This window comes from Agrilactobacillus composti DSM 18527 = JCM 14202 (assembly GCF_001436375.1).
Taxonomy (GTDB): Bacteria; Bacillota; Bacilli; order Lactobacillales; family Lactobacillaceae; genus Agrilactobacillus; species Agrilactobacillus composti.
Window position 1 is genome coordinate 210,477 of record NZ_AZGA01000088.1, and the last position, 88,227, is coordinate 298,703.

The following is an 88,227-nucleotide window of genomic DNA, read 5'->3' on the forward strand; positions in this document are numbered from 1 at the left end:
AAGCCATGTTGACCTGTGTTTTGCCTTATGTCCACACCGCCAGAGAAGGTGTGCAACGCTTGGGGGCTTTGGTCACTAAATATGGGACTTGCGAAAGTAATGGGATTGCTTTTTCCGATAGTGATGAAGTTTGGTACTTTGAAACTGTAGGCGGCCATCACTGGGCAGCCCAACGTATTCCCGATGACACTTATGTCATCGCCCCTAACCAAACCGGCATCCAAGAAATCGATTTTAATGATCCCGATCATTATATGTACAGTGCTGATTTAAAGGAATTTGCTGAAAAATATCACTTGAATCCCGCTAAAGATGGCTTTAACTTCCGAGATATCTTTGGGGAGGACACCTTAGCTGACCATTACTACAACACCCCTCGGGTTTGGTATGGTCAAAAAATGTTGAACCCTGAACTCAACCAAGACCCAGAAAGCCGGGACATGCCCTTTACCCGGGTACCTAGCCATTTGATCAGTGTCAAAGATGTGGCTCTGATTTTAAGCAGCCACTACCAAGCCACTGAGTTTGACCCTTATGGCCAAACCGGGACCCCGGAGAGTCGCCTGCGTTACCGGCCAATTGGTATGAACCGCAACCAAGAAATGCATATCCTGCAAATTCGGCCTAATTTTCCTAAGGAACACACCGCCATTCATTGGTTGGCCGAAGGGGTCAATATCTTCAACACCCCAGTGCCTTTCTTTGCTAATTGTGACGATACCCCGCAAAACTTCCAATTTACGCCAAATGACAAAGCCAGCACGGACAGCTTTTACTGGTTGAATAAAATCATCGCCATGATCGGCGATGGCTTCTTTGCCCAACACGATGAAGATGCTATGGTGGCCGTTTCTGAAAGTCGCAAGTTCGGCTTTGCTGCCGGTATCGCTGCCGTGGCCGCTGCTGATGCAGCTTATGCGAAAGTTACGCCAGAAGACTTACCGGCTTGGCATACCGCTCAAAATGCCCAGGTTGCAGCCAAAATCACCGCTAATCTGGAAGATTTACTCCACACCTTAGTGGCCATGCGGGCTGAAAAGATGGTGCCAACCTTTGAAAAGGGCGGCGAACTTTAATCGCTTTGCACGATTGAACCATCATTCGTGAGCTAGTTGCACCTTAACTGACTCATTTTTTAATGCTATTAAACTCCAAAATAACCCCACCGCCCAAATACACAGCAAGTTTAGGCGTGGGGTTATTTGTCAATCGTAAAATTAATTCAAAATTAAGCCAATTTTTGATAGTAGCTTGCCAAAAACATCCTGTGACAGGCTTTTTAACAACAAATCTATTATACTAGGGATAAATGATGTCTTGTTTCTTCAAACCACAGGAGGGACCTATATGAAATCAATTACCATTAGCACTTATGATCATTACTTGACGCGGATGCTGCTGCACGCCTTAACGGAAACCAGTGATAAAGAAACCCCCACCCTGCTTCAAAAGGGCCGGCCCGTGGATATTCTGACCTACTGGGACATTGCCACCAATCAAATGCTGATTGAAATGGCCAATGAGCGCTTTACCCTTTACGAAGTGGCCTATCCGGAAAAGGGCGCTGAGTTATTTCCAGGCCCCAATACAAAAATCATGGATAATCTCTCCATTGAAAACTATCAAGACTTCTGGCATATTCAGTCAACCACGGCCTTCAATAAAGCTATCCCCCTGACCTATTTGGAAAAACCAAAGCCCACAACAATTTCTAAAGCCAATTTCTTCGCCGGCTTAATGGTGGAAGGTTCTCAGCAATACCACCAATACCGCACCCTGCGCTATGGCTCGGACCCCACCGTTTACCAATATACGGACCTGATCATGACCTATGCCCGCAAAGTATTCTCCGGGGAAGGCCCAGCTAGTTATACGGTGAATTCGTTGGTGACACGATGAAACTATTTATGTTATGCTGAACTAATAATTTAAGTGTACATTTTATTCAAATTAGGCATTACAAATAATGGCTTTTGAATTGAAGTATCATATTTCCATAATTTTACAGGGGCGGTTTTCTATGCATTTTAACAAACACTTTTACAAAAAATATAATTTTTGGATGGGGCTCATTTTTGTCATAACTTCCCAAGACTGTTTCACGACAAAGCCCTTTAGCTTAATATGGATGCTAGCCATGCTTTGTGCACTAATAGGCGTGATTGGAATCCTATCCGCTATACTTAAATTTTCCCATGCCACAGAAAATAGGCAAGACCCTTAAGACATTTCGGACTTAAAAAAAATAGCTTAACATCTTTATGTTTGATGTTAAGCTATTTTTTATCATGTTATGATATTAATTTTTTTGTTTCTTATAATTTAAAATTTCTAAGAACATCATCGGACAGCAAATATTGATTTGGGCCAATTTGATACCAAAGTTTCCCCATTGCTGTCTTCGTTGTGGTGACAAGCCAGGCTGACCCCACTGGCATCGTACGACCTGATGCAACACGGTTTTGACCATAACCGGTCCATAAGGTTGCTGGTTCATCGGACATAATTACCGCAATCTTTCGTGGATCATTTTGAAATTCGACCATATTAACCACCGGAATACTGTAATAATCATTTAGCCAGGCCCCAGAAGCTTGCACTAGTTGATCATCACCCAGATCAAACCATTCAGTCCCATCTGGTCCAATGATGGCCCTGAAGACCCGCCAGCGAGAACCATCTGGTAAATTTCTAAGGTGTTCTAGCCATGAATATCCTCGCATTAAGGGTTGATCCCCACCATGGATAATCGCTTCAGTCACCGTATCCGCCTTCACTGAGCTTGGATTACTGGCAATCATACCTAATCCGGTGGCAACGACCGCACTGGCGATGAACATGCTTATAACGTGTTTCTTCATGCTATCTCCTCCAATTAGCTTAATTTTAAATATATCATAGATTTATTATAACCTTTATGCCGCCAAGACCACGAATCTTTGTCAGAATATTTAACAATCCTAGAATTTAAGTTATAATTACTTTTAATCCCACAGAAAACGGAGCCTGATCATATGGATAATCCTGCTATTCTTGAACAACCTTATATTACGATCACCAATATTATCTGGAGTTTTGATCGTGAAACTGATCAGCTCCAGGTCCTTTTGGTTAAACGGGCCAGTAATCCCTATGCGGACTATTGGGCCTTGCCTGAGACCTTCATGCGGGCCCAGGAAAGTGCCGATGAAGCGGCTTTGCGCTTGGTGAAGGAAAAAATTGGCCTGACTTTATCGAATTATCACACGGAACAATTAGCGACCTTTACCCATAATGACCGGGCACCGGGAGAGCGGGCTTTGTCTTTGGCTTACATGACCTTCCTACCAGAAATGCCCCCTTTAAAAGCAGGTTACGGTGCTTTAGATGCCCACTGGTTTACTTTTTCGGCTACAGAAGCTGGGCAATTTTCCCTGACCTATCGCCAATTACACTTTATGACCGCCACCAGCCACTCCCAGCACAGCTACTATAAAAACTTTAAAATAGCGCGCGGCCGGGATTATTTAGCCTTTGATCACGATTGGATTTTAAAAGTAGCCTGCCAACGGATTAAAAATAAATTGAACTATCAGCCTAATATTTTATTGGTGTTGGGTCATGATTTCACTTTAAAAGAAGCCCGGACCGTTTATGCGGCTTTCTTTGGCATCCCCGTGAAAGCCATTGACAACTCTAACTTTAAAAAAACCCACCAACATTTATTTAAAGAAGTGGGCACCACTACCCGGCGACAAATTGGCCGACCGGCAAAATTGTACAAATTAGCACAAATCGAGGAATAAAACTTGCATTTCATTTTCATGACGTGTATTCTCTATACTAATTAAATAAAAGTATTTTGTACTCTTTTAGTTTATTTATTAAAGTATTAATTACTTATATTAGTGCTAGGAGGCTTTTGAATCATGTCCAATTTATCCATGTTAACGGATTTATATGAATTCTCCATGGCCAACGGCTACTATGAAGCAGCTAATGACGAAGTTGGCAGCTTTGATGTTTTCTTCAGAAAAGTCCCGGATCAAGGTAGCTTTGTGATCTTTGCCGGGCTGCAACAGGCCGTTGACGCCTTAGAAAATTTTCATTTTGACCAGCCCGATATTGACTACTTGCGGGGCTTACATCTTTATTCGGAAGGCTTTTTAGACTACTTGCAGCATTTCAAATTTGACTGTGAGGTGTGGGCCATCCCTGAAGGCACGCCAGTTTTCCCTAGAGAACCCCTCTTGACCATTAAAGGACCTTTGCTACAAACTCAATTATTTGAAACTTTACTGTTAAACATTTTGAATCACCAGTCCCTTATTGCCACCAAAGCCCGGCGGATCACTTATGCCGCCGAAGGTCGGCCCGTGATGGAATTCGGTGCCCGCCGCGCCCAAGGCCCCAGCAGTGCCACTTATGGGGCCCGGGCAGCCATTATCGGCGGTTGCACCAGCACTTCTAACGTCCAAGCGGCTGAACTATTTGGTATCCCCGCCGCTGGTACCATGGCCCACAGCTGGATCGAAGCCTTTCCCGATGAACTGACCGCCTTTGAAAAATGGGGTGAGATTTATCCGGACAACGCTGCCCTGTTAGTAGACACCTATGATGTCTTAAGTTCCGGTGTGCCCAATGCCATTAAGGTCTTCAAGGAATTACAAGCTGCGGGGCATAAACCCGTAGGCATCCGCATTGATTCTGGGGACATTGCCCAATTGGCTAAGGCTGCCCGGCAACAACTTGACGCCGCCGGTTTGCCAGAGGTTAAGATCACCGCTTCTAATTCCTTGGATGAAACGGTCATCCAGGCCCTGTTAAAAGAAGGGGCGCCCATTGATAACTTTGGTATTGGGGAAAAACTTATCACCAGCGCTTCTGCCCCAGTCCTCAGCGGGGTTTACAAGTTAACGGCCGTCCAGAGCCAAGGTCAATGGGTTCCGAAAATTAAAATCAGCGATAGTACGGAAAAGCTGACGTTACCTAGCATTAAACAAGTGTACCGCCTGTATCGACCCGGCAGTGACCAGGCCTTTGGCGACGTGATTGCGTTAAAAGATGAGGTCTTAACTTCAGACATCACCGCTGTGCCGGCAAGTCCTTTAGCCACCAAACGGCAAACGGTCCTTAAGGATTTCGTAGCGGTACCCTTGCAACAACCGGTCTTGACCCAGGACCATCCTGACTATGTGGCCCCCAACTTACCGGAGATCCAACAGCGGACGCAAGAAAAGCTCGCCGAATTACCAGCTGCCACCAAGCGGTTAGTGAACCCTGACGAATATCGGGTTTACCTCACCAAATCCCTGGCCGATTTACAAACTGAATTAGTCCAAAAATATCATGAAAAGGAACATGTCCAATGAAAAAAGTAATCATTATCGGTGCGGGCTTGGCCGGCAGTTACTTAGCCACCCAGTTACCCCAAAACTATGACATCACCATTATCACTAAAGCCAGTGCCCAAGATAGCAACTCCATGTTGGCCCAAGGGGGCATCGCCGCTTCTTTAGATCCTGGGGATAACCCCGCCTCCCATGAAGCTGATACCTTAGCTGCCGGACAGCATCGCAATAAAGTAGCCGCGGTGGATCAATTGGTCCACGAAGGGCCAAAGCTCATTCAAACCTTGATCAAACAGGGCATGCCCTTTGACCATCAAGCTAATGGTGCTTTAGATTTCGGCCTAGAAGGGGCCCACAGTCATCATCGTATCCTCCACGCCAAGGGGGATCGGACGGGTCTAGCCTTGACCACCTTTGTGCAAAGTCAAATTGAACACGTCCATTGGCAGGAAAACACCACGGCTGTTGAATTGTTAGTTAAAAATGGGACTTGTTACGGTGTGCGGGTCAGACATGACCCCACCGGGACTTTCAAAACTTTGACCGCTGATGCTGTCGTTTTAGCCACTGGGGGCTTGGGCAATCTGTTCCCATTGACCACCAATGATGCCACAATTACCGGAGATGGCATCGCCATTGCCGCTCGGGCCGGGGCCAAGATGGCCGACATGGCCTTCATGCAATTCCATCCCACGTTATTATCTTTGCATGGTAAATGTTTTGGTTTAATTTCTGAGGCCGTTCGGGGTGCTGGGGCAATTTTGGTGGATGAAAATAATACCCCAATTATGGCCGCTGTTCCTAAAAAAGACCTAGCTCCTAGAGATGTGGTGGCCCGGCATTTGACTTGGTGGCGGGCAGCTGGTCATCAAACTTTCTTAGATATCTCCGCCATTCCTGATTTTCCCAAACGCTTTCCTGGTATCACCGCGAACTTAGACCGGCATCACGTGCCCTTTCGGACCACCAACCGGATCCCGATCCAACCCGGCGCCCACTTCATGATGGGTGGGGTTCAAGCAGATTTGGCCGCTCAAACCTCTATCAAGCGCTTGTTTGCCATTGGCGAAGTCGCTTGTAATGGGGTCCACGGTGCCAATCGTCTGGCCAGCAATTCCCTTTTGGATTGCTTAGTCAGTGCCGAAGAGGCCACCAAGGTGATTGCCGCCTTAGAACCAGCCGTCACCCCGGCCTTACCTCAAGATCCAACGACCATCGTGCCACCTAAGCTACCAAGTTTGGCCGACTTGCGCCAAGCCGCTTGGCATAATCTGGGTGTGGAACGCACCAAGGCACAACTCCATGACTTCCACACTTGGTTAGCCCAATTTAATTACCGGGACCTGGTCCCCACCCAACTCAGTCCCAAAGACTTCACCATCGCTAACCTATGCTTATGTGCCGAATTGATCGATACTGCTGCCTTAAAGGAGCCTAAGAGCATTGGGGCCCATTATATCAAGGAGGTGGCCCATGAATCCACTGCAAGTTAAGCAGGCCCTCACTGGCTTTTTAAATGAAGATTTAGGGTTTGGGGACTTAAGTACTGCCCTACTCCCCCAGCAAACCATCCAAGGAGACTTCATTGCCAAAGAAGCCGGTATCATTTGTGGGCAAACTCTGCCGCAACAAGTGTATGACTTATTAGGAAGCGCCCATTACGAGGCCTTGATTCCTGAAGGCCAAGCCGTGGTCCCTGGGGATCATATTGGTCGGGTGCAAGGGGATACCGCCACCTTGTTATCCGGGGAGCGGGTCATTTTAAACCTGATGCAGCGACAAAGCGGTATTGCCACGGCCACCGCCCAAGCCGTCGCCACCTTAAAGGATCCCACCATTAAAATCGTGGATACCCGCAAAACCATGCCCGGTTTACGGCTGTTTGATAAATATGCCGTCACCGTGGGAGGTGGGGTCAACCACCGCCTGGGCTTAGATCATGGGGTCATGTTAAAAGACAACCACATCGCGGCCGCTGGTAGTATCACCGCCGCTGTTGCCGCCGTGAAGCAACAGGCCGGGCCCATGTTGCGCATCGAAGTGGAAGTGGAGACCAAAGCCCAAGTGCAAGAAGCAGTGGCTGCCAAAGCCGATGTCATTATGTTTGACAACCAAACGCCGGAAACCGTCGCCCAGTGGCAAAAATTGGTCCCCGAGACCATCTATACCGAAGCTTCCGGCGGCATCTATTTGGCCAATTTAGCTACCTACCGCGGCTGCGGGGTCAATTTTATTTCCCTAGGTTATTTGACCAACGCGGCCCTGCCTCTAGACATCAGTTTCATTCTGAAAGGTGCTGTGAAAGCATGATACTCACTGACTTACAAAGCAAAATCGCTTTTAATGACTACTATAATGAAGATCCCGCTGATCAAGTCCAGCGCATTGCCGCCATCAAAGCCGACTTTGGCGATGATTTATTCCTAGTGGCCCACCACTATCAAAAAGACGAAGTGGTCCAATTTGCCGATGCCCGGGGTGATTCTTTAAAATTAGCCCAAATTGCCGCCAGCAACCACGCGGCCAAACATATTGTTTTTTGTGGCGTCCATTTCATGGCCGAGACCGCCGATATCTTAACCACGGCCCAACAACATGTGGTCTTACCAGACCCCATGGCCGGCTGTTCCATGGCGGATATGGCCAATCCCTTCCAGCTGACACAAGCTTGGCAGGCATTGACCGCCCGCTATGGCGACACGATTCTACCCGTCACCTATGTGAACTCTTCCGCGGCCATCAAAGCCTTCGTCGGCCGCCATGGCGGCGTGGTGGTCACCTCCAGTAACGCCGGGGCCATCGTCAGCTGGGCTTTAAAACAAGCTAAACATCTGTTATTTTTACCGGATCAATACTTAGGTCGCAATACCGCTTTAGCCTTGGGTATCCCCAAAACTGAAATAGGTATGTGGCTAGCCCAACAAAACCATTTAGAGGCAACGGATCCTGACAACCTGCGGGTGATTTTGTGGAACGGTTATTGTTCCGTCCATCAACAGTTCAACACCACCCAAATCGACCACCTGCGCCAAACCTATCCGGATGTGAAAATCATTGTTCATCCCGAATGTCACCAAGACGTGGTGGCCGCCGCCGATGAAGTGGGGTCCACTGCCGCCATCATTAACTATATCAAAGCCGCGCCAAAAGGTGCCCGCATTGCTGTAGGTACTGATAACAACTTAGTGGGGCGCTTGATCCACACCTATGCAGATAAAAAAATCATGTTCTTGAACCCCCATTCCTGTGCCTGTATTTTAATGAACCGCATTGACCTGCCCCACTTAGCCTGGACCATGGATCAATTGGCGGCCGGCGATTCGGGTCATGAAATCAAAGTTGATGCAGACACCGCATTCTGGGCTAAAAAAGCGTTAGACCGGATGCTTGAATTGAGTTAATGAGGTGAACCAAATGATTTATTTTGATAATGCCGCCACCACCCCCATGAGTGCCAAGGCCTTAGACACTTATACCACCGTGGCCCAAAACTTTTATGCCAATAGTGAAAGCTTACATGAAGCGGGCAATGCTGCTGGCCAGTTGGTGCAAGAAGCCCAGACCACCATTGCCAATTTGTTCAAGATTCCCGTGGAAGGCATCATTTTCACCAGCGGTGGCACGGAAGCCAATCAACTAGGCATTCGCAGTTTAGCCACCGGCAGTGGCAAGACCCAGATTTTAGTCAGTCCTTTAGAACATAGCTCCGTTTATCAAACCCTGGATTTATTGCACCGGGAATTTGGCTTTGATATCCAAACCTTGCCGGTGACGGCCACTGGGCAAATCACCGCCGCTGAACTAACTAACCAGATCACCGCCAATACCGCCTTAATTGTCATCCAGGCGGTGAATTCCATTACTGGTATCCAGCAAAACTTAACGGAATTAAAGACAGCGGCCCAAAACGCGAAGGTGCCCTTATTTGTGGATGCCGTACAGGCTATGGGCAAAATTGATTTTGATCCCACTGGTTTAGCGGGTTTTAGCGCCAGTGCCCACAAATTCAACGGCCCCAAGAGTAGCGGGTTGCTTTATCTCTCTCCCCAAGTATTGACCGACCCGCCCTACCGCCATGTTTTCCAACAAAATGGTTTCTTACCAGGCACCTTAGATGTCCCAGGTATCGTCAGCATGACCACAGCTTTGACAGACAGCCTGCCCGTTATTGCCCAACGCTTGGCCTTAGTGACCCAATTGAAAGCTGAATTTCTCACCCAATTGGCCCCAAGTTTTGCGCCGGTCATCCCCACAGCCGGCTACCCCGGTATTTGCGGGGTGATCCTGCCCAAAAATCAAGGCCAAGAAGTCGTTACCCGGTTAGGGCAACAGGGTATCTGTTTTTCCACGGTCAGTGCCTGCAGTATTAAAGATCCCCGGCCGGATAAAACACTAACCGCGTTGGGGTATGACCAGGCTACGATTGAACGTTATATCCGTTTATCTTTTGGTCCAGAAAATACCCTGGCTGAAGTTGATAAACTGGCTGATATTTTAAATCATGAATATGCTTAATTTAACGAATTTTAATGTGAAATTTTCGCAACAAATAACGTTTAGGTCGCTAATGGTCTAAACGTTTTTTCGTTTCCCCAATATTTTTTGAAAAAACTTGAGCAATTCGAGGTGAAACTGTTTTCAAATTGTTGTTTTTGGACTAGAATATTAGTATTCAAAAAGGAGGTTTTTTTACATGTCAAAAGTTGCTTTAATCACAGGTGCTGCTCAAGGTATCGGTGCGGGTATTGCCGAACGCTTAGCTAAAGATGGCTACGATGTGGCCATTGCTGATTTACCGGGTCAACAACAAAAAGCCCAAGGGGTCCTAGATACCGTGAGCGCTGCTGGACAAAAGGGGTTATTTATTCCCTTAGACGTGACGGACCGCGACCAAGTCTTCGCAGCTGTGGATACCGCTGCTAAGGAACTAGGCAGTTTTGATTTGATGGTCAATAACGCTGGGATTGCCAAAGTTGACGGTATTTTAGATATTGATCCTAAGGATTTGGAATTAAGTTTTAAGATCAATGTCTTTGGGGTCGTTTATGGTATTCAAGCTGCTGGCAAGAAATTCAAAGAATTAGGGATTGCTGGTAAAATCATCAGTGCCTCTTCTATTGCCGGCATCAAAGCCTTCCCGGTTTGGGGGACTTATTCAGCTACCAAAGCAGCCGTTATCAGTTTCACCCAAGCCGCTGCTAAGGAATTAGCCCCAGATCACATTACCGTTAATGCTTATGCCCCAGGGGTTGTGGGCACCACCGGCATGTGGGATGAAATTGACGCTAAAATGTCCAAAATCAATGGCAAACCTTTAGGCCAAAATCGCCAAGACTTTGTGGATACTATTCCTTTAGGCCGCACCGTTGAACCTTCTGATGTTGTCAAATTAGTCGCTTTCTTAGCCAGTCCTGAAGCCGACTATATCACCGGGCAAGCTTACGCTGTTGATGGCGGCGGTTTGCTTTAGATCATAATCTAGATATTCAAACCAGCTATCCTACCCGTCACAGTAGAATAGCTGTTTTTTGATTTATTCAGAACTATGTTAAAGCTTTTCAGTACTTTGGTGATAACTTTGCAAAAAATGGCCTATATTTTAAAACTTCTGCAAATGAAGACCAGAACTTTCAAAATATTGCCGGTTTTTTTTAAAGTTATGCTACTTTCTTCCAAAACTATTGAAAAAATAGCCGTTTTTTAGATACTTTGTTCCGCTAGTCCACCTGGTTTTAAAAAACCGTCAAAAAAAGCCGTTTTACTCAATTAATTCTGAGTAAAACGACGCTTTTGGTTAATTTAGAAGATCCCATTTCCCGGTATCTTCATTGTATTTACTGATTAAATCATGAATTTCATCATAGCGGTACTTGTCTTCCAAGTCATTGGTATCTTTATCGTAAACATCAATTTCTTTCATATTGGCTGCTGGGGTGGACACTTCAAAACTATGACCATAAGACCCGACGTTGTCATATTCAGAAATCAAATCCTTATAGCGTTGCACTGTCCGGTTATAAGAACTGTCACTATTGGCGGATCGATTGACCCGGGACGTACTTGAGGCAGTGTCTGTATCCGTATCGGTCGTCGCAGTCGTCGTAGACTTAGTATCCTTATCCTTGTCAGTGGACTTGGTTTCAGATTTAGGGGCTTTTAAAGTCACGGCAATGTCATTGCTATTCTTCAGAGGAAACAGCTTTTTCGTGGTGGTCACCGGTTTATTGTCCACATTAGCCTTAGCATTGATCTCATAGGTCCCTAAAATCAGGGGGCCAATTTTATAATTATTACCATTGGTGGCCTTCACCACTTCAGAATTGACGGTAACTTCAGCATCTCGGTTGGTTTTGATGGTGGGATATAGTGCTTTAACGGATAATTTGTACTCTGGAAAAACTAAAAATGCTTTATGATCGCTGGTCAATTTAAAATTACCATCGGCTGATTGGTCCTTAGCATTCAAATCAGACTTTAACTGATTGATGTACTGCTTATCAGATTGCAGATAGTTTTGCAGGGGCTTCACCGTTTGTTCGTTAATTTGTAAATTGGTGGCATCACTGCTGAGCACACTGGCAACGGTCTTAGGATTGTTGCTGTTTAACTTCGCAATCAACGCATCCACTTGTTTAGCCTTAGCATAAGTTTGCCGGCCCATTAAATAGCCAGCCCCAAGAATGACCACCAAAATCACGACCCCTAAAGCTACCCAGCGGCCGACTTTACTACTGGGGCCGGGATTAACTGGGCCACTGCCATTGGTGCCTGGCTGTTGCGGTGGTACGTTTCCTTGGCTACTTGCACTTTGATTAGCTTGGGTAGGCGGTGTGTTGGGCCTGCCAGTTGGATTTGGCTGCTTTGATTGTGGCGTATTGGCTTGGGCGGCCTGTTGGGCCCGGGCTGCTTTTAGATTAAACCCACAATTGGGGCAAAACTCATCGGTGGCTGTCACCGTCGCCCCACAATGTGGACAAAATGTCATATTCCTTAAACTCCCTCATTTTTAAAACTTTGTAAGATCCAGTCGTAGGCTTTCGGCAGGGCCTGTTGCCAATAGGGGACATCGTGGCCTCCGGCTGGATCGATATGTAACTGGGTCTTGATTTGTTGATTTTGTAATTCTTGGGCAAAGCGTTGCACATCCCCCACTGGCACTGTGGTATCCCCTTGCGCGGATTCTAAATAGACTTGGGGTTGGGCCTTTTGAACTGTCTGATTGATTTTACCCGTTGGAAATTGGGCGACCCAATTGGCATCAGACCACGCCCCAGAAGCATCATTAAACGCACTGACCCGGGATTTAACACTAGCCGGTACCTGATACCAAACCGCTGGCGAAATCCCAAAGGCATAGTGAAATTGCTGAGGATTTTGGAACGTTAAATTCACCGCACCGTAGCCACCCATGGAAATCCCCCCAATGGCGTGGGCACTCACATTATCCGAGATGGCATATTGTTGATCAATTTCCTGGTATAAATCCTGGCTAATAGCCGTGGCCATGGCTTCTTGGGGGCCATCCACATAAAAGCTGTTATCACTATCCGCAAACACCACGATGGCCGGCTGCTGATATTGGGCCGTGGCCGTATCCAGCAGCGTTTTAGAATCCACTAACTTGTAAAAATTTGTATAATCCCCATCCATCCCATGGAGTAAAAAAATCACCGGATAGCGCTTGGTGGGATCGTATTGTTCCGGGGTATAAACAGCGTAATGCCAGTCCCGCTTTAACGATGGTGACCAAAAAGTATGGGCGGTGATGGCACTATCTTCTTGGGCCGTTGTTTGGCCTTTAGTACTGGCCACCACTTGTTGGGCGTCGGCCCCAGCTTTTTTCATACTGCTTTTTGAAGTTTTTGTGGTGCTGGCTTGTGAACTGCTTGTTGATGATGCCGTTGACTTAGGGGTGGCCGCCTGATGACTGCCACAAGCGGTTAAGCTTAGTAACGCAATGCCTAAAATTCCCAGTCTAAACTTTTGAATAAATATCCGCCTCCCTAGACGTTGATAAAAAATATTAAATATAAGTCTAATTTTAGCATAACTACAGCCCAGGCACATTAACGAATTGTGGGTCGACAGAAAACAAATAAAGCTCAAAGGCCTTTACCTTCAAGCTTTATTTACACAAGTTTATTCGGGATTTTTCTGGTTACTTTTAGTACAAGAAGAAAACTGGATGGGTACTGCCGTCTTGATAAACTACGTACTTACCGACATTTGAAGTGATAGCCACATAAGGGCCACCCCAGTAACCGCTGATAAAGGGATCCCATTGGCCACCATAGATATGTTGATAATTTTGATTTTGATAGTCACCATTTTTAGCTAATACTGAAAGGATAGCATCTGCCGCCGTGTTCACTGGAATATTAGCCTGTTTGCCATAAAGCCAGTAGCCATCCCCAAGGTCATAACTTACACCACCATTACCGGAATAGTACCCTTCAACTTTCCATTGCGAACCAACTGGCAAAGTATAGCCTTGATAAGGTCGTGTATCAAAAGTTCCGCCCATAAATAGCCCTGGTTTCGTATATGTTCGCGCACTCGATTCATTTCCATAAGGCCCTGTCACAGTCACCACGGTTGGATACCAGTGATAGCCATTACTGGGTTCCCATTCACTGGCTGCTTGGGCTTGACCGCTGGTAAAGGCTAAACTGCTTGCTGCCAAGGCCAATCCTAAAACACTCAACAAAAGCTTTTTCAATTTCACATTAATTCCTCCCAATATATCTTATCCAATCCCATGCGCTTTATCTGCTATGTAGTAAGCTACGTAATATTGTACATAAAACTGAACAATTGATATCATTAGTTTACCTTATCGCTTCATAAACTGTCAACGATTTCAGGACATGAAAAAAATCACTTCAAAGATACCAGGAACTAAATTAAAGTATCTTTAAAATGATTAAGGTATAACTTATACTTTTTCAATATTTTTTAAACAGCGCGTTTTCCCGGCCCAACAACGCCTGACGAAACAGCTTTTGACAGCTATCAATCGTCGCTTGTACAGCCTCAGTACCATTCCCCAGGATTCGAATGGCTAACCCTGGAAAATTGAGCTGAGAAATACCCGCGTATACCTCAGGATGATTGTCAGTGATGATTGTTTCGAATTTAGCCTCAACTTCGGGGTCGATTAAAGGATGCACGATGTAAATACTCCCATAGTGAGTGTAATCTGCAAATAAACCAACCGTGTGGATCGGTTTTACTTTAGGTTCTAAAACCAAGGCATCCCAGACCTGTAATTTATCCGCAAGATAAATCCGGGTTCTTAAATTTAAATAGTCATATTGAAAGCCTTGCATATCCTGGGACCAGCCTGGGGTTAAGACCTCGGATAAAAACAGCGCACTGGTTGCTTTTAAGTGAATGATTTGATCCTGGGTATATCGGGCATCTTGAAAAGGAATGATGGGATCGGCAGTAAATTCCAGGATTCCCTGGTCTCCCACTTCAATCTGACAGTCTTGGCGAACTTGGTCTTTTGGAGTTTTATAGATTTTGGTAGCGGACTGGGCGGTCAAATATAAATCAGCCGTATCGTGGACGCGAATATCCATTTGATAACGGTCCCCGTCCAAATACCCCCCGCCAGGATTGAGCAAACAATACATTAACTGGCCAGTGTCATCCAAGTGTTGAGGGCGCATTAATTTAAAAGCACCTTGAAAATAGGCATCTTGCGGAATCGACTGTTGCCGGCGGGCAACCACATCTAAACTTAGTGTCCCCGTTATTTTACGTTGTGTCAGGTCCATGGCTACACTTCCAAAAATGCGCTTGTCTTTAACCAATCAATAACTGTATCCAATCCCTCATCGGTCTTTAAGTTTGTAAAGGCTGTGGGTTTAACGGTGCCCCGAAATTTTTTGGTATCAGCTAACATCACATCTAGATTCGCCCCCACGTAGGGCGCTAAGTCCGTTTTATTGATGATGAAGAAGTCACTTTTAATCATCCCCTGACCACCTTTACGGGGAATTTTTTCACCCTGGGCCACATCAATAATATAAATAGATAAGTCCACCAATTCTGGACTGAAAGTGGCTGCTAGATTATCCCCACCACTTTCCACAAAAACCAACTGTAAGTCAGGAAATTTTTCTTTAAAATCGTCGATGGCCGCGGCGTTCATGGAAATATCTTCCCGAATAGCCGTATGGGGACAGCCCCCAGTCTCAATGCCAATAATGCGATCCTCTGGCAAAACCCCTGTGCTCTTTAAATAGCGTTCATCTTCTTTGGTATAAATATCATTGGTCACCACGGCCATACTTACTTTATCAGCCAACTTTTCAGCTAATCGTTGCAATAATAAGGTCTTACCAGAACCCACTGGGCCACCGATGCCGATTTTGATGGTATCTGTCATTTCAAAAGCTTCCTTTCAAGACATAAAACTTCGAGAATATAAGAATTGATGCTTCATCTGAGCAATTTCTAAACCAGGTGCGGTGCGGCCAAACTCATCCACAGACAATGCCAAGGTTTGAGCCACCGCTTGCGTAATCACCGGATGTAAAGCGACAATCAACTGCTGGCCTTTGGTCTGGCCAATAGGAATTCCCCGGACCGCATTTTGGGTCAAATTGTAGAGGGTCATGTAATAATAATTGGTCAACGTCTCTGTACACGTTAATTGCAGCGCCCGACAAGCTAAACAAAAAACTATCGCTGAATGCGGTAAAATCACTTTTTCCTGAACTAACGTTTGATACTGCTGCAATTGGGGATCAACCAGCAGCTGGTTGATCAACTTGCTGAATTGCTTGCCCATTTGAATATTGCCGTAACGCATCTCTTTAGGTAGCATCTGGGCATATAGAGCCGCCGACCAAGTCTGAATAACTTGCGCCAACGCCGGCGCTGGTGCTTGATGGACCTCACGGATCACCAAGCCTTCGCAATAGGTCAGCTGTTCAGTTAAATAATCCGCCAACCAGTTTTGAAAACTTGCCGGATCAGTCACAGCCCCACTAAAGGTTAGGTACTCAAAGCCAAAGGATTGGCTAAAAGCCCCCGTAGGAAACTGGGTATCCACCAATTGATGCAACATCAAATCCGCTCTAGGCGTCATGATGATGCCCCACATGCAAAAATGGCTGTGGCAGTTTAAGCGCCTTATGTTCAAAGTTAATTTGTTGGTCTTGCAACAATTTTTCCACTAAATAGTCATACTGCACGATCATGGTATCGCCACTAAATTGCGCGGGTAAATGGCGATTGCCTAAAGCATGGGCAATTTTACCCATGGCTTGAATTGAACCGGGTTTAATAATCAACACATCTTCTGGTAACACGTCCACCACAATGGCCTTATCGGCATCTTGATACAACACATCCCCCACGTGGAGATGTTGCCCATCGGGTAAATGCACGGCGACGGCTTGGGCGCCTTCACTAGTTAAATGATGCAAGCGTTTGGCAAGGTCTTCATTAGCCACAAAGACCTTGTCAACTTGTAGCCCCGCTGGAATCTGATCCAAATCCACATGTTCAATGATTTTTTCAACTAACATAAAAATTGCCTCCTAAAATAAGAAATAACGCTGGGCTAAGGGTAATTCGGCTGCCGGTGGGCAGGTCACAATTTGGCCGTCGACGGTCACTTCATAAGTCTGGGGATCCACAGTGATTTTTGGTGTTTTATTATTAAATTTCATATCCTTTTTAGTCAACGTGCGAATATCCTTCACTGGCAATAGGGTCTTTTGCAAACCATATTTGGTTTTGATATCCGCGTCTAAACTCGCTTGGGATACAAAGGAATAACTGGTTTGTGTTAAAGCTACCCCATAACTGCCAAACATTTTCCGATAACGGACGGGCTCTGGCAGCGGGATCGACGCATTGGCATCCCCCATCAAACTCAAATTGATCAAGCCACCTTTAATCACTTTATCCGGCTTGACTCCAAAAAATTGGGGTTCCCACAAGACTAAATCGGCAATTTTGCCCACTTCGATTGATCCCACATAGGCACTGATGCCATGAGTAATCGCCGGGTTGATTGTGTATTTAGAGATATAGCGTTTGACCCTAAAATTATCATTATGGTTTGGCGCATCCTCAGCTAAAGGCCCCAATTGGTGTCTTAATTTACTGGCAGTCTGCCAAGTTCTCAAAATGACTTCCCCAACCCGACCCATGGCTTGGGAATCTGAACTCATCATGCTGATGACACCCATGTCTTGCAGCACATCTTCAGCGGCAATGGTCTCTTCGCGAATTCGAGAGTCGGCAAAAGCCACATCTTCAGGCACATCCGGATTTAAGTGATGGGTAGCCATGAGCATGTCTAAATGTTCATCGATGGTATCACTGGTATAAGGCATCGTGGGACTGGTAGAAGACGGTAAAATATTCATTTCCCCCGCCACTTTAATGATATCTGGGGCATGGCCGCCACCGGCGCCTTCTGTATGGTAGGTGTGGATGACGCGGCCATTGATGGCGGCAATGGTATTTTCTACAAAGCCGCCTTCGTTTAAAGTATCGGTATGTAAGGCTACTTGCACATCATATTTGTCGGCCACTTTTAACGCATTATCGATGGCTGCAGCCGTGGCGCCCCAATCTTCGTGAACTTTCAGACCGATAGCTCCGGCTTTGATTTGCTCGGCCATGGTGTCCAAATCAGCCCCTTGGCCTTTGCCTAAGTAACCAATATTCATGGGCAGGCCTTCAGCGGCTTGCAACATCTTGGCAATATTCCAAGCCCCCGGTGTATCAGTGGTGGCATTGGTCCCTTCTGCAGGGCCCGTACCACCGCCCAGCATCGTAGTAATCCCACTTTCAGCCGCTGCGGTAACTTGCGTTGGACTGATGAAATGAATATGGCTGTCGATGCCCCCAGCAGTGACGATTTTACCCTCGGCTGAAATCACTTCCGTTGAAATACCAATGGGAAAAGTGACCCCAGCCATCACCAAATCATTGCCAGCTTTGCCAATGGCAAAAATTTTGCCATCGCGGATGCCAATGTCTGCCTTATAAATACCGGTGTAATCAATTATTAATGCGTTGGTTAATACCAGATCTGGCACACCTTGATCCCGAGTCAACAAAGGATTCATCCCCATGCCTTCCCGGATGACTTTACCACCACCAAAAACAGCCTCATCCCCGTAACTGGTATAATCTTTTTCCACTTCAATAATTAAATCTGTATCTGCCAGTCGGACCCGATCCCCTGTGGTGGGGCCATAGAGACTAGCATATTTGGCGTGGGAAATTTTTAAACTCATTTTTTTCACTTCCTAATCCAATTTGCCGTTGGTTTTGTTATTCATACCATAAACTGCCCGCTTACCCGCATAGGCGACTAGCGTCACGGTCTTTTCATCTTGAGGTTCAAACCGCACGGCCATCCCAGCAGGCACATCTAAATGAAAGCCCCGGGCCAATTCACGATCAAATTGCAAAGCCTCATTAACTTCATAAAAATGATAGTGGGAACCCACTTGTACCGGGCGATCGCCCGTATTCGTAACTTTGAGGGTCCGGGTTTGCCGCCCGGTGTTTAATTCGATTTCGCCATCTTGGGGTAAAATTGTACCAATTTTCAATTTATGTCATCTCCTTAACGAATGGGATCATGGACAGTAACTAGCTTGGTGCCGTCTTTAAATGTACCTTCCACTTGAATCACCGGAATCATGTCCGCAATACCTGGCATCACATCCGCTTGCGTCAACACAGTGGCGCCAAATTGCATCACTTCAGCAACACTAGCACCGTCGCGAATTTTCTCTAAGACTTCATACGTGATATAGGCTATGGCTTCGGGATGATTTAGCTTCAACCCCCGGTCCTTGCGCCGATGGGCCAAATCACTGGCCACGACGATACTGAGCTTTTCAATTTCTTTAGTTGTTAAATTTAATGGCATATGCAACCTCCGTTAGCGATTATTCTAATCAAAAATTAATGACGTGATTTGTTATATAATATAACACTAATTTAAAATTCAGCAAGTTATTTTTAGGATAATCATTTACCGCTTTCAAAATAAATTGCGGTTGCATAACCATAATCTAACATTTTCACGTTATATATCCTGATTTAATCGTGTAATATTGAATTATTTTCACTTATGTGCCAAAATAATTTCAGGTTTTCATTTTCAAAAAAGCTGGTTAATATCTTCAATTTGTGTTATAAAATATAACATAAAAGATTATAAAATAATTAGTTTAATTATTTGGAGATGAGAAATTGAAAAAGCACTGGCATCGATCCTGGTTTTTGCTTTGTTTATCCATCGCTTTTATCAGCCTCTTATCTGGCTGCAGTAGTGCCGTGGCTGGCTTAGCCCGGCCTTCAAAAACTACCACCACTTCCGATAAGGTTATCAAAGTCGGTATTTTGCATTCTTTAAGCGGCACCATGGCCAATAGTGAAATTCCTGTAGAACAAGCTGAATTGCTGGCCATCAAACAAATCAATGCCAACGGTGGCGTCTTAGGTAAGCAAGTGGTCCCGGTCATTGAAGATGGTGCGTCTGATAACGCGACTTTTGCTGAGAAAGCCGACCAACTGTTAAATCAATATCACGTGGCTACTGTTTTTGGCTGTTGGACTTCTGCCAGCCGCAAAGCCGTTTTACCCATTTTTGAACATAACAATGGCTTGCTGTGGTATCCCGTGCAATATGAAGGCATGGAATCTTCCCCTAACATCATGTATATGGGGGCAGCTCCCAATCAGCAAATTGTCCCAGCGGTTAATTTCATGACCCAGCACTTTGGCAAAAAGGTGTTCTTAGTAGGTTCAGACTACGTTTTCCCAAGAACAGCGAACGCCATTATTGACCAACAAGCCAAACAGTTACATATGACTGTCGTGGGTGAAAAATATGTCCCCATGGGCAGCACCGACTTCTCCACAATCATTACCCAAATTAAAAAAGCCAATCCTGATTATATTGTGAATACTTTAAATGGCGGCTCTAATGATGCCTTTTTCAAACAACTCCATGAAGCAGGCATCGCTGCGAACACCACCCCCACCATTTCCGCATCGGTGGCTGAACAAGAAGTTAAAGGTATTGGGAATACGTATATGGCTGGTCAATATACCTCTTGGAACTACTACCAATCCCAAAATAATCCTGAAAATAAAGCCTTCATTAAAGCTTTTCGAGCTGCCAACGGCGCCAATAGCGTCACAGATGACCCTATCGAAGCTGGCTACAATGCAGTCCACCTGTGGGCTAAAGCCGTCAAAAAAGCTGGGACTACAAAAGTGGCCGCAGTTCGACAGGCAGCTAAAGGTTTAAGCTATGCGGCCCCAGAGGGTAAAGTCACCATCGATGGCGACAATCAGCACCTCTATAAGACCGTTCGAATTGGCAAAGTTGCTAGTAATGGGGTCATCAATACGGTCTGGCAATCGCCACAGCCCGTTAAACCCGATCCTTATTTGAAGGGTTATGCCTGGGCTGGCATGTTGAATCAAGGCCAATAGGAGGGACGTTTATGAGTACAGTCATCATGCAATTGTTTAACGGTATCAGCGTGGGTTCGATATTACTGTTAGCCGCGGTTGGTTTAACCATCACCTTTGGACTGATGGGCATCATCAATATGGCCCATGGGGAGTTCATTATGATTGGGGCCTACACGACTTATGTGGTTCAACTCATTTTCCAAAAGTATTTTCCTGGCGGCTTCAGCGCTTATGTATTGGTAGCTTTGGTTTTATCGTTTCTGATCACCGCCTTATTAGGCTATCTTTTAGAAAAAATTATCATCCGCTACCTTTATGATCGCCCGGAAGACAGCCTATTGGTCACCTGGGGCTTGAGTTTGATTTTGCAACAACTGGCTCGGAATATTTTTGGAGCGCCCGATGTCTCCGTAACCTCTCCTAAATTTTTACAGGGAAACGTGGCCATCGGCGCCAATATCGACCTACCCATCAATCGCTTGGCAATTTTAGCCATAGCTATTTTGGCTTTAGGCGGTGTGGCATATCTGTTGTTCAGGACCAAATTCGGTCGAAACATCAATGCCACCATGCAAAATCGCCAAATGGCTGCAGCATTAGGCATTAATACCAAACGTATCGATTCTTTAACTTTCGCCCTCGGTACAGGCTTGGCTGGCTTGGCGGGTTGTGCTGTGACTTGGATCGGCTCCATTGGCCCCAGTATTGGCCAAGACTATATCATCAATGCTTTTATCACGGTGGTCGTCGGTGGTGCGGGCACCTTGTTAGGCACGATCTTTGGTTCCACCTTCATGGGGGTGGGCAATACAACGTTAGAATACTTGACCAACCCTTCCATTGGCCAAGCCTTGGTACTGATCCTCGTCATCATTATTTTGCAATTCAAACCCAAGGGCGTTTTCAGTTTGAATTCACGTAAGATCGATGATTAATCACCAACTATCGAAAGGAAGGACCGCCATGACCAAAAGTAAATCACCCGTATACGGTGCAATTTTATTGTTTATTTTCTTACTCATTTTTCCGTTTATCTTCTCCATGTTTCAAGTGGGTTTATTCACCAAGTTCATGTGTTTTGCCCTCATCGCCTTATCCCTGGACTTGCTTTGGGGCTATACCGGGATTTTAAGTTTAGGCCAAGGCGTGTATTTTGGCCTGGGGGCTTATTGCATGGCCATGTATCTTAAACTCGCTGCCAGTGGGTCGAATCTGCCTGACTTCATGCGCTCACCGGGCAGTGGTATTAGCCAATTACCTTGGATCTGGGTCCCTTTCAAGAACCCAATCATCGCCTTGGCCTTAGTCATCATTGTCCCGGTGTTGATTTCAATCTTGATTGGCGCATTAACCTTTATCAATCGCATCAGAGGCGTTTACTTTTCGATTCTATCTGAAGCTTTAGGAGTCGTCTTTTCAGTCCTATTGGTGGGCAGTCAGTCTCTTACCGGCGGTTCCAACGGTCTGACCAATTTCTCTAATTTCATGGGTGCCAGCTTATATACCGGTAAAAGTCGGTTGATCCTATTTTATGTGACCCTGCTTATTTTGGCCTTAGTATACTTTTTGGCCTATCAATTGATCCATCATAAGATTGGCAATGTGCTCATCGCTATCCGGGATAGTGAAAACCGTCTGCGTTTTACAGGCTATAATACGGCGGCCTATAAAATTTTCATTTACGGCTTAAGCGCCGCAATTTCTGGCGTTGCCGGGGCCTTATATGTGCTACAAGTGGGTATCATCACCCCCAGTGATGTCGGTGTCATGTTCTCCATTGAAATGGTGATTTGGGTAGCTATTGGCGGCAAAGCCACGCTCTTGGGACCGGTCATCGGTGCCTTGGTGGTCAATGAATTTAAAACCGTCATCAGTAATTACTTTCCATCCCTGTGGTCATATTTTATCGGGGCCCTGTTTATCATCGTCATCTTGCTCTTCCCGCAAGGCTTTATGGGATTAAAAGCTATCCCCCATTATCTAGCTAATCGCAAAGTTGCCCGGCAGATTCGACAGCACCAAACAAACCCTAATTTAAATCAGGAGGTCCAAAACAATGTTGCTAAAACCTCAAAAGAAGACTAATCCTCAAGCAGGCGCCAAACCAATTTTAAACTTAAAAGACATCAGCATTTCCTTTGGTAATTTTCAAGCCATTAAAAATGTTTCGACAACTGTTTATGAAAATGAAATTCGTTGTTTTATCGGTCCCAATGGGGCTGGAAAAACTACGATTTTGGATGCTATTTGTGGTAAAAGTCCGATCACCAGTGGCCAAATCACTTACTATGAAGGTCAACGCAGTCTAAACATTGAAAAGATGCGAGATTACGACATCTCTCGACAAGGTATTGCTCGCAAATTTCAGGCGCCCAGTATTTTTAACGCCCTGACCATTTGGGAAAATGTTAGTCTGGCGGTGGCCAAAGAATATTCCGTTTGGCAGGCGCTGACCAGTCACTTCACGACTGCTCAAAAAACCCGCATTCAAGAAATTTTGCATTTGATTGGTCTAGAAGCCTTGCAAGACCAATATCCTGCTCTTTTATCCCATGGCCAAAAGCAGTGGCTGGAAATCGGTATTTTATTAGCTGCTAAACCTCGTCTATTATTGTTAGATGAACCAGTAGCCGGTATGGGCCGTAACGAAACCGAACGCACTGAGGCGTTGTTGCTGAAACTCAAAGAAAACTGCACCATCATTTGCGTGGAACATGACATGCAGTTTGTCCAAGATATTGCCGACAATATTACTGTTTTCCACGAAGGCCAAGTCTTAGATGAAGGTAGTTTTGAACGCATTCAAAATAATCCCAAAGTCATTGCCGTTTATCTGGGAAGGAATGAGGATTAATGTTAACCTTGCAAAATTTAGCAGCCACTTATGGGGAGGGCCGGGTAGTTGATCACATCCGTTTACAGGCCAATGTTGGCGAAGTGACTTGTTTGGTAGGGCGTAATGGCGCGGGCAAAAGCACCACCCTCAAAGCTATCATGGGGCTTATTCAAACTTCAGCTGACACCTTGAGTCTAGACGGCCAAGACCTCTTAAGCTTACCCACTTACGATCGGGCACGTTTTGGTATCGGCTATGTTCCCCAGGGTCGGGACATTTTCCAAAATATGAGCGTTCAGGACAATTTGCGCATCGGCTTAGAAGCCAACCGCCAAACCCAACATGTCCCCGACTATATATTTGATCTATTCCCGATCCTAAAGGATTTTTTAAATCGTCCCGGCGGTGATTTATCTGGGGGTCAACAGCAACAACTAGCCATTGCCCGAGCTTTAGTCACCGATCCGAAGATATTGATTTTAGATGAACCCACTGAAGGGATTCAGCCTTCGGTGATCCAAGAAATCGGGGATGTCATCACCAAATTGAAAGATAAAATGGCCATCTTGATTGTGGAACAGTATTTGGAATTTGTCTTAAAAATTGCCGATCAATGTTATTTGCTAGAAAAAGGGCAAATATTAATGTCTGGTCCAACGGCAACTATTGACCAAACGCAATTAAAACATACACTGGCTTTATAGCAAAGGGAGTTGTTGGTACTCATGAAACAAATCAGGCAGAGCCTGCCCTACTATGGGGGCATCGGCCTATTGCACCTCTTAGGCTTTTTGGGCCTAGCCATTGCCTGTCGCAATTATCCGGCCTTTTGGGCCATTGGCATTTTGGCTTATATTTTAGGATTACGCCACGCCTTTGATGCGGACCATATCGCCGCCATTGACAATACCGTGCGTAAACTTATCCAACAAGATCAAAAAACCGTGGGGGTGGGCTTTTATTTTTCCCTGGGGCATTCAACCGTGGTGTTGTTAATGTCAATCACCGTGGGACTTTCTGTCAATTGGGTCAGCACCCATTTACCTGTCCTACAAAAAGTTGGTGGCTTTGTAGGTTCTTTTGTATCTGGTATTTTTTTGATCCTGGTGGCCATCTTTAATCTATTCGTCCTTTGGCACTTGCTCAAATCAGTGCGTCAATTACATAACAAACCCACTGCGGTGCAAAATTTAGATGATTTATTAGCGCCAAAGGGATTGTTAACAACTTTATTGAAACCTTTATTCAAATTTATCAAACACAGTTGGCAAATGTATCCCATTGGTTTTCTTTTCGGATTAGGCTTTGATACTGCCTCAGAAATCACCCTGCTGGCTTTGACAGCGCAATCCTCCCAACGCAACTTGCCTTTGATCGGTATTATTGCCCTGCCAATTATTTTCACCGCCGGTATGAGTTTAATGGATACCACCGACGCCGTCATGATGTCTGGGGCTTACAAGTGGGCCTTTGACACGCCGATTCGTAAGGCCTATTACAACATTGTGATCACAAGTGTTTCCGTCCTTGCGGCTATCAGTATCGGAGTTGTGGAACTCCTACAGGTCACTGGTAACCTGTTTAACTTTAAGGGCTTATTCTGGCATTGGTTACAAGCTATAGACTTTAATTGGCTTGGTTTTGGATTAGTCGCAGCTTTTATGCTCTTATGGTTGGTCGCCTACGGTATTTGGCGTTCAGTTATTGCTAAGAAATACGATACGCCTTATTAATAGTATTTTTATTAAATATCCTCGTATCCTTGAGGTTATTTTTTTGTCAACTTTTAATAAATTAACCTACTAGCAACAATCCACTAACGTCAGCTTAACAAAAGAACCGTATATTGCTTTAGTACAAAACACTTTAGGAGGTAATGGCAATATATGGCCAAAACTAAAATTTCCACAAAAGCACGTAACTTAACCTTTGGAGTGATGCTGATTGGCACGATGATCTCGTCACTGTTACAAACTGCTCTAACAACCGCACTGCCAGATATCATGAAAGATTTCCAAGTTTCAGCAACCACTGGGCAATGGCTCACCAGTGGCTTTTCGTTAGCCATGGGTATCATGATTCCAGCTACTGCTTTTTTAATCAAGCGCTTGCCAACAAAAATTTTATTTATCGGTAGTATGACCTTATTCGCACTGGGCTCACTGCTGTCGGCAATCGCCCCTGTCTTTATCGTCTTATTGCTGGGCCGGATCATCCAAGCCATGGGCACTGGCATCTTATTGTCCTTGACTCAAGTCGTCATCTTAACCATCTACCCCCAATCAAAACAGGGGGCTGTCATGGGTATTTATGGGCTGGCTGCCAGTGCGGCCCCGGTCATCGCCCCCACCTTAACGGGCTTGTTGATTGATTACATGAGTTGGCGGATTATTTTCTGGGTCGGTTTGGTGATTGCATTGATCGATATTGTGTTGGCCCTGGTAGCAGTGAAAAACGTCCTACCCAATAAAAAGATTGCCTTTGATTTACCATCGTTTCTACTCATTAGTGTCGCCTTCACAGGTATTTTGATCGGCTTTGGTAACTTGGGTACCACCAATTTCTTTAGCCTTGAAATTGGCCTGCCTTTACTGCTAGCCGTCATAGCAGGCATCGGTTTTGTCTGGCGTTCTGGTAAAGTGGACCAACCCCTGTTAGATTTAACCGCCTTTCGTAATCACAATTTTCGCGTTGCTATTATCACCAGCATTTTGTTGTATGCGGTATTAATTGCGGCTTCAACGCTTTTACCAATTTACGTTCAAAGCGTCCACCACTCATCGGCCACCATTTCAGGCTTGATGATGCTACCGGGGTCTTTACTGATGACCATTATGAGTCCCATTACTGGTCGACTTTATGATCGTTTTGGCATTCGCCCCTTGGCCTTGACCGGTACAATCTTGATGTTTGCCAGTAGCTTGTTTATGACCAATTTAACTAACAATAGTAGTATTATTGTTTTAACGATTGCTTGGGCCGTCCGCAGTTGTGCCTTGGCTTGTGTGATGATGCCGATTGTGACTTGGAGTGTCACCACCTTAAAAAATGATGCCATCGCTTCTGCCTCTGCGTTATTGACCACACTGCGAACCATCGCTGGGGCTGTGGGTGCGGCCATTTCCGTAGCCATCATGACTTATGTTTCCAATCTCAATCACCCCAGCCAAAAAGTATTAGCCAGCGCCCAAGGCATGAATGCTGCCTTTATCGGCTTGGCAGTAATTATGGCAATTATGATCATTATTGTCTTCATCGGCACAAAGCGTGCCAAAACCCCAGCGGCCTAGTGATATATGAGGAGGAGAACTCGCCATGGCTAAGTTAAAAGTACTGTTTACCCGCCATGCGGGCCAAAAGTCCGATCGCATGGCCTTATACAGTGCCATGGCCAGTTTTAACAATTTCGTCTTGGCTCTGGTCAAAATTGCCCTGGGTCTTTATATCCAATCCTGGTGGTTGCTGATTTTTGGCAGTTATTACGTTATCTTGCTGGCAATGCGCTTGTTACTTTTACGCTATTACACCAAACTTAGAGATCAAAAGCATCAAGTCAGACGTTCCGCAGCTCAGCCTGACAGCCAATGGCTTGGCATCAGTGGTCTACTTTTCACGCTATTAGGCTTAAGTTTTGGCGGCTGTGCTTTGATCATGTATCGGGGTGGCTATGCGGTGCACTTCACTAAAATCATGGCCATTGCTGTGGCGACCATTGGCTTTTACAAAATCATCATGGCCGCCGTGAGCTTTTTCAAAGTCCGCAAGCTGGCCCATCGTCCGTTGCTGTTCTTAAAAGGGGTCAGTATTGTGGACGGGGCGGTGGCCGTGGTATTGACCCAATATGCCCTACTTTCCTCGGAGAATAGCCCAACTACCAACGCTGCCACCGGTCTTTTCGGCATGGGAATCGGCCTTTTGATTGTCAGCGTTGGCATTGTCATGTTGATTAAAGCCGCAATAGTTCTCAAAACCAATGCACACGAATAGCCCATCAAAACCTAGCCTTGGGTTTTGATGGGCTATTTCATTGGCTATTTAACTGGCAGGGTCACCTTAAACGTTGAGCCGACGCCTAATTGACTGGTCACTTCAATCTGCCCGGCTAACATCTTGACCACTCGAGATACTAGCGCAAGGCCTAAGCCGTTGCCCTTGGCGGCATGGGCTTTGTCGCCTTGATAAAATTTATCAAAAATATGTTGCTGTACTGTATCACTCATCCCCGCACCCGTATCTTGGATCGTCACAGTCACCCGGTTAGCGGCACTTGGCGTCAAACTAACGGTAATTTTGTCCCCCTGTTGACTAAACTTAATGGCATTGGCAATCAAATTGTTCCAAACCAGGGCCAATAAAGCCCGGTCACTGGTGATTCGTAAATCGGGCATGTCCACGTCAATATCAATACCCTTGCCTTCCCAAAGACCTTCAAATTCCACCAGTACAGCGGCTAATTGTTCATTCAATAAAAAGTTATCCCGTTTGGGGATGATCAATTGATTTTCCAGCTTATTTAATTTCATCATATTAGTTATCAAGACACTGAATTTCTGAGTGGATGCAATAATTTTCTTTGTATATATCTGTCTGGTCTCAGCATCTAGTTTTGAATCTTGCAACATGGTGGAATAATTTTGAATCACCGCTAAAGGTGTTTTTAATTCGTGAGAAATATTGGCAATGAAATCTGACTGCAGGGCTTCCACACTGCCTAACTCGGCGGCCATGATATTAAAATTCGAAATGATTGCATCGAGTTCGTTGATGCTTTCAAAACCATGGAAGGGTTCAATACGGACATCAAAGTCCCCCTTGGTCAGCTGTTCGGTGGCATGTAAAATGGCCTTCACCGGTCGACCAATGGTGTAGCGCCGCCACAGACCGTTTAACAATGTCATTACCAAGGCCAGAGCTAATATGGCAATGAGAGTTAAAATGGCGCGGCGGCGTAGCTGGTCCGTATCTTGTGGTTGTGCTTGATATATAAGGCTGGTGCTAACGGTGACAATTAACGCACTGGATAAAAAGTAGACTAAATAATTCCCAATACCAAAAAGACTGCGTTTAACTTGCGAATCATTATTCATTTGGCACCGCCTTATAACCCAAGCCCCGGACCGTCACAATTTGAAATTCCGTGACATTCCGCAATTTTTCCCGGATCTTAGTCATGTAGACGTCCACGGTCCTTGTGCTAGTATTGGTATCCGCATCCCAAAACTCATCCATCAATTGCCCCCGGGTAAAGGTCTTTTTAGGATAAGACAGCAATTTATAGACCAGATCAAATTCCCGGAGGGTAAACTCAATGGGGATATCTTGATAATAGGCTAGGCGTTCATCCACATCCATGCGAAAATCTCCCAAGGTTAATTGCTTAGCCGTTTGAATCTTCGCCCGGCGAAACAAAGCCCCAATGCGCAGGACCATTTCATCTAAATCAATGGGTTTGACCATGTAGTCGTCAATACCAACGCGAAAGCCCCGTTGTTTGGCGCCGATATCGTCTCTAGCCGTCATGAAGATAATGGGAATATTTTCGTTTAATTTCCGGACCGTTTCGGCAAACTCAAACCCATCGACATCCGGCATCATAATGTCTGAAATAATCAGATCAAATTGGTGCTTATACATTAAGTCATAAGCCGCTTCGGCAGACAGCGCGCCATACACTTGAAAATCATGCTGTCGTAAAAAAGTTGTCACCGTGTGATTTAAATCTTGATCGTCTTCCACAATCAATATTGTCGCCATACTTATCTCCTCCAAATTGTCTTTATTATAGCAAAAAAGCCAGCAATTGCTGGCCCAAACTAAGTGTATTTGTCCTTAATTCTTAGCAAAACCTTTAATCATCGGAATCAAGCTCAACAACATTAACATCCCGACGATACCTACAACAATGCCAATAATCAAGCTGCCAGCAACGAGGCTCAGTGCCATTCCAGTACCAAAAACCAACAGCGCCACCAGACCGAGTAAGCCAATCAACATCTGCCGCAAATTAAGTTTAGGCATTGGTTTACCCAGCATTTTGCGTCTGATCAAGGCCGTGATACCAAAGATAATCAGTCCGGTAACCCCCATAATAATTCCAGGGGTCATGGCATCCCACTCAGGTAATAGCGCCATACACATCCCTAAAGCGAAGATAACCCCGCCCAGTGTACCTAGGATCATTGAAACGAAATTTTGTTTTTGCATAATTTTTTCCTCCTGTTTAACGTGGCTTTATTTAGCTATGGTCCCATTATGTCAGGAGAATATTTATAGATTACTAAAGAAATGTTGCTGTATTGTTAAAAACAATTCAAGTTTAGGATTTAAAAAAAGCGGCGTTAGACACGACGCCGCTCCCCTGAGACTAGACAACAATATTAAGGTTCAAACACCAAACGTTTATCGGTTTTGGCCTGCCAATCTTCCTGAACGTTGGCCAAGGGCCGCACATCCACAGCTACGTTAAAGTGCCCTTTAGCAATCAGGTTGATCAATTCGGGTAAATCCTTTAAAAAAGTCTTGGTGGCAATCCCACCTTGCCCACTACCCAGCAAGGTCAAGTTGGTGGACCGCAAAGCTGCTGCCGGTAAAACTAGGTCTGAGCCGGTAATACTGCCAATTTCCACCCAAGTTAAGGCTTGGCTATGATCAGCGCGGGCAGTTAATAAGGGCATCATGACATTTTGACTCACATCTCCCCATAAATAATCCAATACCACATCCACTGAATCAGCGATTTTGGCAATAGCCGTCTTAAAGGCAGCATCCATTGTTAAGGGAATCTGCACGTCACTGTCTAAGGCAGCCAGTTTCGTCTGATTTCGGCCTAAAGCAATGACTTGTTTCGCCCCCAGATACTTACTGACGGCCACGGCTAAGCTTCCGGCATGCCCAGTGGCGCCTAGAACTAATACTGTTTTGCCTTGAATGTCGCCGACGCGTTCTTTAATGGCCATCCAACTGGACATGGCCGGATTGACCGAGGCGGCTACCACCGCCGGGTCGGCATATTCAGGCACGGGAATCATGGCCCGGCTGTCGGTCAAGGTTTGTTCAGCTAAAGTGCCATACACTGGGTCCGTGGCCATAAAATAAACCATTTGGCCATTGTCCAACTGTCCCACCCCATCTACGCCGGGGATAATTGGGGGCTGGACATGGCTGGAATAGTGGGTGCCTGCGGCTTTGGCCTTGACTAATTGATTCACGGAAGCGGCTTTTACATTGATTAACACTTGGGTATCCGTTGGTTTGGGTGCGGCAAAGTCTTTATATTGCGGGTCTTCTTTAAATGATTCTACTAAGGCTGCTTTCATCATATAACCTTCTTCTTTATTTTTGTTTACCGGTAATATATAATGAGTATACAGCGATTTTTTTAAATTGCAATAATTATTTATTACCAGTAATCTAATTAGAGGTGACCCATGATGGACCAACTGTATCAACAGCTCCAAGACGCTATTCGCCAAGTGAATGCCCAGCATGAACAATTTAAAAAAGACTTCTGGCCCCAAGCCATGACTGAGCTCAAGACCCAAATAAGTCCAGAACTGCAAGCCCGCTTATATGAACTGAAGCTTACCCACTCGGAGGGCCAAATTTTAAGTGCCTTAGCAGATGCAGTGGAACCCTTGAGCTATAAAAGACTTTCGGAACAGATGCCCTTTACTCAGGGGATGTTCTCCCGGTATATCAATCGCTTGGCCAAGGCCGGCTTGATCCATAAGCTAAAACGGGCTAACAACCATAAAGAAATCATCTTAGATATTTCCGCCACGGGCTTGCAAGTGGCTGAACTCCATACAAAGATGCATGTCATTGAAGCCCAGCATTATCAACAGGCTTTAGCCACCTTCAGTGCCCAAGACATTCAAATTGCCACCAAAGTGATCGAAAAACTTAGCCAGGCCCTTTGAGCCTTAAGTATCCGACTCATCTAGGGCAATGCCCCGCTGGGCTAGTAGCGTGGAAAAGACCATGTTGGTTTGGGTACGGCCAAAACGTTGAACTTCATTGATAAAGTTTTCTAAATCTTCAGATTCTTGGAAATAGGCACACATCAAAATAGAATAGGCACCGGTGATGACATCCGCAAAAATAATATTGGGGGATGCCTCAATGTATTGCTGAAAATCCGGTTTGTCTGCCGGCGCCACATTGATCATGATATAGGCTTTGATATGGTAACCCAGTTTGCGATGGTTGATCTGGGCTTGATAGCCTGTTATATAATGCTCTTTTTCTAATTTATGTAGCTTCGCTGAAACCGAAGGATTGGAAATAAATAGTTTCTTGGCGAGTTCCGTAATGGTGGCCCGAGCATTTTGTTGTAGGAGATTGATCAAGCGATTGTGGCTGTCTGTCATTAGAATCCGACCTTTCAAATATACCAATACCGTTTACGTCATATTAGCTAACATATTTGTTTTATAGTAGCTCATTTCAATCCCCAGCGCAAATAATCTTGCCAACTTAGTGTTATTTATTTCACAAGTTTTATCGCTTTCAGAAATGGGCGCCTGGTGCTATGATAGCGCTATCCCAAAATTGGAGGCTATCTACTATGACGAAAACTGCTATTATCACTGGTTCCGGCCAAGGCATTGGTCGGGGTATCGCGTTACAACTCGCTGAGGATGGATTCAATATTGTGGTGGCGGATTTGAATGAAAAAACCGCCGCAAGTACCGCTGCTGAAATTAAGGCCCTGGGGGTTGATAGCCTACCCCTGGTGGCCGATGTCTCTGATGCCGCCGCCTTTAAAGCCCTGGTGGACAAGGCCCACGAGCACTTCCCCACCATTGACGTGTTGGTGAATAATGCTGGCATCGCCCAGGTGGGCACGCTGGAAGAGACTAGCGCGACCGATTTTGATAAGATTTTCAAGATCAATGTCAACAGCGTTTTCTACGGCCTCAAAGCCGTCGCCCCCATTATGCGGGCCCAGGGCGGTGGTAAAATCATTAACGCCGCCTCCATTGCCGCGCACCAGGGCATCGAATTGCTTGGCCCCTATTCAGCCACTAAATTTGCCATCCGGGGTTTGACCCAAGCTGCGGCCCAGGAATTAGCCAAGGACCACATCACGGTCAATGCTTATGCCCCCGGTATCGTCCTCACCCCAATGTGGGATTTGATCGACAAACGCATGAGCGAAATCCACGACGTGCCCCTCGGCGATTCCTTGCAAAAATTCATTGATGGCATTGCCCTCGGTCGAGGTGAAACCCCACAAGACGTGGCCGGTTTAGTGTCATTTTTAGCCAGTGAGAAAGCCAACTATATCACCGGTCAAACCATGATCGTGGATGGTGGCATCGATTACGTTTAAGCCCCATTATCTGTCATAAACCACAAGAAGCTCGACAACATTGAAATTGCTGTCGGGCTTCTTTTTTTAATTTAAGATGGCATTATAAATCGTGGTCAATGCGTTTTTATCTAATGGCATGGGATTATTCTGCAGCCGTTGGACATTGACCTCAGCTACCATGGCTTTAACAATGGTCACCGCTACTGGTCCTGGGGCGACTAAATCTAAATCAGCCACCAAGTTTTCAAACCATTGAATAGCCTGCTGAGGTGACTTTTGACCCAGTAATTCAGCCAATTCTTGAAATTCATTTTGTAACGGCGCCCGTTCCAACAAGCTTATTTGTGGCAACTGGTTTACCATATATTGCCAAACTTTAGGTAGGCATAACGCTACTGCATGGCCATGGGCCAGTTGAAAACGGGCCGTCAATTGATAACTCATGGCATGGGGTGCCGTAGTGGCCGTGATATCAATGGCCATACCCGCTGTATGAGCAGCCAGCAGCATCCCCTTATTTCCACTTTGCGTGTTGGTCAAAAAACCTTGATAGTTATCTAAAAAGCCTTGAATTGCCTGTCTAGCCAACCTGCGACTTTCAGCCGTAGCTTTCAAGGACCAATAGGACTCGATGGCTTGGCACAACGTATCCAGCATCCCCACTTTACGTTGATAATGGCTTAAGGAGGTTAGTAACGCCGGTACCAGTAAACTTTTGGTGGGTAATAGATTAGGGGATTCCACAGCATACTTCACATGTTGTTTAAAAAGTACCGCAAAATGCGTGGCGTCACTGCCCGTCCCCGCCGTGGTGGGAATAGCAATCAAAGGCGTTTGGTTATCCCCCACCAATTGTTGCACCAGCGGAAACTGGCGGACGCCCAAGTATGCTTTGGTCCCCTTGGCCACATCCATGGTGCTACCGCCACCCAAGGCAATGATGCCATCGCAACCATTAATATTGAAAGTTTCGATGCTTTGAATCACAGCATTAAAATCTGGATTAGCTTTAAAGTCATGAAACATTGTCATCTCAATACCTGGTAACGCCAATAATTGCTGGACAATTGTCGAGGTGTCAAAAGCCGCATCACAGACTAACAACGGTTTTCGGATACCTAGATTTTGTAGACTTTCTAGTAATTGTATTGGCAAATCCTGTAAAGTGATTGTTTCAGTTTTTTGTTCAAGCATACGGCGGCCTCCTAGCCAGGATTTTTATGTTTCACTGCTACAATTTTCTATGAGCACTTCTCATTACGTCAATTAAGTTAACATCATGTGCCTGTTTCGTCAATCCTCGGAGCCCTGATTTGTCAGCTTTTCTTATCAAATTTTTAAAATATATGTACTTTTTCTAGCTGTGTAATCGCTATATATCTGGCCTCGGCCTAATAATCTTAAGTTAAACCAGTAATTATTTAAAATTCGGATTATATTACGTCATTTAAAATTGGTCTAATACAATATAATAGCCCAAATAGTTGACATATCAGCAAGTATACAGTATGATAGCCTCCGTTGGTATATGTTATGTTTACTGACATTATATTTTTTTAAATTCGAGAGGAGTTTCTTTCATGCATATTGAAAAAGATTGTATTGGTTCTTTAACACTTGATGATGACTTGCTTTACGGCATCCATACAACCCGGGCGCTACATAACTTCCCGATCAGTTCGGAAAAGACCAATCCACTTATTTTCAACAACTTGATTCAAATCAAAAAAGCCGCGGCTCTGGTCAACCTAAAGGCCGGTAGCCTAGGTATCCCACAGGCCAAGGCCATCGTGGCCGCCTGCAATCAATTATTGCTGGGCAAGTATACCAATGCGCTGGTGGCCCCAGCTATCCAGGGCAGTGCCGGGACTTCTGTCAATATGAATGTGAATGAAGTGATCGCCAAGCTAGCCATGAAATTAAACCCTCAAGTATTCGTTCATCCTAATGATGATGTGAATCAAAGCCAATCCACCAATGACGTTTTCCCCACCGCGGGTAAAATGGCTATGTTACAGGCGTTATCGGAATTACAAGCCATGGTGGCTAAATTAGTGACCGCTTGGGAAGCCAAGGCAAGAACCTATTCAGACGTCATCAAAGTAGGCCGCACCCAGCTGCAAGATGCTGTGCCCACCACCTTCGGCCATACCTTTAATGCCTATGGGGCGTTATTCAAACGGGACCTCAGACGTTTAACTCAAGTCAAAGCCGACCTGCAAAGTGTGAATTTAGGGGGAACGGCCATTGGCACCGGTCTAAATACCAGTCCTTATTATCAACAAAATATTCTGGCCACCTTAAACCGGTTAACGGGTCTAAATTTGACCTCAGCGCCGGATTTAATGGATGCCACGCAGAATTGCGATAGCTTTGTTGAATTTTCCGGGGTCTTAAAAACCCTAGCGGTCAACCTGTCAAAAGTCAGCAATGACCTGCGCCTGATGGCCAGTGGTCCCCAGGCCGGTCTCAATGAGCTTCACCTGCCCGCTAAGCAGGCCGGGTCTTCCATCATGCCTGGCAAAGTCAACCCCGTCATCCCCGAAGTCGTGAATCAGGTCGCCTTTGAAGTCATTGGCCATGACGTGACCGTGGGCATGGCAGCCGAAGCCGGTCAATTAGAATTGAACGCCTTTGAGCCCATTATTTTCCGGGACATTTTGCAAAGTGAAGCTTATCTAACCCGGGCTATTGATACCCTGATCACCAACTGTGTTACCGGCATCACCGTAAACACCGCTAAGTGCGACCACGATGTGCAAAACTCTGCCATCAGTGCTACCGTCTTAGCCCCTAAGTTAGGCTATGCCCGGACAACCACCCTAGTCAAAGAAGCCCTGACAACCGAAACACCTATCAAAACCTTATTACGGGAAAAAGGCATTTTTGACGAAGTAACTTTAACCGCATTATTTTCCAAAGCATCTTTAACCAATGCCAAGCAGACCAGCACGCCTGAGTTGACGGCTGATCAAAATCATTAAGATAGGTAATCCGAACGGGCAGTCGCTGGTTCGGATTTTTTGTTGCCACATCCCCTTATACTCTTAAAAACAGGTATGATAGAAGTGTCTATAAATTTATCTTTGGGGGAGGCATTTTTATGGTTACAAATTTTCAACACGTCAAATCATGCTCGGATGTGGTTGGCGCTTTGGTCATATTGTTATTGACATTGGGCGCACAATTCAGTCAGCCGACTGACAAAGTCCAGGCGGCAGCACCAAATCTGAAAATTACCCAAGTCAATGGCCTTGTAAATTCTAGATACATCACGGCCCCAGTATACACAGATTTCAGTGCCAAAACGCCTACTGGCCAAAAGTTAAGCATTGGTGTCTCTCTTTGGCGGGCGACGGCTGTTGCTAAAACTAGTAACGGTGTGGATTATATGTACAATCTCGGTAGAAACCAATGGGTCAAAGCCAAAGACTTGATCCCGGACTTAACAATTAACCCAAATGTAGAGGGCACAATGGCTTACAGTTATAACAAGCCAGTGCCAATTTACAGTAATCCCCAATTGACCCAGCCCACGGGTAAGACTTTAGCCACCAATATCAAGCTATGGCAAATTAATCGCATCACTTATTTCTGGCCAAGTTATCCGACTTACGCCTATGATCTAGGCAATAACCAGTGGGTGGCTGCCAAGTATTTTGCCCCGATTGAACCAATTACCCATGTCTATGTTGGCAAAGCCATGATGAACATGCAAGATATCAACCACGTGGCTAGTTTTGCTAAGACCGATGGCTATTACAAAGTCGTCGACGTTGCCTCTCTGTCCAACGCAGATGTTTACGCTAAGATAGGCACAGATAGCCAATGGGTTTACGTTAGCATGGGTGCGTTAGCCTATGCCGCCAATGGCAGATTTAGAACTATCAATCCTTGATCAAAAATATCCAAATAAATAATCGCATTAGCTGAGTTACTCAGGATAACCTCAAATTTAATTGAGAGGTCATTCAAGTAACTGGCGCGTGCGATTTTTTTAGATACTATCATGATGCGCCATTTCCTACAGAATGCGGTAGTATGGAGGTGACATCAATTTAATTCTAAGGGAGGAATTCGAATGGTTTCAAAATTACAACACATTAAATTATGGCAAAGCATGCTTGGCGCTTTAACTGTTTTACTAATCCTAGTCGGTGCTCAGTTAAGTACACTGGGGCAGCAAGTTCAGGCCGCAGACACCAACCTTAAAGTCACGCAAGTCGATCGCCTGGTTGATTCCTGGTTTCAACCGGCACCAGTTTACACCGATATCAGCGCTCAAACACCAACCGGCGAAACATTGAACACCAAAATTTTCTCTTGGCGCGCTACAGCCGTGGCTAGAACCAGTGATGGTACCGATGTAATGTATAATTTAGGTCACAATGAATGGGTCAAAGCCAAGGACTTAATTCCTGGTTTAGCCATGACGACTTATGAAACAGACTATTTGGCTTATAGTTATAACAAACCCGCCAAAATCTATCATGATCCCCAATTAACCCAGCCATCTGGTCAAACCTTAGCTACCAATATCAAGCTTTGGAAGATTAATCGGGAAGCCAGCTCTTATGCCAATTACGCTTATGACCTTGGCAATAATCAGTGGGTTGCCGGCAAGAATCTGATTGCCGTCGCTCCAACGACCCATGTTTACGCTGGTCAAATGCTATTCAATATGGCCGATATCAATAAAGCCGTCAGCACCTTTGCGGAACCTGGATATTATCAAATATTTGACACCACCTCGCTTAAAAATGGCAATGTTTACGTGAAGTTAGGGACAGACGACCAATGGACATTCTATTCCAATGGCGCAGTATCCTATGTGGATAATGGCAAATATGATCCTTTAAATCCTTAATCGTAGGCTGTTAAACTCATCAATAATCAAATCGCCCCAGCACCGATAATTTGCGATGCTGGGGCGATTTTTATATTCACAGCGTTAAAACCATGTTATACCAAACTTCCCCGGCGTGTTCGGAACTAGACACCCCTTCATTTTGATAACCATTCCGTTCATAAAAAGGCACTAATGCTTTCAAGCAAGTTAAGGTGATGGCTTGGCGGCCTTGTTGTTGGGCAACTTTTGCCAGTTGGGCCAACAGCCCACTGGCGACGCCAAATCGGCGAAATTGCGGCTGCACTACCAGGCTCAAGACAGTCTGGTACTGGTCACTGAGCTTATTGGGAACGGTTTTATCAAACAGGGCGTCAGTGAGATAGCGCTGGTTAAAACTAGGACCCACAATATACCCTAAAATTGCCCCTTGTTCATCCACAGCCTCCAAAAAAGTGTCACTGATCCGCTCAATCCGATCATGCATGCTATTGATAGTTGCCGCTTCGTCGTCAGTAAAACCACTATGTTCAATGGTCATAATAGTTGCTAAATCCTGCATCTCCGCAGGGCGATAGTGAATCTTCATCATATTCCTCCTGAAAATCAGCTAATCGCTGGTTTTTTTATTGTCGGGTAAACCCAAGAGTTGGTATGGCGATAAAAATCGAGTTTTCATCATAATATCAATGACCGCGGCCTTAGAAATGGGTTTAGCTTCATTTAGCCAGATCATGACAATATCTAAGATACCAGACACAATGATCTCCCCCACATAATTATCCGGCAAGTCCCCTCGAAAACCTGCTTGGCCTTTTAAATGGGCGACTTGTTGCAACAAGCTTTTTAACAGTAATTCCCGGACGCCAATGATGAAATAAGGATCCCCATTGGGACCAACCAACAGCTTCAATAAAGCCCGTTGTTGGTCGATCAACTCAAAAATTTCAGTCAACATGGGATAGGGAAAGCCGGCATAATAATTCTCAATATGCATTGTCTCCCCAATTTCTTTGTCTAAAATTTCGGTGAGCTGGGTCATAAAATCTGTTTCGATGGCAGTTATCAAGGCGGCTTTGTCAATGTAATGAAGATAAAAAGTCCCCCGATTCATCCCTAGTTGCCGGGTAATATCACTGATGGTAATTTTAGAAATTGGTTTACTGGCCCCTAATTCAATGAAGGTCTGGCGAATCAATTGGTCCGTTTGTTGGAAAGCCTCTGCTTTTGTTGTCATAATAATCACTCAACACTTTCTGATTTTTTGCCTATTGTTTTGTCGTCGTGAACAGCTTAAGCTACGAATATAAATTATTATCAACACGTTGTTCATTATAACGACAAATTATTTTGGAGGCAAGTTTATGACAAATTTTATTTCCGTGACAAATATGACCAAAACTTATGGTGCCGGGGAAAATGCCGTTACCGCTAACAAAGATATTTCTTTTGACATCCAAAAAGGGGAACTCACTATTATCTTAGGCGCTTCTGGGGCCGGTAAGTCCACCTTATTGAATATATTAGGGGGTATGGACCAATTGACGGCCGGCCAAGTTGTTGTCAACGGCACTGACTTGGGCCAATTGGACAATCGGGCCTTGACCACTTATCGCCGCCAACAAATTGGCTTTGTTTTCCAATTTTACAACCTGGTCCCTAATCTCACTGCCTTAGAAAATGTGGAATTAGCCTCTGAAATTGTTAATGATGCCCTTGATCCCCAAAAGGTTTTGACAGAGGTGGGCCTGGGATCCCGGAGTCAAAATTTTCCAGCTCAATTATCCGGTGGGGAACAGCAACGGGTGGCCATCGCCCGAGCCATGGCTAAAAATCCCGATTTACTACTGGCAGATGAACCAACCGGGGCTTTAGATTATCACACGGGTAAAAGTATTCTCCAGTTATTTCAGGATTTCGTGCGCCAATCTGGGAAAAACGTGATCATCGTGACCCATAACAGCATGATCCGGCCCATGGCTGACCATGTGATTGAGATTTTTGATGGTCAGGTCAAAACGGATACCAGAAATGACCAACCAACACCAGTTGCTGACTTAGAGTGGTAAGGAGACAATAATTTCATGAAGACACTGAATAAAAACATTCGCCGGGAATTTAGCCATTCTTTACCCCGCTTCTTATCGGTCACCGCCTTATTGACCCTAGGGGTATTCGTCTTGATTGGCTTAAATGTCACCGGCAGTAATATGCGGCAAACCGCTGAAGCGCGGTACCATCAAGAAAACTTGGCCGATGCCCAAGTCACCACGCCTTTGAATTTAAATCAAGGCGACCGGCGCACCATTACCAATCTCAAGCACGTGGCCAAAGCCGAGTTTGGCAACAGTACGGACGTTTTATTAAAAAACAGCAACCATGCGTTACGCATCGAAAGTTTGCCCCAGACCATTTCTAAGACCACTTTGGTCAGCGGTAAACAGCCCCAAAACGCTGGTGAAATTGTCTTAAACAACCGCCTCAAAGGCCAATATCAAATTGGCGACCAGATCCACCTGGCCACTGCCAAAACCGCCGGCACCTATAACTTAAAACAAAAAACTTATCGAATCAGCGGCTTTGTGAAGTCTACGGAATTTATTAAAACAGATAACATTGGCAATACCAGTGCCGGCAGTGGGCAGCTCTACGGCTTTGGCTTCGTTAAAGCCGGTGCCTTTAAAGCCAACACCCAAAATTTGGCCCGTCTGACCTTCAATAATGTCTCAGGGCAAGCTTATTCCGCTGAATATGAAGATCAGATCACCAAAAACGTTGACGCCTTGCAACCTGTTTTAAACCGCCGCAACCACCAACGGATTCAGGCGTTGAACAAAACCCTCACCACCCAAATAACTACTGGGACGGCGGATGTTCAAGCCGGCCGGCAGCAAGTTCAAACCGCCCAAGGCCAATTGGATACGCTCAAGCAGCAATTGGGTAGCCAAGGCGCACCCGCTCAACTGGCGCAACTCAATGCCCAACAAGCCCAAATCGATGGGCAACGGACCCAACTTAATCGCGCCCAAACTCAAATTGATACGGCCAAGGCCACCAAAGGCCAACTGGCTGATGTGAACCTCTTGATTCAAAGTCGCAATGACTTTAATGACGGTTACAATCAATTTGGTGAAGACAGTCAACGGATCGACGCCCTGGGTAAGAGTTTCCCAATTTTATTCTTTCTCATCGCCATTCTGGTGAGCTTCACCACCATGCAGCGCATGGTTGAAGAAAAGCGCATTGAAATGGGTACCTTAAGAGCGTTAGGTTATACCAAAGGCGAAGTAATGCGGGAAGTCTTACTTTATAGCGCTGGGACCGCCGTGTTAGGGACCGTATTTGGGTCAGGCTTAGGCTTAGTGTTATTGCCAAAAGTCATCTTCCAGGCTTATGCCGCTAATTTTGATTTTACCCAAGTCCAACTGGCTTGGCATCCCTGGTTGATCGTCTTATCTTTAGTCATCGCTTTGGCGTCCACCGCCTTGGCCGCTTGGCTAGCCGCCCGGGCCGCCCTAAAAGAAATTACGGCCCAATTGATGCTGCCTAAACCGCCTAGCTCTGGTTCCCGGATTTTCTTAGAACGCATCGGCTTTATCTGGCATCATCTGAGCTTTTCCAAGAAAGTTACGGCTCGTAACCTCTTCCGCTACAAGAGCCGCATGTTCATGACCATTGTTGGGATCGCCGGGGCCACTGCCATCTTGATCACCGGCTTTGGGATTCGCGACTCCTTAAATGGCATCATCGATCATCAATTTAAAGAAATTGTCCACTATGATGCCATTGCCGTCTACAATAATAAAGCCACGGATACCCAAGTTAAGCGGGTCACGGACTTTATCACCAATGATCCCCACGTTAAAAAGGATGCCACCGCGGCTTTCAGCCAGGTTTATACAACCAATGGTAATACGAAAGAAAATATTCAAGTCCTGGTTCCTAAAAATACCGCCACTTTGAAGAACTACATTGAGCTTCAAGATTCCAAAACCAACGCCAAGCTTTCCTTGAACAGTCAAGGCGCAATCATTTCTGAGAAACTTGCCAAAACCCATCATGTGCAAAAAGGGGATTATTTAACCGTCCATTTAGCCGATGGCACCACGCGCCGGGTAAAAATTAAGGCCATCACCAAAATGTATGTGGGGCATTATCTCTATATGAACGCCAGTTATTACCAACAGGTCTTCCATCAAGCCCCCAGCTATAATGCCCAATTAATCACCCTAACCTCCCATGGGCAGGCCCAAGTCAATCAGTTCGCTGCTGACTTCAGCCGCCTCAATGCCTCGGTACAAGTCGTGCAAGCGGCGGAATCTAAACGCACGGTGACCAAAATCCTGAGCAATCTCAATAACTTGGTCATTGTCATTATTTTGAGTGCCTCCTTGCTTTCTTTTGTGGTACTTTACACCTTAACCAATGTGAACGTCAGCGAACGGATGCGGGAATTGTCCACCTTAAAAGTCCTGGGTTTTTACCCGAAAGAAGTCTTAATGTATATCTACCGGGAAACCAATATCTTAACGGGCGTCGGTATTGCCACTGGGCTTGCGGCCGGCTGGGGATTTCACGCTTATATCATGAGTGTCTTACCTCCAGAAAATACCATGACCGCCCCGGGTGTCACCTGGGCCAACTTACTCATCTCAATCATTTTAACCATTCTCTTCTCTTTGATCGTCATGTTCATGATGAATCGCAAAATCCAAAGTGTGGATATGCTTGAAGCCTTGAAATCAGTGGATTAACATTGCCAATGAACCAGCATACTTTTATAATTAGCTTTAGTGTTTTACTAAAATTATAAAGGGATGACTAATTATTACTAAATCCAAAAAACTAGGGATCATCGCCGCGGGTCAATCCAATATCGATGGCCGGGTCCCGGTGGCCCAATTACCCCAGGCTATCCACTTGCCCCTAACAAACTGTCACTATTGCAGTAACCATACCCCTAATCACAAGCAAGGCCAATTCCAACCAGCTTTGAGCGCGGCCGACTTATCGGAAGGCCGTTTCGGCTTTGATTTGATCACTTATTATTATTTGACCCAATTGGCCCACCAAGAAATTTACGTGATGAAGTACGCCGAAGGGGGAACCTCTATTGACCCCACGGGAGATGGGGACCATCACTGGACCACCCACTTTGATCAATTACCCAGTTTAGATGATTCATTGCTGGCCAAATTCGATCAGTTAGTCCAACAGTGTTTAGCCCAAGAAGGTGACCAAATTGAGGTACAAGCCATGTTGTGGCACCAAGGCGAAGCCGATCGGGACCGCTATTCCAAAGCAGCTGCTGACCACTACGCCGCTAACTTGAAGCAAGTCTTTGCCCACTGCCGCCAGTTGGTGGCTAAACCTCAACTTCCGATTTTCTGTGGCACGGTCAGTCACAATTCGGAACAGTTTGACCCCCAAGTCGACCTTGCTATTCGCCAACTGGCCGCTGCCGATAATAATGTCCATTTGGTGGACATGCAAGCCGGCACCTTATTAGACCCCTACCATTTTGATGCCCGCAGCAGTGTTTATTTTGGCCAACAGGTCTATAATTACTTCATTGATGCCGGTATTGTCACCGGTGAAAAATTGACCATACCTGCTCTATAAATCATTAAAGTCCGGTTCGACTGGTTTTCCCAATTGAACCGGACTGATTTACGCCTGAGATATGTTGACTTTAACATATCTCAGGCGTAGCATGTTTGAATGGAGGTGAATACCCGATGGCGGTCCCCAATCATGATGCCCGTACCCTTAAAGAGGTTGAGCATATCTATAGTCTATTAAGTAATCAAACCAGAATTCGCATTCTACTGGCCCTAGAAGATAAAACCTTAAACGTCACTGAACTAGGGCAACAACTGAATTTAGAACAATCTATTGTTTCTCATCAGTTAAGCTTATTAAAAAAAGATCAACTGGTCCACGCCACCCGTAGCGGCCAAATGAACTATTATCGCTTAGATGACCCCCATATTTTAGAAATCATCAAAGATACCTTTGCCCACGTGAACCACGTATTGCGGGGCAAACCCCACGGCCAATAAGGCTGGCATAACGCGGCAGCATGTGGGTAAATGATACCCCAAACCAATCATTTTTTTGAAGCACTAACTTAAAACTAGTACCGGATTTTAGAAACCAATCTAAGATCCGGTTTTATTTTGCCATAGCATAGCTTGTAGCGCCTTAAAAACCGGTAATTGTGCTGTTACTCGTTTGTACATCAAGTAGGTCTTACGGGTAAAATTTTGACCGTCTTGAAATTTCAATTTCTCTTGATAACCCTTAAAGTTACCCAGGGCAATCTCCGGGACAATCGCCCAGCCTAACCCATTGGCCACAAAGTCCACACACGACGTCACATTATCCACTTGAATATTTTGATGATTCAAGGCTAATAATTGTTGTTCCACCAACCAACGGTCCATTTGTTCTTGAAAGTAACGGTCAGTTTTCCGGTTAATAAAGGGAATTTGCCGCAAATTTGCCCGATCACTTTGGGACTGACAAATCAAATATACCCCTTCTTCAGTCAACAGCCTTTTTTGCACCCCACCCACAAATTCCCCCCGGACAATCGCCACGTCTAGCTCTGACGCCAAGAGGGCCTGGTAGATTTTCCGACTGTAATCACTGCTGATATTCAAAGTAACGTTCGGGTTAGCGGCGTGGTAGGTTGCTAAAATCTGGGGTAATTTATAATGGGCAAACTCAATGGAACAGCCTAAATTTAAGACCCCTTGGACCCCAGTGGTAGGCTGTTGTAAGGTAGCTTTTAAATCGCTGGTCAACTTATAAATTTGCTGGGCCGTCTTATAGGCCATTTCTCCGGCATTGGTCAGGCGAATACCTTGCTTGGAACGCACAAATAAGGTGGTCTTCAGTTTGCGCTCCAATAATTGCAAGCGCTTTGATAGCGAGGATTGATTGACAAAAAGCATCTGAGCGGCCCGAGTGATACTTTTGGTTTGATGTAAAGCCAGTAGCATCTCAATATCTTTTTCATCCATCTAGACATCCCCTTGGTTTGAATTATATTGCTATTATAGCAAACATGCGTTATATGCATGGATAAGATGGCTTATTTGCCTTTTACGCCTAATCATTTCCTTGTTAGACTTAATCTAAAAGCAGGAGGTCAAACTATCATGCAACTTAAACATAAAGCCATCGCCGGCACCTTAGAATCCAGCGATGCCCAAATTATCCTGGCACCAAATGACGGTGGTCTTCATATCGACTTGACCAGCAGTGTCTACGAACAATATGGCACCCAAATTAAACAATTATTGCAACAAGTTTGTCATCGATTAAATATTGAAAACGCTAATATTCGAGTGGTGGATAAAGGTGCTTTAGACTGTACCCTTAAAGCTCGCTTAGAAACAGCTTACTTTAGAGCCATTGATCAAAAAGTTGATATCAACTGGGAGGCTTTATCATGACACCAGAACGCCTTAGACGAACCATGATTTTTTTAAATACCCAACGGGCGGCCCTCGTTAAAGATGCCTTCGTTTATCAACCTGACTGTGTGATTTTTGATTTAGAAGACGCTGTGGCCCAACGGGAAAAAGATGCTGCTAGAATTCAGCTGTACCATACTTTAAAAGACTTGGATTACCAAGGCATCGAGCGTTGGGTCCGGATCAACGCTTTAGACTCAGATTTGTTTCAAGAAGACATTCGCGCAGCGGTCGCCGGTGGGGCCGAGGGCATTCGTTTGCCCAAAACCGAAACAGCCGAAGATGTGCAAATGGTAGCGGATTTAGTGGATCAAGCCGAAGTTGCCTTTAACCGCCCGGTTGGAACAACCATGGTGATGGCCGCTTTAGAATCTCCTTTAGCTATCTTGAACGCCTATGAAATTGCCACCAGTAGTCCCCGCCTGATGGGCATCGCCTTAAGTGCCGGGGATTATACCCGGACCATGCATGCCAAACGAACTGTCAAGGGTTTAGAACTATTCGGCGCCCGCTCACAATTGTTATTAGCAGCCCGGGCGGCTGGGGTCATGGCCTTTGATACGGTCTATACGGATACGGATGATCCCCAGGGTTTCATTGACGAGGTCAAAATGATTCGCGATTTGGGCTTTGATGGCAAATCCTGTATCAGCCCCAAACAAATCGGGATCACCCATGACATTTTCACCCCGGACCCCAAAGAAGTATTACATGCCCAGCATGTGATCCAAGCCGTGCAAGCTAATGAGGCTAAGGGGGTTGGCGTTTTGACTGTTGACGGTAAGATGGTGGATATTGCCTGGGTAGAAGGTGCCAAACGTACCTTAAAACTCGCCAAGGCAGCAGGCAGCTATAGAGGAGATTTAGTATGAAAAATGTATTAGGACGGGATATACCCGCTGAATTTTTAACAGCTGGCCGGGAAGTTTTCCAAGGCCAATATTACCGTGATGGTTACACCTACACCAAACATGCTCCCAGGGTCAATGCTCAGGTTAAACCTGGCAAGGACAAATTACTGCCAGACATTGAAGCTGTTGTTCGGGCAACTGGTCTGCAAGATGGTATGACCATTTCTTTTCACCATCATCTCAGAGATGGGGATTATATCGTCAACATGGTAATGAAAGTCATTCACGAACTGGGGATTAAGGATTTGACTGTCTGCGCCTCAAGTTTAGGCAAGGCCCATGATTATTTGGTCCCTTGTATTGAAGACGGTACGGTAACTAATATTTCCACCAGTGGTATCCGGGATGAAATTGGCGAAGCGGTTTCCGCCGGTAAACTGAAAAATCCGGCCATCATTCGTAGCCATGGGGGGCGGGCCCGGGCAATTGAAGATGGGACCGTTAAAATCGATGTGGCCTTCATTGGGGCGGCCACCAGTGACCCTTATGGCAACGCCAGTGGCAAGGGCGGTAAAGCCGACACTGGGGTTTTATCTTACATGGCCGGGGATGCCCAATACGCTGACAAAGTGGTCATTATCACGGATACATTAGTTTCCAGCCCCAATTTCCCCGCCAGCATTGAAGGGGTAGACGTGGACTATGTGGTCCAAGTTGACGCTATTGGCGACCCTCATAAAATTGCCACCGGCGCCCTGCGGTTGACGTCAGATACTCGGGAATTGCTGATGGCTAAAAATGCTGCGAAGTGTATGTATTACTCTGGCTTCTTTAAGGATGGTTTCTCCTTTCAAACTGGCGCTGGGGGACCTTCTTTAGCCACCACTATTTTCCTAAAAGAATTTATGGATCAGGCCAACGTTAAATGTGGTTGGGCCATGGGAGGAATCACCGAACCCATCGTGGACTTATTCAAAGCTGGTTATATCCATAACCTATTGGACGATCAGGCCTTTGATTTAGCCTCGGTGGCCTCTGCCCATACTGATCCCAAACATTTTGAAATATCTGCTTCCCAGTATGCAAATCCCTTTAACAAGGGGGCCTTTGTAAATCAATTGGATTTCGTCATCTTAGGTGCTTTAGAAGTCGACGTCGATTTTAATGTTAATGTGGTCCAAGGTTCCAATGGCCTGCTCCAAGGGGCACCCGGGGGTCATCCGGATACGGCAGCTGGGGCGACCGTTACAATCATTGTAGCCCCGCTGATCCGTAGTCGTATTGCCACTGTCCGGACAGCTGTTACCTCAGTGACGACTCCCGGTGAAAGTATCGATATTGTGGTCACCGACTATGGTGTCGCAGTGAATCCAAAGCGAACCGACTTATTGGCTGCTTTTAAAGATACCAATATCCCATTGAAATCTATTGAGACACTCCGGGATCTGGCCTATGAATATGCCGGGGAACCAAAAGATATTGAATTTGAGGATCAGGTCGTCGCCTTAGTGGAATACCGGGATGGGACCTTCATTGATGCCATCAAAAAACCTAAGTGGTTAAATTAATTACCTTTCTTCTCATAAAATATACAAAGCAGGTAGCTGACAAAGTATGATTTTTGTCAACTACCTGCTTATTTGGCGATAATTTGGCCCAAATATACCCCACTGGCCGCGGCTTGGGCTAGGGAGTAAGTGGCGCCAGAACAATCTCCAATACAATATAAACCGGGGATGCCCGTTTCAAATTGGGCATTTGTTTTGACCTGGGTTGGATAAAACTTGGCGTCATAACCGTATAACATCGTCTGACCATCTATGGGGGTTTTAGTCACCTGCTGTAACAAGTCTAAAAATTGAATCGCCGGTTTTAGCAGATCAGCATCTAGGGCCGGTCCCTTTTGATAGGCCAAGGTGGGCGAAAGCAACTGGCCCTTGGCAAACTGGGGCGCCACATCCCCTAGGCGTTGGCCAATAACCGTTGAACGATCCTGAAATAGCGCCGTTAAATAAGCCTGAGCCGCTGATGAACTGGCAAAATAATGTGGCTGAAATAAGGTGAAGTTTAAATTAGAAGTGGCGCCATTTTCCCGATAATTCTGGCCATCAGCCATGGCCCAATTATGTTGCCGTTTCAAGACGACCCGGCCATGTTTATTCATACAATAAGTATAGCGTTCACCCCAGCGTAGCTTTACTTCTGGATCTGTTCCCAAAAGCACATCCAAGGCTGTGCCCTGGGTTTCAATGCGACAACCTACATCTACCCGGGTTTGGGTTGAAAAGATACTCAGCGTCCTTAGATTCGCTGCCAGAACCGGGTCAACAGCCACCCCGGTGGCCAGGATGACTTGCTGGCCCCGATAAGTGTCCCCAAGGGCCGTGCGCACCGCAAAGCCCTGGGCTAGCGGGGTGATTTGTTGAACTTTTTGTTGAAATCTAAATTCAATTTGACTGGCCTTTAAAGCTTGATACATATTGCCAAACACAGTTCTTGATAAGTGGGTGCCTAAATGTTGCGTGGTGCAAGCCACACTCACCAAATCCCTTTGATGGCGCAATTGCGCTGGTCGGGCCGCGACGTATCTTAAAGCGTGCTGACCCCCAAAGGTATCTAATGTCTGGGCAACTTTGGCCAACAGCGCTTGGGTTGGTCCCACGCCAATTTTAGCTGCTAAAGCGCCGCCAAAGTCCGGAGCAAAATTATACTTACCTTCAGCCAAACCTAAGCCACCGAAACCTTGATACAGATCCTGGGGGTCCCGTTGGTTAAAATCCGGCCCCGCTTCTAACACCAAGATACGCTTAGCAGTATTTTGCAGACGCAATAATGCAAAAACACTGCTGACGCCGGCGCCAATCAATATATAATCATACATGCCTTGTGCCCCTTTCAAACGGCCATTAACTCATGATAAACTTATTTTACATCCTAAAGGAGGTTGCCCCCATGCGAACATACACCGATAAAACCGAACTGATAGCTGCCATTCAAACCAGCTACCAAAAATATATTGCGGAATTTGCCGGCATCCCCGACACTTTAAAGGACAAACGCATCCCTGACGTGGATCGTACGCCTTCAGAAAACTTAGCCTATCAACTAGGCTGGCTCAACTTATTGTTGCGCTGGGACCAATTGGAACAACAAGGCCAAGTGGTCCACACCCCCGCTCCGGGTTATAAGTGGAACGACCTAGGGGGATTATACCAAAGTTTTTACCAACAGTATGGCCAAGAAAGCCTGCAAACACAAATACAAGCCCTTAACGAAACTGTGACCCGCGTTATCGCCTGGGTGGACACTTTGAGTGACAGCGACTTATTTGAGCCCGGCCAGCGGCAATGGGCCACCACCGCTGCCAAATGGCCCCTGTGGAAATGGATCCACATCAACTCAATGGCCCCCTTCACCAACTTCCGCACCAAAATCCGTAAATGGAAAAAACTCAATAATCACAACGAATTTTAGCTACATAAAAACCCTTTCAAAATCTCAGCGATTTGAAAGGGTTTTAAAATATTATTTTGCCAAGTCAATGTAACTGTATAGCGTATATTTTGAAATATTGAAATATTTTGAAATTTTATCCCCAGACTTGGTAATCAAAAATGCACCCTTATTATTTAAAAATTGAATACATTTGACCTTGTCTTCTTTGCTCATCAAAGCAACGGGCTTGCCAACGCGTTTAACGGATTCTTGAATCAAGTTATCCAACAATTCGTTCACGTCATTAGGGATGACTTCAGGGGTCTCCGGACTGGTATCCTTGGTTTCGCTGAGACTCTTGAGGACATTTTCAGCCATGATGACATTAGAGACATCATAATTAATGGCAAAAATAGCATCTAATTGCCCATCATCATCTTTGAAATATAAGGTGCTTGACTTTAAAACGCGCCCATCAGAAGTTCGAGTTAAATAGTTGATATGATCTTGTAATTCTTCGGGTTTCTTTTTTAAACTCTCTAGAACAACCTGAGAAGGGCCATCGCCAAGCCGACGTGAAGAGACTTGCCCATTTTCAATCATAACAATGGAATGATTCATATCATCACGATCGATTTTATGGATAACCACCTCACAGTTGTCCCCAAACTGATTGGATAAGGCTTTCCCGATCCGACCGAGGAACTGCAACTTTTCATCTGTTAGCATATGGATTAAACCTTCTTTATTTAATTTTTGGCAAAAATATATTTACCATATTATACCAGCAATCCAAAAATTTTGTTATATTTTGTGCTCCAGTAATTGTGATGCAGTGCACAGGCTTGTCTATTCAGTATAACATGCTCTGGCTTCAAAATAAATGTTTGGTGACCAAATTTATTTAAAGGATCGCCAGTTAATTTTGCCTGCGTTGCTAGGCATTGACCCATATGCCTCAGCCACGTCAGCGCTTACCGCTCGATATTAAAATGGGGTAGCACCACCGTTTTTGGATCAGCCTGCCGTTTGGCATCAGCCAATTGCACGGCATCAATAATCTTTTGGTAGCCGGTACAGCGGCACATGTTCCCGGACAGTCCTCGGCGGATCTCAGCGCGGCTCAATTGGGCGTGGTCTTTTAACAATTGGTCACTAGCTAAAACCATACCCGGAATGCAAAAGCCACATTGGACGGCCCCGGCTTCGATAAAGGCAGCCTGGATCGGGGCCAATTGCCCATCGGCTTGGGCAATGCCTTCAATGGTAGTAATTGCCTTACCATCGGCCCAAACCGCCAGGTAGATACAAGAATCCACCGTCCGGCCGTCAATGATCACCGAACATGCACCACACTCGCCCACCCCACAGCCTTCTTTGGTACCAGTTAATTCAAAATCATCCCGCAACATTTCCAGCAGACTTTTGCGAATATCCACGGCACAGGTGACGGCTTCGCCATTTAACGTAAAGTTAATCTCATGTTTCATATCTAAGCACCTCGCAATGCAGCTGTGATATCCCGACCGGGTAAAACTGTGACCAAGTGGTCCCGAAAAGCTTTGCTATCCCGCCAGTCGGTAATATCGTGGGTATCTCGTAAACACAATTGACCAATTTGCGCCAACGTGGCGTCGGTCAGCGCCTTACCCTGGGCATAGGCTTCGGCCACGGGCATCCTTAGCGGCGTGGGTCCAGCGGCCCCAAAGCAAAGGCGCAGGTCGCTGATCTGTTCACCGTGGACCTTCACCAAAGCAGCACAACTTAAATTTGCAATGTCTAAGGCATTACGCCGGGCAAACTTAGTATAGTGCCCGTGAAAACCTTGATAGTCGGCAGCTTTGATTTTAAACCGGGTCAACACTTCTCCGGGCTTCAGGATAGTTTGCCCAGGGCCGCGATAAAAGTCGGCGATAGGGATATCTTTGATCCCATCTGGGCCTTGAATTTCACAGATGGTGTTGTAGGTGAATAATGCCGGGGCACTGTCTGCTGCTGGCCCAGCATTACAAATGTTACCGCCAATGGTGCCCATATGGCGAGTTTGGGGACCACCCACCAACGATACCGCTTGGCTTAACAGCGGGACATATTTTTGAATTAAGGGATCATGTTCAATGGTCACAAAGGTATTTAACGCCCCAATACTTAAGGTGCCATCAGCTTGGTATTCAATCCCCTGCAGTTCCGGAATGCGGGTGATGCCAATTAAAGCCATCCCTGTGAAGGCCGGAACTTCGGCGCGGGATTTGACCAATGTGTCGGTACCCCCAGCCACAATGCGGGCCTTGGGGTCTGCGGCGGCGAGCTTAAAAAATTCAGCCAATGACGTTGCTTCATGATAATCGGTAATATCGTACATTACGACACCCCCTTAGGTGCTTTAGCCGCCTGCAGCGCGTCATAAACGCTTTCTGGGGTCAGCGGAATCGTATCAATACCCACACCCACGGCGTTTTTCACCGCATTGCGAATTGCCGGTGCCGGTGAGCAGGTGGGATTTTCGCCCAAAGCTTTATTGCCATAGGGACCTAAGGGGTCTTTGGTCTCCACAAAAATTTCATCTAAATCCGGTAGATCCATGGTAGTGGGTAGTTTATAATCCAGTAAATTATTATTCATAGGCCGCCCTAAATCATCATAGACCAAGCCCTCATTTAAACCATAACCGGCACTCATGGCCATCCCCCCTTCAACTTGACCAGCGGCCAATAAGGGATTGATGATCTTACCGGAATCGTGAACATTCATTAAACTCAAGAGCTTGATCTTGCCAGTTTGCAGATCCACTTCTACTTCCGCCAAGGTACAGCCGGAGGCATAGGAGTTATTATGAATATTTACCGACGATTCCGCCACCATGGTTTTGGCGGTCTGCCAATCAAAATAAGAGGCCTGGGCCATGTCTTTGACGGTGGTGATCAAATCCCCATCACTCACCGAAACGATGTTGCCGTCCACAATATCCATGAATTCACCGCGAATATCAAAGGTGGCTGCGGCCCGTTGAATGATCATTTTGCGCATTTTTTCGGCGGCATCGCGAATGGCATAACCGGCAATATAGGTCTGCCGAGAGGCATAAGCCCCGGTGTCAAAGGGGTCAGTGTCGGTATCCGTGATGGCATCGCGGATAATACTTTCAAAGGGAACCCCTAAAGTATCTGCCGCCATTTGGGACAAGGCGGTATCCGCCCCTTGGCCAATTTCCGTGGCCCCCACCATGAGTTTAAAGGACCCGTCTGGCAATAAAATCAAGCGGGCCCCAGAAGTTTCTAGACCAAAGGGATAAGTCGCCGTCCCAAAGGAAAAGGCGGCTATCCCCACACCGCGACGAGTTGGACCTTGGTGCTGATTAAAGGCTTTGGCGTGTTGGGCCTTTTGTTGCCATTTAAAGGCTTGTGGGCCTTGTTTCAAACAGTCGCCAATGCGGAAATCTTGTTGTTTGGTATGGCTTAATTCGTTATAAAAACCATCGGGCTGATGGTTCTTCAAGCGAAATTCAATGGGGTCCATGCCGATTTTATCGGCGGCGTCATCAATGACACACTCCAGGGCAAAAATCACCTGGGGCATCCCATAGCCCCGCATGGCCCCGGCGGTGGCAATATTGGTATACACGGTTTTAGCGCCATAATTTAGACTGTTCATTTTATACAAGGCATTGATAAAGGTGCCGCCCTTCCCGCCAATGGCATGACCATGGGAAGCGTACCCCCCTTGATTCGATAACACTTGCATATCTAACGCGGTGATGGTGCCATCTTTTTTGACGCCTAATTTCACATCATAATCAATGGCGTGGCGGGTCCGGGTGTAGGCCAGGGATTCTTCCCGGGTCAAATTGATCTGCACCGGCTTGCCCCCCATGGCCTGGCTCATGGCCACGGCTAAGGGTTCAATGGTCACATCTTGTTTATTGCCAAAACCGCCCCCGATAAAAGGCTTTTTCACCCGGATCAGGGACCAGGGCAGACCATTAGCCTGGGCCACGATACGGCGACAAATATGGGGGATCTGGGTGGAACTAATACACGTATAGCGTTGATCCTCACTTTGAAAAGCGGTGGCGACTTGGTTCTCTAAATGGGCATGTAATTGCACTGGTGTATGTAACTGCCGGTGTAACACAAAATCCGCATCCTCAAGGCCTTGATTCACGTCCCCAAAGCCCACCGCCGTACTGGCAATGACATTGTTCCGTTCGGCGTGGATGCGTTTAGCATCTAGGGCCATGGCCGCCTTTGGGGTCAAGTAAACTGGATAGGTGTCATAGGTCACCTTGATTTTACTGAGGGCCTGTTTAGCAGCTAAGGGCGTTTTCGCGATCACGGCGCCAATGTCATCCCCGTAAACGCGCACGTGGCGGGTCAACATGGTGCGGTCTTCAATGTCCCGCTTCTTAGGTTCCAGGTTCCAAGGATGGCCCGCTGTGGAATATTTATTTTGGGGCAGATCCTCGGGTAAGAGAATCTTCAAGACCCCAGGCACTTTTTCAGCCTCCGAAATATCGTAGCTTGTCACGTAACCATGGGCAATCGTGGCATGTAAAATTTTACCATGCAGTAAGTTCTTAATCGGAAAGTCTCCAGTGTAGTTTGCCTGGCCTTTAACCTTTGCAATTGCATCCCAGCGACTTTCTGCTTGACCAATAATATGCTTTTGAGCCATTGCTATCCCTCCGTTGAAAGATAATATTATTGCAAACAAAAAAATCTTTGTAGGTACGAGTTTGAGCGTATTTTATACTTTTTTCAAAATAAGCGCAAGCTTGTGAAATATTTACCAATTAAATTTTATCATAAAAGCGTTTCCACAACAATGCTAATTCCATAATAAAAACCCACCCGAGGGCGATTGGGCGCCCTTGGGTGGGTAAAAGGAGGGAATACTATTATATATTGTTAGTTCCTTGTTACTGGCTAAAAAATGGTTTTAAATCTTGAACTTGAAGATTGCCTATTTTTTCTTACGAGCTGCCATATCCGCGTAGCGGGCAGTCCGGTCGGCCATATCCTCAGTTGTCCGGTCAAACATGGCCTCGACAACATCTGGATCCTTCTTCACATTATGCAATGCAGCGTAACGTGTTTGGCTTTCCAAGAAACTAGGAATCTTTTCAGTGTCATAACGTTTGTAGTCTAAGCGCATTGGATCTCTGCCCTTTTCGGCCAAACGTGGATCGTAGCGATAAAGTTGCCAGTAACCACTTTCAACAGCGGCTTTAGCTTCTTTAATAGCGTTACTCATACCACCCTTGATACCTTGGTTGATACAAGGTGTATAGCCGATAATAACAGATGGGCCAGGATAGCTTTCAGCTTCTGTGATGGCTTTAACAGTTTGGTTTTGGTCGGCATCAATGGAAATTTGTGCCACATAGACGTTGCCATAAGTGGCTAGCATCATGCCCAAGTCCTTCTTAGCTGTCTTCTTACCACCAGCTGCGAATTTCGCAACGGCTGAAGCAGGTGTTGCTTTAGACATTTGACCACCAGTATTGGCGTACAATTCATTATCCATGACGAAGATGTTAATATCTTCACCACTGGCAACAACATGGTCGATACCGCCAAAGCCGATATCATAAGCCCAGCCGTCACCACCGATGATCCATTGACTGATCTTGGCAAATGAATCTTTGTCTTTCAAAATGTCTTGCAATAATTCGTCTTTTTCAGTTTCCAAAACCGCAGCTAGCTTAGCAGCCCGTTGGCGACTGCCTTCACTTTCATGGGCATGGTCTAACCAGTCTTGCATTAAGGCTTGTGTTTCAGGTTTACCAACTTTGGCAGCTAAAGCAGCTTCAACTTTATGTTCCAGATAACGACGTTTCGTTTGGTTAGCGATAAACATCCCATAACCATATTCAGCATTATCTTCGAACAAAGAGTTACTCCAAGCAGGACCTTGGCCTAAAGCATTTGTGGTATATGGGGTAACTGGTGAAGAAGCACCCCAGATAGAAGAACAACCAGTGGTATTGGCCATTTGCATGTGATCACCATACAATTGAGTCAACAGTTTAATATAAGCTGTTTCACCACAACCAGCACAAGCACCAGAGAATTCTAACAATGGTTTTTCAAATTGAGAACCCTTGACGCTGGCTTTCTTGATGGTATTGGCTTTTTGAGTCAATGTCATGGCAAAAGCCCAGTTTTGAGCTTGTTCTTTTTGAGAATCATAAGAGGCCATCTTCAAAGCTTTCCCACGTTCTGGACAAGCTTCAACACAAAGGCTACAACCAGTACAGTCTTCAATTGAAACTTGGATCCGGTACATCTGGCCGTCGGCACCCTTCATGTCTCTAGTAATGAAGCCTTCAGGGGCTTTTTCCATTTCTGCTTCGTTTGCCACAAATGGCCGAATAGCAGCATGTGGGCAAACAAAGGCGCAGGCATTACATTCAGTACAGAACTTGGCATCCCATTGTGGTACTTCTAAGGCAATGCCCCGTTTTTCGTAAGCAGCGGTGCCCATAGGCATCTTGCCGCCTAACATATGGTTGTCAATTAAGTCTTTAACAGTTAAGTTATCGCCTTCTTGACGGTTGATTGGTTCCATGATGTTCTTCACGTAAGCTGGTTCGTCACCCTTAGCAGCTTCTGGTTTAGCTTCAACGCCAGCCCAGTCTTCAGGAACATCAACTTGAACCAAATTATCAAAAGTATGATCGATAGCTGCCCAGTTCATTTCAACGATCTTACGAGATTTCTTGCCATAAGCTGTTTCAACAGATTCTCTGAGCAATGGTACGAATTGATCTCTTTCCAAGATATCTGTCACATCAAAGAATGCGGTGGACATGACTTGGTTGATCCGACGACCTAAGCCGATTTCACGAGCAATGGCGTAGGCATCGATGATATAGAATTTAATATGATGTTGACCAATGTAGCGCTTGAATTTCTCTGGTAACAATACCCGAGTTTTAGCTTCATCCCAGTGAGTATTCAATAAGAATGTCCCGCCGTCTTTTAAGCCTTTCAATAAATCATATTGGTTCAAGTAAGCTTCGTTAGAACAACATACAAAGTCAGGGGATTCAACATAGTAAGTGGAATTAATTGGTTCATGACCAAAACGTAAATGAGAAATGGTCAAGCCACCAGATTTCTTAGAGTCATAGGCGAAGTAAGCTTGCGCATATTGGCCGGTATGATCCCCGATGATCTTAATAGCTTGTTTGTTAGCACCAACAGTCCCATCAGAACCAAAGCCCCAGAACTTAGCTTGGAAAATGCCTTTTGGTGTTAAGTCCAAAGGCGTTTCTTTTGGTAAGGAAGTATGCGTTACATCATCCACGATACCAACTGTGAAGCGTGGTTTCAATTGGTCAGCAGGTAATTGCAAGTGATCATAAATAGAGACAATTTGATCAGGTGTGACGTTCTTAGAAGCAATCCCATAACGGCCGCCAATAACAACTGGGCGGTTAGGATGACTGAACAAAGCACTTTGAACATCTAAGAGCAATGGTTCGCCTTCAGAGCCAGGTTCTTTAGTCCGATCCATCACGGCAACCCGTTCTACTGTAGCTGGTAATTTAGCCAACAAGTTTTCAGTTGGGAATGGGCGATACAAGTGCATATTGATGAAACCAACTTTGCGGCCTTTACTATTCAAATAGTCGACAGTTTGTTTGATCGTTGGGGCAACTGAACCCATTGCAATGATAACTTCAGTCGCTTCAGGATCACCATAATAGTTGGTCAAATCATAATCAGTGCCCCGCAATTCGTTGATTTGGTTCATATATTTTTGCACGATTGCTGGCATCTTATCATAAAATTGGTTTACTGTTTCTCTAGATTGGAAATAGATGTCTGGATTTTGGGCCGTCCCTGAAATCTCAGGATGGTTCGGGTTCATAGCCCCATCACGGAATTCTTGTAATTGTTTCCAAGGCATCATTGCTTTTAATTCATCATAGTCTAAAACTTCAATACGTTGGATTTCATGACTGGTTCTAAAACCATCAAAGAAGTTCATAAATGGTAATTTGCCTTCAATGCTGGCCAGATGTGCAACAGCGGACAAATCCATAACTTCTTGGACGCCACTTTCAGCTAACATACAAAAACCAGTTTGCCGAGCAGCCATCACATCACTGTGATCGCCGAAAATGCTAAGGGCATTGGTGGAAACAGCCCGAGCGGCAACATGGAAAACGGTTGGTAATAATTCACCAGCAATTTTGAACATGTTTGGAATCATTAGTAACAAGCCTTGTGATGCGGTATAAGTTGAGGTCAATGCCCCAGTCTTTAAGGAACCATGTACCGCACCAGCAGCACCGGCTTCGGATTGTAGTTCGACGACTTTAACAGGTTCGCCAAAGATATTTTTCTTACCGGCAACTGCCCAGGCATCCACAACTTCAGCCATGGTTGAACTTGGGGTGATTGGATAAATGGCGGCAACCTCTGTGAACGCATAAGAGATATAAGCTGCAGCGGTGTTCCCATCCATGGTTTTGATTTTGCGGGATACGTTATGATCCTGCGTATTGTCTTTTGTTTCAACATTTTGCATGTCCATCATCCACCTCCGTGGTTTGCGATTTAAAGCTCGCTTTGAGCCTTGACTAAATCACTGACTAACTTCTTAATATTTTCTGTATCTTCATCGTCTGCATCATTTTCAATCTTGAGGACATCAGCACCCTTTTTAGCACCGGTCTTTTCAAAATCTTCCATGAAGGAATCAGCAGCGTGACAGAAGAAATCTGGATACAATTCACTGTCCCCACTACCAACGACACCGTAGATTTTACCAGACAAATCTTCATCTGCTAAATCATCATAGAAGTCTTCAAATTCACCAGGTAATTCACCGTCGTTATAAGTGTAAGTTGCGATAACGCAGATATCTGCGTCTTCAAAGAAATCTGGATCCACATCGTCGGACATTTCACGTTCAACGTCGACGCCTTGATCCTTAAACGCATCTTCAATAATTTCGGAAATACCTTCCGTATTCCCAGTCATGCTGGCATATACAATTTTCGCTAGAGTCATGATAATCATCCTTCCAAGATTGTCAATATATTTTTTTGTTTCATGTTCCTGAAATTTGAGTGGGTGGCAAACGCTTTCAAATATTGTTAAAAAATACTTGACGCTTAAAAATTTTTAGGGATTAAAATTTTTTTTATCCCCCTTTGTAAAAAATGAGGCTGGATTAAGTTAACTGCTTAACTCAACTCAGCCTCTAGACATAACAGACAGTGCGGCTATACGAACAAACCCTTTTTGTGGCCTAGCATCAGTACAGCGTCTAAGACACCGCCTCCGATGGCTCGGGCTTTATCTGAAATTTGGTCACATGGTACATTGGGTCTGGGATCCACATCAGCAATCTTTAATCCCAAACTCACGAGCGTACCTTCGGCAATTAAGCCGCGGAGCGTGCCAGTGAGTGGCGATGGTACTGCTGTGTCTCCAAGATAAAATAACGTTTCACCTTGCTGAACTTGGGCGCCAATTTCACGCCGATGTCGCATTAGGCCAGCTGCAGGTGCATAAATCACCCGTTCTTTACTTTTCCCAGCAATGACCCCCGGTATCCCAGTGTTAGCTAAAGGCTTCCCCTTTGTGATGATCCGGCCCAAGTTGTGACCCCGCATGGTTTCAATGACGGCATCAACATCCTCAGGTGCGGAAAAACCTGGTCCTAAAGCAATGGTTAAAGGTGCCATTTGTCGATTGGTGCCGAGATTCTTTTTGGCAAGAATCGCATCCACCACGACGGCTGGTTTAAGCATGTGAATTATATCACCTGATGGGTTTACTATAACAGGAATTTCACTTTTTTTCCAGACTTTTTGCACATTTTCTGCTAAAGTTTTTACACCTGTTACATCTTCAACGGTAATCTGGCCATCAGCGATGGCACTTCCTAGGCAAACAGGGCGCCGAATCATCATTGGTTGCGCGGTTTCTAGCATGATCAACTTAAAGCCAGCATGCCATAATTTCTGTGCTACCCCAGTGGCTAAATCGCCGCCGCCACGGATGACGATCAACGTGTCACTGATATGTGGTTCTGCCATAATACTCGCCCTCGTTCTTCTAAAAAGTCAACTGCCACGATTCGATCCAACTGCTGTTTCATCTTTTCGGGCAACTGTGCTATTACTTCGTTCATTTGGTTCAAAGTTGTTACATTGGCCACATGGGTCAACACTAACACCCGACGGCCCCGGGCCTTGGCAAACAGACCTTGGGGATGGCTGATAATACGGGCCAAAACCGCTGGCGTTACCAATTGACCGGGGTGAAAACCACCCCAAGCCAGCAACTTGCTAAAACGGTGCACATTATTAGGATTTAAAGTCAACCCCAAACTTATTGCAGGTAACACCCCAATTGTACACGATGTTTCAGGTAAAATCACGGGTTCTTGCATACTCCAAGCTTTCAAGGGTTTTCCCTTAGAGCCATCTGCTTCAATGAACACCTTATCAAAGTAAGGCAGGTACTGGTGTAATGTTGGGGCCTGGGCTAATTTCAACCCATTACTCGTGGGGGTTAAAGCACCCAGCACACTAACGCCACGACAGCCTTGGAAATCTAAAGGCACAGATAACGGTGTCAACCAATGGTCATAGCTATCACAAGCTGGCGGCCAGATCTTTGTGCTGGTGGTCAGCAAGACCCGTTGATTCGGGTAACTATGGGCCAAATGATTCATTAAGGTCGTTTTACCGCCACAGCCAATAATGGCCACGACTTCTCGGGCGTTTAAATCAAATAAGTGAGTTAGTGCCATTTTTCATACACCTGCTTCGCACCACTGCCAATGATTTTATAAATACCAGCAGTCGTGATGCCATGGTCCTTGATCAGATCAAAGGCTTGTTGCAAGTAATCAGCGTCAACTCGTAAACAAATCCCGCAAGCATCCCCTAATTGACCAGGTAAGGGCATGACTCTTACCGGCAGTTTTTCTGTTTCAAAGAGATGACTCGCCGTAATTGCGTTATGGGTATTGATAAACGTAAATAAATAGGTCATAGAAAAGTCCCCTTTAGGACCGATTATTGAGCTGTCACCACTTTATCCGCGGTATTTAAGGTTTCCACGATGGCATACATGTTCGTAATATCACCAATCGCTAATTTATCTTTGATACCATAAAAATCTAGACAAGTGCCACACGTATTAATTTGAGTGCCTTTATCAGCTAAAGTTTGTAGATCCTCTAAAACATCTGAACCTTCAGTCGTCAACCAAGCACCGCCGTTATAAAACAGCATTTGTTCTGGTGGGGTATCTAATTGTGTTAAGGAATAGATGTAACTTTTAAGCAAAATACTGCCCAGCTCATCATCGCCCGTACCCAGTGTTTTAGAACCAAATGCGTATACAGAGGCGACGATCGAGCCGTGCGCTGCCGCTTTTTTCAGCATATCTGCTGTTGCGGTTATATGTACGGTCCGAGTTTCACCTTCTGTGTCAGAACTAACTTGATACCCATTGCCATTTGCCATTTTAGAAATATTCTTAACAGCCACATCATTGTCTACAACGACATCAACTTTGCCACCATCAGGGGTCAAAGACTTGATGGCCTTTTTAGCGGCAATAACTGGTAAAGGACAGGTTTGATTTAGAGCTTCTACTTTAACTGTTTTCATAAAAAGTGCACCTCTATAATAAGATTATGGGTTGAGCTTCCCGATCAGCGACCATGCCGACAATTCTTGCCACTGGATCCGTGACATGAATTGCTGCTAATAAATCAGCAGCATCTTCGGCAGCTACACTGATTAGAAGTCCCCCGGAAGTTTGTGGGTCAAACAATAATTCTTGAAGCGCAGGGCTGATCGCATCTAAATCGACACGGTCACCAATTTGTTCCCGATTCCGTTCGCCACCAGCTGTTGTCAAATACTCTTTGGCAAAGTCTAACGCGTCCGGTAGAATCGGCACTTCACCGGTGTCTAATACTAAAGTATGGTCGTCACCGGCCATCTCCAGCCCATGGGCTAAGAGCCCAAAACCGGTGACGTCTGTGCAGGCATGAACTTGATACTGTCCAAAATTAGCGGCAGCATACTTGTTTAATTGTTGCATGGACGCAATGGCAATTTCAGTCGCTTCAGCATCCCCGACTTTTGCTCGATCAGCTGCTAAAATGATCCCCACACCTAACGCCTTGGTTAAGATTAAAGCATCACCAGTTTTAGGTGTGTCATTGCGGATTAAATGCCGCGGGTCCACTTGACCAGTAACCGCTAAACCATATTTAGGTTCATGATCATAAATAGAATGACCACCAGCTAAAATGGCGCCGGCTTCTTGGATCTTGGCTGCTCCCCCTGCAAGAATATCACTTAACGCCGATTTGGGCAATCGTTCTGGAAAACAAGTGATGTTTAAAGCTAACAAGGGCTTGCCCCCCATGGCATAAATGTCACTTAAGGCATTGGTTGCGGCAATTGTGCCAAACACATAAGGGTCCTCGACCATTGGTGAAAAGAAATCCACTGTATTGACCAAAGCTTGATCTGGGGCAGTTTGATACACTGCGGCATCATCGCCCGTGTTAAACCCGACCAATAAATTTGGATCTTTAGTCGTTGGTAACGCCTTTAAATAATCTGTTAAATCTCCGGCTGCAATTTTGGCCCCGCAGCCACCAGAGGTACAACTTGCTAAAAAATCTTCCATTACTTGCCGCCTTCTTTCAAAACGGTTGCTAAAACTGTCAACGCTTGATCTAATTCTGCTTGGGTCGTGGCATAGCCAAAGCTAAAACGCACGGTCCCGCCTGGAAAAGTCCCAATATTACGGTGAGCGATCGGTGCACAATGCAAGCCACAACGGGTAATGATGCCATCTTTTTCATATAAGGCCCCACCTAAAACCCCGGGGTCCCAGCCCTGACCGTTGATGGAAACCACTGGCGTCATTAAAGCCGCCTCATTGGGGCCATAAACGGTCACGGGTAAGTCAGCCAAGCCCTTAAGAAAATAGGCCGTTAAAGCTTGTTCTTTTTGATGAACTTTAGCCAAACCCATCTTCTCTAGCGCCTTTACGCCTGCACCGAGGCTTAAAATACCGATGGTATTAGGCGTCCCTGGTTCAAATTTATCCGGAAGAAAATCCGGTTGTTCATTGGCCGCAGACGCATTGCCAGTGCCGCCAACCAACCAAGGCTTGATTTTTTCAGCCATGCCGTCGGCCAAACAAAAGCCGCCAATACCTGGCAGCCCTAACAAGCCCTTGTGACCGGCGAAAACTACTACATCGGCGTGCAAGGCTTGCATGTCAATGGGCAAGTACCCTGCTGTTTGGGCAGCATCTAAAATCGTGATCAGACCGAAGCTTTTGGCAATGCGAAAAGCTTCCGCCACCGGTTCAATCGTCCCAGTCACATTAGAGGCATGAGTCAACACCAATGCTTTGGTGTTGGGCCCACAGGCCGGTGCAATAGCTTTGGTATCCAAAACCCCCGTGACATCACAAGGTAAATACGTAGTGGTGACACCCTTTTTCCCTAACAAGGTCAAAGGTCGACTCACGGCGTTATGCTCCATGTCACTTGTTAATACTTGATCACCGGGTTGTAATAACCCATTTAAGACCATATTCATGCTCATGGTGGCACTAGCCGTGAATAAAACCCGACTGGCATCCCCCACGCCAAAGAACTTCGATAAAGTCTCGCGAGTATCCAAAGCGATACTCATGGCCTCAACCCCAGGTAATGCCCGGTTTTGATTCTCATAATGATTGTCATTAAGATAAGTCGTCACTGTTTTTAAAACACTGGCAGGCTTTTGAGCCGATGTTGCGGCCCAATTTAAATCAATACTCATAATCTGACCCTTCTTTTATCAAGTTCTTATATTGGCCCAGGGTATCCACATCTTCAAAGGGTCCGGGGGTCACTGGGACACTGATACAGGCTTCAGGATGTTGAGTCCTTATTTGCCGACCCCCAGAATCACCTGTGAGTTGTAATAGCTCGTCTCGAAAATGACTGCCGAAAACCATCGGATTACTGGGCTGCGTTAAAATCGTTGGATACACAATCTTATCTGATTTTGCTAAGAGTAGCAAGGGATGCACATCGCTGACCCGTAAATCAGGCTGATCAATGGCTAAGTAAATGTAAGCATCACCTGTGGCCATCTGGGTCCCTAAAACCACACTATGACTTTGCCCAAGTTCCGGGTTGTGATTCACCAATAGTTTATAGCCCTGGGGCACGTGGGCCTGTTTTAAATCTGCGGGACCAATGACCAACAACCGTTCATAAACTGGCAATTGGGTCACTAGCCGCAACGTTTTATCTAAAAAGGTCTCCCCCCGATAAGTCATGAACAATTTGTTAGCACTGCCCATGCGCTGGGATAAACCACTGGCTAACACGATAGCGCTGATCTTCATGGCATCAAGTCCTTAACTCAAACTTCCAAATTAACGCCGTTTCTTAGCATAAGGTGTGTCACTCATTGGTAACGTATCTCGTAATTGGCCATCTAAGGCATAATAGGCGCCGCCAATAGCTGGTGCTGGTAAAATAGTTGCCAATTCACCCACACCTTTGACCCCATAGGCGATCCCTTCATGGATAGCCCGGCTTTGGACAAAGCGGGTCTCAATTTCAGGTACTTTCGTAGCATCTAATAAGCCTAAAGTAGCATATTTAGCCTTCACGTAACCTTGGTCCATATCGAAGTGTTCAGTCAAAGCATAACCCATGCCCATGACGATCCCACCTTCGATTTGACCAGCAGCAGCAGGTGGATTGATCACTTGACCAATATCATAAGCTGCCACGAATTTACCGAGTTTACCCTTTTCATCTAAGGTCACAACTTCTGAAGCATACCCGTAACCTACGTGGCTGACAGGGTTTTCTTTATCAGAATTGATTGGGTCAGTTCTTGGGTTAAATTCGCCATAATATTCTTGGCCATCTAAATCAGCCAAAGAACGGCCCATATCCAATTGTACCCGTAGTTGTTGGGCAGCAAGTTTAATGGCTTCCCCAGTAATTGTAGATTGTCTGGATGCTGTTGTTGTCCCAGTATCTGGTGTCCGGGTTGTATCCGGATCTTCTACAAGGATCAATTCAGGATCCACATCTAAAGCTTCAACCGCTAATTGGGTAGCAACCGTCGCAAAGCCTTGACCAATACAAGCTGCAGAAGAACGGACATGAATTTTACCGTCTTCTACGGAAATGATGCAACGGCCATAATCATCAAGGCCTACACCGATCCCACTGTTCTTGAAGAAACAAGTGATCCCGGCAACATCGGCAGCTTCAAAATCAGGTTTAACTGATTCCAAAGTTTCTTTTAACGCACAGTTATTAGAAACTAATTGGCCATTTGATAGGGTATCCCCAGGTTCAACTGCATTCAAGTAACGAATGTCCCAAGGACTAATGCCAACTTTCTTAGCGAGAATATTCAAGTTACTTTCGATGGCAAAAGCAGTTTGACAAACCCCAAATCCTCTAAAGGCACCACAAGGTGGGTTATTCGTATATAAGGCATAGCCATCGATATCCACATCTTGATAATTATAAGGACCAGCCGCATGGGTACAAGCCCGTTGCAACACTGGGCCGCCTAAGGAAGCATATGCCCCAGAATCTGCATAGATCACGGCTTTCATCGCCGTTAACTTCCCATTTTCATCACAGCCAGTGGTGAAGTCCATTTCCATACCGTGACGTTTAGGGTGAACCATTAAACTTTCTTGGCGAGAGAAGAGCACTTTAACTGGTTGTTTCAACAGCCATGCTGCCAAAGCCGCATGATGTTGAACACTCATATCTTCCTTACCCCCAAAACCGCCACCTACTAACATAGAGTGTACGTGAACTTTAGGTTTTTCAAGACCGAGCATCCGACTAACTTCCCGTTGCTCATCATAGATCCCTTGGCCACCTGAGTAAAGTAAGATCCCATCTTCACCCTCAGGTAGCGCAATAGCACATTCTGGTTCCATAAAAGCATGTTCATTAATTGGCACAGAATAATGTTCAGTTACCACATATTTAGACTGGGCTAATTTTTCATCAGCATTGCCGCGAATCACATGTTCATGAGCTAAAACGTTCCCTTTTTCATGGATCAACGGTGCGTCTTTGGCCATGGCAGCTTCACTGCTCAATACTGGTGCTAATTCTTCATATTCAATCTCAACTAAATCTTTGATTTCATCTAATGTTTCCTTTGATTTAGAAACAACTAAGCACATGGCATCGCCCACGTAACGGGTAATTCCCCCCACAGGAATCATAACGTCCCAATCAGAGATAAATTCCAAATGGCCGATCTTGTTATTGCCAGGCACATCTTCAGCTGTAAATACAGCAACACAATCAGGATGAGCCAAGGCTTTAGACTTATCAATACTCAAGAACTTAGCCCGTGGATAAGCACTGCGCACGGCAGAGGCATATAACATGCCAGGTAGTGTCATATCATCCACATACTTGCCAGTACCTAGAGTCTTCTCTTTGGCATCCACACGCATCATGCTTTGGCCTAAATGGCCATCTTCTTTTTCATCTGGAATTGGGGTGTCATCCCGCAACATTTGTGCGGCGATTTTAATGCCATCGATAATTTTAACATACCCAGTACAACGGCAGATATTGCCCCGAATCCCTTTTCGAATATCAGTTTCTGTTGGATCTGGTTTCTTTGCAAGCATCCCCACAGCTGAGATCAACATCCCAGGGATACAATATCCACATTGTACTGCACCTGCCTTGGCAAATGCATAGGCAAATACATCTTTTTGGCGTTGGGTAATGCCTTCTACCGTTGTAACTTCTTTACCTTCTACCTTAGATAAATTAAACAAACAGCTCTTAGAGGCTCTGCCATTGATCAAAACTGTACACGCCCCGCAGGAACCCTCACTACAGCCATCCTTTGTACCGGTTAGGCCGAGGTCATCCCTTAGAAAATGCATCAATTTCTTGTCTTCTTCGCAGGTCACTTCCTGACCATTCACCGTTAAGGTATACATATTCACACCGACCTTCTATATTTGTTAACTAATTCACATATATATTATAACATCAAAAGTGCTTGGCAAAAACTTTTTCTGGTCAAAATCACTTTATTTTGTTTGTGTCTGTAAAGCGGCCATAACTTGGCGTTGCGTCGCCCTTTGTTGCACTAATTCCGCGGCTACACTGATGGCAATTTCTTGTGGTGAATCCGCTCCAATGGCCAAACCAATCGGCCAATGGATCCGATCTGTATCTGCCTGTGTGAAGCCCGCTTCACGAAGTGCTCTGGTGTGTAAGGCAATTTTATGCTTACTAGCTAGAACCCCGATATATTGGGCCGGCGTCTGCAGTAATAAAGCTTCTAGGCGCGCATCTGTTTTATGGCTACTCGAAACAACGATGCCATAATCTTGTTTTGTCAGGGGCAAAGTCAAATTAGGTTGTTCAAAATTCACCAATTTCATTGTATTCACAGATGGTAAATACTGTTTGGTCAACAAGCCTTCCCGATCGTCCCAAACTTCTGTATAAAAGTTTAATGGTGGCAAGACCGCAGCCAGTGCACGACCCACATGTCCGGCGCCAAAGATATACACCTTGGCACTGGTACTAATGGGTTCCACGAAATAAGTGGCACCTTGATCTTCATAGCTGATGGCACTGACTTGCAGGCGGTCTTTAGGAATGGTTAGCCCAACGAACTGTAAAGTCTCACTGTAAAAACCCAATTTAACCTGATTTCCCCGCAACTGAAAAATCAACCAGGCGGACTCATGGACACTTTGCTTGATCAAAACCTGTTCCAAGACCTGGTTCGTCAGCGTGTCAGCCGCGGCTAAATAGGTAAACAGCACTTTGGCTTTACCGCCACAGAGCATTCCTAAATCACCGGCTTTTGGGGTCAAGTTGAAATCTTCAATCTTGCTAGCAGCTTGTTGTAACAAAACCATGCCTTCTTGCACACAGCGATGTTCAATTTTGCCGCCGCCGATGGTACCTGCCACATAGCCGGCTTTATCCACCACCATGTGGGCACCTGCCCCTCTTGGCGTTGAACCAGCACTGCTCATGACGGTGACTAACATTAAATCCTGATGGGCTTGCAATCGGTTATAGATCAATTTCGTTAAAGTTTCCATATGAATTCCTTCTCCTGGTTGATTCTAATTGTTAAATCGTCCAAACTATCCTTTTGTTGCTTGCGCTTTTTCTGGTTTTTTAATTATATTCAAGACGAGATTCAAGATAACTGCTAGGATCGTCGTCAAAATAACTTCTGAAGTTCCAAAAACGGTGTTGACCCAAGCTGGGAAGCCAGCTAAGCAATTAGGTGACAAAGCGACACCGACACCTGCTGCTAGAGATAAGCCAACAATACCTACGTTTAATGAAGATAAACCAGCGGAAACAATGGTGCGGATCCCCGTCATAGCTATTGTAGCAAAAACTGAGATCGTAGCGCCACCAATGACCGCATAAGGAATCGTAGTCAAAATAGAAGCAACTTTAGGAACAAATCCAGCAACTACAAGGAAAATAGACGAGAATGTTAGGATATATTTGTTGATAACTTTAGTCTCAATCACTAATCCCACGTTTTGGCCAAAGGTCCCAACGGCTAATCCGCCGAAGAAACTGCCTAAGGTATTGATCAAGCCTTTACCCATAATCGCCCCAGATAGTTCCCGGTCAGTTGGTTGGCGGTCCATCGCACCCATGGTGGTAGCGGTAAACTGGCCAATAGATTGAACGGCATCTACTAAGAAGATGATAGTTAATAGCAAGATCGGAATCAAATCAAATCTGATACCAAAGTGCATTGGTGGGATGACTTGCATGAAGCTGGCAGATTGAACGGGGCCAAAATTGACCATTCCCATGGTTAACGCGAGAATGTACCCCACAATCATACCAATCAAAATTGAAGCTAATTTGAAAAGACCTTTACCAAAGTAATTTAACGTAAACACGACAATAAAGGTTACGATGGCCACCGACCAATTTTGGACTGAACCAAAAGTGGCACTACCGGCACCACCGGCCATATACTTCACCGCCACCGGAAACAAAGATAATCCAATACTTAGTATGACTGTCCCGGTGACTATCGGTGGAAAGAGGATTCGAATATATTTCAAGAAGAATCCCATGGTTAACACAACCAAACCACCGATCAATTGGGCCCCAAAGATTGAACCTATGCCATAACTGCCCCCGATAATCAATAAAATTGGCACCGTGGCAAAACTGGCACCCATCATCATGGGTAGGCGGGAGCCGAAGCGGCGAAAAATTGGGAAGAGCTGAATCAAAGTAGCAATCCCGGCCATGATCAAACTGGTTTGAATGATCAAAGTCGTATCACTGCCACTAAGCTTACAGGCTTTGGCAACCATAATGCCGGGTGTTACAATACCGGCAATAGCTGCGGCCACATGTTGTAGACCCAGGGGTGCCAGCTCTTTAAATGAAACTTTCGCATCATAGTTGAATAAACCTTTAGTTTTCTTGTCTTTTGGCATGGTTTTGGCCACACCGGCTTCATCTGCTGATTGACTTAAGTTTACACGCATCGTCAAAATCCTTTCCTCGTTAAAGGGCAAAAGTGCGTCTCACGACTATTTAACGGCGACGGCCTCTATTTCAAAGAGGCCATTGCCAGGCAACTTAGCCACCTCAACACAAGAACGTGCAGGTAATAATTCTGTGAAATAACGAGCATAAATATCATTAATGGTGGAGAAATCCGCCATATTCTTTAAATAAATTAATGTTTTAACAACATGCTTAAAATCTAACCCGGCTTCATCTAAAACCCGGCCCATGTTATCTAATGCCATAACGGCTTGGGCAGATACATCAGCGCCCATTTCGCCGGTCTTAGGATCAACACCTTGTTGACCAGAAATGTAAAGCGTGTCTCCAGCCATGACCCCATGAGAATAGGGTCCAACAGGTTTTGGTAATTCTTGTGAGTTTACTGGTTTGATTGTCATAATTATACCTTTGCCTCCTGAGTTTGGGTTGAAATGATGGTACCGGTGTCACCGGCCAAACCATCTTTAGCTTTTTCTAATAATGTGATCAATGTCTTACGGCCTGGTTTAGATTCAGCAAATTGAATCCCTGCTTGAACCTTCGGTAACATAGAACCAGGGGCGAATTGGTTTTCTTTGATATATTGGTTCATATCGTCAACGGTGACGTTGCCCAATTCTTTTTGATCTGGTTTGCCAAAGTTAACGGCCACATGTTCAACGGCTGTTAAGATGACCAATAAATCAGCATCGACTTTTTCAGCCAACAAAGCGCTACAGAAATCTTTATCAATAACGGCTTTAGCACCCTTTAAATGGTTATGGGGTTCTTTGGTAACGGGGATGCCCCCGCCACCACAAGCGATAACCGTTTGTTTGGCATCGATCAAAGCATTAATGGTATCAATTTCAACGATTTCTTTAGGCATTGGTGAGGCTACCACTTGACGCCAGCCGCGGCCAGCATCTTCCATGACAGACTTGCCTTCTTCGGCAACTAATTTATCTGCTTCTGCCTTAGTCATGAAAGCGCCAACTGGTTTTGTTGGCTTTTTGAAGGCTGGATCGTTTTGATCAACCACAACTTGGCTGGCCACAGTGGCTACCGGTTGTTTGATTCCCCGATTCAACAATTCTTCTTTCAAAGCGTTTTGCAGATCATAGCCAATGTAAGCTTGACTCATGGCAACACAGACAGATAACGGAATTTCCGGATATTTTTCCGGATTCGTTGCTGTCAAACCGTCCATTGCTAGACGGATCATACCAACTTGTGGGCCATTACCATGGGAGATAATGACTTCATAGCCAGCTTCAATTAAATCGACAATGGCTTTGGCAGTAGATTTCACTGCAGTCATTTGTTCATGTAAGTTATTGCCTAGGGCATTACCCCCTAGAGCGACCACGACACGTTTCATATAGGTTCCTCTTTTCTTGAAATGTTGTTAAGTTAAAGACAAGAATTAAATCTTGCCAGTGAATTCATGACGTGCTGTCCCACGGTCTTCTAAGTCTTGCAATACTTTAGCTGGATCTTTGAATTTGCTTAAGAAGATCATAGCGGCAATAACGTATGGTTTGAAGCTTGCTTGTTTGTAAAGTTGGTCACGGTAACGATCAAAGACGCTGGCATCAACTTCACCTTCAGCTGCAGAAACGCCAGTAATATCAGCTGGTAATGGATGCATGTATAATGCGTTACCATTCTTAGTTAATTTCATCATTTCTTCAGTTGCAGACCAATCTTTGAATTCAGCATTATGTTGTAATAATTCTTCTTCAAGTTTGTCAATGCCATCAAAGTCGCCCTTACCGTAAAGTTCAGTCCGTTCTTCCATAGCTTTGAATGGTGCCCAACTCTTACAATAGATCACGTCAGCATCTTTGAAGGCTTCTTTCATATCGTTAGTCTTCGTGAAGCTACCGCCAGATTTTTCAGCGTTCTTCTTAGCAATTTCTTCGACTTCAGGCATGACTTCGTAGCCCTTAGGATGTGCTAAAGTAACATCCATGCCAAAACGTGTCATCAAACCGATGATAGCTTGGGCAACAGATAATGGTTTACCATAAGAAGGAGAGTAAGCCCAAGACATAACAATTTTCTTACCCTTTAAGTTTTCAATGCCACCGTATTCGTGGATGATATGATCCAAGTCAGCTAAAGCTTGCGTTGGATGATCTTCGTCATCTTGTAAGTCAACTAAGTTAGGACGTTGTTCCAAGATACCTTGTTGGGCACTGTCTTTAACCGCATCAATGACATCATGCATATATTTAGTCCCTTTACCAATATACATATCATCACGAATACCAATAACGTCAGCCATGAAGGAGATCATTGTGGCAGTTTCACGAACTGTTTCACCATGGGCGATTTGAGATTTCTTTTCATCCAAATCTTGAATGGCTAAACCTAACATGTTACAAGCACTTGTGAAAGAAAAACGTGTCCGAGTAGAGTTATCCCGGAAGATAGAGATTCCTAAGCCAGAATCAAATACTTTTGTGGAGATGTTGCGTTCACGCAAGTTACGCAAAGCATCGGCAGTATTTAAAGTAGCTTTTAATTCGTCATCACTTTTATGCCAAGTTTGCATAAAGTCTTCGCCGTACATGTTATCGATGTTTAATTTACCAATTTTGTTTACTAATGAGTCAAAGTTTGCCATTTTGAGATCCCCTTATTTTTTAATTTGATTTTTTTAATTGATTAATTGATACATTGATACAAAATTATCAATGCGATTTATAAAAAATGCGCACCAAACTTTATTCTTCCATGGTTGCGACATCACCGTAAAAGCGCTTGATGTAAATCTGAAGAAAATAGTAGGTGCGCACATCTTTATGAGCCGATCAAATATTATTTATTGTTAGCAGTATAAACGGTAGGTAGAGCAGCATAGAATGCAGCGCAACGTACCAAGTCAGTCTTCCAAGTAATTTCGTTGGCAGCATGGGCTTGGGCTTCTGCACCAGGACCATAACCGATACAAGGAATGTTGTTACGACCCATGATGCTAACGCCGTTTGTAGAGAATGTCCATTTGTCTAACAATGGGCGTTCTTCACGCATCTTGATTTGTTGTTCTGGGCCTTGACGTTTTTCACCATACATATCGTGGTGAACTTCCAATAAAGCTTTTGTAACTGGGCTGTCTTCTGGAATTACCCAAGTTGGGAAGTAGGCTTCGATTGGATAAGATAAGCCAGTGTAGCTTGGACGATCGTAGTTATACATAGATACTTTAACAGCATCGCCATATTTCTTAACTGCAGGTAAGTTGCGGATTTCTTCTAAGCAGCTTTCCCAAGTTTCGCCACAAGTCATCCGACGATCCAAAGAGATAGCACAAGAATCAGCTACGGCACAACGACTTGGAGAAGTGAAGTAGATTTGAGAAGTGGTAACAGTACCACGGCCGATGAAGCTAGCTTCTTTCCATTGGTCATTGTTCTTTTCGTCTAACATCTTAACTAAACCTTTGATAACAGTGCTTTCAGTATCACCGTTGTTGTTTAATTGACGGATGTCATTGATGATGTCAGCCATCTTGTAGATAGCGTTATCGCCACGTTCAGGTGCAGAACCATGACTAGACAAGCCTTTGACTTCAACTCTGATTTCCATCCGGCCACGTTGACCACGATAGATCCCACCATCAGTAGGTTCTGTGGAAACAACGAATTCTGGACGAATCTTGTCTTCGTTGATGATATATTGCCAGTTCAAGCCATCACAGTCTTCTTCTTGGACTGTTACAGCAACCATGACAGTATATTTGTCATTTAATAGACCTAAGTCTTTCATGATTTTAGCGCCATAGACTGCAGAAGCGATCCCGCCTTCTTGATCAGAAGTCCCACGGCCACCTAATTCAGTGTCAGTTTCGAAACCATCATATGGATCGAATTTCCAGTTGGATTTTTCACCAATGGCTACGGTATCAATATGGCCATCAAAGGCAATTAATTTTTTACCGTTACCCATATAGCCTAACAAGTTACCCATTGGGTCAACATCGATCTTGTCAAAGCCTAATTTTTCCATTTCTTCTTTGGCACGTTTGATCTTGTTGCCTTCTTCAGCACTTTCACCGGGGATCTTAACCATATCGCGTAAGAATTTAACGATATCTTTTTGATATTTCTCGGCTTGTTTCTTAATTGCGGCGTAATCTAAATGTAGTTCTGTACTCATTTTAAAGCCCCCATACGATTTTTTTATAATTGTCAGGATCAGTGTCGCCCTCTGTAGAGAACAACAAGACCTTGGAATTGCCATCAAGTTGTAACTTTTCCTTCATTTCAGCATAAGCTGGGTCATGCATTAATGTTGCTACAAAGCCCATACCTACGGCACCAGATTCACCAGAGATAACTTGTGGATCACCTTTGATTGGTGCGCCTAACATCCGCATGCCCCGGGCAGATACCCAGTCTGGGCAAGAAGCGAAGTAAGACACGTGGTTGCGCAAAATATCAAAGGAAATGGTATTTGGTTCGCCACAAGCAAGACCGGCCATGATTGTTTGTAAATCACCTGTTGCAAAGTGGATCTTGTTATCATTAGCTTCAGCTGTTTGATACAAGCAATCTGCAACTTGTGCTTCCATAACTGTCATGATTGGTGGATTGTCTGGGAAGAGATTGGCGAAGTAACCAATCACGGCCCCAGCTAAACTTCCGACACCAGCTTGGATAAAGATATGCGTTGGACGTTCAACTTCGGCTGCTTTCATTTGTTGGGCAGCTTCACAAGCCATTGTGCCGTAACCTTGCATGATCCAAGTTGGAATCTTTTCATAACCATCCCAGGCTGTATCTTGAACCATCACGCCATTTTCGTTAGCTTCTGCTAAAGCATTAGCTTTACGAACAGCATCATCATAGTTCATGTCTTCGATGGTTACATCCGCACCTTCTTTTTTAATGTTGTCAAAACGTTCTTTGGTAGAACCTTTTGGCATCAAGATAACGGATTTTTGACCTAATTTATTTGCAGCCCAGGCAACCCCACGACCGTGGTTCCCATCTGTCGCAGTGTAGAATGTAACTTGACCTAAATCTTCTTTTAATTTAGGTGAAACCATTACATTGTAATCCACTTCAGATACATCACAATGCAAGCGTTCTGCAATGTAATTAGCCATGGCGAAAGATCCACCTAATACTTTAAATGCATTTAAGCCAAAACGATAAGATTCGTCTTTGACAAACAGGTGATCCAAGCCCAGGTAGCCAGCCATGTGTTCCAAGTGTGCCAGCGGTGTTCTGGAATACTGTGGAAAGCTTTCATGGAATTTTTTGGCTGTTTCAACTGCGGCTTGATCCATATCTTTTAACTCATGGTCATCTGTTGCCGGGAGTTGATTTTTGATTAATTTGATATCTGCCAATATAAAAATCCTCCTTCAAGAAAATTAGAACTATAGTTCAAAATCGTACTCACTGGCGTGCCGGGCAATCTTTTCACCCTTTTGGCCATTGATGACTTGCCCATAGGCAGCCACCTTTTGACCCCGGAGATAAACTTGCTGGGCACTCCCTTGAGTCGGGAAACCTTCGTAGGCAGTGTAATCTACGTTTTGTAACTGAGTTTTCGCGGAGATTACACCGGTGGTATTTGGATCCCAGATAACTATGTCGGCGTCGCTACCAACTTGGATAACTCCTTTTTGTGGGAATAATCCGAATTGATGAGCCGCATGTTCACTCATGATCCCTACAAATTGCTCTGGGGTAATGCGGCCAGCGGCCACCCCGTAGGTATACATCAGCTCACCGCGGGTTTCGATGCCAGGTAAGCCACCAGGGATTTTTGAGAAATCATCTTTGCCGAGAACTTTTTCCGTGGCAAAGTTGAAATCACAGTGGTCTGTCCCAATAGTGTTGATTTCACCATTGGTCAAGGCGCCCCACAAGGCTTTTATGTCTGCTGGCTGCCGTAGTGGCGGTGCACAGACATATTTGGCGCCCTCAAAGTTTGGCAAGTTATACAACTCATCATTTAATAAGAAGTACTGGGGACAAGATTCCACAAAAACCTTTTGTCCCCGCTTGCGGGCTGCCCGAACAACCTCCAGGCCCTCTTTGGTGCTGAGGTGCACTATATTGACGGGCAGGTCAACTAACGCGGCAATGGTTAAATAGCGGTTGATGGCTTCTGCTTCTAACACATTGGGGCGAGATAAGGGATGATACTTAGGCGAGGTTTTACCTTCTGATAGGAATTGAGCTTGCAGTTCGTCGGCGAGGTCACCATTTTCACAATGGATCCCTAACATGCCGTGAACTGATTTAATGGCCTTCATCGCTTCAAAAATACCGGCATCACTGACGCGCAGATTATCATAGGCCATGTACATCTTAAAGGACGTGATCCCTTGAGCGGCCATCGCTTTGATTTGGGCTGGCATATCATCTTGCCATTCGATAACGGACATGTGATAACTGTAATCACAAGAGCTGTTATCTTCCGCAAAATTATCCCAAGTGGTCAAACAATCCTGTAAGCTTTGACCCCGCATCGGCGTTGCCATGTCCATCACAAAGGTTGTCCCTTTAGCAACGGCTGCAATGGTCCCAGTGGTGAAATCATCACTGGAGTTCAAAGTGCCAGGGCCATTGTTTAACTCCAGATGGGTGTGGGTATCAATGAACCCCGGGAAGAGTAAACAACCTGCTGCATCGACGACTTCATCACCTTTTTCAGGCAAATCCACGCCCATCTCTGTAATCTTATCAGCCGTGATCCGAACGTCTAATTGCCGCCGTCCTTTTGTGGAAACCACCGTGCCGTGACGAATTAAGAATCCCATATTCTAACCTTCTTATTTGAAAATACTTTAATTTGCTAAGGTGTAACTATAATTTCTAATCACTGCCAGCATCATATCAATCAAGCCTTGTGGTAATGGCAGGTTAGCATTATTTAAATCTAATACTTGTTCATCGTTGTTATAGCGAACTAGGACTTGCAAGCCTGCTGGATCTTTGACGTAGAAACCTTGGTTTGTACTATCATGCAGATCAGCTTCACTGTTGAATAACGTGAATTTATCCTTATATGGTGCACTTGCATAAGGACAGAAGGTTTCACAGTTCCCACATTCGTTACACATGCGATCCACATGGAGAATTTGTGGGTTGCCATTCACATTGATGACCACGTTGGCCCGGTTAGGACAAACGTCAACGCAAGATTCACAAACTGTGGAACATTCCAAACAACGTTCTGCTTGAGTTGTGTCACTGTCTGGTGTTACCAATACGCCACGTTTTTGTCTTGGAACAGCCAAGTTGATGTTATGGTCATCACGTTCGAAGTTATGGTTATGCACTTCAACGATATCATTTGCAGCAGCAGTTGCGTCTGCAATGGCTTCAACGATCGTAGCTGGGCCACGATGGGCGTCACCGATGACATAAGTGTTTGGCAAGTTTGTTTCTAATGTTTCAGGGTTAGATTTCACATAGCCCCGGTCGTCAGTATCAATACCGACTTGTTGGTAAAAGGCTGTGTCGATCTTTTCACCGACAGCGGCGATGACTGTGTCAGCGTGAACTGTGGTGAATTTGCCAGTTGGAACTGGGCGACGACGACCAGAAGCATCATATTCGCCTAAGGCCATGACTTCACATTTCAATTCGCCGTTTTCAAAACTTACTGGTGACAGTAATTCTTGGAATAAAACGCCGTCTTGTTCTGCAAATACCAATTCTTCTTCGTCCGCTGGCATATTGCGCTTGTTACGACGATAAACAATACTTGCTGTCTTGACACCAGGTAAGCGTTTAGCTGCTCTGGCACAATCCATGGCTGTATTCCCACCACCGACGATCACAATATGTTCGCCATAAGGATTATTTTCAGTATCTTGACGATAAGCCTTCAAGAATTCCAAGGAATTGATGGTTTCGCCTTTTTCTAAGCGGAGGTTAGGATGTTTCCAAGCCCCAATCGCGTAGATAACGTTCTTATAACCTTGATTATGAAGTTCTTCTAAGCTTGGTGCAGCTTGGCCTAGTTTGAATTCAGCACCCATGAAGCGGGCTAAATCAACGTCTTTTTCAACACTTTCACCGGCGATCCGGAATTCTGGTACGATTTGAGTACAAACCCCACCAGGTTTATCAGCTTTATCAAAGACGGTAACTGGCATGCCTTCACGTGCTAAGAGGTAACCTGCAGAGATCCCGGCAGGGCCAGCCCCAACAACGGCAGTCTTGTCAGCATTTTCTTTCTTGACTGGTTTGTCCATGGTAGCTAGTAATTCATCATAAGCATGTTGGGCAGCTTCTAATTTCACGCCGCGAATATCAATGGCCCCTTCATAAAACTGACGCGTACATTTAGTTTCACAAGGATGAGCACAAATTGTGCCAGTGATGAATGGCAATGGGTTCTTGTCAACGATAACTTGCAAGGCATTTAAGTACTTGCCTTCACTGACATAACGCAGATAAGCCGGTACATCTTGATGAATTGGACAGCCGCCAGTACCTTGATGACAAGGTGCCACGTAGCAATCTAACAATGGTAATTTTTCTTCGATCTTAGATGTTTCTGGTAATTTAACTGATTTTTGATATCTAGCTTGTTGTTTAGATTTGGCAACTACCGCATCTAGTTTTTGTAAATCAATTTGAACGTGGGTTGGATAATCCAAGCTTGCTAAGACGTTAGCAATTTGGTGAATCCGTTGATAACTCCCAGGTTTCAACAAGTTAGTTGCCAAAGTGATTGGCCAAATACCAGCTTCAAAGAGATCTTTGATGTTGAAGATATCAGCACCACCGGAATAAGAAATCTGCAGTTTGCCATCAAGGGCATCAGATAATTTCTTGGCAGCCATGGTACTTAATGGGAAGAGAGAACGCCCAGACATGTACATTTCGTCGCCTGGTAATTCGCCCCGTTTGATTTCAACTGGGAAGGTGTTGGTGATTTTAACCCCGAAGTCTAATTGATGATGATCAGCTAAACCTTGTAGGCGTTTCATCATTGGTACCGCATCTTCAAATTGTAAATCTTCTTCGAAGTGATGGGCATCAAAGGCCATATAGTCAAAACCAAGTTCATTCATGGTCTTACGGGCAAAATCATAACCTAACAAGGTTGGGTTACATTTGATAAATGTATTTAAGTGCTTGTCAACTAACAGATGCACTGCGATACGTTCGATTTCATCAGCTGGTGTACCGTGTAATGTTGACAAAGTAATTGAGTGGGAAACACGAGGGCTAATGCTCTCTAAGTATTTTTCGTTGATCCGCGTAAACTTCGGTAGTAATTTGCGGGCAGCGTTTAAACATTCATCCCAAACTGGTGTCTTAGAAGCGTCTTGCATGTTGTCAATGTATGTTTGAATTTTTGGTGATAAAATCCCTTGCAGGTCATAACCAACACTCATGTTGAAAATGAACCCATCTGGATCACCTAAATCAAATTCGCGACTCAACAGCTTCAAGACAAACCAAGCTTTAACGTATTCTTCATAAGCATCTGGAACACGTAATTCAGTGGACCATTCGACGTTATAACCTTCGTCGCGGGCATTGATACATGGTTTTTCAACTGGTAAGTCTTCACCATCAATGATTTGAACAGTCTTCAATTCGAAGAAACGTGAACCAGTTAAGTAAGCTGTGATGATGTTTTGAGCTAATTGCGTATGGGGACCAGCGGCTGGGCCAACTGGTGTTTCCATGGTTTCGTTAAACAAAGCTAATTGTTTTTTAGGATCAGCTTTGAAAAGTTTGCGAACCCCAAAGATTGTCCCGTTACGTTTAAATTCTTCTAAAATCCAGTTCAGTAAAGCTTCTATAGAAATCGGATGCATGATATCACTCATTATTTAACACCTCTTAATCGTTAATTTTGTGCCACAAACGTTGTGCCTGTACTTGAGCGTCTGCATAAACTTCTGCCACGTCAACACCTTGTACTTGGTAATCCTTCATGCGAACAGTCCCAGCGATAATCGTATCGCGAACGTTGCCACCATTCATGCCAAACAAGATGTGCATGTTGTAATTATCTTTGGTGATTGGTGTTGGTGCATTGTAATCTAAGACGATCACATCACCGGCTGCATCTGGTTCTAAGACGCCTAACTTCGTATCGAAGTAACGGTTGGCCATCTTTGGATTGTTGTTGAAGAGCATTTCTGGAACTTCAGTCCAACCTGCATTTGGATCAGCTAAGTGATCTTTATGGATCAAGTTGGCAAATTTGTAAGATTCAGTTATATCGTTGGTAAAGCCGTCTGTCCCTAAGCCCATCATGATGTGATAATCATTTAACATCTTGATTGCTGCAGGTGTACCAACGGCATTGCCCATGTTGGATTCTGGGTTCGTCACAACCATCGTATCGGTATCAGCTAAAATTTGCATTTCAGCAGGGCCAATATGGATACAGTGACCAGCTAACGTTTGTTTGCCTAAGATGCCAGCTTCGAATAAGCGATTAACAACTGGTTGGCCGGTACGTTTCAAGGAATCATAAACATCAGCCATACCTTCGGCGATGTGAACGTGGAAACCAATACCAGCTGGCAAGTTAGCTTTACAATAAGCTAAGGTATCATCGGATAAAGTGAATGATGCATGCAAGCCGAACATGGCGTGTTGCATATCATCTTTACGCTTGGCAGCAGCTTTGATGAAACGCACGTTTTCAGCAACGGCTGCTTTCATTTGATCTGCGCCGTTACGATCAGATACTTCGTAACATAAGCAAGTTCTAACACCCATTTCATCAGCAGCTTCGCTTAAAGCGTCTAAGGAACCATCAACTTCACCATAACTTGCTTGGTGATCAAACATGGTGGTAACCCCATTTTTGATACTGTCTAAATATGCGACGCGTCCGCTAGCTTTTGTCATGTCATTATCTAATTCGTTGTCTAGGCGGAACCATTGGCCTTCAAGGATATCTGAGAAATCCTTAGGATGGTAACCTTTAATCGCTAAGCCCCGAGCAAATGTACTATAGATATGATTGTGCATATTGACAAAGCCCGGCATGATAATCCCGCCCTGAGCATCAATAAACTCGGCTTGGGGGTAATCTTCTTTCAATTGCTTCGTAGTACCTACAGCTTTAATAGTTTTGCCCTCAATAACTACAGCACCATCTGAAATGAATGGGTTTGCAGCTGACCGCGTAATAAGATGTCCATTTCCGATCAATAACATGTTTTTCCTCCTTAATCTGTCATAACATTCAATGTTAAGTTTTTCACGTTGTCCTTTAAAAAAACGAGAGATTGACTGATGAAGTAAAAAGCTTATCTATTTCACTTATGAGTATAACACCAAAACTCAAAAAAAAGAAGCATGCCTAAAAAAATTTCTTAGATGCATGCTTCCGCTTACAAACGCTGATATGACAGGCCGTAAAGCCTTTTTTAAGGATTAAATTAACCGCTTTCTAATCTAAATTATAGAAACCATAGGGGAAACCCTTATAGATATTCTGCAATAAACAAAATTTTGTTTGGTTTGTGAATTTGCTTATAAAATGTTAGTGCCTAATTCTGACATACCAAGTTAGCTATTATTTATGAAACCGCTTTTTATAACAAAACTTGATCTACCGGGGCCAAGTTAGGATCTGTACCTGATCGCCTGACTGTAACTGGGTGTTTTGGGGCTGGATAATTAGGCAATCATTGTCGATCAAATCCGACAATACCGAGGCATGATGACTCTTGGCCGTGATGGCCACCCCTTCTTCATTGGACTGGCCCCGGACAAAGCGGCGTAATTTACTCGGGGGCATACTCCCCTTGGTCAAAGTAGTAGTTTGCTGTTTTAAAGCAAATTGATCATTATCAAAGAATTGTGCCAATAAAGGCCAATAGAACAAATGAAAGTTTACCAAGGCCGCAAATAAATTACCGGATAGGGATAAAATCAAATGTCCCTGCCACAAACTGGCTAATACTGGCGTCCCTGGCTTCATGGCCACACCCTGAAATAAAATCTTAGCCCGCAGTGCGGCTAAAGCCTTGGGGACAATATCTTGATCCCCCACCGAAACCCCGCCCGTGGTTATGATCAGATCTACTTGGGAGCCATATTGCCGAATAATGTTGGCAAAATTATGGGAGCTGGTATCACTATATTCCTTGAAAACCACCACACCGCCGTGACTTTGGATGTAAGTCACCAAAGGATACATCAAGCTGTTATATATCGACCCGGGATTCAAGGGGGTCCCAGGGGTCTGGATACCACTGCCCGTAAAGATCAAGCCCACGCGCAACGGTCGTAACACCGTGACATCAGTCACGCCTAAACTGGCTAAAATACCCAAGCTTTCATAATTTAAATAGCTATGCTTAGCCAATACTTGTTGACCTTGGGGGATATCTTCACCCACTGCGCCAACATTGGTTTTAGGGGCGATATCATGAAATATAGCAACTTGTTTGGCGTCTAAATTGGTCCATTCTTGCTTGATGACCCCATCAAAACCAGTGGGGATCGGTGAACCCGTCAAAACGCGCACCGCGGTTTGGGGCTGGCCCAAAAATAAACTGGGATCTTCACCAGGATAAACGTGGCCCAACACGGCCAAGGTCACTGGCAGTTCAGGGGTTGCCCCCTTGATATCAGCAGTGCGCACCGCATAACCATCCATACCCGCTCTGGCGAAGCTAGGCACTGGTGCTTGGGCATAAACAGCTTGGGCCAACATCCGGCCTTGGGCGGCTAATAAAGGGACAGTCTCACTACGGCTTTGGATAGGCACATGTTGCTTTAAAATATTTTGCGCGGATTCAACTGGCACTAAGGGGGTACGTTTAACTAGGGACATTTTGTGCCACCCGCGTATTCAGCGGCTTAATTTTCACAGCACATACTTTGTACTCTGGAATCCGAGCAATATCATCAAAGACCGAGTTGGTCAATTCGTTGACATTCCCATCAGCAAAGTGGAAGGTCATGAAGACCGCTTCTGGTAAGACGATGTTGCCCACATGGGCATAGGTTTCAATCGTCCCCCGTCTGGAAGATACTTGGACCTTATCCCCGTCTTGGATGCCATAACGATTGGCATCTTCAATATTGATTTCGATATAAGAACGGCCGGCCAATTTATTGATGCCTTCCGTCCGCCGGGTCATGGCTCCAGTGTTGTATTGATACAACATGCGGCCAGTGGACATGAGGAATGGATATTCTTCATCAGGGAGTTCTTGGGCTGGTTTATAAGGTAAGGCCATGAACAAGCCCTTGCCCCGAGTAAAGGTACCCACGTGCATGATTGGCGTGCCAGGATCGTCAAGATCACGACAAGGCCATTGCAACCCATTAGGATTTTCCAGGCGTTTGAAGTTGACCCCGCCAAAGGTTGGCACTAAGCTGGCAATTTCATCCATGATCTTGCTAGATGCTTCATAGCTCATTGGATAACCCATCCGGGTGGCAACTTCACAGAAAATCTTGAAATCTTCCCGGGCCCCTGGGGTTGGTTCAACGGCTTTACGAATCCGTTGGATCCGCCGTTCCGTATTAGTGAAGGTCCCGTCTTTTTCAGCAAAACTGATCCCTGGCAAAATGACATCGGCATAAGCCGCAGTTTCAGTCATGAATAATTCTTGAACCACTAAGAAGTCTAAGCTTTCTAGGGCTTGGCGGACATGGGCGGTATTCGGATCAGTCACAATTGGATCTTCCCCAAAGATATATAACCCATGAATTTGTTTCTTGATGGCTGCTGGTAATACTTGGGTGGAGGTTAAACCGATCCGTGGGTTTAATTCAGTGCCCCAAGCATTTTCAAACTTAGCCACAACTTCTGGATTGGCAACTTTTTGGTAACCTGGGAAATCAAATGGGGAGCAACCCATATCACAGGCCCCTTGAACGTTGTTTTGACCCCGTAATGGGTTTACGCCACAACCTGGGCGACCAACTTTGCCCACTAACATGGCTAAGTTGGACATGCTCATCACGCCTTCAGTCCCGGTACTATGTTCAGTAACCCCTAAGCAATAGATGATTGGGGCTTTGTCAGCTTTGGCATACATCCGCGCCGCTGCCACGATAGCCTCTGGGTCGATTTCACAGATCTTACCCACAACTTCTGGGGTATAGTCGGCGACAACCTTCTTCATGGCTTCGTAGTTTTCAGTCCGTTTGTTAATAAAGTCTTGGTCTTCCAAGCCTTCTTTAATGATGACGTGCATCAGCCCGTTGATGAAGGCCACGTTGGTGCCGGCTTTTGGTTGGATCGTTAAAGCGGCATGCTTCGTCAAATCAATTTGGCGGGGATCCACCACGATCAATTTCGCCCCATGTTGGACGGCTTGACGAATCTGCACCCCGATAACCGGATGGGCTTCAGTGGTGTTCGAGCCGATCAATAAAATCGCATCCACATCAGTGGTGATATCTTCGATGGTGTTGGTCATGGCGCCACTACCTAAAGTATGGGCTAAGCCATGAACGGAAGCCGAGTGACATAGCCGGGCACAGTTGTCCACGTTATTAGAAGCAAAGGCAGTCCGCACCATTTTTTGGAAGACAAAGTTGTCTTCATTGGTGGATCTAGAACAAGAAAAGCCTGCTAAACTGGTGCCACCATAAGTTTCTTTTAATTCGGTGAACTTGCTGGCTACTAAGTCCATTGCTTCTTCCCAAGTGGCTTTTTCAAATTTGCCGTTGCGTTTGATCAGCGGGGTATCGATCCGATCAGGGGAGGCTACGAATTTATAAGAAGCAAATTTACCCTTCACGCACAATAAGTTGCGGTTGGCTGGCCCATTGGCCGGTTCTGCCCCCACAATGACGTTATTTTGGTTGACGATCAAATCTAATTGACAGCCGGTCCCACAATGGGGACAAGTTGTCCGGACTTTAGTGGTATTAAAGGCCCGATATTTTTGATGATCTTTGGCGGTTAAGGCCCCCACTGGACAAGCGGAAACACAGTTCCCACAAGATTCACAAATGGATTGATCCCAAGCTTCACCATAAGAAGGTGACATTTTTGTATCAAAGCCCCGTTGCGAAGCGGCGATGACATCTTGGCCTTGGCGTTGGGCACAGACCCGTTCACAGCGCCGACACATGATACATTTTTCCGGATCATAGTCAAAGAAAGGATTGCTGCTGTCAATTTGGTCAGCTGCTTGGCGTTTGCCGGTGAAGGTAGTATCCATCATGCCATATTCCAAAGCGTAGTCTTGCAGTTTGCAATCACCATTACTTGGACATTTGAAGCAATCTAATTTGTGGTTGCTCAATAATAGGTCCAAAACAAAGCGCCGGGAATCCCGGACTTTTTTATTTTGGGTATGGATCACCATGCCGTCGCGGGCTTCTGCGGTACATGCCGTCACTAGGCCACCTTTAGGGGCCCCTTCAATTTCCACGGTACACATCCGACACGATCCGTCTGGCGCTAGTTCTTTTAAATAGCACAAAGTGGGGATATCAATACCGGCTTGTGTGGCCGCATTCATTAAGGTTGTGCCCTCTGGTACGGAAACTTCTTGCCCATCAATACTTAGGGTCACTGTTTTAACATCTACTTTTGGGGTCATCATTACCAAGCGACCTCCTTTCTTTCAACCGTTTGCCAATTAATGGCTTGTTTAAATTCTTCAGGGAATAATTCATAACCGCTGAGCATCGGTTTGCCCACTGATTGGCCTAAACCGCAGGCAGACAGTTGCGTCACATGGGTCACCATGTTTTCAAAGACTGCTAAATCACCGGGGACGCCGGCTTTTTGCTGGAATTTTTCCAATAATTCTAAAATACGTAAGGTCCCGATCCGACATGGGGTACATTTACCACAGGATTCATGGGCAAAGAAATTCGCCACGCTGGTCAAGTAGTCCACGATGCCCACGGAATCATCCATGGCCACGATGGCCCCGGAGCCAATGGCTAAGCCCCGCGTTTTGAGGTCTTCATAAGAATACAAACAGTCATGGAGCTGATCAGCGGCACCAATACTGCCGGATTGACCGCCAAAATGAATAAATTTCAAAGGTCGGCCGGTGCTAGAACCGCCGCCAAATTTTTCGGAATATAAAATATCTTCTAATGGGGTGCCTAAATCAACTTCATACAGGCCCCGATTTTTCACATGACCGGTCAAGCAAATTAATTTGGTACCGCCGCCCCCAGGAGTGCCCAGATGGCGAAAGGCTTGACCGCCTTCACGCATGATCACGGGAATGCTGGCATAGGATTCCACGTTATTCACTAAGGTTGGTTTTAAATACAAGCCCACGTCGGCTAAATGGGGTGGTTTGACCCGAGGCCGACCGGTTTTACCTTCAATGGAGTTTAATAATGCGGAACTTTCCCCGCAAACATAAGCCCCAGCTCCGGAAATGACCCGAATGTCATAATTAAAATCGGCCATGCCTAAAATATGGTCGCCTAGCAAGCCAGCAGCCCGGGCATTTTCTAAGGCTTGATTGAAGATGGCCCGTAAATGGCGGTATTCGCCCCGGATATAGATATAACCTTGTTGGGCCTTGAATTCATACCCGGCAATGGTCATGCCTTCAATAACGGCTAAAGGATCGGACTCCACTAATGCTTTGTCTTTAAAGGTACCAGGTTCGCCTTCATCCCCGTTACAAACGATATATTTGGTCTCGCCAGCAGCATTGTACAAATGACGCCACTTGCGGCCAGCAGGGTAAGCTGCCCCACCCCGGCCTAGTAAAGCGGCTGCATCTAATTCATCTAAGGCCTGTTCCCGACCCATGTCAATGACACTGGCCAAACCTTCATAGCCCCCAAGTTGGCGGTAATGGGCCACATCGGTGGGATCATCCCGCATAGCTTCAAATCGCGCTGTTAAAACGGGTGCATTACGCTTCAACATGGCTTTCACCTCCAACTAATTCTGGATAATAGCCGGCCTTTAAGTCGGCTAATAATTTTTCGAGTTTTTCTGGGGTCAAGTGGGGGAACACTTCCCCTTTAATTTTAACGAATGGTGTTTGGGCACAGGCCCCAACACATGGAATCCCGTGATACATAAAGAGCCCATCCTGGGTCATTTGGTTTTCACCGACCCCCAGTTTTTCTTGCAGCCATTGACTGACAACCGGTTCCCCGGAAAAGTGACAAGGTGAGCTGTCACAAATTTTCAATACATACCGAGCTTGCGGTGTTTCTTTTAAGATGGCATAAAAACTGACGATTTCATAAACCCGGGTTTCCGAGATATCTAGTTTTTCAGCGACAAGTTGTGCGGTTTGTTGATCAATGTAGCCTGCTTCAGATTGGAATTGAATATCCACCAAGATATTCAGGATTTGTTCTGGATTGCTATGGTAACGATCAATAATGGCGATTTTTTCTTCAGTGGTCATCAAACTGACCTCCTTAGGTCTTTATTTTAAAAGTTGTGCAGTTGGCTCAAAGGACCAGGTTAGCGCTGAATTCCCCAGGCCGGTTTTAAGCCGAACATCTAGTAACGCACTAGCCTGCCAGTCTTCAATGGTTAAATCCGCCATCTCCATGACCGCAGCAGCACTAGGTTTGACCCGATTCTTTTGATTATTGATCATGATGAATAGGCCAGGTTTAACAACTTGTCGTAACGAATTGGATTCACAGATAATGGCCGCATCAGCGGGTACTTGGTTTAAAAACGTTTCAAAGGCAGTTCCTAATTCATCTTTGAAGGCCTTTAACAAAAACACTTGATCGCACCCAGCGGCTAATAAAGCCATGGTATCCTTTTGTCCGTGGTTATTGGTTTCTTCAGTTAACTCAAAGCCTGAGTCGATGCTGGTACAAATCCCACAACCCACGCCGCCTCTTTGGCATTTGCCCCGGGCGCCGGTAATGGTGATGATTTTTAATCCGATTAAATGTTGTTCGCCTTTAAAACGGCGAATCAAGCCTTTTGCGACTTGCGTTTTGCCAGAGTTCCGTCCAGTAGAACCTATTTGTAATAGCTGTGGTATAGCTGACAGTACGGCTACCATTGAACCCATCTCCTTAACTTGCATCAAAGATATATTTGCTGTCTCAAAATATTTTTTGTGTTCAGAAATAATTTTTGTATTATCCTTAAGTATAAAGCGCTTACAGACATAGTCAACCGAGGGAAAACCCTAATTTTTACATGAATGTTTGAAAGGAAGCAAAGGATCTCAATCCCGTGAGGAATTCCGATTGAGTTTGAAGAACTCAAATGATTTATAAACATGTGCACATTTTGAGCGCGATTATTTCTTTGTAGTTATCATATAGGTTATAATAACTATAAGGAAAGTGGGTGGCCGAAATGTTGGTAAGCCTAACGGTCAAAGCTAAACTCAAACTAGATAACGCTACTGATGCGGCTAAATTTCAGGAAACCAGTGAACAATATCGCTCAGCCTGTAATCATGTTTCTGAGTACATTTTTAACAATGGTTTTAAGTTGAGTGGTAACAAAATACAGAAAAAGCTTTATCCAGACTTGCGGCAACGCTTTGGTTTAAAATCACAGTTGGCTATTTCCGCGATCAAAACGACGGTTGCCAATTATAAAACCGTTCAGACGCAGCTGCGACGCAAACCCATGGCCTATCCCACCGGTAAGAAAGACAAAAAAGGTAAAGAAATTTATCTCAAAGTTCCCAGAGACCTGCACTGGCTTTGGAAGCCGGTCTATTTCCAACGCCCCCAAGCTGACTTAGTTCGTAATCGGGATTGGTCTATCGTCGCAAACGGTGAAAAGCTGTCCATCAATACGCTTCAAGGTCGGGTGAAGGCTGGTTTTGTGTTAAAAACTGGCTTTGAACAATATCTGGATGGTACTTGGGAGTTTGGCGGTGCGAAGTTAATTAAGTCTGGGGCCAATTGGTTTTTACACATTGCAGTCAATAAAGAATTCCCTGAATTGTCCCGTACTGATATGCAACACGTTGTGGGGCTTGATCGGGGAATCCGGCAATTAGTCACCACTTATGATGATCAGGGAAAAACAGCGTTTTTCAATGGTCAAGCCATCAACCGTAAACGGCGCCATTACAAAGCGCTGCGAACTAGTCTGCAAAGACACAATACCAGAAATGCCAAACGACGTATCCGTCAAATGGGCAATAAAGAGAACCGCTGGATGACTGATATC

81 protein-coding genes (1 of these 81 cut by a window edge) are annotated in these 88,227 nt (G+C 45.2%); 31 read left to right on the forward strand and 50 right to left on the reverse strand.

The window, feature by feature from the left end:
* Both FC83_RS16120 and FC83_RS16125 read left to right on the forward strand, forming a co-directional pair.
* On the forward strand, positions 1-1,076 hold the 3' portion of the coding sequence (locus FC83_RS16120) for a C69 family dipeptidase (RefSeq protein ID WP_057003021.1). The gene continues 367 nt to the left of window position 1, outside the view; only the last 1,076 of its 1,443 coding nucleotides appear in the window; its start codon lies off the left edge, out of view; the stop codon is at positions 1,074-1,076.
* Between the two features lie 271 nt (positions 1,077-1,347).
* The gene (locus FC83_RS16125) at positions 1,348-1,899 is read left to right on the forward strand and encodes a hypothetical protein (RefSeq protein WP_035450683.1); all 552 of its coding nucleotides are present in this window, start codon (positions 1,348-1,350) and stop codon (positions 1,897-1,899) included.
* 416 nt (positions 1,900-2,315) lie between these two features.
* Here FC83_RS16125 and FC83_RS16135 read toward each other — a convergent pair whose 3' ends face one another.
* Positions 2,316-2,861 carry a hypothetical protein gene (locus tag FC83_RS16135; RefSeq protein ID WP_035450679.1) on the reverse strand — a complete coding sequence of 182 codons (546 nt, stop codon included), beginning with the start codon at positions 2,859-2,861 and terminating at the stop codon, positions 2,316-2,318.
* Between the two features lie 153 nt (positions 2,862-3,014).
* Here FC83_RS16135 and FC83_RS16140 point away from each other — a divergent pair, with 153 nt between their 5' ends.
* From FC83_RS16140 to FC83_RS16170, 7 genes are all read left to right on the forward strand, one after another.
* Positions 3,015-3,785 (forward strand): NrtR DNA-binding winged helix domain-containing protein, encoded by a 771-nt coding sequence (locus FC83_RS16140; RefSeq protein ID WP_035450677.1) that lies wholly within the window; start codon positions 3,015-3,017, stop codon positions 3,783-3,785.
* A 123-nt stretch (positions 3,786-3,908) separates the two neighbouring features.
* Positions 3,909-5,351 carry a nicotinate phosphoribosyltransferase gene (locus tag FC83_RS16145; protein WP_057003022.1) on the forward strand — a complete coding sequence of 481 codons (1,443 nt, stop codon included), beginning with the start codon at positions 3,909-3,911 and terminating at the stop codon, positions 5,349-5,351.
* Positions 5,348-6,823, forward strand: a complete 1,476-nt coding sequence (nadB, locus tag FC83_RS16150) for an L-aspartate oxidase (protein WP_057003023.1) — start codon at positions 5,348-5,350, stop codon at positions 6,821-6,823. Before FC83_RS16145 ends, nadB begins: the two co-directional genes overlap by 4 nt.
* Entirely contained in the window at positions 6,804-7,640 is an 837-nt protein-coding gene (nadC, locus tag FC83_RS16155; protein ID WP_035450675.1) for a carboxylating nicotinate-nucleotide diphosphorylase, read from the forward strand. The genes nadB and nadC overlap by 20 nt, the downstream gene beginning before the upstream one ends.
* Positions 7,637-8,731, forward strand: a complete 1,095-nt coding sequence (gene nadA, locus FC83_RS16160) for a quinolinate synthase NadA (RefSeq protein WP_035450673.1) — start codon at positions 7,637-7,639, stop codon at positions 8,729-8,731. Before nadC ends, nadA begins: the two co-directional genes overlap by 4 nt.
* 13 nt (positions 8,732-8,744) lie before the next feature.
* Entirely contained in the window at positions 8,745-9,845 is a 1,101-nt protein-coding gene (locus FC83_RS16165; RefSeq protein WP_035450671.1) for a cysteine desulfurase family protein, read from the forward strand.
* Positions 9,846-10,023: 178 nt separating this feature from the next.
* A complete protein-coding gene (locus FC83_RS16170; protein WP_035450669.1) occupies positions 10,024-10,800 on the forward strand; it encodes an acetoin reductase in 777 nt (258 codons plus the stop codon).
* A 324-nt stretch (positions 10,801-11,124) separates the two neighbouring features.
* On the opposite strand, the gene FC83_RS16175 is transcribed toward FC83_RS16170, so the two are convergent.
* From FC83_RS16175 to FC83_RS16220, 10 genes are all read right to left on the reverse strand, one after another.
* Positions 11,125-12,315, reverse strand: coding sequence for a TcaA second domain-containing protein (locus tag FC83_RS16175; RefSeq protein ID WP_035450667.1), 1,191 nt, complete (start codon positions 12,313-12,315; stop codon positions 11,125-11,127).
* Between the two features lie 5 nt (positions 12,316-12,320).
* Positions 12,321-13,175: an alpha/beta hydrolase gene (locus FC83_RS16180; protein ID WP_057003024.1), complete on the reverse strand. Its 855-nt coding sequence runs from the start codon at positions 13,173-13,175 to the stop codon at positions 12,321-12,323.
* A gap of 319 nt (positions 13,176-13,494) precedes the next feature.
* Positions 13,495-14,055 carry a hypothetical protein gene (locus tag FC83_RS16185; RefSeq protein ID WP_035450666.1) on the reverse strand — a complete coding sequence of 187 codons (561 nt, stop codon included), beginning with the start codon at positions 14,053-14,055 and terminating at the stop codon, positions 13,495-13,497.
* Between the two features lie 220 nt (positions 14,056-14,275).
* Positions 14,276-15,112 carry an urease accessory protein UreD gene (locus FC83_RS16190; RefSeq protein WP_057003025.1) on the reverse strand — a complete coding sequence of 279 codons (837 nt, stop codon included), beginning with the start codon at positions 15,110-15,112 and terminating at the stop codon, positions 14,276-14,278.
* A gap of 2 nt (positions 15,113-15,114) precedes the next feature.
* Entirely contained in the window at positions 15,115-15,726 is a 612-nt protein-coding gene (gene ureG, locus FC83_RS16195; RefSeq protein ID WP_035450664.1) for an urease accessory protein UreG, read from the reverse strand.
* Between the two features lie 15 nt (positions 15,727-15,741).
* Entirely contained in the window at positions 15,742-16,431 is a 690-nt protein-coding gene (locus FC83_RS16200) for an urease accessory protein UreF (protein ID WP_057003026.1), read from the reverse strand.
* The gene (locus FC83_RS16205; RefSeq protein WP_035450662.1) at positions 16,421-16,873 is read right to left on the reverse strand and encodes an urease accessory protein UreE; all 453 of its coding nucleotides are present in this window, start codon (positions 16,871-16,873) and stop codon (positions 16,421-16,423) included. Before FC83_RS16205 ends, FC83_RS16200 begins: the two co-directional genes overlap by 11 nt.
* A gap of 12 nt (positions 16,874-16,885) precedes the next feature.
* Complete coding sequence (gene ureC, locus FC83_RS16210) at positions 16,886-18,601, reverse strand: urease subunit alpha (protein ID WP_057003027.1); 1,716 nt, start codon at positions 18,599-18,601, stop codon at positions 16,886-16,888.
* 12 nt (positions 18,602-18,613) lie between these two features.
* Positions 18,614-18,916, reverse strand: a complete 303-nt coding sequence (locus tag FC83_RS17520; RefSeq protein WP_035450767.1) for an urease subunit beta — start codon at positions 18,914-18,916, stop codon at positions 18,614-18,616.
* Positions 18,917-18,936: 20 nt separating this feature from the next.
* Positions 18,937-19,245, reverse strand: coding sequence for an urease subunit gamma (locus FC83_RS16220; RefSeq protein ID WP_035450660.1), 309 nt, complete (start codon positions 19,243-19,245; stop codon positions 18,937-18,939).
* Between the two features lie 326 nt (positions 19,246-19,571).
* On the opposite strand from FC83_RS16220, the gene urtA reads away from it, so the two are divergent.
* From urtA to FC83_RS16260, 8 genes are all read left to right on the forward strand, one after another.
* A complete protein-coding gene (gene urtA, locus FC83_RS16225; protein ID WP_035450658.1) occupies positions 19,572-20,822 on the forward strand; it encodes an urea ABC transporter substrate-binding protein in 1,251 nt (416 codons plus the stop codon).
* Between the two features lie 11 nt (positions 20,823-20,833).
* Positions 20,834-21,739 carry an urea ABC transporter permease subunit UrtB gene (urtB, locus tag FC83_RS16230; protein WP_035450656.1) on the forward strand — a complete coding sequence of 302 codons (906 nt, stop codon included), beginning with the start codon at positions 20,834-20,836 and terminating at the stop codon, positions 21,737-21,739.
* 28 nt (positions 21,740-21,767) lie between these two features.
* On the forward strand, positions 21,768-22,889 hold the full coding sequence (gene urtC, locus FC83_RS16235; protein WP_200868825.1) for an urea ABC transporter permease subunit UrtC: 1,122 nt from the start codon (positions 21,768-21,770) through the stop codon (positions 22,887-22,889).
* Positions 22,861-23,658 carry an urea ABC transporter ATP-binding protein UrtD gene (gene urtD, locus FC83_RS16240; RefSeq protein WP_052004417.1) on the forward strand — a complete coding sequence of 266 codons (798 nt, stop codon included), beginning with the start codon at positions 22,861-22,863 and terminating at the stop codon, positions 23,656-23,658. Before urtC ends, urtD begins: the two co-directional genes overlap by 29 nt.
* Positions 23,658-24,344, forward strand: a complete 687-nt coding sequence (gene urtE / locus FC83_RS16245) for an urea ABC transporter ATP-binding subunit UrtE (protein WP_035450654.1) — start codon at positions 23,658-23,660, stop codon at positions 24,342-24,344. Before urtD ends, urtE begins: the two co-directional genes overlap by 1 nt.
* A gap of 21 nt (positions 24,345-24,365) precedes the next feature.
* Positions 24,366-25,373 (forward strand): HoxN/HupN/NixA family nickel/cobalt transporter, encoded by a 1,008-nt coding sequence (locus tag FC83_RS16250; RefSeq protein ID WP_035450652.1) that lies wholly within the window; start codon positions 24,366-24,368, stop codon positions 25,371-25,373.
* Positions 25,374-25,526: 153 nt separating this feature from the next.
* Positions 25,527-26,930 (forward strand): MDR family MFS transporter, encoded by a 1,404-nt coding sequence (locus tag FC83_RS16255; protein ID WP_057003028.1) that lies wholly within the window; start codon positions 25,527-25,529, stop codon positions 26,928-26,930.
* Positions 26,931-26,955: 25 nt separating this feature from the next.
* Positions 26,956-27,627 (forward strand): hypothetical protein, encoded by a 672-nt coding sequence (locus FC83_RS16260; RefSeq protein WP_052004416.1) that lies wholly within the window; start codon positions 26,956-26,958, stop codon positions 27,625-27,627.
* Positions 27,628-27,671: 44 nt separating this feature from the next.
* Here FC83_RS16260 and FC83_RS16265 read toward each other — a convergent pair whose 3' ends face one another.
* The 4 genes from FC83_RS16265 to FC83_RS16280 form a co-directional block, all read right to left on the reverse strand.
* Positions 27,672-28,727 carry a HAMP domain-containing sensor histidine kinase gene (locus FC83_RS16265; protein ID WP_035450650.1) on the reverse strand — a complete coding sequence of 352 codons (1,056 nt, stop codon included), beginning with the start codon at positions 28,725-28,727 and terminating at the stop codon, positions 27,672-27,674.
* A complete protein-coding gene (locus FC83_RS16270) occupies positions 28,720-29,394 on the reverse strand; it encodes a response regulator transcription factor (RefSeq protein ID WP_057003029.1) in 675 nt (224 codons plus the stop codon). Before FC83_RS16270 ends, FC83_RS16265 begins: the two co-directional genes overlap by 8 nt.
* Positions 29,395-29,469: 75 nt before the next feature.
* Entirely contained in the window at positions 29,470-29,844 is a 375-nt protein-coding gene (locus FC83_RS16275) for a hypothetical protein (RefSeq protein WP_035450648.1), read from the reverse strand.
* A gap of 173 nt (positions 29,845-30,017) precedes the next feature.
* Positions 30,018-30,959, reverse strand: coding sequence for a quinone oxidoreductase family protein (locus FC83_RS16280; protein ID WP_235184162.1), 942 nt, complete (start codon positions 30,957-30,959; stop codon positions 30,018-30,020).
* Between the two features lie 108 nt (positions 30,960-31,067).
* Between FC83_RS16280 and FC83_RS16285 the strand changes: the two genes are divergently transcribed.
* Positions 31,068-31,559, forward strand: a complete 492-nt coding sequence (locus FC83_RS16285) for a MarR family winged helix-turn-helix transcriptional regulator (RefSeq protein WP_152537661.1) — start codon at positions 31,068-31,070, stop codon at positions 31,557-31,559.
* Between the two features lie 3 nt (positions 31,560-31,562).
* On the opposite strand, the gene FC83_RS16290 is transcribed toward FC83_RS16285, so the two are convergent.
* A complete protein-coding gene (locus tag FC83_RS16290; RefSeq protein ID WP_035450642.1) occupies positions 31,563-32,009 on the reverse strand; it encodes an Lrp/AsnC family transcriptional regulator in 447 nt (148 codons plus the stop codon).
* Positions 32,010-32,206: 197 nt separating this feature from the next.
* Between FC83_RS16290 and FC83_RS16295 the strand changes: the two genes are divergently transcribed.
* Entirely contained in the window at positions 32,207-32,974 is a 768-nt protein-coding gene (locus FC83_RS16295) for an acetoin reductase (protein ID WP_035450640.1), read from the forward strand.
* A 66-nt stretch (positions 32,975-33,040) separates the two neighbouring features.
* Here FC83_RS16295 and FC83_RS16300 read toward each other — a convergent pair whose 3' ends face one another.
* On the reverse strand, positions 33,041-34,150 hold the full coding sequence (locus FC83_RS16300; protein ID WP_057003030.1) for a phosphonoacetaldehyde reductase: 1,110 nt from the start codon (positions 34,148-34,150) through the stop codon (positions 33,041-33,043).
* A gap of 386 nt (positions 34,151-34,536) precedes the next feature.
* On the opposite strand from FC83_RS16300, the gene FC83_RS16305 reads away from it, so the two are divergent.
* The 3 genes from FC83_RS16305 to FC83_RS16315 all read left to right on the forward strand — a co-directional run bounded on the left by FC83_RS16305 (position 34,537) and on the right by FC83_RS16315 (position 37,823).
* Positions 34,537-35,940, forward strand: a complete 1,404-nt coding sequence (locus FC83_RS16305; protein ID WP_082622609.1) for an aspartate ammonia-lyase — start codon at positions 34,537-34,539, stop codon at positions 35,938-35,940.
* A 119-nt stretch (positions 35,941-36,059) separates the two neighbouring features.
* Complete coding sequence (locus FC83_RS16310) at positions 36,060-36,854, forward strand: hypothetical protein (RefSeq protein ID WP_057003031.1); 795 nt, start codon at positions 36,060-36,062, stop codon at positions 36,852-36,854.
* A 183-nt stretch (positions 36,855-37,037) separates the two neighbouring features.
* Complete coding sequence (locus tag FC83_RS16315; protein WP_035450632.1) at positions 37,038-37,823, forward strand: hypothetical protein; 786 nt, start codon at positions 37,038-37,040, stop codon at positions 37,821-37,823.
* A gap of 76 nt (positions 37,824-37,899) precedes the next feature.
* On the opposite strand, the gene FC83_RS16320 is transcribed toward FC83_RS16315, so the two are convergent.
* Together FC83_RS16320 and FC83_RS16325 are read right to left on the reverse strand one after the other, a co-directional pair.
* Complete coding sequence (locus tag FC83_RS16320) at positions 37,900-38,391, reverse strand: GNAT family N-acetyltransferase (RefSeq protein ID WP_057003032.1); 492 nt, start codon at positions 38,389-38,391, stop codon at positions 37,900-37,902.
* Positions 38,392-38,412: 21 nt separating this feature from the next.
* Entirely contained in the window at positions 38,413-39,039 is a 627-nt protein-coding gene (locus tag FC83_RS16325) for a TetR/AcrR family transcriptional regulator (protein ID WP_035450631.1), read from the reverse strand.
* Positions 39,040-39,166: 127 nt separating this feature from the next.
* Between FC83_RS16325 and FC83_RS16330 the strand changes: the two genes are divergently transcribed.
* From FC83_RS16330 to FC83_RS16345, 4 genes are all read left to right on the forward strand, one after another.
* Positions 39,167-39,871: an ABC transporter ATP-binding protein gene (locus FC83_RS16330; protein ID WP_035450629.1), complete on the forward strand. Its 705-nt coding sequence runs from the start codon at positions 39,167-39,169 to the stop codon at positions 39,869-39,871.
* 15 nt (positions 39,872-39,886) lie between these two features.
* Complete coding sequence (locus FC83_RS16335) at positions 39,887-42,556, forward strand: ABC transporter permease (protein ID WP_057003033.1); 2,670 nt, start codon at positions 39,887-39,889, stop codon at positions 42,554-42,556.
* A gap of 100 nt (positions 42,557-42,656) precedes the next feature.
* Positions 42,657-43,424: a sialate O-acetylesterase gene (locus FC83_RS16340; RefSeq protein WP_269083197.1), complete on the forward strand. Its 768-nt coding sequence runs from the start codon at positions 42,657-42,659 to the stop codon at positions 43,422-43,424.
* Between the two features lie 116 nt (positions 43,425-43,540).
* Positions 43,541-43,864 (forward strand): ArsR/SmtB family transcription factor, encoded by a 324-nt coding sequence (locus FC83_RS16345; RefSeq protein ID WP_035450625.1) that lies wholly within the window; start codon positions 43,541-43,543, stop codon positions 43,862-43,864.
* 99 nt (positions 43,865-43,963) lie between these two features.
* Here FC83_RS16345 and FC83_RS16350 read toward each other — a convergent pair whose 3' ends face one another.
* Positions 43,964-44,830 carry a LysR family transcriptional regulator gene (locus FC83_RS16350; RefSeq protein WP_052004411.1) on the reverse strand — a complete coding sequence of 289 codons (867 nt, stop codon included), beginning with the start codon at positions 44,828-44,830 and terminating at the stop codon, positions 43,964-43,966.
* 138 nt (positions 44,831-44,968) lie between these two features.
* Here FC83_RS16350 and citD point away from each other — a divergent pair, with 138 nt between their 5' ends.
* From citD to citF, 3 genes are read left to right on the forward strand one after another with little or no spacing between them, the layout of a single operon-like run.
* On the forward strand, positions 44,969-45,265 hold the full coding sequence (citD, locus tag FC83_RS16355) for a citrate lyase acyl carrier protein (RefSeq protein WP_035450624.1): 297 nt from the start codon (positions 44,969-44,971) through the stop codon (positions 45,263-45,265).
* Complete coding sequence (locus FC83_RS16360; protein WP_057003034.1) at positions 45,262-46,158, forward strand: aldolase/citrate lyase family protein; 897 nt, start codon at positions 45,262-45,264, stop codon at positions 46,156-46,158. The genes citD and FC83_RS16360 overlap by 4 nt, the downstream gene beginning before the upstream one ends.
* Complete coding sequence (citF, locus tag FC83_RS16365) at positions 46,155-47,705, forward strand: citrate lyase subunit alpha (RefSeq protein WP_035450622.1); 1,551 nt, start codon at positions 46,155-46,157, stop codon at positions 47,703-47,705. Before FC83_RS16360 ends, citF begins: the two co-directional genes overlap by 4 nt.
* Positions 47,706-47,773: 68 nt before the next feature.
* Here citF and FC83_RS16370 read toward each other — a convergent pair whose 3' ends face one another.
* A complete protein-coding gene (locus FC83_RS16370) occupies positions 47,774-49,018 on the reverse strand; it encodes an FAD/NAD(P)-binding protein (RefSeq protein ID WP_057003035.1) in 1,245 nt (414 codons plus the stop codon).
* Between the two features lie 71 nt (positions 49,019-49,089).
* Here FC83_RS16370 and FC83_RS16375 point away from each other — a divergent pair, with 71 nt between their 5' ends.
* Positions 49,090-49,611 carry a ClbS/DfsB family four-helix bundle protein gene (locus tag FC83_RS16375; RefSeq protein WP_035450618.1) on the forward strand — a complete coding sequence of 174 codons (522 nt, stop codon included), beginning with the start codon at positions 49,090-49,092 and terminating at the stop codon, positions 49,609-49,611.
* Positions 49,612-49,662: 51 nt separating this feature from the next.
* Here FC83_RS16375 and FC83_RS16380 read toward each other — a convergent pair whose 3' ends face one another.
* The 29 genes from FC83_RS16380 to FC83_RS16520 form a co-directional block, all read right to left on the reverse strand.
* The gene (locus FC83_RS16380; RefSeq protein ID WP_035450616.1) at positions 49,663-50,301 is read right to left on the reverse strand and encodes a helix-turn-helix transcriptional regulator; all 639 of its coding nucleotides are present in this window, start codon (positions 50,299-50,301) and stop codon (positions 49,663-49,665) included.
* 245 nt (positions 50,302-50,546) lie between these two features.
* On the reverse strand, positions 50,547-51,062 hold the full coding sequence (xdhC, locus tag FC83_RS16385) for a xanthine dehydrogenase subunit XdhC (protein WP_057003036.1): 516 nt from the start codon (positions 51,060-51,062) through the stop codon (positions 50,547-50,549).
* 2 nt (positions 51,063-51,064) lie between these two features.
* The gene (xdhB, locus tag FC83_RS16390; RefSeq protein WP_035450615.1) at positions 51,065-51,934 is read right to left on the reverse strand and encodes a xanthine dehydrogenase subunit XdhB; all 870 of its coding nucleotides are present in this window, start codon (positions 51,932-51,934) and stop codon (positions 51,065-51,067) included.
* Entirely contained in the window at positions 51,934-54,243 is a 2,310-nt protein-coding gene (gene xdhA / locus FC83_RS16395) for a xanthine dehydrogenase subunit XdhA (protein WP_057003037.1), read from the reverse strand. Before xdhA ends, xdhB begins: the two co-directional genes overlap by 1 nt.
* Before the next feature lie 288 nt (positions 54,244-54,531).
* Positions 54,532-58,110, reverse strand: coding sequence for a pyruvate:ferredoxin (flavodoxin) oxidoreductase (gene nifJ, locus FC83_RS16400; protein WP_057003068.1), 3,579 nt, complete (start codon positions 58,108-58,110; stop codon positions 54,532-54,534).
* A 29-nt stretch (positions 58,111-58,139) separates the two neighbouring features.
* Complete coding sequence (locus FC83_RS16405; RefSeq protein WP_035450613.1) at positions 58,140-58,595, reverse strand: flavodoxin; 456 nt, start codon at positions 58,593-58,595, stop codon at positions 58,140-58,142.
* Positions 58,596-58,810: 215 nt separating this feature from the next.
* Positions 58,811-59,629 (reverse strand): selenium-dependent molybdenum cofactor biosynthesis protein YqeB, encoded by an 819-nt coding sequence (gene yqeB, locus FC83_RS16410; protein WP_035450612.1) that lies wholly within the window; start codon positions 59,627-59,629, stop codon positions 58,811-58,813.
* Positions 59,599-60,348 carry a selenium cofactor biosynthesis protein YqeC gene (yqeC, locus tag FC83_RS16415; RefSeq protein ID WP_035450611.1) on the reverse strand — a complete coding sequence of 250 codons (750 nt, stop codon included), beginning with the start codon at positions 60,346-60,348 and terminating at the stop codon, positions 59,599-59,601. The genes yqeB and yqeC overlap by 31 nt, the downstream gene beginning before the upstream one ends.
* A complete protein-coding gene (locus FC83_RS16420; RefSeq protein WP_035450610.1) occupies positions 60,339-60,593 on the reverse strand; it encodes a putative Se/S carrier protein in 255 nt (84 codons plus the stop codon). The genes yqeC and FC83_RS16420 overlap by 10 nt, the downstream gene beginning before the upstream one ends.
* A 23-nt stretch (positions 60,594-60,616) precedes the next feature.
* Positions 60,617-61,216 carry a sulfurtransferase-like selenium metabolism protein YedF gene (gene yedF / locus FC83_RS16425; RefSeq protein ID WP_035450609.1) on the reverse strand — a complete coding sequence of 200 codons (600 nt, stop codon included), beginning with the start codon at positions 61,214-61,216 and terminating at the stop codon, positions 60,617-60,619.
* Positions 61,217-61,229: 13 nt separating this feature from the next.
* Positions 61,230-62,252, reverse strand: coding sequence for a selenide, water dikinase SelD (gene selD, locus FC83_RS16430; RefSeq protein WP_057003038.1), 1,023 nt, complete (start codon positions 62,250-62,252; stop codon positions 61,230-61,232).
* Positions 62,252-63,403 carry a selenocysteine lyase SclA gene (gene sclA / locus FC83_RS16435; protein WP_057003039.1) on the reverse strand — a complete coding sequence of 384 codons (1,152 nt, stop codon included), beginning with the start codon at positions 63,401-63,403 and terminating at the stop codon, positions 62,252-62,254. The genes selD and sclA overlap by 1 nt, the downstream gene beginning before the upstream one ends.
* Complete coding sequence (locus FC83_RS16440; protein ID WP_035450605.1) at positions 63,393-63,977, reverse strand: nucleotidyltransferase family protein; 585 nt, start codon at positions 63,975-63,977, stop codon at positions 63,393-63,395. The genes sclA and FC83_RS16440 overlap by 11 nt, the downstream gene beginning before the upstream one ends.
* Before the next feature lie 30 nt (positions 63,978-64,007).
* Positions 64,008-66,584, reverse strand: a complete 2,577-nt coding sequence (gene xdh / locus FC83_RS16445) for a selenium-dependent xanthine dehydrogenase (RefSeq protein ID WP_057003040.1) — start codon at positions 66,582-66,584, stop codon at positions 64,008-64,010.
* Between the two features lie 93 nt (positions 66,585-66,677).
* Positions 66,678-67,709, reverse strand: a complete 1,032-nt coding sequence (locus tag FC83_RS16450; protein ID WP_052004409.1) for an XdhC family protein — start codon at positions 67,707-67,709, stop codon at positions 66,678-66,680.
* A gap of 45 nt (positions 67,710-67,754) precedes the next feature.
* Complete coding sequence (locus FC83_RS16455; protein ID WP_035450753.1) at positions 67,755-69,092, reverse strand: nucleobase:cation symporter-2 family protein; 1,338 nt, start codon at positions 69,090-69,092, stop codon at positions 67,755-67,757.
* Positions 69,093-69,188: 96 nt separating this feature from the next.
* On the reverse strand, positions 69,189-69,566 hold the full coding sequence (locus FC83_RS16460; RefSeq protein ID WP_057003041.1) for a Rid family detoxifying hydrolase: 378 nt from the start codon (positions 69,564-69,566) through the stop codon (positions 69,189-69,191).
* 2 nt (positions 69,567-69,568) lie between these two features.
* A complete protein-coding gene (arcC, locus tag FC83_RS16465; protein ID WP_035450603.1) occupies positions 69,569-70,528 on the reverse strand; it encodes a carbamate kinase in 960 nt (319 codons plus the stop codon).
* A 45-nt stretch (positions 70,529-70,573) separates the two neighbouring features.
* Positions 70,574-71,779: a knotted carbamoyltransferase YgeW gene (gene ygeW / locus FC83_RS16470; protein WP_035450601.1), complete on the reverse strand. Its 1,206-nt coding sequence runs from the start codon at positions 71,777-71,779 to the stop codon at positions 70,574-70,576.
* A 194-nt stretch (positions 71,780-71,973) separates the two neighbouring features.
* Positions 71,974-73,311: a YgeY family selenium metabolism-linked hydrolase gene (locus tag FC83_RS16475; RefSeq protein WP_035450599.1), complete on the reverse strand. Its 1,338-nt coding sequence runs from the start codon at positions 73,309-73,311 to the stop codon at positions 71,974-71,976.
* Position 73,312: 1 nt separating this feature from the next.
* Positions 73,313-74,509 (reverse strand): diaminopropionate ammonia-lyase, encoded by a 1,197-nt coding sequence (gene dpaL / locus FC83_RS16480; protein ID WP_035450598.1) that lies wholly within the window; start codon positions 74,507-74,509, stop codon positions 73,313-73,315.
* A gap of 30 nt (positions 74,510-74,539) precedes the next feature.
* The gene (hydA, locus tag FC83_RS16485; protein WP_035450596.1) at positions 74,540-75,931 is read right to left on the reverse strand and encodes a dihydropyrimidinase; all 1,392 of its coding nucleotides are present in this window, start codon (positions 75,929-75,931) and stop codon (positions 74,540-74,542) included.
* A gap of 27 nt (positions 75,932-75,958) precedes the next feature.
* Entirely contained in the window at positions 75,959-78,967 is a 3,009-nt protein-coding gene (gene ygfK, locus FC83_RS16490; protein ID WP_035450595.1) for a putative selenate reductase subunit YgfK, read from the reverse strand.
* Between the two features lie 13 nt (positions 78,968-78,980).
* Positions 78,981-80,315: a putative aminohydrolase SsnA gene (gene ssnA, locus FC83_RS16495; RefSeq protein ID WP_035450593.1), complete on the reverse strand. Its 1,335-nt coding sequence runs from the start codon at positions 80,313-80,315 to the stop codon at positions 78,981-78,983.
* Positions 80,316-80,712: 397 nt separating this feature from the next.
* Positions 80,713-81,942: a molybdopterin molybdotransferase MoeA gene (locus FC83_RS16500; RefSeq protein ID WP_035450592.1), complete on the reverse strand. Its 1,230-nt coding sequence runs from the start codon at positions 81,940-81,942 to the stop codon at positions 80,713-80,715.
* A complete protein-coding gene (gene fdhF, locus FC83_RS16505; RefSeq protein ID WP_156405619.1) occupies positions 81,929-84,676 on the reverse strand; it encodes a formate dehydrogenase subunit alpha in 2,748 nt (915 codons plus the stop codon). Before fdhF ends, FC83_RS16500 begins: the two co-directional genes overlap by 14 nt.
* Positions 84,677-84,678: 2 nt before the next feature.
* Entirely contained in the window at positions 84,679-85,980 is a 1,302-nt protein-coding gene (locus FC83_RS16510; RefSeq protein WP_035450591.1) for a complex I 51 kDa subunit family protein, read from the reverse strand.
* Positions 85,967-86,473, reverse strand: a complete 507-nt coding sequence (locus FC83_RS16515) for an NADH-quinone oxidoreductase subunit NuoE family protein (RefSeq protein WP_035450590.1) — start codon at positions 86,471-86,473, stop codon at positions 85,967-85,969. Before FC83_RS16515 ends, FC83_RS16510 begins: the two co-directional genes overlap by 14 nt.
* A gap of 21 nt (positions 86,474-86,494) precedes the next feature.
* A complete protein-coding gene (locus FC83_RS16520; protein WP_420805641.1) occupies positions 86,495-87,103 on the reverse strand; it encodes a hypothetical protein in 609 nt (202 codons plus the stop codon).
* Positions 87,104-87,396: 293 nt separating this feature from the next.
* Between FC83_RS16520 and FC83_RS16525 the strand changes: the two genes are divergently transcribed.
* On the forward strand, positions 87,397-88,227 hold an 831-nt coding region (locus FC83_RS16525; protein ID WP_236700854.1), incomplete at its 3' end, for a transposase.

Excerpts from the sequence above, each read along its gene's own strand:
- FC83_RS16280 (WP_235184162.1), bottom strand. The coding sequence starts at position 30,959 with ATGATGAAAGCAGCCTTAGTAGAATCATTTAAAGAAGACCCGCAATAT.
- ssnA (WP_035450593.1), bottom strand. The coding sequence starts at position 80,315 with ATGTTATTGATCGGAAATGGACATCTTATTACGCGGTCAGCTGCAAAC.
- FC83_RS16335 (WP_057003033.1), top strand. The coding sequence starts at position 39,887 with ATGAAGACACTGAATAAAAACATTCGCCGGGAATTTAGCCATTCTTTA.
- ygfK (WP_035450595.1), bottom strand. The coding sequence starts at position 78,967 with ATGAGTGATATCATGCATCCGATTTCTATAGAAGCTTTACTGAACTGG.
- FC83_RS16145 (WP_057003022.1), top strand. The coding sequence starts at position 3,909 with ATGTCCAATTTATCCATGTTAACGGATTTATATGAATTCTCCATGGCC.
- FC83_RS16315 (WP_035450632.1), top strand. The coding sequence starts at position 37,038 with ATGGTTTCAAAATTACAACACATTAAATTATGGCAAAGCATGCTTGGC.
- FC83_RS16510 (WP_035450591.1), bottom strand. The coding sequence starts at position 85,980 with ATGTTGAAGCGTAATGCACCCGTTTTAACAGCGCGATTTGAAGCTATG.
- FC83_RS16125 (WP_035450683.1), top strand. The coding sequence starts at position 1,348 with ATGAAATCAATTACCATTAGCACTTATGATCATTACTTGACGCGGATG.
- FC83_RS16140 (WP_035450677.1), top strand. The coding sequence starts at position 3,015 with ATGGATAATCCTGCTATTCTTGAACAACCTTATATTACGATCACCAAT.
- FC83_RS16170 (WP_035450669.1), top strand. The coding sequence starts at position 10,024 with ATGTCAAAAGTTGCTTTAATCACAGGTGCTGCTCAAGGTATCGGTGCG.
- FC83_RS16175 (WP_035450667.1), bottom strand. The coding sequence starts at position 12,315 with ATGACATTTTGTCCACATTGTGGGGCGACGGTGACAGCCACCGATGAG.
- FC83_RS16475 (WP_035450599.1), bottom strand. The coding sequence starts at position 73,311 with ATGAGTACAGAACTACATTTAGATTACGCCGCAATTAAGAAACAAGCC.
- FC83_RS16255 (WP_057003028.1), top strand. The coding sequence starts at position 25,527 with ATGGCCAAAACTAAAATTTCCACAAAAGCACGTAACTTAACCTTTGGA.
- FC83_RS16250 (WP_035450652.1), top strand. The coding sequence starts at position 24,366 with ATGAAACAAATCAGGCAGAGCCTGCCCTACTATGGGGGCATCGGCCTA.
- yqeC (WP_035450611.1), bottom strand. The coding sequence starts at position 60,348 with ATGGCACTAACTCACTTATTTGATTTAAACGCCCGAGAAGTCGTGGCC.
- sclA (WP_057003039.1), bottom strand. The coding sequence starts at position 63,403 with ATGAGTATTGATTTAAATTGGGCCGCAACATCGGCTCAAAAGCCTGCC.
- FC83_RS16305 (WP_082622609.1), top strand. The coding sequence starts at position 34,537 with ATGCATATTGAAAAAGATTGTATTGGTTCTTTAACACTTGATGATGAC.
- FC83_RS16260 (WP_052004416.1), top strand. The coding sequence starts at position 26,956 with ATGGCTAAGTTAAAAGTACTGTTTACCCGCCATGCGGGCCAAAAGTCC.
- FC83_RS16180 (WP_057003024.1), bottom strand. The coding sequence starts at position 13,175 with ATGAAAAAAGCTGGGGCCGACGCCCAACAAGTGGTGGCCAGTACTAAA.
- FC83_RS16285 (WP_152537661.1), top strand. The coding sequence starts at position 31,068 with ATGATGGACCAACTGTATCAACAGCTCCAAGACGCTATTCGCCAAGTG.
- FC83_RS16515 (WP_035450590.1), bottom strand. The coding sequence starts at position 86,473 with ATGACCACTGAAGAAAAAATCGCCATTATTGATCGTTACCATAGCAAT.
- FC83_RS16265 (WP_035450650.1), bottom strand. The coding sequence starts at position 28,727 with ATGAATAATGATTCGCAAGTTAAACGCAGTCTTTTTGGTATTGGGAAT.
- citF (WP_035450622.1), top strand. The coding sequence starts at position 46,155 with ATGAAAAATGTATTAGGACGGGATATACCCGCTGAATTTTTAACAGCT.
- nifJ (WP_057003068.1), bottom strand. The coding sequence starts at position 58,110 with ATGCAAAATGTTGAAACAAAAGACAATACGCAGGATCATAACGTATCC.
- FC83_RS16205 (WP_035450662.1), bottom strand. The coding sequence starts at position 16,873 with ATGTTAGTTGAAAAAATCATTGAACATGTGGATTTGGATCAGATTCCA.
- FC83_RS16325 (WP_035450631.1), bottom strand. The coding sequence starts at position 39,039 with ATGACAACAAAAGCAGAGGCTTTCCAACAAACGGACCAATTGATTCGC.
- FC83_RS16375 (WP_035450618.1), top strand. The coding sequence starts at position 49,090 with ATGCGAACATACACCGATAAAACCGAACTGATAGCTGCCATTCAAACC.
- FC83_RS16220 (WP_035450660.1), bottom strand. The coding sequence starts at position 19,245 with ATGCCATTAAATTTAACAACTAAAGAAATTGAAAAGCTCAGTATCGTC.
- FC83_RS16300 (WP_057003030.1), bottom strand. The coding sequence starts at position 34,150 with ATGCTTGAACAAAAAACTGAAACAATCACTTTACAGGATTTGCCAATA.
- selD (WP_057003038.1), bottom strand. The coding sequence starts at position 62,252 with ATGGAAGATTTTTTAGCAAGTTGTACCTCTGGTGGCTGCGGGGCCAAA.
- FC83_RS16190 (WP_057003025.1), bottom strand. The coding sequence starts at position 15,112 with ATGGACCTGACACAACGTAAAATAACGGGGACACTAAGTTTAGATGTG.
- xdhB (WP_035450615.1), bottom strand. The coding sequence starts at position 51,934 with ATGTACGATATTACCGATTATCATGAAGCAACGTCATTGGCTGAATTT.
- FC83_RS16345 (WP_035450625.1), top strand. The coding sequence starts at position 43,541 with ATGGCGGTCCCCAATCATGATGCCCGTACCCTTAAAGAGGTTGAGCAT.
- FC83_RS16310 (WP_057003031.1), top strand. The coding sequence starts at position 36,060 with ATGGTTACAAATTTTCAACACGTCAAATCATGCTCGGATGTGGTTGGC.
- FC83_RS16455 (WP_035450753.1), bottom strand. The coding sequence starts at position 69,092 with ATGCCAAAAGACAAGAAAACTAAAGGTTTATTCAACTATGATGCGAAA.
- FC83_RS16360 (WP_057003034.1), top strand. The coding sequence starts at position 45,262 with ATGACACCAGAACGCCTTAGACGAACCATGATTTTTTTAAATACCCAA.
- FC83_RS16295 (WP_035450640.1), top strand. The coding sequence starts at position 32,207 with ATGACGAAAACTGCTATTATCACTGGTTCCGGCCAAGGCATTGGTCGG.
- citD (WP_035450624.1), top strand. The coding sequence starts at position 44,969 with ATGCAACTTAAACATAAAGCCATCGCCGGCACCTTAGAATCCAGCGAT.
- xdhA (WP_057003037.1), bottom strand. The coding sequence starts at position 54,243 with ATGGCTCAAAAGCATATTATTGGTCAAGCAGAAAGTCGCTGGGATGCA.
- urtB (WP_035450656.1), top strand. The coding sequence starts at position 20,834 with ATGAGTACAGTCATCATGCAATTGTTTAACGGTATCAGCGTGGGTTCG.
- nadB (WP_057003023.1), top strand. The coding sequence starts at position 5,348 with ATGAAAAAAGTAATCATTATCGGTGCGGGCTTGGCCGGCAGTTACTTA.
- FC83_RS16270 (WP_057003029.1), bottom strand. The coding sequence starts at position 29,394 with ATGGCGACAATATTGATTGTGGAAGACGATCAAGATTTAAATCACACG.
- urtE (WP_035450654.1), top strand. The coding sequence starts at position 23,658 with ATGTTAACCTTGCAAAATTTAGCAGCCACTTATGGGGAGGGCCGGGTA.
- FC83_RS16275 (WP_035450648.1), bottom strand. The coding sequence starts at position 29,844 with ATGCAAAAACAAAATTTCGTTTCAATGATCCTAGGTACACTGGGCGGG.
- FC83_RS16330 (WP_035450629.1), top strand. The coding sequence starts at position 39,167 with ATGACAAATTTTATTTCCGTGACAAATATGACCAAAACTTATGGTGCC.
- FC83_RS16165 (WP_035450671.1), top strand. The coding sequence starts at position 8,745 with ATGATTTATTTTGATAATGCCGCCACCACCCCCATGAGTGCCAAGGCC.
- hydA (WP_035450596.1), bottom strand. The coding sequence starts at position 75,931 with ATGGGATTCTTAATTCGTCACGGCACGGTGGTTTCCACAAAAGGACGG.
- FC83_RS16290 (WP_035450642.1), bottom strand. The coding sequence starts at position 32,009 with ATGACAGACAGCCACAATCGCTTGATCAATCTCCTACAACAAAATGCT.
- FC83_RS16420 (WP_035450610.1), bottom strand. The coding sequence starts at position 60,593 with ATGACCTATTTATTTACGTTTATCAATACCCATAACGCAATTACGGCG.
- nadA (WP_035450673.1), top strand. The coding sequence starts at position 7,637 with ATGATACTCACTGACTTACAAAGCAAAATCGCTTTTAATGACTACTAT.
- yqeB (WP_035450612.1), bottom strand. The coding sequence starts at position 59,629 with ATGGCAGAACCACATATCAGTGACACGTTGATCGTCATCCGTGGCGGC.
- ureG (WP_035450664.1), bottom strand. The coding sequence starts at position 15,726 with ATGACAGATACCATCAAAATCGGCATCGGTGGCCCAGTGGGTTCTGGT.
- urtC (WP_200868825.1), top strand. The coding sequence starts at position 21,768 with ATGACCAAAAGTAAATCACCCGTATACGGTGCAATTTTATTGTTTATT.
- FC83_RS16320 (WP_057003032.1), bottom strand. The coding sequence starts at position 38,391 with ATGAAGATTCACTATCGCCCTGCGGAGATGCAGGATTTAGCAACTATT.
- urtD (WP_052004417.1), top strand. The coding sequence starts at position 22,861 with ATGTTGCTAAAACCTCAAAAGAAGACTAATCCTCAAGCAGGCGCCAAA.
- FC83_RS16350 (WP_052004411.1), bottom strand. The coding sequence starts at position 44,830 with ATGGATGAAAAAGATATTGAGATGCTACTGGCTTTACATCAAACCAAA.
- FC83_RS16135 (WP_035450679.1), bottom strand. The coding sequence starts at position 2,861 with ATGAAGAAACACGTTATAAGCATGTTCATCGCCAGTGCGGTCGTTGCC.
- ureC (WP_057003027.1), bottom strand. The coding sequence starts at position 18,601 with ATGAGTTTAAAAATTTCCCACGCCAAATATGCTAGTCTCTATGGCCCC.
- xdh (WP_057003040.1), bottom strand. The coding sequence starts at position 66,584 with ATGTATACCTTAACGGTGAATGGTCAGGAAGTGACCTGCGAAGAAGAC.
- FC83_RS16460 (WP_057003041.1), bottom strand. The coding sequence starts at position 69,566 with ATGACAATCAAACCAGTAAACTCACAAGAATTACCAAAACCTGTTGGA.
- FC83_RS16405 (WP_035450613.1), bottom strand. The coding sequence starts at position 58,595 with ATGACTCTAGCGAAAATTGTATATGCCAGCATGACTGGGAATACGGAA.
- FC83_RS16440 (WP_035450605.1), bottom strand. The coding sequence starts at position 63,977 with ATGAAGATCAGCGCTATCGTGTTAGCCAGTGGTTTATCCCAGCGCATG.
- FC83_RS16520 (WP_420805641.1), bottom strand. The coding sequence starts at position 87,103 with ATGGGTTCAATGGTAGCCGTACTGTCAGCTATACCACAGCTATTACAA.
- nadC (WP_035450675.1), top strand. The coding sequence starts at position 6,804 with ATGAATCCACTGCAAGTTAAGCAGGCCCTCACTGGCTTTTTAAATGAA.
- FC83_RS16370 (WP_057003035.1), bottom strand. The coding sequence starts at position 49,018 with ATGTATGATTATATATTGATTGGCGCCGGCGTCAGCAGTGTTTTTGCA.
- FC83_RS16380 (WP_035450616.1), bottom strand. The coding sequence starts at position 50,301 with ATGCTAACAGATGAAAAGTTGCAGTTCCTCGGTCGGATCGGGAAAGCC.
- FC83_RS16500 (WP_035450592.1), bottom strand. The coding sequence starts at position 81,942 with ATGTCCCTAGTTAAACGTACCCCCTTAGTGCCAGTTGAATCCGCGCAA.
- FC83_RS16200 (WP_057003026.1), bottom strand. The coding sequence starts at position 16,431 with ATGACGCCTAGAGCGGATTTGATGTTGCATCAATTGGTGGATACCCAG.
- arcC (WP_035450603.1), bottom strand. The coding sequence starts at position 70,528 with ATGAAACGTGTCGTGGTCGCTCTAGGGGGTAATGCCCTAGGCAATAAC.
- yedF (WP_035450609.1), bottom strand. The coding sequence starts at position 61,216 with ATGAAAACAGTTAAAGTAGAAGCTCTAAATCAAACCTGTCCTTTACCA.
- fdhF (WP_156405619.1), bottom strand. The coding sequence starts at position 84,676 with ATGACCCCAAAAGTAGATGTTAAAACAGTGACCCTAAGTATTGATGGG.
- FC83_RS16450 (WP_052004409.1), bottom strand. The coding sequence starts at position 67,709 with ATGGAAACTTTAACGAAATTGATCTATAACCGATTGCAAGCCCATCAG.
- ygeW (WP_035450601.1), bottom strand. The coding sequence starts at position 71,779 with ATGGCAAACTTTGACTCATTAGTAAACAAAATTGGTAAATTAAACATC.
- xdhC (WP_057003036.1), bottom strand. The coding sequence starts at position 51,062 with ATGAAACATGAGATTAACTTTACGTTAAATGGCGAAGCCGTCACCTGT.